Raw genomic sequence first — 115,343 nt, forward strand, 5'->3', positions numbered from 1 at the left:
GAGGCTGTTTGATTTACCGCCAATACGGTGTATAACTGATCGGGTGAAAAGTTGACATCAAGCGGACCAATAACGGTTGTATCACCGTTTGGTGTGATGCCGTCAACTTGCAAAGTGTAGGTCCCTTCATCTAAGGTTAAACGTGAAGAAGCCTGTTTATAGGCAACGTCTGATAAAGTTTCTGAACCATTAACGGAAACATTAACATTAGGTGAGTCTTGTGAAGCATGAACGACCTGTACTTTGAAGCTCTGTGGCATCATCTCTTCAATGGGGTCATTGTCATCATCATCGTTACAAGCTATTAAGGGAAGCACTAAAAAAGGTATTAAAAAGTGTTTTAATTTCATGGCAATCTCTCCTGTTAGCATCATGAAGCAAATAATTTAATTTTTAGCTTGTGAAAAATACGTGGAGAAATTTAGGTTTTTCACGAGCTCTTCACACGGAGTTAACAATAATTCAACAATGAACAAAATTAAGATAGCCATAAGCTCGTGTTTGCTTGGAAACAAGGTTCGTTTCGATGGTGGGCATAAGCAGTCAAAATATTGCCTGAACATTCTCAGCGACTGGTTTGAGTACACTCCGGTTTGCCCAGAAATGGGCATTGGATTGCCCACCCCAAGGCCACCGATCCATTTAGTGCGAGTGGCAGAAGATATTCGAGTCAAAAAAGTCGATGATCATAGTCTGGATGTAACCGATGAGTTGCGAGGCTATGCGCACAAAACTTTACCAAAGATTCATGATGCCTGTGGTTATATTGTGATTCGAAACTCACCCAGCTGCGGCATGGAGCGGGTTAAGGTCTATCATGAGAACGGCAACCCTGCCGGTGAGTCCTTCCGTGGCGTCTATATTGATGAAATTATGAAACTGCATCCTAACTTGCCGGTGGAAGAAGAAGGGCGTTTGCAAGATCCAAAGTTGCGCGAAAACTTTATCACTCGTGTGTTTGCTTATCATGACTGGAAGCAGTCTGTTATGAGCGAACCCAGCATGAAGAAGTTGATAGATTTTCACAGCCGCTATAAGTATATGGTGATGGCACATAGCTATCAGGCTTATAAAGAGCTTGGACGTCTAGTGGCTAATACCGAACAGAGAGAAGTAACCGAGCTATTAAAAGAGTATGAAGACACGTTGATGCAAACGCTAAAGAAGGTTGCATCCAGCAAGTCACATACCAATGTGCTCTATCATATTTTAGGCTATTTAAAACGGGATCTGACTTCAGCAGCTAAGCAAGAGCTAGTGAAAGTCATTGAGCAATATCGAAAAGGATTGGTCACCTTGGTTGTGCCAGTAACCTTGATCAACCATTACCTGACTCAGTTTGGCTCTGACTATATTAGACAACAGGCGTATCTTAATCCTCATCCTTTGGAGCTAGGATTGCGAAACTATCTATGAGTGGCACCTCTATGAGCAAGAAAATTAACTTGGTCTGGTTTAGAAATGATTTAAGAGTGGGCGATAACCCCGCTCTTTTTTATGCAGCCGAGAAGGGCACTGTAATTGGCATTTACCTTGAGCCCGTTGAGCAAAGAGAGGCGCATGATGATGCTCCCTGCAAAGTTGGATTTATCAATGACACGGTCAAAGAGTTAAGGAAGCAGCTGAATAAACTGAACATTCCTTTGCAAAGTTTCAAGGTGATAGATTATCAGCAGTCGGTTGAGAAAATAGAAAAATTAGTCGCAGAGTATGAAGCCGATGGAGTTTATTTTAATAACGAATATCCATTGAATGAAAAAGAGCGCGACGACCAATTGGAGAAGCGTCTTCAGGAAAAAGGACTGGAAGTGAATCGCTTTGATGGAGATGTGATTATTCCACCCAGCAGTGTCAGCACAGGCAAGGGAGCACCTTACAAAGTGTTTACGCCCTATAAAAAAGCCTGGATTGAGTTTCATAAGACACAAGGCTTATCGCCTCTTCCTGAGCCTGATAAACAGGACTTCAAGATTGAGCAGCAGCACGAGTATTATTTTGCACAAGAGTATCGCGAAGAGTTATGGCCAGCAGGGGAAAAAGCTGCGCGAGATAAACTCAATGAGTTTTTACCAAAAGCTGGCTACTACAAGGAGCGCAGGGATATTCCGTCAGTCAAAGGAACCAGCATGCTGTCGCCCTATTTGGCTGTGGGCGCTATTTCAGCCAAGCAGTGTATAGAAGCATTGCTAGAGTGGCATGAAGGTGATCAGGAAGCCTTCTATCAAGATACTTGGTTATCAGAAATGATCTGGCGGGAGTTTTACCGTCAGATCATTATTGATAATCCGCAAATTAGTCGCCACCAACCTTTTAAGCGCGACGCCAAAGAAGTTTGGAATGGTCAACATGAGTTGTTTGTTAAATGGTGTAAAGGTGAAACCGGCTTCCCGTTAATCGATGCAGCCATGCGACAGCTCATAAACACAGGTTGGATGCATAATCGTTTGCGCATGAACGTGGCCATGTTTTTAAACAAGCTATGCTTGATTGATTGGCGAGAAGGGGAAGCTTTTTTCATGAGACAATTGATTGATGGTGATTTTGCCTCAAACAATGGCGGCTGGCAGTGGTGTTCATCTACTGGAGCTGATGGTGCGCCCTATTTCAGAATCATGAGCCCGATTACGCAATCGCAACGCTTTGATCCGGAAGGCAACTTTATCCGAAAGTTAGTGCCGGAGTTGGCAAGCTTAAGCGATAAAGATATTCACTTCCCTAATAGCGAGCAACGTAAAGAGCTGGGTTATCCAGAGCCGATCATTGATTACAAAGCAGCAAGAAAGACTGCGCTGGAGCTATTGAGTTAGAAGCTTGATCTTAGTTTAGTTCAGGGACTTGAGTTTGTCCTGCAGCTCGCCAAAATCATCATCCATAGACTCTGATCCAAACCATATATTGAGATAAGGTAGGGCACATTCTGGCTGATTGAGTTCAGCTAATTGGGACTGGTTAAGCCGTAGGTTGATACCTTGGCCTGGAGTCACAAACAGGTCATAGTAATCACCGTCTGCAACATCTTTATAAATGGTATTAAAGTCTTTAAAGGTTTCCAGGCAGTTTTCTTTCTCTGCATCGGTCAGGTTGTCTTCTAAGAACTCATCAGCCCCTTCCGTGAACTGAGTACCCTCTACCTCCCGCAGGTAGGAAAATCGCAAAAGCTTCGACTGAGAATCAAATACGTTGTCAGCCTGCTCACAATTGAGATAGTAAACACCGACATCGACTACATCAAAGAACAGTGCCTTGGTTACTCGTTGCTTTGCGCACAGTTGATAGTCGGTCTGCTGGTAACTGACCTGGGGTTCAAGTTTCGCCTGAACGGGGCCAGAAATAATGAGCAATGAAAGGCCCAGTAGCAGCCAACTCAGATTGACTACCTTTGGGGAAACTAATGAGTGTTTAGAGGCGGTTTTGAACATAATTAACAAAGAATCCCACTATCGGTAAGCGTGAATAAAAACCTTCAGCGCCGTCCCAGTAGTCTTGATGAAGTACAATTTTTCCCTCTTCGTTAAAACGAAGCTGGGTCATGCCAATCGATTTAGAATCTATCTTTTTTCCCGCTGCCGAGAACTTCATGTGCATTACCCAGCGCAGATAATAGTCTGTATCTGACTTGGCTACGTCAATGATCTCTACAGTAGTCAGCTCTGTAGCATCGGCCGTTTCTGGCATGTATTTGAGTAATTCATCGATATGACCGAAAGTCTTAAAAGTATCATTAAAGTAGAATTGCTCGGCATAAAGTTGACGGATAATGTTTTCTTTGGTGCCAGCTTTGAAGTCACCAAAAAGTGTTAGAAAAGCCTTATCCGGTGACTCAACTGTTTCGGTTGGTGGCATTTTGCTGGCAACCTGTAAAAAATCTTCTACGCGCTGATTATTCATCTCGCTCCTCGAATGACTACATCCAGAAAAAGTTAAGGCGATAGCAAAGTACAATAAATAACGGGAAACTTTCATATAGCACTGATAAAGTGAAACCAGGATGCCAGTTTACTGCTCAGCTCGTAAAGATTTTGTGAAGAAAAAAGACAATTGGCTAAGAGTGATTCACACGGATTTCACAGCAACAAACCTAGGATAAGGCAAATTGCCAGGCAACTTGAATATGAAAATGAAACAGTGGTTTGATAACAGTCAAATCAATACCCAGACAGGTCAACCAGAACAATTAGAAGGCGTCGATTGGCCAAGAGTTATTCCCTATATTGGTTTGCATCTCGTATGCTTGTTTGCGTTTGTTACGGGAGTATCCTGGGCCGCTGTGGTCGTCTGTATTGCGGCTTACATGATACGCATGTTTGCCATTACTGCTTTTTATCACCGTTACTTCTCCCACAAAAGCTTTAAGACACACCGTTGGGTGCAAGCTGTGTTCGGATTTTTAGGCGCCTCAGCTACCCAGCGAGGTCCTTTATGGTGGGCTGCGCATCACCGTCATCATCATATTCATGCAGACACCGTTGAGGATACGCACTCACCAAGGCATGGCTTCCTAAAAAGTCACATGCTGTGGTTCTTGAACAAAAAGAACTTTCCAACTCAGGAACAAAGAGTTAAAGACCTGGCAAAGTACCCAGAACTTCGTTGGCTGGATCGTTTTGATATCTTTCCACCGATTATATTCGCAGGGCTTATCTTTGGTTTGGGTATCTATCTGGAAAAGTTTCATCCTGGATTAGGTGCTGACCGTTGGCAAATACTGATTTGGGGATTCTTCATTTCAACCATCCTATTGTCGCACGTGACTTATTGCATTAACTCTTTAGCACACCGCTGGGGTAGCAAGCGCTTTGAAACCAATGATGATAGTCGCAATAATTTTTTATTGGCGTTGTTCACATTAGGTGAGGGCTGGCATAACAACCATCACTTTAGTCCCGGCTCCGTTAAACAAGGCTTTTATTGGTGGGAAATTGACTTGAGTTACTATGCACTCAAGGGAATGGAAAAACTGGGTCTGGTCTGGGATCTTAAATATCCCGACAAACAATTAATTAAAGCAAAGGCAAAATCATGAGAGTTGCAGTGATCGGTGGGGGAATTTCTGGTCTGGTAGCTGCCGAAAGGTTGGCTGCAGATATGGAGGTAACTTTATTTGAGGCTGCAACAAGACTCGGCGGCCATGCTGACACTCACCAGATTGACGTGGACGATGGAAAAGGCGGGCAAAAAACAATTGCTGTGGATACCGGATTTATAGTGTTCAACCCGGAAAACTATCCGACTTTTTACGGGCTGTTACAAAAATACCAGGTGCCGTACAAAGACAGCGACATGAGCTTTGCAGTATCGAATAAGCTAACCGGACTTGAGTATAACGCCGGTACTTTAAATGGACTCTTCAGTCAGCGTAAGAACATTATTAGTCTGAAGTTCTATCGCATGTTACGGGATATCTTCCGGTTTTATCGTGAGGCAGGAGAGCTTTTGGATGATCAGAGTAACGAAACGCTGGGCAATTATTTAAAGCGCAAGGGTTATAGTCAACAGTTTACGGATGAGCATATTCTACCCATGGCTTGCGCCTTATGGTCTGGTGATAGCGAACTGATTTTAGAATTCCCAGCGCGTTATTTGGTTGCTTTTATGAATAATCATCAGATGATGCAGGCCTTTAATCGTCCGGTCTGGAAAACCATCGAAGGCGGTTCCAAGAGCTATATTGATGCAGTAGCAAAGAATGCTGGCTTTCAGGTAAAACTGGGCTGCCCTATCAATAAAGTAATCAGGAATCATCAAACTGTATGGTTACACACTGCCGAAGGAAAACAGGAGTTTGACTATGTGATTTTTGCTTGTCACAGCGACCAGGCACTGCGCATGCTCGAAGAACCCAGTAATGAAGAAAAGGACATTCTTGGGTCAATCCAATATCAGGAAAACCATATTACCCTTCACTGTGACACTAACCTGTTGCCGAGCAAGCGCCGCGCCTGGGCCAGCTGGAATGTGATGATAGATGAAAAAACTCGCAAACAGTGTACAGTGAGTTATTGCATGAACTTATTACAGTCTTTAAAAACCGATACGCCCGTTATTGTCAGCCTGAATATGGCAGAGCGCGTTAACCCTGAGTTAGTCTGGAAGCAATTAACTTACCATCATCCAGTTTATACGCAGGCGACCATTAAAGCGCAGCAAAACAAAGGCTTAATCCAGGGGCATAACCGGACTTACTTCAGTGGCGCCTATTGGGGCTGGGGTTTCCATGAAGATGGTGCACGAAGTGGATTGGAGGCTGCAGAACAACTTCTGAAGGATTCAGGCTATGCTTAAACAAGGATTTTTTGTCGGCTCGATACGACATCGTCGTTATCGACCCAAACCACATGAGTTTACTTATGACATGTATTGGAGCCTGTTAGATCTAGACAGGCTTCCCGAAACCTTCAGCCAAAGCAAACTGTGGTCCTTTGAGAAGTGGAACTTGATTTCATTTCGTCATAAAGATTTTCACCTAAATCCCCGCTCATCTAAAACTGACAAAAGCACCTCAAATAAAGATTCTATTATTGAAACCATTCGTGAGAAAACTGGCAGAACTTTCTCGGGGCAGGTGTTCCTGTTATCTCACCTAAGGTATCTTGGCTTTAACTTTAACTCCGTGTGCTTTTACTTTTGTATAGCGCATGGTGAATTACAGTATATTGTCTCGGAAATCACTAATACCCCATGGGGAGAACGCCATACTTACATTCATGTGTGCGATGAAGGCAAGCAGGCAGACCACCTTTATAAGTTCGAGTTTGATAAAGCTTTCCACATATCGCCCTTTCTTGCCATGGACATGCATTATCAGTGGCTGTTTAAGGTTGAGGATGATGAGCTAAGAATCCACATGGTGGTCAACCAAAAAAAGACTCATCACAAGTTCTTTGACGCTACCTTCACAGCTGACTTTATACCATTGACTCAAAGTAGTATGCGTAGCCTTGTTTTAAAGAGACCGCTTCAGCCATTAAAGATGATGGCAGGGATTTACTGGCAAGCATTTAAATTATGGTTAAAAAAGATTCCTTTTGTGCCACACCCTCAACATGACAAAGAGTCACACAAGGGCGAGCCAAAGTCGGATAATAGGTAAGAGGACCACAGGTCGTGAATGATTTTACTGAAAAGCAGACAATAACTACCAGGCAAAAGCAGAGCGAGTCTGTTGAGTTAGCCTTGTCTGAAAATACAAAGGCATCAGGCTTTGAGCGATTGATAAGAAGCCAGGTGCTTAAAACACTGAATCAAATAAAGGGCGGTCAGATCATTATCAATGACCCGTTGGGTCAGTATTTTTGTGGAACTGCCAGCTCACAGTCCGATCTGTGTGTCACGCTGAATATTAAGCAACTGGATTTTTATCGACAAGTAGCGATGCATGGCAGCATCGGTGCAGCAGAGTCCTATATGAAAGAGCAATGGACTACCGATGACCTTACCGGACTGGTTCGTTTATTAGTGATCAATCGCCATATTCTGGATGAGATGGAAGGCGGTCTTGCCTGGTTAAAGAACAGCATTCTTAAACTGTGGCATTTCTTTAACCGCAACAGTCTTGACGGTAGTCGGAAAAACATCTCGGCTCACTATGACCTCGGCAATGACTTTTTTAAGTTATTTCTAGACAAACATTTAATGTATTCCTCGGCAATTTTTACCGATAAGGCAAACACCTTAGAGAAAGCTTCAGATCTTAAGCTAAAAACTATCTGCGAAAAGTTAGACTTAAATGCTAATGATCAGCTGGTGGAAATTGGCACAGGCTGGGGTGGCTTGGCGATTTATGCGGCAAAGAATTATGGTTGTCATGTCACGACCACTACTATTTCAGAGCAGCAGTATCAATACGCTAAGAAAAGAGTCAAAGAAGAAGGTCTGGAAAGCAAAATTACTCTGCTCAAAGAAGATTATCGTAACTTACAAGGCCAGTTCGACAAGTTGGTGTCTATTGAGATGATTGAAGCGGTAGGCCATCAGTATCTGGGTACTTACTTGAAGCAGTGTAGTCATTTATTAAAGCCGAGCGGCATGGCTTTAATTCAAGCAATCACCATTGAAGACTCTCGTTACAAACAGGCATTGAAGTCAGTAGATTTTATTAAACGTTATATTTTCCCGGGAAGTTTTATTCCTTGTGTATCGGTTATCGTTGATACCGCAAAACAAGCATCCGACCTACGATTAATAAACCTTGAAGATTTTGGCGACAGTTATGCCAAAACATTGAACGAATGGCGAAAACGTTTCTTTAGTCAGCTAGAAGAAGTGAAAGCGCAGGGTTTTAATCAATCATTCATTCAAATGTGGGATTTCTATTTATGCTACTGCGAAGGTGGCTTTATCGAAAAGGCCATTAGTGATGTGCATTTACTCTTCGCCAAACCTGCTAACAAGAGGCCACAATGGTTAGCCTTACAAAATTAAACAAAGTATTAAACTTTGTGCTACTGCAAACGGTCTGGTTTGCATTGGTGATCGGTGTGGTTTATCAGCATATATGGCTAGGGTTTGCTATTTTCATTGCCTTTAGTGTTTGGCAGCTACAACCGTTAAACCGAAAGCCCAATGATATGACCATTATGCTCACACTTGCGGCACTTGGATTGGTTTTAGACAGCCTGTGGCTTCAGCTGGGGTTGATTAATTATGAAATGCAATGGCCATACTCATTTATGGCGCCAGTGTGGATTATTATGTTGTGGATGGCATTTGGCTTAACCATTAACCACTCTCTGGCCTGGATTTTTGACTATAAAGTGATTGGTATTTTGATGGGTGCAATAGGTGGTCCGGTGTCATATCTTGCTGCACAACAGTTTGGCGCGGTGACATTGAATCAACCAGTATGGGCCTTAGCGGCGCTGGCTGCGGGATGGACTTTAGTCATGGTCATGCTCATCACCGTTTTTGGTGAGTCGTCAAGCTACAAGGAAAATCTGGTCGGCAAGAGAGAAGCTTCATGGAATTAAATGCCGCCATACTGATTACAATTGCCTTGTGCATTATGGGGCAGACCATTGCCTGGTTGTGGCAAATGTATACTAAGAATACCGATATTGTGGATATCACCTGGGCACTGTTAATTGTCGTGTGTGGCCTGGTGTATGTCTGGATGGCAACAGGCAATTATTTCCATCGCTATATTGTGTTGCTGATTCCGGTTGCCTGGTATGCGCGTTTAGCGTGGCACTTAATTGATCGCTATAAGGTTGAACATGAAGATGGGCGATATCAACAGCTGCGAGCACATTGGTCTGACAATGCGCAGGTAAAACTATTTATCTTTTTCATGTTTCAGGCCCTGTTAGCGTTTGCCTTCAGTTACCCCGTTTATATTATTGCTTCTGCCAATCACAGCCTGGATATTTTTGATGGCTTAGGAATTGCCGTAGCGGTTATTTCATTGTTCGGTGTCACTCTGTCTGATTATCAGTTGCGACAGTTCAAACGTAACAAAAATTCTCAAGGCAAGGTCTGTAATATCGGCTTATGGCGTTACTCGCGCCATCCAAACTATTTCTTTGAATGGACTCATTGGTTTGCGTATCCATTAATTGGCTGGCACGCCGAACAAGGATGGTTGTTATTTATCTACCCAATTTTGATGTTGCTGTTTCTATTGAAATTGACGGGCATTCCTTTTAACGAAGAACAAAACATTCGAAGCAAGGGTTATGCATATCGAGAGTATCAGAAACAAACCAATAAATTTTTTCTAGGACCTACAAAGTCCAATGCTAGCTAATTGTGGAGAGCGTAAATGATTGCACAGGCTATTAACTTAATTGAAAAAGGATTGTTACCAGACCGTCTGGTACGGCTGGGTATTCGTAAGCTTTGTGAGCAACGATTGGCAGAAGAATCAGCGTTTGACTGTGAAGCTCAGGCAGAGCGTTATCATGAGTCTCTACAAGAGCTGAGAGCTTCTGAGGTAGCGATCAAAACAGACAAAGCAAATGAACAGCATTACGAAGTCCCCTCGCAGTTCTATCATTACGCTTTAGGTAAGCAACTTAAGTACAGCAGTGCTTATTGGCCAGAAGGTGTCAACAGTCTGGATGCGGCTGAGCAGGCGATGCTGGAGTTGTATGCTGAGCGAGGTGAGTTTGTTGATGGACAGGATATTTTAGAGTTAGGTTGCGGTTGGGGTTCCTTGACATTGTTTCTTGCAGCCAAGTATCCGAATAGCACGATTACAGGAGTGTCCAACTCTAACTCCCAGCGTGAGTATATTGAGCAACAGGCTAAAGAGCGTGGTTTGAGCAATATCACTATCATTACCCAGGACATCAATCAGTTTGATCCTGGTCGTCATTTTGACCGAATCATTTCAATCGAGATGTTTGAGCACGTCAGAAATTATCAGGTTCTTTTTGAGCGAGTCAGTCAATGGCTCAAAGAAGATGGTAAAGTGTTCTTACATGTTTTCTGTCATCGCTATTTGATGTATCCCTTCTTAGAAGACGGCGATGATAACTGGATGGGGCGCTACTTCTTCAGTGGCGGACAAATGCCCGCTGCTGATACTTTCCTGAATTTTCAGCAGTTTTTGCAACTGGATAGACGCTGGCTGGTTAATGGTCAGCATTATGAAAAAACCTCTAATGCCTGGCTGGATAATATGGACCAGCACTCAAAAGAAATCATGCCTTTATTTGCAACGGTTTATGGCAAAGACTTTGCTAAAGTGTGGTTCCAGCGTTGGCGTATTTTCTTTATGGCTTGTGCTGAGCTATTTGGTTATGCTGATGGAAACGAGTGGATGGTAGCGCATTATAGATTTGTTAAGAGATAGTAGGTTTGTTAAGAGATAGCAGCTTTGTAAAACACTAACTAGTATCACATCAAGATATTGATAATTAAGCTCCATGGGTAAATGGACACCAATATGAGTCAAAAGCGTCGCGGCATACATTATAAAATTATTAAGGCGATGGCTATTCAGTTATTGCTGATTAGTGCAGTAACCTTATTGGGTGTTTATGGTGCGGCGAAAGTGGTTGAAAATGTTCTGATAAAACAGGCATTGGAAGGCGAAGCAGATTTTTTCTGGCAAAACTATAAGCAAAACCGAGCCTTCAATTTACCTAACACCTTAAACCTGACCGGTTATATGTCATCAAGCAGCCGATCAGACGATGTCCCTGATTATTTAGAAGTATTAAAAGTGGGTTATCAAAGAGTGGATGTGGACGACCGACAGCCACTCGTTCATATTTCTGAAAAGCATGGTAAACGCCTGTATCTGGTGTTTGAAGAAGGACAGGTAGCGCGTCTTTCTTTTTACTTTGGTATTGCACCACTCGCTTTCGTCCTATTGATCATCTATCTTCCTGCTTGGATTACCTACATGCTTTCCCGGCGTGCCATTTCTCCTGTAGTGAAATTATCACGCTTAATGGATAAGGTTGAGGTTTCCGAACGAGCTGATTTAAAGCTCGACTTTTCCGACATTGAAAAAAATGCTGATGCAGAAGTAATGACGCTACTGCAGGCATTTGATCAGTACGCTGAGCGAGTTAATGAATATGTGACTCGAGAGAAAAACTTTACTCGCTACGCCAGCCATGAACTTAGAACGCCATTGGCGGTGTTGAAAGGCTCTATTTCATTACTTGAAAAGCAGCAGCTTAACGAGTCACAGCAAAAAATTGTGGCCCGCATGAAGCCGATGGTTAAAGAAATGGAAGACTTGCTGGAAGCCTTATTTTTGCTATCCAGAAATCAGGAGCCAGATATTGACGAAGAGCCACTTAATATCAACGCTATCGTGAAGCATCAACTGAATGCGATTGAGCGACTCTACTCGGACAAACAGATCCAGACCAGCCTGCATAGTAATGTTCAACTTAAAATGCGTGTTTCCGAACGTTTGTTGGTGATTTGTTTAAACAACATTATTCTCAATGCATTTAATTATACGGAACAGGGTTCGATTCAGGTGTTTGTCGGCCGTAGCTTCGTTCGTGTTTCCGATACGGGCATTGGTATGGATGAGAAAAGTTTACAGCGAATTTTTGAGCCTTTTTACCGAGCCAATCGTGATCAGGAGCAGGTCAAAGGCTTTGGGCTGGGAATGTCCATTGTAAAACGTATCTGTGATCAGATGGGTTGGCAAATTTCGATTGATAGTGAGTTAGGAAAAGGCACACAAATTCAGCTGACGCTAAAAGAACATACTACAGTAAAGTAGTTGTTGTTTATTCTTCAGGACTGATAATTTTAATACCCAGACCGGGCACAGTTTGTAGTAAATGTTCGGTAAAAGGTTTATCGATCACTTTGCGCAAGTTATATAAATGACTTCTAAGAACATCGCTGTTTGGCACCAGATCACCCCATAACTCACGCTCAAGTTCTTCTCGAGTAACCACTTCCGGCGATTTGCGCATCAATAACTTCAGAATATGCAAACCTGTTGGAGACAGCTTGAGCTTGTTGCCCTGACGCTTGACTTGTAGAGTCTTGGGGTCAAGTTCCAGATCATGTATAACCAGTGGCTTTGAATCAAGCTCGCCTTTATGGCGTCGAATAATGGCATTCAGTCGCGCATCCAGCTCTTCGAAATCAAAAGGCTTGATCAAGTAGTCGTCAGCACCTGCATCAAAACCTTCAAGCTTATCGTTTAATTGATCGCGCGCAGTTAGCATTAAAATTGGAATGTCAGACTGAGCTTCCTGACGAATGCGCTGGCAAATAGTAAAGCCATCCATGCCAGGAAGCATCACATCAAGAATGAGCGCATCATATTGGTTGTTCTTGGCCAGATTAAGGCCGGAAATACCGTCCATTGCATAGTCAACAATATAGCCACAGGCTTCAAGATATTCGCCGGTTGTGGCGGCTAACTCTTTATGATCTTCGACCAGTAGAATGCTGTAAGCCATAAGTCTTCCTTAAAATGAAAAGCAGCTCATAAGGTAGCTGAATTTGATTATTTAGGCAAAATGATTTTTGGCGTAGCAGATTTACGGTAGATCGACAGGTTGTGGCCAATGACCTGAATTTTTGCTGCCTTGGTTTGCTGGCAGATATGGTCAATCATGGCTTGCTTATCTTCACGCTCTTCGGCCCTGACTTTTATTTTAATCAGCTCATGATAATCCAGCGCATTATTGATCTCTTCGAGTACGTTTTCGGTCACGCCATTGGCACCGACCATAACGATTGGTTTCAGGCTGTGAGCCTTGCCACGTAAGAATTTTACTTGATTGTTGCTTAATTGGGTCATTGTATCTTTCTGATGATGATTATTAGCGGTCATTTTACCTGAAAAAAGGTACAATAGAGACTTATTTGAGGAAAAAACAAGCAAATTTTCTTTATGTCACGAAGTAAAAGCAGTCACCGTTGGATGAAAGAACATTTTGACGATCCTTATGTCAAAAAGTCGCAAAAAGACGGTTACCGTTCACGGGCGGTATACAAGCTTGAAGAGCTTGACCAAAAGTACAAGCTATTAGGCAAAGGTGTGACGGTTGTTGACCTTGGGGCTGCCCCTGGTGGCTGGTCACAATATGTAGCCTATAAAATGGGCAGCCAGGGTAAAATTTTTGCTTTGGATATTTTGGAAATGGATCCTTTGCCTGATGTTGACTTTATTCAGGGTGATTTCCGTGAAGAAGTAGTGCTAAATCAGTTATTGGATAAGATTGGCGAGCGTAAGGCAGACCTTGTTTTATCGGATATGGCCCCCAATATGAGTGGAGTGGATGCTGTTGATCAGCCACGCGGCATGTATTTGTGCGAGTTAGCGCTGGAACTGGCGCAGACAGTGCTGGCAAAAGGCGGTAACTATGTCGTCAAAGTCTTCCAGGGCGAAGGGTTTGATGAGTATATTCGCCAATGCCGCGAAATGTTTAATAGGGTTTTGATTCGTAAGCCCGATGCCTCAAGAGGGCGTTCACGTGAAGTTTACGTGGTCGGTTTAGGATATAAAGGCTAGTTGCTAACTAGTTTGGATAAATAAAGGGCTAACCGGATGGTTGTGTTTGTTACGTTTTGTTAAGCTTCAGGGCTTTCGTTACTGACAAAGCATGGCATAATGTGTGGTCATTGTTAAAGGCAAAGAGTTGCCAAGATTGAGGTTCAGGTTTTGAACGATTTAGTAAAAAACATTCTATTTTGGGCCGTAGCTGCGGTCATCTTGTTCATCGTGATTGATGCCATCCAGGAGCGTCAACAGGACAATAGCCAAGTGACATTCTCTGAGTTTGTTAAGCGCATTGAGGCTAAAGAGGTTGATGAGGTAGTAATCAATCCTAATAACGGCCTTGTTACTGGTAAAGATATTAGCAGTAATCAGCCTATTAATGCTGATATCCCAATGGGTGGTCATGAAAAACTGAATGAAATCTTATTGGCTAATGATGTCAGTTATACTGGTAAGAAGCGTGAAGGTGGCGGTATAGGAACCTTCCTGTTGAGCTTTGGCCCAATCCTGCTGCTCATCGCGGTATGGATTTATTTCATGCGCCAGATGCAGGGCGGCGGTAAAGGTGGCGGCGCCATGTCTTTTGGTAAGAGTAAGGCTCGTATGCTCAGCGAAGATCAGGTGAAAACCACTTTTGCTGATGTTGCGGGTGTTGAAGAAGCCAAAGAAGAAGTGGGTGAATTAGTCGACTTTTTGCGCGATCCTCGTAAATTCCAACGCTTAGGTGGCAAAATTCCTCGCGGGGTCTTGATGGTGGGCCCTCCAGGTACCGGTAAAACCTTATTAGCGCGTGCCATTGCTGGCGAAGCGAAAGTACCTTTCTTTACTATTTCGGGTTCCGACTTCGTTGAAATGTTCGTCGGTGTTGGTGCTTCTCGTGTCCGTGACATGTTCGAGCAGGCCAAGAAGCATGCTCCATGTATTATTTTTATTGATGAGATCGATGCGGTCGGTCGTCATCGTGGTGCTGGTTTAGGTGGTGGTCATGATGAGCGTGAGCAGACCTTGAACCAGTTATTGGTTGAGATGGATGGTTTCGAAGGTGGTGAAGGCGTGATTGTCATCGCTGCGACTAACCGTCCGGATGTTCTCGATCCAGCTTTATTACGTCCAGGCCGTTTTGACCGTCAGGTTGTGGTTGGCTTGCCAGACATTAAAGGTCGTGAACAAATTCTTAAAGTGCATATGCGTAAGGTTCCGGTTGGTGATGATGTCGAACCGGGAGTGATTGCGCGTGGTACGCCAGGCTTTTCGGGTGCCGACTTAGCTAACCTGGTTAACGAGGCGGCTTTATTCGCTGCGCGTGATGGTCAGCGTGTGGTAGGGATGGAGCAGTTCGAGAAAGCAAAAGATAAAATCCTGATGGGTTCTGAGCGTCGCTCAATGGTCATGACCGAAGAGGAAAAGCTGAATACCGCTTACCATGAAGCTGGCCATGCGATTGTTGGTTTAAAAGTGCCAAGTCATGATCCAGTTTATAAAGTGAGTATTATTCCGCGCGGACGTGCACTTGGTGTGACCATGTACTTGCCGGAGCAGGATAAGTACTCGCTATCGAAAGAAGCTTTAGAGAGTCAGCTGTCTTCACTATTTGGTGGGCGCATTGCTGAGGAAATCATCAATGGCGCTGACAAGGTGACTACCGGCGCTTCTAATGATATTGAGCGCGCTACTGGCCTTGCCCGTAACATGGTGACTAAGTGGGGCTTGTCAGACAAGCTGGGCCCATTGTCTTATGCAGAAGATGAAGGCGAAGTGTTCTTAGGTCGCTCGGTGACTCAGCATAAAAATATTTCTGATGAAACTGCACGTGCCATCGATGCAGAAATTCGCGATATCATTGACCGTAACTACAATCGAGCAAAAACTATTTTGCAGGATAATATGGATAAACTTCATGCGATGGCAGATGCTCTGATGAAGTTCGAAACTATTGATGCTAAACAAATTAAACAAATTATGGATGGTGATGATCCGAGTCCGCCGGCTAATTGGTCGGACACAAAAGGACCCGGGGGTAACGGTGGTTCAGGACCTCAACCTGATACACCAAAAGACTCACCAGTAACAGAACCTTCTGTTGATTAAGAAAAGGGCCTTTTGGCCCTTTTTTCCATTTTGCCAAAAGTAGTGACCATGAAAGAATTACTCCAATCCAACAGACCGCTGGTCATGGGTATCTTAAATACCACTCCCGACTCTTTTTCCGATGGGGGAAACTATGTGCGCAAAGATATTGCATTGCGCCGTATTGAATCTATGATTCAGGAAGAGGTTGATATCATTGATGTAGGTGGCGAGTCTACTCGACCCGGCGCACAAGCAGTGTCAGTCAATGAAGAGCTGGATCGGGTTATTCCTATGGTGGAAGCAGTGATCGCCTGTGGTAAGCCGGTGTCGGTTGATACCAGTAAAGCTACTGTAATGATGGAAGCGATTAATGCTGGCGCCTGTATGATTAATGATGTGCGCGCGTTGCAGGATAAAGGTGCGATTGATGCTGTGGCTTCTGATCCGAATGTGTTGCTGTGCTTGATGCATATGAAAGGGCAACCCAGAACGATGCAGCAGAATCCTCAATACAGCGATGTAGTGGCAGAGGTTAAATCATTTTTAAAACAGCGAGTGGAGCAGTGCCTAGAAGCGGGCATAGCGACTGATCGAATCTGTTTAGATCCAGGCTTTGGTTTTGGTAAAAAGTTGCAGCATAACTGTGAACTGATGAAACATTTAGACAGTTTTAAAGAACTTAATATGCCACTGTTAGTCGGTGTTTCAAGAAAGACCATGATCGGCTCCATTTTGGATGCTGATGTGAAAGACAGAACTAATGGCAGTGTTGCTGCTGCCATGTACGCTTTAACAAAAGGTGTTAAGATTCTCAGGGTGCATGATGTTAAATCGACGGTTGAAGCAGTAAAATTATTTTGCGCATTTGAGCAAGCCAAATAAACAAAAATCAGGAACTAATAAAATGAGCGAGAGAAAATATTTTGGAACTGATGGCATTCGAGGTACCGTTGGTCAGTTTCCTATCACACCAGAATTTGTTTTAAAGCTGGGCTGGGCTGCCGGTAAAGTACTCGGTAAAAAAGGCAAAATAGTCATTGGTAAAGACACCCGCATTTCGGGCTATATGTTTGAGTCAGTGTTAGAAGCAGGCTTAACTGCCGCTGGTGTTAGTAGCTTTCTTGTAGGACCTATGCCAACTCCTGCGATAGCCTATTTAACACGCACTTTTAGGGCTGATGCTGGGATTGTCATCAGTGCTTCTCATAACCCATTTCAGGATAATGGCATCAAATTCTTCTCCGCTGCGGGTACCAAGTTACCTGATTCTGTGGAGCTAGAAATTGAAGCATTATTAGAGCAAGAAATGACTTCATTACCTTCTGATCAACTGGGCAAGGCTTATCGAATTGAAGATGCTGCCGCGCGCTATATCGAATTCTGTAAAGCAAGCGTACCCAATGACTTTAATCTAGATGGGATGAAGATTGTTTTAGATTGCGCTAACGGCGCGACCTACCATATTGCCCCTTACGTATTCAAAGAACTAGGCGCTAAAGTTATAAAAACTGGGGTAGAGCCAGATGGCTTAAACATCAACCATGAGTGTGGCGCAACCCATCTTGAACCACTGTGTAAGGCAGTTGTAGAGCACCAGGCCGACATAGGTATTGCTTTCGATGGTGACGGTGACCGCCTGATGATGGTGGATGCAAACGGTACTGTCATCAATGGTGATCAGCTGATGTTTTTGATGGCTTATCATTTGCAACAAAAAGGGCAGCTAAAAGGCGGAGTAGTTGGCACCTTGATGACCAATATGGCTATCGAAAATGCACTAACAAAAATGGACATTCCATTTGAGCGTAGCAAGGTTGGCGATCGCTATGTTATGGAAAGCCTACAAAAGAATGGCTGGCTGATTGGTGGTGAGTCTTCAGGTCATCTAATCCACTTGGATTATAATTCTACAGGTGATGGCATAGTTGCGGCGCTACAAGTATTGAGAGTCATTAAAGAGCAAGAAAAAGGAATTGGTGAGTTAGTAGCACAGTTTCCTTTATTTCCACAAACTATGATCAACGTAAGAGTCACCGATGCTAAAGCAGTGATGGCCAATGAAGATTTACAGCGGCTAGTACAACAAGTTGATGCTGAACTTGCCGACAAGGGGCGTGTATTATTACGTGCTTCGGGCACAGAGCCCTTGATACGAGTGATGGTAGAAGCCGATGATGCAAATGTGGCAACAAAAATGGCCGAAAAGTTGGCACAAAAAGTGCGAAACATAGCCTGAAAAATGTAAAATTCTGTCAAAACGGGCTAATGCTTTGTATCTAACTCATTGTTTCCGTTATAATGCGATACACCATGGAACACAAATGAATAACTTAACGAGGGTATTACAATGAAGAAGAAATTGTTAACCGCAGCTTGCTTGTTAGCCTTAGGCTCAACAGCATTTGCTGCAGAAGAAGTGCAGGACCGTCATGGTTTTTATGGTCATATCGGATGGTATGACTTAGAGCTGGATTCTTACTGGAACTCTGGTAGCAATCAATCAGGTGGTTTAGGCCTAGGTTGGTTCTTCAATAAGAATGTTGCATTGGAAGTTGAATACAACTATTTCAACCAAGTGCCTAATTTTACCAGCGGTGCTCGCACTGATATCGAAAATACTGGTTTGAACCTTTTACTAAATGATACTAGCTGGATGGGTAGCGCAACAACTCACCCTTTCCTAAAGTTAGGTTATGGAGAGTTAGGTGACAAGTACGGTGTTTACCACGCTGATTTGGAAGAAAGTTATTATAAAGTCGGTGTTGGTCTTGAACACTTTGCAACTGATAATGTCTTCATGCGAGTCGGCTATGACTGGCTAGATTCAGGTGATCGTGGCGACCATCAAGTATGGTACGTAAGCTATGGTTATTTCTTTGGTGATACAGTAAAGTCTGGTGCCGCTCCAGCTCCAAAGCCTGTGCAAAAAGCTAAAGACTCTGATGGTGATGGTGTCCTAGATGCTAACGACCGATGCCCAGGCACTCCTGCTGGCGCTGCTGTAGATGCTAATGGTTGTCCTTTAGATAGCGATAATGATGGTGTACATGATTATAGAGACGCATGTCCTGGTACAGCTCCTGGTGTTCAGGTAGACGAGAAAGGTTGTGAAGTTAAAGTAGCGGAAGAAGTTGTTGTTGATATGCGCTTGAACTTTGATACCAACAAGTTCGAAGTTAAGCCTGAAATGGTTTCTGAAATCGCTAAGGTTGCAGAGTTCTTACGTCAATATCCAAATGTGAACGCTGAGATTCAAGGTCACACAGATAGCGTAGGTTCTAGTGCTTACAACCAAGGCCTATCAGAGCGTCGTGCTAATTCAGTTAAAGATTACTTAGTTAGCAACTTCGGTATTGATGCTTCTCGCTTGACCGCAAAAGGTTATGGTGAAGAAGAGCCTATTGCTGACAACTCAACTAGCGAAGGTCGTGCTCTTAACCGTCGTGCGGAAGCACACGCAGAGACAATGACTACTAAATAATATTTTTAGATAGTTTGACCTCTATCAAAGCCCAGCATCTTGCTGGGCTTTGTTTTTTCTGACAAATAAGCTACTATCAAATCGAAGGGCAAGCTAAATTGCTGTTCAACTCTTACAATAAAATCAAGGAGTAGCTTTATGATAAAGTCCGTTCATGTCAGAGATTATATGACCTCGGCAATGATCACATTAAAACCACAAACAGATATAGTTGAAGCTGCTCAGACAATGTTGGAATACCGTTTAACGGGAGCTCCAGTGTTGGATGACCATAATCGATTAGTTGGTTTCATTTCCGAAAAGGATTGTCTGCACACGGTTCTCAGTGCCATTTATCACGGCGACCTGGGGCATAGAGTTATGGACTTAATGACCAAAGAGGTCAAGACGGTGCATCCGGACGATAGTATTGCTGATGTTTCAGAGCGATTCTTAAAGGATAACTGTCGAATGTATCCAGTTATGGAGAAAAGTCAGTTAGTAGGAATGATTTCGAGACAAAGTATCTTAAAAGCTATTCAGTTTGTGGGTCGTAAAGACTAACTGCTCAGCAATCAGTCTTCCAGAATTTCTACATTAAGGCGTCGCTCGTTTCTAAGACGGGCACGCTTTTTTGCACAGGGCTTATCACAATCACAAGCCTTATCAATTCCTAAGGCATCGAGACCACCGCAGCTACCGCTGATGCGCTTCTGTTGAAACAAGTATCCAACAGCCATAATCACCATTACTACAATAAATAGTATGAATGCAAGAATGAAAGTACTATTCACGATATAAAGCTCATTAACTGATATTGGGCACTATTTTATCATACTGATACTGAAATATAACTATCAGTATAAAATATGAACTAGAAAATTTACTGGGTAAAAAAGGGTAAAGATCTAAATGAGCTGATTTTAACCCTGCAATTTTAGGGTGCTATTTCCAGGTTACTGATAAATTCATTACTGACCAATTGGGGTCTTTAGATTATGAGTAATTGGAGTTTAGCTATGAAATACCTAGTTTTATTATTGAGCTTTGTTGTCAGCGGTGTGGTTTTAGCAGAAGAGTATAATCATGGGAACCACAATGATCCTTACATTGAATTCTTTAATGGTACGGAAACTTTTAACTGTGGCAGCCTGAGTTTCTACGCCTGCACCAGCCAATCAAGTATCCAGTCAATGGTTGAGTCACGCTGCGAAAGCAAGGTGGTGACTACTGACAATGGCGGCTATCCACCTTATGGACAGCCTTACTATCATGGCGTTCAAGGCTTTAACATTGTTGTGCAAAGCGTAACTGGGCCAGCACCTTACAGTATGCAGATAAGCTTTAAGTGTGGTGGCTTTAGGCATCCTGGCCAAAAATACGAGCTTTCCCTATAAGCTCACCCTGAGCCGAGTGTTAAAGCTCGGCTCTGATTATTGTTTAATTTGAACCCCTTCAAAAAGATTATTCTGAAGAGTGATTAATTCGTCGTCTTGCCGCTGAATAACCAGCACCGGCAATTGGTATTGGGCTGCAAATTCAAGAGAAGCTTCACTACCCATAACACTCATTGCAGTAGCATAGGCATCTGCGTACATATTGCTGGGATGGATAACTGAAACTGATGTAAGGTTGTGGTCTACGGGGTAGCCAGTGGTAGGATTAATGGTATGCGAAAAGCGCTTACCATCCACTTCAAAGTAATTACGATAATCCCCTGAGGTTGCTATAGAGGTGTTTTCAAGAGCGATGACTAATAGTTCCTGGTGAGAGGCACTGCTGGATGGCTTTTCCACCGCTATACGCCAAGGGTAACCATGAACGTTAACTCCATGTCCCTTTGTTTCTCCACCTATTTCAACCAGGTAATTTTGAATTTGAAACTCTGCCATGATATTGGCAAGCTGATCGACAGCAAAGCCTTTGGCGATGGCTGAAAGATTAATGGTCAGTTTAGGATTGGCTTTGCTAATGCACTGCTCGGCAAAGTTGAACTCAAGTAGATCCGTTCCAACAGATTCATGCAATGCCTTCACTTCATCATTGGTGGGTACCTTCTCATCATACTCGGTAGCATCAAAGCCCCAGCGCTGAATTAGTGGGCCGACGGTTATATCAAATGCACCATTGGTTTGATGATAAACATCTTTAGCGGCAACCAGAACGATCCAGGTGGACTCAGAAAAAGTAAAACATGTGTCTGTGGTAAGAGCGTTAAATTGGTTAATTTCGCTGTCCGGGATGTAAGTCGACATAAGCTGGCTAATGGTATCCAGCTCATGGGTAAGTGCGGACTGCAGCTTATCAATAGAAACGCCATTCGACTCAAATGTAATATTGTATGTTGTGCCCATGGTGCTGCCAGAGAGTTTGTTGTATTGCGGTTCTTGCTGGCAGGCAGAGAGGGTTAACACTAAAGAAATAAGACCAATGAAACGTATCATAGAGACATAAAAAAGGCAGTCATAAGAGACTGCCTATTTTATAGAACCTTCGGTTATAACCCAAGCGGATTAACCACCGAAGTCATCCAATAAGATGTTTTCGCGCTCAACACCCAAATCTTCAAGCATCTGGATACAAGCTGCGTTCATCATTGGTGGTCCACACATATAGTATTCACAATCTTCCGGAGCTGGGTGGTCTTTCAAATAGTTCTCAAGAAGAACATTATGAATAAAGCCAGTGTAGCCTTCCCAGTTGTCCTCAGGCTGTGGATCAGAAAGCGCCACATGCCATTCGAAGTTAGGGTTCTCATTAGCCAGCATATCGAAATCTTCTACATAGAACATTTCGCGCGAGCTACGAGCGCCGTACCAGAAGCTTATTTTACGGTCGGTCTTGATGCGACGCAATTGGTCGAAGATGTGCGAACGCATTGGAGCCATACCAGCACCACCACCAATAAAGACCATTTCAGCATCAGTCTCTTTAGCGAAGAACTCTCCATAAGGACCAGAAATAGTAACCTTATCTCCGGCTTTTAGGCCCCAGATGTAAGATGACATTTTACCCGGTGGTAATGACATATCGCGTGGCGGAGGCGTTGCGATACGCACGTTCAACATGATGATGCCTTCTTCTTCAGGATAGTTGGCCATTGAGTAAGCGCGAATGGTTTCTTCTTTAACTTCTGACTCAAGGTCAAACAACTTAAAGCGCTCCCAGTCACCACGGTACTCTTCAGGCACATCAAACTCGCTGAACTTAACCTTATGCGGTGGTGCTTCAATCTGAATATAACCACCAGCACGGAAAGGTACGCTTTCGCCATTAGGGATTTTCAGAACCAGCTCTTTAATGAAGGTTGCTTTGTTATCGTTAGAGATAACTTCACAATCCCACTTCTTAGTACCGAACACTTCTTCAGGCACTTCGATTTTAAGGTCTTGCTTAACCGCAACCTGACATGACAAGCGGTAACCTTCTTTAGCCTCACGGCGAGTAATATGGCTTTCTTCGGTAGGCAGGATAGAACCGCCGCCTTCAAGTACTTTGCAGACACACTGGCCGCAAGTACCACCACCACCACAAGCTGACGACAGGAAAATACCGCTATCGGACAATGCGTTGAGCAATTTGCTACCCGCAGGCACGGTAATGGCCTTTTCTGCATCCTTGTTAATGTCGATACGAACATCGCCTGTGCTTACGAGTTGTTTACGAGCGAATAAGATCACTAGTACTAGTGCAAAAATCACTACCGTAAACAGGGCAACGCCTAATATTATTTCATTCATTAGTTAACCTCTTTGCTCGTTTACAGTTTGATGCCGGAGAAGGACATAAAGCCAAGGGCCATCAAGCCAACGGTGATAAAGGTAATACCTAATCCACGTAAACCATCCGGTACATCTGAATATTTCATCTTCTCACGGATGCCGGCAAGAGCAACAATTGCTAGAGCCCAACCGAAACCAGAACCAATGCCATAAACGACTGACTCCGAGAAGCTATAGTCTCGCTCGACCATGAATAAGGTACCGCCGAGAATCGCACAGTTAACAGTAATTAATGGTAGGAAAATACCAAGTGACTGATAAAGTGCGGGGAAGAATTTGTCCAAAGTCATTTCCAGAATCTGAACAAGTGCAGCAATTACACCGATGTAGACGATTAGGCCCAGGAAGCTCAGATCTGCTTTTGGGAAACCTGCCCACGTTAGTGCTCCATCTTTCAACAAGCCATTTAATAATAGGTTGTTGACTGGAACGGTAATCGCTTGCACGATAATCACTGCGATACCAAGGCCTATAGCAGTTTGAACTTTCTTAGAAACTGCCAGGAAAGTACACATGCCCAGCAAGAATGCCAAGGCAATGTTCTCAACGAAAACCGCTTTTGCAAATAGGGAAATATAATGTTCCATTATTCAGCATCCTCCACTTGATCGGTTTTCCAGGTACGTAATGCCCAGATTAGTAAACCGATAATAAAGAAAGAACTCGCTGGGAACATTAATAAGCCATTAGTGTGATACCAGCCACCATCTGCGACGGTAGGTAAAATGGTAAAATCTAATAGCTTACCGGAGCCCAATAGCTCACGAATAATACCAACGATAATCAGTAATACCGAGTAACCAAGGCCGTTGCCTAAACCATCAAGGAAACTCATGGCGGGGCCATTTTTCATGGCGTAAGCTTCGGCACGTCCCATTACGATACAGTTGGTAATAATCAAGCCGACGAAAACCGAGAGCTGCTTAGAAATTTCGTAAGCATAAGCCTTCAATACCTGATCAACCACGATTACTAAAGACGCAATAATCGTCATCTGTACGATAATACGAATGCTTGATGGAATCTGTTTACGAATCAAACTGATCAACAGATTAGAGAAGGCAACTACAGTAGTCAGTGCCAAACTCATCACCAATGCGGTTTCCAGCTTACTGGTTACTGCCAGCGCAGAACAAATACCCAATACCTGTAGGGCAATTGGGTTGTTGTTGAAAATCGGCGAGAATAAGACCGATTTGGCTTCTTGTTTATCAAATGCCATTTTACAATTCCCCCGCTCTTACTTTAGCCAGGTAAGGGCCGAATGCATCATTGCTTAACCAGTAGCGCAAAGAGTTCTCTACACCATTACTGGTTAAGGTTGCGCCAGACAGGCCATCTACCTGATGTTCGTTTTTAGCCTCACCTCTAACGATTTGAATCACAGGCTCGCCTTGCTCATTGAGCACTTCTTTACCAGGCCATAACGAACGCCATTTTGGGTTTTCAATTTCACCACCAAGACCGGCAGTTTCCGCTTGGTCATAATACTTCAGACCAACGACGGTTGTAGTATCGGTATCAAGAGCTAAAAAGCCATACATGGTGGACCAAAGACCGTAACCATGAAAAGGTAGGATGATGGTATCTAGCTGACCGTCTTTTTTAACCAGATAGACATTGGCTAGTTTAGAGCGTGTTCTAATGCCAGCGATATCATCTTCAATGTTGACGTTCATGCTAGGGTCTTTAGCAGCTTTACGCTGCTCGAAACCTTTAGGCGCTTCAACGTACTCACCTGTCGACAAATCCACAACACGGGTTTCAATCAGTCCGAATTGTTCTTCAATTTGAGCTTTGGTCGCTTGCGCTTGACCATCGATCAAACCAGCAGCAATAAGGATATTCAACTTACGGTCGAGTTCCTTATTGGTTTTCTGTAAAGGCTTTAATTTAATGGCAGCGACTGAAACAACTACTGAACACACCAAGCTCAGAATCACTGCGACCATAATGGTTCTTAATGGACTTTCTTTCTTAGACATGACGACGAGCCCTCCGCTTGATGTTGCTTTGAACCACGAAGTGGTCAATCAATGGTGCGAACAGGTTAGCGAATAGAATCGCAAGCATCATACCCTCTGGGAATGCAGGGTTGACGACACGAATCAATACCACCATGACACCGATTAATGCACCGAAATACCACTTACCTTTGTTGGTTAATGACGCTGATACAGGGTCGGTAGCCATAAAGAACATACCGAAGGCAAAACCACCCGTAACCAAGTGCCAGTACCATGGCATAGCAAACATCGGATTACTTTCACTGCCCATTGAGTTAAGGAGAAGTGACATGCCGATCATGCCGAATAGAACACCCAGGACGATGCGCCATGAAGCAATACGAGCGTAGATGATGAACAGACCACCAATCATAATCATCAGTGTTGAAACTTCACCGATTGAGCCAGGAATGCGACCCATGAAGGCATCCCACCAGCTTTGCGTAATACCGTAGTCAGTAATGGTACCTGCGGCGGCGGCGGCTAGCGGAGTAGCACTGGTGAATCCGTCTACGGCAGCCCACACTTCAGCACCTGAGATTTCGCTTGGATAAGCAAAGAACAGGAAAGCACGACCCGCTAATGCAGGATTCATGAAGTTCTTACCGGTACCACCGAAAATCTCTTTAGCAACTACAACACCGAAGGAGATACCGAGAGCTACTTGCCATAGTGGAATTTCGGCAGGCAGGATCAATGCGAAAAGAATCGAAGTGACGAAGAATCCTTCGTTGATCTCATGACCGCGAACACTGGCAAACAAGACTTCCCAGAACCCACCAACGATAAAGGTAACGGCGTAGATTGGAATAAAGAAACAGGCACCGTAGAACATCAGGCCTAGCACCCCAGTTTCAGGGGTGATAACACCACCGAAGAACTGGAAGAAATCAACTTGCCAGGTTTCAGGTAACGTTAAACCTGAAGCCAGACCAAGCTGTGCTTGAAAACCAACGTTCCACATGCCCCAGAACATGGCTGGGAAAGTAGCAAGCCAAACCATGATCATGATGCGTTTCAGGTCGATATTGTCACGAACGTGCGTGCCACCTTTAGTGACATGACCTGGTGTGTAGAAAATGGTCGCTGCCGCTTCGTACAAGGCATACCATTTTTCCCACTTACCGCCTTTCTCAAAATGCGGCTCGATTTTTTCAATAAAGTTTTTTAAACCCATGGTAGCCTCTCTTATCCTTCTTTCTCAATCTTGGTCAGATTTTCGCGAAGAATGGAGCCATACTCATATTTGCCTGGGCAAACATAGGTACACAAGGCTAAATCTTCCTCGTCCAGCTCCAGACAACCCAACTCCTGTGCTAGCACTGTGTCATTAGTGACAATAGCGCGTAAAAGCTGAGTCGGCAGAATATCTAAAGGCATGACACGCTCATAGTTACCGATAGGCATGATAGAGCGATCAGAACCACCAGTAGTGGTTGTCATGTTAAAACGCTTTTTCGGGAACAAGTGGCCAAAGAATGCGCGAGTCACTGAGAATTTATCAGTACCAGGCATGGCCCAACCAAAGAACTCTTTTTCACGACCTTCGCGGATCACGGTAACCTGGTTGTGATAGCGTCCTAAATAGGCGCGAGCATCAATTGCATTGAAGCCACTAAGTACTGAACCAGAAATATGGCGGTTATCCGCATCATTCTCTTCTTCAGCCAAAAGCTCATCAATGCAGGCACCAACGCGAGTACGAACCAGGCGTGGTTGCTTAATCATGGTACCGCCTATAGCGATAACGCGATCCGTATGAAGCTCACCATCAATGAATAGCTTGGCTAAAGCAATCACGTCCTGATAACCGATGTACCATACCGGATGGTCCATAGAAGCAGGATATAAGAAATGAATGTGAGTACCCACTAAGCCAGCAGGATGTGGGCCAGAAAACTCTTCGTAGGTCACTTTGGCATTATTACTTTTAGCCAGTGATGAATTGGGGCCTGTCGCCACAAAAACCTTGTCACCGGAAAGCTGAGCAAGAATATCAAGTCCGTAGTTAAAGGCTTCATTCTGCTCACTGATAATAACTTCAGGATCGGCAGCTAACGGATTAGTATCCATTGCTGAAACGAAAATGGCCTGAGTTTCGCTATCAATCGCTGGAACTTTTGAGTAAGGACGTTTGCGCAGCGCAGTCCACATGCCAGAGTCAACCATTTGCTCTACAATCGCTTCGCGACTCAAGCCAGACAGTTGCTCAGGACTAAACTTGTTAAAGTTAACCGCTTCTTCTTGCTCGGCAACTTCAACCACTACCGACAACAGCTTACGTTTATTGCCACGGTTAATGGCTTTAATCGTTCCAGCTGCTGGAGCAGTGTATTTTACTCCGGGGGTTTTCTTATCTTCGAAGATTAGCTGGCCTTTCTTAACAGTGTCCCCTTCCTGCACATGCATGGTCGGTTTCATACCAACATAATCTTCGCCTAATATGGCGACGGTTTTTACCGTAGCACCAGCTGAGATCGTTTGCTCTGGTTGCCCTTCAAGAGGCAGGTCCAGGCCTTTCTTAATCTTAATCATAGGTCGCTACTTTTAATACCTGATGGTTGTCACTTCACTATGGTGCGCTATCAAATCCAATAAATAACAAAAAAACCTGGTGTGTAGCATGCTACAACCAGTCATATCTTGTTGTTATTACGAATTTTAAGGCGCCACAGTTCCAAATTAAGGTCAAATATTAGCCAATCGACCTTAAACGGCGCGTATTATACTTGGATCAATAGCTCAAAATCCATGCTTTTTCTGGGGAAATCGGCCCATAAAAGGCAAAAACTACTGATCAGAGTCAACAGAGCTTGTTTTAAAGTCTGCCCTCGGTTAATATTTGCGCCCTTTTGTTAAAAGGGGCGATTGTCGCTGGGCGTTTGAAGGCTAAATGGCTGGTGAAATAAGACAATTCGCGCAAGTTAAGAGTGATATAAAAGAGGAGTGACCCAAGTGCGTACTAAGCTCATCGCAGGCAACTGGAAAATGCACGGTAGTAAGCCATTCATTGAGTCATTAATGAAGGGTATGACTGAGCAGTTGGATGCGAATCTGAAAAGTGGCGTGCTGGTGTGTCCCCCTACTATTTATATACCTCTGGTTGAGAGCCTGATCGGCAGTCATAAGATTGCATTGGGTGGTCAGAACCTCAGCGAGCAGGCACAAGGCGCCTATACTGGTGAAATCAGTGGCGACATGCTTAAAGATAGTGGTTGCCAGTATGTGATCGTTGGCCACTCCGAACGTCGTAGCCTCTATGGTGAAACGGACGTTTTGGTCGCTCATAAAGTTGGCAAGGCTATTGAATCAGAATTAACGCCTATTCTTTGTGTGGGTGAAACCCTTGAACAAAGAGAAAAAGGCACCACTATGCAAGTAGTGCAGCAGCAACTGGATGCAGTCATTGATACACTAGGTATTGACGCATTAAAACAAGTTGTTGTGGCCTATGAGCCTGTCTGGGCAATAGGTACCGGTGTAACCGCATCTCCTGAGCAAGCTCAGGAAGTGCACTCAGCAATTCGAGCTCATTTACGTGATAAAAATGCTCAAATTGCTGAAGAAATTAAAATACTATATGGCGGCAGTATGAAAGCGGCCAATGCTGAAGAATTGTTGGCTCAGCCTGATATCGATGGTGGATTGATTGGCGGGGCTTCTTTAAAAGCAGATGAATTTATCGCGATTTGCAAAATAGCAGGATAATACGATGGAATTATTTTTAATGATCAGTTTGTTAGTGGTTGCCTTATTACTGGTTGGTATCATTTTGATCCAGCAGGGTAAAGGGGCAGAAATTGGCGCTTCATTTGGTGCCGGTGCTTCTAACACTTTATTTGGTGCGCCAGGTGCGGGTAACTTCTTAACAAAGAGTACCACTATCCTAGCCATTATCTTCTTTGCTTTGGCATTAACCATTCATGCTATAGGCCAAGAGGAAGTTGCAGGATCTGGACTTTTAGATGACCCAGAAAGTCAGGTTGAAGAAATTAGCGTCCAATCTTCTGAAATCCCAACAGAAGTACAAGATGAGATTCCTTCAGAGATCCCGACAGATACTCAGGAAGACATCAGCACTGAAATCCCAACTGCGGACGAGCAGGCTATTTCTGAGTCTATCCCAGAAGCAACTGAAGAAGAAACTAAGAAAGACGATCAAGATCAGTAATTGATTGTCCCTCTATTGCTCAGGTGGTGGAATTGGTAGACACGCTATCTTGAGGGGGTAGTGGCCGTAGGCCGTGCGGGTTCAAGTCCCGCTCTGAGCACCAAAATCAAAAAGACATCTTCGGATGTCTTTTTTTATGTCTTAAATAAATGTACTCTGACCCCATTATTTCGATACATTATTCCCACATTGGTCTCATAACGGCCATGAGTTCCAAATAGAAAGTTTGTATGACAAAGATGGAATGTTATTACAGGCAAGGTTAATTAAAGTGAAGGAACGTCATTGATGAAAATTAAGAAAATTATAATAATAGTTCTCGTGCTATTTACATTTCTCATCGCTAGTAATTGGAGCTTAATTTTTAATCCAGAGCTGAAAATGCATGAGCTAATTATGAAGTCAGATAAACAGTCTATTCATAATGAGTGGCAAATTGATTATCTTGTCTTTAGGAAGGTTGATTTAGACTATAAGCCATTCAATGATATATCTTTATTACAAATGGCTGTATCAAAATGCAATTTAGAGCTTTTAAACAAAATAAAGCCGATTGTAACTACAGAGCAAGAAAATAGAGCTATAAGTTATGCGGAAAATATTTATGATAATTATCAATGCCCTAATTACACAGAAAGGTTAAGGGAATTGTTTCGTAAACATAGTTAGCTTAACGCAATAATTAATGGGGTTAGAGTACATTAATTTATGGCTTGCAGAGATTAACATCACACTCTGACAAACACTCGCTCTATACATTCCTCGAAAAAATAATCAAAACATACGTAGGGTTTCCTGTGGGGAGCCCCTACTGAGTATTACAAGATAATTTTATCGTGATTACCACTGAATCAATTCTATTTGATTTTCGCCTTCCGCTAACACTTGGTTGACGATTCGGTTGTTTTTATCAACCATAATAAAGCGCGGAATGCCTGCGCTAGCGAATTGTTTATAAATACTTCGATCGACATCGGCCACTAAGTCAATGGTGATATTTCTTTCCTGTCTGAACTTCTCAATCTCCTCAACCGTATTTTCGCGAGCAATAGCGACGATTTGTAAGTCTTCCTGATTGAGTATGTCGGATTCGTGAAGTGCTTTCATGGCGCGTTGAGAATCGGAGCACCAGGTTGCAAACAGAATGACCAATTTGCGTTTTTCGGGGTTGGTCAAATCAATGCTTTTGCCATCAATGGTCGTCACTGTTTGCAGCGGCATCACTTGACCCACTTGAATGTAGGTTTCGTATTTAGGTTTTGCAACTACAGGGTTAGCATTAGCTGACGATGGTGACTGGGATGTTGCACATCCAGCAACGATTAAGATGAAAATAGTGGATAAAAATAGTTGTTTCAAAACTCACTCCTTGTATGCGGAAAGCGTCAATATATTAATAGTATAGAGTACTATACTGATCATATATAAAAAGCTTGGAAAAAGTCACTTAATAATTAGTGGGATCAAATACAAGCCCAATACTTATGGTTCTGTATATTAATGGAGACAGTATTCATGGGGGCAGAGTCTGACGGATCCCCACAAAAAATAATAAATAATTCAGAGTGTTAAAGGAACATTCATAGCGTTTGGCCGATAAGAACTAACGACAAACACATCTAATTGAGTTAACGCTATGAATGTTGGGCTCTTAGCCCCAAGCTTAAAACACAAATATTTCTTTTTGCGTTATTTTATGACAAAAAATACTAAAGCATTCTAACCGCTCCGGTGTCTGCGCTGGTGGCGTGTTGTGCATAGATTTTTAATGCGGTTGAAACCTGGCGTTGGCGATTTTTCGGATGCCAGCCAAGATTATTCTGCTGCGCTCGTCGCTGTTCCAGCTGGTCTCTATTAACCTTGAGTTCCATGAGGCGGTTTGGAATATCGATTTCGATCAGATCACCATCTTCTACCAAGCCAATCATGCCTGCACTGGCGGCTTCGGGTGCGACATGTCCTATCGATAACCCTGAGGTTCCGCCGGAAAAGCGTCCATCAGTTATCAGGGCGCAGTCCTTATCGAGACCTTTCGATTTCAGGTAGCTGGTGGGGTAAAGCATTTCCTGCATTCCGGGGCCACCGGCTGGGCCTTCGTAACGGATCACTAGCACATCACCTTTCTGGATCTGGTCGTTAAGAATGGCGGCAACGGCGCTGTCCTGACTTTCAAAGACGCGGGCGCGGCCAGTAAATGTGAGCAGATTTGGGGAGACGGCGGCGGTTTTAATGATGGCACCATTTTCTGCAAGATTGCCGTACAAAACTGCGAGGCCACCATCTTTGCTGTATGCATGTTCCATATCGCGAATACAGCCATTGCTACGGTCATTATCCAAAGCATCATATTGACACGACTGGCTAAAGGCTTGCTGGGTTGGAATGCCTGCCGGGCCAGCCTGATAAAATACTTTGACCTTATCATCGGTTGCAGTTTGGATATCCCACTGCTCAATAACTTGGCCGATGGTTTTCTGCAATATGGTGGGCTGATTCAGGTTTAATAAATTACCGCGCTTTAGCTCACCGAGAATCGCCATGACGCCGCCTGCGCGATGGACATCTTCCATGTGATAGTTTTTAGTGGCGGGAGCGACCTTGCATAAATTCGGAACCTGTCGAGACAGGCGATCAATATCTTTAAGGTTGAAATCGATATTGCCTTCATGAGCTGCCGCTAACAGGTGTAAGACGGTGTTGGTTGAACCGCCCATCGCAATATCCAGGCTCATGGCATTGAGAAAGGCTTTTCGGTTAGCAATGTTGCGTGGCAAGACGGTTTCATCATCTTGTTGGTAATAACTTTTGCACAGCTCAACAATTTGTCGACCGGCAGTCAGGAATAATTCTCTGCGGGTTGCGTGAGTTGCAAGCATAGAACCGTTGCCGGGCAACGCTAAACCCAGGGCTTCGGTGAGGCAGTTCATTGAGTTAGCGGTAAACATGCCGGAACAGGAACCACAAGTGGGACAGGCGCTACGTTCAACCTGTTCACTTTCCTCATCAGTGATATTGTCATCAGCTGCGGCGACCATGGCATCTACCAGATCAAGCTTGATCAGTTGATCCGACAGTTTAGTTTTGCCCGCTTCCATCGGCCCGCCAGAAACAAATATTGCCGGGATATTAAGACGCATGGCTGCCAGCAGCATACCGGGGGTAATCTTGTCGCAGTTTGATATGCAGACCAGGGCATCGGCACAGTGGGCATTAGCCATATACTCAACAGAGTCTGCAATAATTTCGCGAGACGGTAAGGAGTACAACATACCGTCATGCCCCATGGCGATGCCGTCATCAACGGCGATAGTGTTAAATTCTTTAGCGATGCCTCCGGCCTGCTCAATTTCACGAGCGACCAGTTGACCGATATCTTTCAGGTGGACATGACCTGGCACAAACTGAGTAAAGGAATTGCACACGGCAATAATCGGTTTGCCAAAGTCATTATCTTTAACACCGGTGGCTCGCCACAAAGCGCGGGCGCCAGCCATATTGCGGCCATGAGTTGAGGTCTTGGAACGATAATCAGGCATAAGAGATATCCTCAACTTGGGTAACGGCTTGCAACCAACCATGCTCATCAGGTGTGGTACCTTTGAATAAGCCAAAAAAAGCAGCTTGTAATTGTTCGGTGATAGGACCTCGTGAACCCGAGCCTACTAACAAATCATCAACACTTTTAATCGGTACAATTTCGGCAGCAGTGCCAGTCATAAAGGCTTCATCAGCTAGATACAAAGCTTCACGAGTCATATTCTGTTCGACCACTTGATAACCCATTTGTCGCGCTAAGGTGATCACTGTGTCGCGGGTGATTCCAGGCAAGATCGAGGCAGTAAAAGGTGGGGTATACAAGGTATTATTTTTTACCACAAAAATATTTTCCCCGGAGCCTTCAGAAATATAGCCATTAACGTCGAGCGCTATGCCTTCGACGTAACCCTTGCGGGTCGCTTCTTCGACGATGAGTTGTGAGGATAAATAATTACCACCAGCTTTGGCAGCGGCGGGGATGGTGTTGGGAGCAACACGGTTCCATGATGAGATACAAACATCAACGCCTTTCTCAATTGAGTCGTTACCCAAATAAGAATCCCACGGAAAGGCGGCGACAGAAACTTCAACTGGGTTTTTACTAGGATTAACACCTATCGAACCATAACCACAAAATGCAATGGGTCGAAGATAGGCATTGCGTAAGTTATTGTGGCTCACCACTTCATGACAAGCCTTTAATAAGTCATCCACCGAATAGGGGATGCTCATGCGATAAATTTTGGCAGAAAGGAACAGACGCTCAATATGTTCATGGAGCCGGAAAAATGCGGGGCCTTTGCTGGTTTCATAACAGCGGATGCCTTCGAACACTGAAGAGCCATAATGAAGGGCATGCGTGAGAACATGCACGGTTGCATCCTGCCAAGGAATGGTTTTTCCATTAAACCAGATGTATTGGGGCGGATTAAGTGTTGCCATGGGGAATCACCTCTTTACTGGAAGTTGTTTGTGATAAATCTGCAAATTTAATTAAAAAGAGTTGGTAGCTATCTACCAGTGCCTGAGTGCTAGCTTTAATGATGTTGTCGGAGCAACCAATAGTGGCCCAGCGCTGTTGCTGGTAACCCGATTCAATCCAGACGCGGGTGGTGGCAGCAGAAGCTTTTTCCGGGTTAATAATCGATACTTTATAATCGGTCAGTTTCATTTTTGCGACGCTAGGGAAAAACTCGGACAGTGCTTTTTTCAAAGCAAGGTTTAATGCGTCAACCGGCCCCGTTGCCTCAGCGACTACATGACTAATTTTCTGCTTAACTTTTAATTTGACGATTGCAGTGCAAAGTTCCGATTTGTTTTGATTCGGCTGATTGAAATCAACCGTACTAATCTGGATATTTAAAATAGAGAAATGCGGCACAAAGCTTATGTCATGTTTACGCACCAACATTTCAAACGAACCGGATGCATTTTCAAGACTAAACCCGGAGTGTTCCAGTTCTTTAATGCTATCGAGAACCTGCTGAAAATTGAGAGAAACATCCAGCCCTAATTTTTTAGCCTGGAGTTTGATGTTAGAGCGTCCTGACAACTCAGATACTGCAATATCACGCTGATTGCCCACCGCACTGGGCGCAATATGTTCATAAGTGCGACTTGCTTTGGCAATCGCTGCTACATGAATACCACCTTTGTGCGAGAAGGCATTGTTGCCGACATAGGCAGCTTCGGCTTTTAAAGGAATGTTAGCGATATTGGCAATATCATTAGATAGTTTAGTTAGCTTTGAGGCTTTGACTGTAGCGTTAAAAGCAAAGCGTGTATTCGCATCCTTTAACATCAAGTTCGCAATTAAGGAAACCAGATTGGCATTCCCGCATCGTTCACCATAGCCATTAATGGTGCCTTGAATGAGTGATACACCAGAGTTAACCGCCTGTAAGCTATTTGCTACCGCCAGCTCACAATCGTTATGGCAATGTATGCCTAACTTTAATCGAGGAAATTGTTGAGCAACTGTTTGAGTGATGGTTGCAATTTCTTGCGGCAATGTTCCTCCGTTGGTATCACATAGGGTGACGTTATCAACGCCAGCATCAATGGCAACCTGCAAACATTCAATGCAATAGTCAGGATTGTCTTTGAAACCATCGAAAAAATGCTCTGCATCCAGAATCAATTCTTTATGCTGTTGTTTAAAAAAGGCAACCGAATCGAAAATCATATTCAGATTTTCTTGCAAGCTGGTGTGTAACACTTTCTCGATATGAAACTGCCAGAACTTTGCCACTAGAGCCACTGCTGGCGTGTCGGCTGATAATAACGACTGGATTTGTGGATCCTGTTGCACTTTTATATCAGGTTTTCGCGTTGCCCCAAAAGCAACCAGCGTTGCATGCTTTAAGTTTAAGTTTTTGGCTTGTTCAAAATAGGCCGCATCTTTCGGGTTAGAACCCGGCCAGCCCGCTTCAATATAGTCCATACCAAAGTCATCCAGCAGCTGAGTGATTGATAACTTATCCTGTAAAGAAAAACTGATGCCTTTAAACTGAGCGCCATCTCTCAAGGTGGTGTCGTATAAATATAATGACTTATTCATTGCCCAGACAGCTCCGCATTTTTAATGGATGAGGCTGATAAACTTCAACCACGTCGATCAGTTTATTCAGTTGATGGAATAGATTTTCAGTCGGTCTGGAGCCGCTAAGATTTAAGGTGATACTCATACCATCTTCGAGTTGTTCCTCTTTAGCCAGGCAATAATTAACATCAAATCCACGCTGTCGGACTAAACGCAGGATACGTTCTAAACTGCCTGTGGACTGACGAACAAAAAGCTTAACGGTACAGTGGTTAATGGCTGGTGCATTCATGCTGGCGTGTCCTCTATAAATTGTGAATTATTTTTCCCCGGTGGAACGAGTGGCCATACGTTATCGTTAGGGTCGATTGCTACATGCAGAAGATAGCTTTCTTCGGAATTTAGAAATTCGCTTAGCGCATCATCAACTTGGGATGAGTGTGAAATGCTTTGGCTTCGTAAACCAAATGCATGAGCAACCTGAGTGAAGTCTGGATTGTCTGACAGATCAGTTTCACTGAAACGTTGCTCAAAAAAGAGCGTCTGCCACTGGCGAACCATGCCCAGTCGCTGATTATCCAGAAGCAAAATTTTGACCGGTGTCCGGTAACGCTTCAGGGTGGCCAGCTCTTGAATGTTCATCATGATAGAGCCATCACCGGAAACATTAATGACGGTATGATCAGGCATCGCGAACTTGGCTCCTAACGCTGCAGGAAGGCCATAACCCATAGCGCCGAGACCGCCACTGCTTAAGTGCTGGTAACAGTGCTTAAAGTCCATATGCTGGGCAACCCACATCTGATGCTGCCCCACATCGCAGGTCACAATGGCTTTTGTGTCATACAATTGTTTCGACAGTTTTTTGAGCAGTCGAGGTGCGTAAATGGTTTGCTGGGGAGCGTCATAGCGAAACGCCAACTGCTGCTTGTTATTAAGGCACCATTTAAGCCACTGAGCTTTGTCATCTGTCTGCTGAGAATTTGCCGTACGCAGTGATAGTTGTTGAAGAATCGGCTGCATTGATCCAACTAAGCTAACCGTTGCAGTCCGCAGTTTATTGATTTCAGCTTTATCACAATCGATATGAATGACTTGAGCATGGGGTGCAAATTGTGCGAGATTACCTGTCGCACGATCATCCATGCGCGCGCCCACCACCAGCAGCAAATCACATTCTTGTACAGCCATATTGGCGGCTTTAGTACCATGCATTCCTAACATACCCAGGTTGTAAAGATGGCGAGACTCCAATGTGCCAATGCCTTTCAAGGTGGTGACAGTGGGTAGTTTCAATTGATTAACCAGTGCCTTGAGTTGACTGCAGGCATGAGCAATGGCAACTCCGCCACCGGCATAAACCAGTGGCTTTTTGCTGGCGGCGATCAGTGCGCAGGCTGTTTCATAATTATGACTATCAGGCTGTTGCACCGATGCCAATTGAGTGGACACATTGGTATAAGGCTGGTTCAAATAGCTTGTCGGGAGCAAAGCCTGTTGAACATCTTTGGTGATATCAACGATGACCGGCCCCGGCCTGCCTTCTTGTGCTATGTGAATTGCTTCGTTGAGCATAGCCGGTAAGTCTTCAATGCGTTTGATTAAATAGCTATGCTTGACTACCGATAGCGATAAACCAAACGCATCAATTTCTTGAAACGCATCAGTACCGATTAGGTTCGATGCCACTTGTCCGGTTATGGCTAGCATAGGCACCGAGTCCATATGAGCGTTGGCAATTCCGGTAATTAAGTTAGTCACGCCGGGACCTGAGGTTGCTATGCAAACACCCAATCGGCCACTGGAGCGAGCATAACCATCGGCTGCAAATGCAGCACCTTGCTCATGGCGGCACAAAACATGCTTGATGCCGCTTTCATACAGTGCATCGTAAACCGGCATGATGGCACCTCCTGGATAACCAAAGACCAGATCGACACCATGCTCTTTTAAGGTTTGTATTAAATATTCCGCGCCGCGCATAATGATAACCTTCGTTAATTAAGAGTGTGATCGACCAATGGCTTCTTACGGATCCAGGGCATCATCTGGCGCAGTTGCAAACCCACCGTTTCAATCGGATGGTTCGCATGATTGGCTCGCAGCTGATGCAGGGTTTGGTAGTGGTTGCGGCAGTCCTCGATGTATTCTTTGGCAAACTGACCACTTTGGATTTCTTGTAGAATTTTTCGCATGGCGACTTTGGTGTCATCGGTTACCAGACGATTACCACGGGTCAGATCACCGTACTCGGCAGTGTTCGAAATGGAATAACGCATTGTGTTAATGCCGCCTTCATACATCAGATCGACGATCAGCTTTAATTCATGAAGGCACTCGAAATAAGCCATTTCAGGCGAGTAACCTGCTTCGACTAAAGTTTCAAAGCCGGCTTGCACCAGAGCGGCGGTACCACCACATAACACTGCTTGCTCGCCAAACAGATCAGTTTCGGTTTCTTCTTTAAAGCTGGTTTCAATCACACCAGCACGACCTCCGCCAATAGCGCTGGCATAAGCGTAGGCGAGTTCTCGAGTATTGCCGGTAACATCTTGATGAACTGCTACCAGGCAGGGCACGCCACTGCCATCGGTGTAAGTTGAACGCACCGTATGTCCTGGGCCCTTTGGCGCTACCATAAATACATTAAGATCATCGCGAGGAGTGATTTGGTTGAAGTGAATATTAAAGCCATGAGCAAAACCTAAACTTGCTCCTGGCTTTAAATGAGGCTTAACGAAATCCTCATACACCTCAGCCTGATGCTCATCAGGCAGTAGCATCATCACTAGATCGGCATCCTGCAAGGCTTCACTCAAAGTTGCTCCAGGGAGCTGGCTTTTCTCAAGTTTGCTAAAGGTTGAAGATCCTTCGCGCAAAGCAACTGTGACGTTAAAACCGCTGTCTTTGAGGTTATTGGCATGGGCATAGCCTTGCGACCCATAACCTAACACCACCAGTTTCTTGTCTTTGAGTGCCTCTGTGTTGATATCTTTGTCGTAGCTGACTTTCATAGTGTCTCCAGTTTTGTTGTTAAATGGTATTGCAAAAAAAAGCCCCCGGACTTTTCAGTGCGGGGGCTTGGGTAGTTGAAGTAACTTTCTAACTTCAATAGGGCCCCCGTTGCGGTAATAAAATCACCACAATGATCAAAACGAGGATAATAATTGATGTTATAAAGTTCATAATTACGTTAATAATTCCTAATTCGTTCGAGTGTTAACATTCTTTAAGGTAAAAAAAAGCCCTCGGACTTTTCAGTGCGAGGGCTTGGATATTGTGTGCTATTTTTTATTTCACACAAGCCCTCGTCGCGGTAATAGAATCACCACGAGTAAGTTAATCAGAATAATGTTCAGGGCTTGTTTTAGCATTGGTTTCAACTTTCCGTTTGTATAGTTTCGCTCAGTTGTTGAGCTGAGATTAACACAGTGTTTTTTTTATGCAAACTACTTTTTGGTTATAAGCCATTGGTCTGGCAAGAAGTATGAAGCGTGAAAAAAAAATACAAAAGAAGCCGTCTCAAGAGATTAAGCTTCTTCAGATTGTTTTAATACATAGATTTCGCCATCGAAGCTACCTTGAATTGTAAGGTTCTGGTTTGTTAGCGCTGATAGATACTCCAGTTGTTCTCGCCTTATAATTTGGCCAGGAACCAGTAATGGTATACCGGGTGGATAAGGCGTTACTAATCCTGCGCAAATACGGTTTTCGGTGTCAGAAATTTGAATACACTCACGCGCGCCAAAGAAGGCTTCATTGGGTAAGCAGGCCAGTTCGATGGGTGGCAGGTTGTTAGGGATTTTAGAACGACGACTGGCAGTGGTTAATTTTACGCGACCGCTATCCAGTTTTTTTAATGCGTTATAAAGACGAATAATTTTGGAACGAGTGCCGCCAAGAGTGAGTAAAACCAGAATGGTGCTGTGGGTGTATTTCTCAATTTCGAGTCCGACCTCGTCCAGCAGGTATTTATGAATATCTTTATGTGAGTAGGGTAAATCACTAATGTCTATTAGAATTTTAAGAGGATCATGACCCATGTTATCGGATGCAAAATGTGGGAAGAGTTTTTCAAAGTCATCTTTATCCAGCACTTTGATTCTACTCAGGCTGGCCATCTGTTCCTTGAATTCAGTCACATGATTAAGCAAGGCATTGAGGATTTTATAGCCTTCCATTTCTAATTGCTTATGGCACACGTCGAGCGAGGCGATTAGCTGATACTTCGGTGAAGTACTAGCGTAGATGCTGTAGATCTCACGGAAAAAATCTTCGTCAAAGTCGGGGTCGTTAATATGAATGTAAGAAGCTTGAGAAAAGGCTGACACTACCTTGTGGGCAGAATGGGTAACATAGTCAGCACCGGCGTTAATCGCTGAATAGTCACGGAATTCTGGGTGGAATAAGGAATAGGCAAACCAAGCCTCATCAATAAAGACCTTAATGTTGTGGCTGTGGGCCAGCTTAACCACCTGCTTCAAATCACTGAGCAAGCCATCGTAAGTACAGCCGGTCAGTACTAATAGTTTGGCGTCAGGATTCTGCTCTATAGCTTGTTTCATATCAGCCAGTGACGGTGGTGCAAAAATACCATATTTAGGATTGAGAATACTGGATAGGTAAATTGGCATGCTACCTGATTGTAAAATGCCGTAGTGCACTGACTTATGGCAGTTGCGATCAATGATGACCTTGTCACCTTTGCGCAATAGTGTTTGCAGAATAATTTTGTTCGAGGTTGAAGAGCCATTAGTAACGAAGTAAGTCCGCTTGACTTCAAAGGTCACCGCCGCCGCTTGCTGGGCACGGCCAATGTAATTTGTGCTGTCGGATAGTGAGCCTAAAGAGTCTACAGAGACGGACAGGTCACCAACAAAAACATTACGTCCGTAGAACTGATAAAAGTCGCTGATGTAGGGAGAGTTTCTAAAACTGGCGCCCCCACTATGGCCGGGTGTATGCCAGGAATCATTAGACTCGGCTACGTAACGCTTATATGCAGTCCAAAAGGGTGTTTCGCATCGGTCATCAAAGTCGTTAATGATATAGCCAAGAATGGACTCAGGATCGGATAAAACATCATCCTTGAAGAAGAAGGATTCAATATCCTCAGACTCATTCACAATGTCCAATCCTTTACTATCATCACCCAAAACATAAACCGGTAACTCAAGACGAATAGATTTTAACTCGGTAATAAACTGGGCATAACGATTAGCTATACTATTTTCGCGAATCTGCCAGCTCAGAATAACTGCCTGAATATCACCATCCTCTCGAATGTGCTGAATCCCGGTTTTCAGGTCAGAGCAATTAATTACCTCAAGAGCTACGTCGGTACGTTCAAAGTTGGCAATGGTCTTGGTCAGATTAGTTGATAATTCTGAAAGAATAGAACCGTCATCTTCGTTCAGGAGAATTTTAAGTAAAGGTAGCACGATGTTTGTCCGATTAACGTCTAAAGTATTGCCCAAGCATACAAGCAAAAGTGGATATAAAGCAAAGTCATTTAGTAGTACTCGACAACCTTGTAAAAGCCAATAACAGGAAGTAATTAAAAGAACTGGTAATTGGAGTTGTTATATGGTTGGTTTGAATCTGAAAGTTAGAAAAATTCAATCCATGACATTCAAGAAAAGTAGCACTATGATGGAGGCAAGGGAAAGCTAATAGATGAACACACTTAAAAGGGAGCCGGTTTGAAGGTTTGTATGGCAATAGAAAAAACAACTTACCAGACAATATTTATAATATTGGTATTAGCACTTTGTTGCGCTGCTAAAAGTGAAGATAGAGTCACCATTGAAAAAATCAATATCGAAATTAACCCTATCTTTAGCGATGAAGAGCGCACCGGCTGGCTGTATGAAACGGCTGATAAGCTGCATGTTGATACTCGCCCATATGTGATTTCTCGATTATTACCGTTCAAAGAAGGTGACAATGTTTTAGTGCGTAATTTTGATGAAGCTGAAAGGATATTACGCGGTAAGCCATTTCTGCGAGATGCGAAGGTGAGCTGGCAAAAGTCTGATAGCGGTGATGGTGTTATTGTTAAGGTTCAAACTTGGGAAAACTGGACGCTACTGCCAACTGTAGACGTGAGTAGAGAAGGCGGGGTAACCGAATATTCCTATGGAATTCAGGATGAAAACTTATTGGGGCATGGACTAAGAACGACAATTCAATATTTTAAGGAGCAAGAGAGAACTGGATATTCGCTGATACTTGCTTCACAAGTTTCTACCGAGCACCATCTGCAAGCTTCTTTAGTATTGTCCGATACCTCCGATGGAGAGCAATACTCACTAGGATTGGATAAACCGTTTTATACCCTGGAGGATACTTGGGGAGCGGGTCTCTACCTCAATAGCGAGCGTCGGGAAGACACCATCTATAGTAATGATGAAGAGGTCAATGCGTTTAATCATGAGATTGACCACCTTGAACTTTCTTACGGCTATTCCGAGGGGTTAGTCAATGACCGAACGCTTCGATATCTGGTGGGTTATACTCAACGCGAAGATAGTTTTTTGGCAACGACGATGACAGTCGGTTTGCCGGAAGAGCGGAACTTTACTTACCCCTGGTTTGGGATTGAATATCTTGATGATGATTTCATCAAAACCAAAAACCTGTATCTGATCGGCCGCACCGAGGATGTTCAGTTGGGTTGGCAAAACAATTTAAGACTGGGTGTTAATACCAGCAATAGCGAGTATCAAAAAGCCATTCATTGGTACTGGCATTCACGCTATACCAACCAAATCAATAATGAGCATATCTATACCTCATGGCTGACCAGTGATGGTGTTGAACCCGAAGGTGGAATTGAGCCGACTTATTATTATTCTGCTGGCTATGAATATTTTTACCATGCCTCGGCTACTCGAATCTGGTACACCAAGATGCATTTCTGGGGATCTAAAAATCCATTCATCGATAGACCCATTGCGATTGGCGGTGAAAGTGGTTTGCGTGGTTATCCATTGCAATATCAGCATGGCGAGCAGGCCTACTTAGTTAATCTGGAAAAGCGGTATTATCCGGGTATCAATTTATTCAAGTTAATCGATGTCGGGTTTGCGGCATTTGTCGATGTTGGGCAGGCTCGTGGCGAAACGCTGTATCCTAATCAAGAAGAGGGTACATTAGTTGGTGTTGGGCTTGGCGTCAGACTATTCTTCTCACGTTCTAGTGGACGTAATCTGGTTAATATCAATGTGGCATCACCGGTAAACTCTGATTATCTTAGTGGGGTAGATTTCAGCATTACCGCAACTACCAGCTTTTAAGCTTAAAAGATTATGTGAAAATGTGTCTACTTACATAAATTTTGCATAACTGACAGCTGGTTTCCGTAAAAAAGAACCGCTCATTCAAGAATGAAATAGTCGGTTACATTTACTCACAACAAAATTCCTCGAACTCGTGTCATATAAGTACCAACAAGAGATTGTTGATTCATTGTAAAAGGAGTACGGATATGAACACTAAGACAAACAAAACCAACGAGTTTGATGTGCAGGATTATGTACTGGATGCCTGCTGGGCTATTATTGCGGTATTGCTGGTAGGAATGATAATTTTCAGTATAATTTAATTTAGGTCGGTAACTTTTGAAGTCTTTTATACTATAAGGATTCGAAGTTCGATTTTAGAGTCCCCTATACTTTAGCCCGTCAAGAGACAAGGAACTGGCTATGCCTCACACTGAGCGATGCTTTAATCTTGTAGACTGGCAGGTTGATCCTGTCCTCAACAGGCTTACGATTGACAATAAAGCTTTCGATCTTGAACCTAGAGTAATGCAGGTTTTGATTTGCCTTTATAATCACTCGGAAGAGCCGGTTTCAAAGGATGATCTACTTGATGAGGTTTGGCATGGTATTTCCATCACTGATGATGCAATTTATTGCAGCATTTCAAAATTACGTAAAATATTTCGACAGGTTGACGAGTGTCGTAGTCCGCAACTGAAAACGATTTCCCGTCAGGGTTATATGCTAAGTATGAGTCCGGCTTATCAGGTATCGCCAATTGGCTTTGATTTAAATCAGAATGAGAATGAGAATGGCAACGGGCTTGATCAGTACGGACAGAAGTTTGGTCGTCGTCACGACGATCATGTGTCGGCTTCAGAGGCTAAATCTAATGGCAAAATTGGCATAGAACATAAAAGTACTAAGTCTCCGAAAAAAATTAAACGACTGGCATTGTCTTCTGAACTAAAACCAATAAAATTAAAGTTTTATATAAATACTCAGAAAGTGGGAGAGTATCCAAAGTCCAAAAAAAGCCGTAAAAAGCTCAAGGTTTTGCTGCTACTTTTACTATTGGTGCTTTTCATGCAGAGTCTTTATATCGTATTTATGTAACAGTCGTTTTATTTATGGGTCACCGATCTTAGGAAAACCTTGCGGATCTCTTAAATCATACAAGCGGCTTGATCTAAGTCATTGCTTTTGCAAGACATAAAAGCTTCAGTTTCTGAACAGGACATTCAGACTAAATTGTCGAATACTATAAGCTCACTGGATAACAGCGGAAGCAAGGAGAATCCATGAAACCAAGAGTCGTTAAGCCGAAACATGAGCATGAGTATGATGCAGAGGATGTCTTTTTAACTATCTGTCAGGGTGCTGTTGCAGCCTTATTGGTCACGATCCTGATCTATAATATTTTTGTCTAGACCGTTTTGCAAAGCTTGCTCTATTAATTGGGTAACCTGTTCAACAGAGATCTGTTGCATCAGGTTGTCCCCTTTAAGGCGATAACCCCAGGGTAGTTCTTCCACACTACAATTAAGCTGCTGAGTCGCATTTTTTGTGTAGGCATCAGCAACATAATCCAAATACAAGTATGGGCCTGTTCGTCTGGGATTACTATGAGCGTACAAACCAATGACGGGTGTGCCTTGAGTGACTGCCATATGAGCAGGCCCGGAATCAGGAGCAATAACACATTGAGCAGCTTTAAGCGCTGCCAAAAGTTGCTTTAAGTTGGTTTGCCCAATTAGATCGACAATAGGACTTTTACTGTGACTTAAAATACTGTCACCCAATTCACGTTCCATACTGCTTGGCCCGCCTGTCATAACCACCTTATACCCTTTGCTGTGACAATAGTCAGCCACCTTTGCGTAGCGAGCAGCAAGCCAATTCCTTTCAGCTTTACTGGCACCAGGTGAAATCACGATGAAAGGCTCCTGGGGCAATTGATTGTCGGCCCACAGTTCGACTTCATGTGGCAATGGGATATTCCATAAAGGTTTGCTGTCGGGCACGCCAATGGCGCGAGCAAAATCTCTGAAGCCTTCTAATACATGCATGCCCTTGCTATCAGTGATGTGTTCGTTGACGAACAGTGAGTGTAATTCTTTGCTCCGTTTTTTTTCAAAGCCCAGCTTAATGGTGGCGGGGATAAAATAAGCAGCGAGGTTGGCGCGGAATGCCAGTTGCATATGCAATAGAATATCGTATTGTCGACCTTTCATTGCCTTGCGCAATTCAGCGTAAGCTTTAACTCCCTTACTTTTATCGAAGATAATGAACTCGACGTCCGGTAGGTGTTTTAATAATTGCGCTTCCACTTTGCCAATAACCCAGGTAATTAATGCTTCGGGATATTGCCGCTGAATAGCTTGGACGGTCGATACTGCGTGACACACGTCACCAATAGCAGAAAGGCGCAAAATGCAGATCGCTTGTGGCGACTGGGGGAAATTCTCTAACACAGTATGACCTTGAAAATTAGGGACTTGCGTCGATTTTAATGTATAGTAAGGAATAAACCAACCATCTGTCCCGTTTACGTTTCTGTGAAAATTCAACAAGTTGACAGAAATCGGTTCCTGGTGACAACAAAGCGCTACCGCGACAAAGTTACTAGTGACTGGTTTGATGCAAAACTATTAGCAGAGCAGGGAGCTATCATTGGACATTCAACCGGACGAAATACCACCTGGTTTTTTCAACAGCAGGACCAACAGTTCGTGCTTAGAAAATACTTCCGGGGCGGTATCTTATCGAAGTGGGTTGAGGATTCTTATTTCTTCATTGGCCTGAAGCGGACGCGTGCTTATCGTGAGCTTGCTTTGTTGCGCAAGATGCGAAAAAAGGGGTTGCCGGTTCCTGATCCGGTGGCTTTGATGGTAGAAAAAAATGGTTTTACTTACCGAGCTTCGATCATCATCGGGCTTATCAAAAACACTCAGGATCTTTTTCATATTTTGCGACAGCGTTCACTTTCCGCTGATGAGTGGAAAGCAGTGGGAATGCTAATTAAGCAATTTCACGACAAAGGTGTCTATCATTCAGACTTAAACATTCACAATATTATGCTAGATGATCAGGGGCAGTTCTGGTTGATCGATTTTGATAAAGGACGGCTCATTGCTAACAATAGAGCCAAGTTGGAAACTAATCTGGCGCGACTACAACGCTCGCTTAGAAAGGAGCTTTCAAAATTTCCAGATTTCAACTGGCAGGAAAGTGACTGGCATCATCTGGTCAAAGGCTATTATGGTGACTGATTGACTTGCTATCGGTTAAGTCGACATCAATCCTACTAGCAATGCTACGATGAGCATAAAGCTAAAAATCATAATGTAGAGCAAACCAAACAGCAGAAAGCGCCAAATAGTTGCCCAGTACCCTGTTTGATAAAAGTTCTTTTGTGCATAAAACAGATAGAGTATTAAGCCAAAGAAAACAAACCAACCGAGATGCAGCACTTCCAGTATTGGCACCAGATTCACTAATTGATGCCACCCTAAATACAAAAGGATGATGGCGAACATGAAGCTGTGGCTGTGAATCAGCAATACTAGGTGCTCTACATACAAGCGTTTTTTAAATAGATAAAAAAGGCTCAGCAATAAAGCAAATAGGGGTAGTGCAAACAAGACGGTTTGTGGAATCACCTCTATCATATTTTGGACGATGGAAAGTCCCAGCGCGCTGCGCGCGGCTTTCTGCTTATCTTCAGGTAGATAGGAAATGTTGTGGTAGGTTTCACACAATTTATCTATCCGTTCTTCCAGCGCCTGGTCAAGCCAGTTAGGCCACAGATGAAATACGTCCTTGGCTTCGGATTGACAATTGAGCGCTAGAGCAACCGGGTCAGTTTCCTCTGTGGCAGCCTGAGCTTGCGCATTGTCTATTGCTTGCAGTACCTGAGGGTTTAAAGCAGGGTTATCACCAAACTGCTCTTTTGCGTCGGTTAATGCTTCCTGGACTTCGGCTCTTTCCTGTTCGGTCAGGTTATTGCCACCAATCTGAACATTGGTGACATTGAAGCCGCCAGCTTTGGTCATTAAGAGGAAGATGATAGACAGAATTAGATAAAGCTTGATTGGCGTGACGTAGTGATTCTTATGATGAGAATTGCTGAAATAGTCGCGAGACAGGGCGCCAGGCTTAGCCAGCATCCTTGCCGTTTTGAAAACCTTGGAGTCGTAGTTTAGCCAGTCTTCGACAAACTCAACCAACAGTTCTTTGATGGTTCTTTGTGGGCGAAAGGTCTTTTGCCCACATTGATTGCAAAATTTACCAGGATTTTGGGATTTGGATTGATTCATTGCTACTTCCTTGCACGGACGTTTCTACTGGTAGGACGCTATCTCTTAACTCTATAACACCAAAGTAATGTAGCAAAATTACGATGATAAACAACAAGATAGATAAACCGATACGCCAGCTGAGCGCCTTGACCAGTTTTCTGCTCGATTCTTCGTCGCCCTTACCCAAAAAGAACAGCCCTCTAAAAAGGCTGAATAATATGGCGAGCATCAATATAATGAGTAAAATTTTAATCCACATAATCTGATTCTTTGCTTTTAACCAGTCCGCCAGCGGCAGATCGTATTTTATAGGTACTAGAGCCGCATTATACGCAGATTGGCCATAAAAACAGAAGCAGTAGAATGTTAAGGGCTTGTTTTGTCTAAACCTTTGTTTCAAATTTCGCTAGCTGGGCGCCTCTTTGCCCCGACCCTGATCCCTACCATTGCCTTTTTATTGCTGTTGCCAGTTTTATTGCGGTTGGGAGTCTGGCAATTGGATCGTGCTGAAGAAAAACGCCAGTTGATAGCTAATCTCGAAGCAAAATCCAGCGAGCAAAGTATCAGTCTTGAGCAAGCGCTGCAATTAGACAACCCGGATCAGACCAAAGTCACGGTAGCCGGTCAGCCGGTTAGCGATGTGTATTTGGTTGTGGACAATCAAAAGCATGAGGGACGATTGGGTTATGAGGTTTATGCCCTGTGGCAAACTGAGTCTGGCTCTTCGGGCAAGCTGCCGAAGTATATATTGGTGAGCCGGGGTTGGCTTCCGCGTCGGGACTTTTATGAAAAAGTGCCAGATATCCATAAATTTACGGATAATCAGCTGTCAGGCCAGCTCTATTTCTCGAAAGGTTCTAATCAAGTTGTGGCGCAAAACGCTCAGTGGCAAAAGTTTGATGATGCCTGGCTAATTGGCCAGTTTGATCTGGAAACTCTTGCAGAAAAAGCAGGCGAAATAGGGTATTATACCGCTCCTTTTGTGGTCAGGCAGCAGGCAGATCCCGGCTCGCCCTTTGTCAGGCAGTGGGAGTTGGTGGCCAGTCCTCCTGAGAAGCATATTGCCTATGCGGTTCAGTGGTTTGGTATGGCGCTGGTTCTGATCATTTTATTCATTGTGTTAAATCTAAAGCGAGAGAGACAAGATGAGTCAGCAAACGGTTGACCCGAAAGTACGCAGTCAAAACCGAAAAGTCGTTTCAGCTCTGGTTCTGGTATTTGCCGCTCCAGTCATTCTGGCCTATGTGGCCATGCATATGGGCTGGTTCCATATGGCGACCAAGAATAACGGCACCCTTTTGCAAACACCTTATCCGCACTTCGATCAGTTTGAGTGGTTCGGTGTGGATGATGAGCCGTTGCATTTCAGAGATTTCGAAACTCAGTGGTGGTGGGTTTATTTCCCTGAGCAAAATACTTGCGATGAAGCTTGCGAATTGAATATTCACTGGCTGACGCAAACTCACGCGACTTTGGGTAAAGAGTCTGACAAGCTGACTCGTTTAATCGTTTTCCCTGACGATATCATTTATGAAGATCAAGTGCAGGATAGTGAACAGCTTCGCCTGGCGCGTGGCAATGGCCAGCCGACTATCGGTGACGGTGCCCAGCTGGAAGCGGGTAATGTGTATTTGATGGATGTGCATGGCAATATCTTTATGCGCTACGAACCCGTCGCCAATGAACAGGAAGCAATCATGCGCAGCAAAGGTCTGCGTGATGATGTACGCCGCGCCATTAAGACCACAGGTTTGTAAGTAGGTACTATCAATGCAAAAGAAAACATTACGTAAGTTTGCGATTTTTGCCAGCGTACTGGCTTTGTGTGTGATTTTATTGGGTGCCTGGACTCGTTTGAGTGATGCTGGCCTGGGTTGTCCTGACTGGCCGGGTTGTTACGGTCATTTCACAGTGCCGCAAGACGCTGAATATATTAAACAGGCCGAGGTTAAATACAATCAGGTTTTTGAGGCTGATAAAGCCTGGCCTGAAATGATTCACCGTCACTTTGCTAAAGCGATTGGCCTGGTGATTATCATTCTCTTTGTTGGTGCCTGGAGAGGGCGTCGCAAGGATCCAACCATTCCAGTCTTATTACCCTCTATTTTACTGCCATTGGTCATCTTTCAGGGCTTGCTAGGTATGTGGACAGTAACTTTAAAAGTGCATCCGTTTGTGGTTATGTTGCATTTGTTGGGTGGCTTCTCAATCATATCGCTGCTGTTTTTATACATCCTACAATTAAGACCGAAGATTGTTTCTTTGTCGGAGGTGGTCGCCAAGAAGTTTAAAAAGTTGGCGATGGTCAGTTTTGTGCTGGTGATTCTGCAAATCGCGCTGGGCGGCTGGACTGCAGCCAACTATGCAGCAACTGCTTGTACCAAGTTACCATTCTGTAATGATGGCTGGACGCAAAATGTGGACTTTAAAGGCGGTTATGATTTGTGGCAGAAGGGCTTTGAGTTTGATGAGTTTAAAGCGCTTGAGCAAGAAAAATTCGAAGCGGATTTAGCCAAAGCTCAGGGCGAGTCTTTTATCAATTACGAGGGTGGCGTTCTAAGTCACGAGCAAAAAGTCGCGATTCACGTCAGCCATCGTATTGGTGCTTATATTGTCTTTTTAGTTGTTGGTTTATTGGCTTTCTTGATGATTCGCGAAAGAGACAGCGTGCTGATCCGTCACTTTGGACGCGCCTTGGCACTGGTTCTGATCGGGCAAATGCTGCTCGGCTTCAGCAATATTATTTTCGCATTACCCTTATATGTGGCCGTTGCCCATAATGGCGGTGGTGTCATCTTATTATTAACGTTAATTGCAGTTAACTTTTTGGTCAGTTGGCAATTTAAACAACCAAAACAAGTGGGAGGCAAGCATGGCTAATTCGAATCAGCATACCCAAACTACAGAGGGTGCGCCGAAAAGCCAAGGTCGTCCTATCACCTGGCGCGATTATTACGAGCTGACAAAACCGAAAGTGGTTTATCTGTTGGTTTTTACCGCGGTAGTGGGTATGTTTCTGGCCAATGATGTGACGCAAAGCTGGTTTCCGCCATTAAACGCTTTAATCTTTGGCACTCTTGGTATTGCCTTTGCATCAGGTGCTGCAGCGGTGGTCAATCATGTGGTTGATGCACGCATTGATACCATGATGGCGCGCACCATGCAGCGTCCGGTAGCGCAAGGTCGGGTCAAGCCTCGCAATGCGGTGATATTCTCGAGCGTGTTGGCGATTGTTGCAATGGCCATGTTGTGGTTCCTGGTTAACCCATTAACGGCTGTGCTAACGCTCGGCGGTCTGGTCGGTTACGCCTTTGTCTACACCATGTTCCTGAAGCGTGCCACACCACAGAATATTGTGATTGGTGGTCTGTCGGGCGCGATTCCGCCGCTACTCGGTTGGACGTCGGTGACCGGTTCGGCCGACCCGCATGCTTGGCTACTGGTGCTGATTATTTTCACCTGGACGCCGCCGCACTTTTGGGCGTTGTCGATTCACCGCATCGAAGATTATGCCAAAGCGGAAATTCCGATGTTGCCAGTCACTCATGGAGAAGATTTCACCAAGACCTCGATTGTTCTGTATACCGTCCTCTTAATCTTGTCGACATTACTACCTTACCTAACGGGTATGAGTGGCATTATTTATCTGGTTGCTGCAGTGGGTTTAGGGCTTTGGTTTTTGTATTACACGGTGGTACTTAAGTATCGTGAGCGTGAAGGCATTGCCATGAAAACCTTTGGTGTTTCCATTGGCTATTTGACCTTCTTATTCGCATTCTTATTGATCGACCATTATGTCGATCCCTTTATTAACTTTTAATCTAGACTAGAGGCTAACATGCAGAAAAATTCAGCATTTGCCAGAATGATTTTTATTATATCGGCAGTCCTTGCGCTAGTGGCTGGTGTTATGTCCTATCAGCTATTGTTTGCACCAAAAGAAATGCAAATGATGCGCACCTTTGGTGAACCGCGTGCGATAGCACCGTTTGAGGGCAAGACCCATAACGGCGAAACCTTTAATCAGGAAAGCTTTGTTGGTAAATGGAGCATTGTCTTTTTTGGCTTTACCACCTGCCCAGATGTTTGCCCAACAGCGATGAGCAATATCAACCAGGTGATGCAAAAACTTCCAGAAGATATTGCAAGTTCTACTCAGGTGGTGATGGTCTCAGTCGACCCAGAGCGCGATACTCTGGAGCGATTAAATAAATACGTTCCTGCTTTTAACAAAGACTTTATTGGTATCAATGCTGGTTTAGAAGAAACCCGCAAGCTAACTGAATCCATCGGCGTGACCTTTTATAAGATACCTGGTCATGATGATCCGGATAACTATCTGGTTGAACACACCGCACGCTGGTTTATAATCGATCCACTAGGTCGTCGCTATGCACTGCTTACTCCAGATGAGGTGTTACCGGGCGAAGATTTGGTGAGTACTGTGGCAAGGGATTTTGAGATCTTAAGGGAACAGTCAGAGTTTTAATCTCTGTCTTTTGATTGTTGGCTGAATTTGAGCAGTAATTAACAGTGATTTTTCGCTACTCAGCGAGCTACTTTTCTTGCGTGACCAAGAAAAGTAGCCAAAAGAAGGGCACCCCGTTATTTAGGTCATTCGAAGAATGACTTCCTTCGCAAAACTAAAGCCACTTAACGCACCGCGACATACATCACGTCCCTGTGCTGAATGTAGCTATTCAAATCGTCCAGATTTGAATAGCTATGTCTTTATTTTTTCTCAGCTAAATATAAAGGGGATTAAAGAGCGCAATCCTCGGCTTGAGGACAGATTGCCCGGCGAGTGGCGAAACCTCCATCCAAAGATTATTCATCAGTCCAACACTAATCATCAAATACAACATGAAACTCTGGACCTATAAAACCTTAAAACAAGACCTAACCCGTCGTAATCAGCACTCGGCGATTTGGCGTATTGCGTTGCCGATGTTGTTGTCGAATATGACGGTGCCTTTGGTGGGGTTGGTGGATTCGGCGGTTATGGGCCATTTGCCGGAGCCATTTTATCTGGCTGCGGTTGGTTTGGGTGCGGCTTTGTTTACGTTTATTGTCTGGACCATGGGTTTTCTGCGGATGATTACTACGGGCCTGGTGGCGCAGGCTTATGGTGCGGGCGATCATGTGGCGATCCGGCAGTGGTTGTTTTTATCTTCTTTGCTGGGATTGTCGGTGGCATTGCTGACCCTATTGTTAAATCCTTGGCTGATTGAGTTAATTTTATGGTGGATTGAGGGTTCGCCTGAGGTGGAGTCGAGTGTTCTGACTTATTGGAATACTCGAATCTGGGGATTGCCGTTTAGTTTGCTCAATGCGGTGATGATTGGCTGGTTCCTGGGTATGCAGACTGCGCGTATTCCGTTCTGGATGCTGCTGATTATTAACCTGTTAAATGTAGTGCTCGATCTCTACTTTGTGCTGGGGCTGGGTATGACCGTTGAGGGCGTAGCTTTAGCCAGCGTGATTGCCGAGGCCATCGGCTTTGCGTTTGGTGCCTATCATGTGGTGCGCCTGTTGGCCAAATATCCCGTCGCTGAGAAATTTAAACTGGCCTGGCATAAACTTAAACGCTTACTCAGCTTGAATGGCGATTTACTGATTCGAACCTTAGCGCTGGAGCTGGTGTTCTTTACCATTCATGCGCGTGGTGCTGAGCTGGGCGATGAGGTGATGGCGATCAATGCCATATTGCTGAATTTCCTGCTGTTAATTGCTAATGGCCTGGATGGATTTGCCAATGCGGTGGAGGCTTTAGTAGGTAAGGCGATTGGCCGCAATAATTGGCGAGATTTTCGTTCCAGCGTCAATGTCGGTGGCCTCTGGTCGTTGCTGGTCAGTGTGCTTTTTGCTTTGGTGTTCTGGTTATTTATTGAAGAGTTTATTGGCTTAATTACCACTATTGATAGCGTGGTGGAAGCCTCTGAACCATACCATTTGTATATTATCTTTATGGCGTTGGTATCAGTCTGGAGCTTCTGGCTGGATGGTGTCTTTATTGGTGCCTCGCAAATCAGTGCGATGCGTAACTCGATGCTGATCGCAGTCATTGTCGGCTTTGTGCCTTTGTATTTCCTGACCAAGAGCTTTGGCAACCATGGCTTGTGGTGGGCTTTTTATGCCTTTATGCTACTGCGAGCACTCAGTTCGGTGCTATTCTTAAAAATCGGTATTCGAGCAGGTGCTTACATTACGCTGGATAGCGAGCCACTACAGGATAGGAGCTAAGGATTATTAATGCAGGTTGCTTTAGTAAGATTATCCGCAATTGGTGATTGCACTCTGGTTTTGCCGGTAGTGCGTGCTTTATTAAGACAGCAACCTGAATTGCAGCTGCATTGGATTATTGGGAAGGCAGCTTATTCATTATTAAAAAACTCCACCCATCCTCGCCTGCATTTTATTCCCATTGATAAGCCTAACAGCATTGCTGATTACCGGACATTAAAAAAAAAATTAGCATCGATACCTTTCGATGCAGTTTTAGCAATGCAGGCAAGTGCTCGCGCCAACTTGATTTATCCTCTGCTTAACTGCCCGCGTAAAATTGGTTTTGATAAGACTCGTGCTCGTGATTGGCAATGGTTATTTACTAACGAAAGAATAACCTTTGCTGAAGAGCATCTGCATGACAGCTTTAAGCGTTTTGCAGAACAGTTAACTCACTCCAGACTTGAAGTGACTACCGATGATTGGTTAATCCAACTGTCTGATCAAAGTCGACAGTCGACTCTTGAATTTAAGTTGCCCGAACACTTTGTTGTTATTAACCCTGCGGCAAGCAAACTGGAACGGTGCTGGTCGGTGAATAGTTATGTGCAATTGGTTAAAGAGATTAAACAGCAATATGACTTACCGGTAGTTTTAACTGGTGGCCCGGATAAGTTAGACCATGACCTTGCACAAGAGATAAAAAGTCAGATAGAGGTCATTAATTGCGTGGGTAAAACCAATTTACAGGAGTTGGCTGCTATTTTGCAGAACGCAAAAGTCTGTATTGCTCCCGATACTGGCCCAGCGCATATCGCCAATGCTGTAGGAATTCCAGTTGTCGGTTTATATGCGGTAGCGCCAAGTAAGTTATCGGGGCCTTACCTTAATCAGGCTTACACTTTGGATAAATTTGAACAGGCAGTAAAGCAGTTTCTAGGTAAAGAGGTGAGTCAGATTGCCTGGCGAACGCGGGTGCACAGCCGCCAGGCAATGGATCTGATTAGTGTCGACGAAGTGATGGTGATGCTCGATACTATCTTAAGATGAAAATTGTTATACCTTCATCTGATATTGTTCGATAAACAACTCGCGACAACGTTGACTATCCTTCAATAAAGCAATCGCTTCCATCATCTGCTGACGATCTTTCTCGCGCAACGATTCTTTAAGTTCACGATCAAAAAATTCGCAATTTGTTGGGTTTAGCAGAATAAAGGAGCCGTTTGGCAAAATCTGAATATTGGTTTGTCGAATATCCTTCAAATAAACCCCTTCACTATGCAGATGCCTTAGCCAGCTTCCGAGCAGTATAGCGGTTGGTTCATGACGATCCGCTGGGATATGGCTCAGACTGACGCCGGGAACTTCAAGGTAGCGCAACATATAAGCATTACGCTCTTCGCACAAAGTAAATTCTTGCGGGGTGATGGTGTAAAAACCACGGAAGGTAAACAGTGAGCATTTATCCAGCATCCGCTTCAGTTCTTGACGAGTAATATCAATTGCCAGACTGGTGCGACGCGGGAAGATATTAAGTAACTGCCCATCAAAGGTACGTACCAGCTTCGGTAACCCATCTTGTCTGGTTAATACTTTACCGGCACTTATGCCGCCATCGTGTTGTTCAGCGCTAATCGTTTTTAGTTTAGGTGGCTTTTGTTTATAGATAGTGCGCTGACCTTCCGGCAAGGTTTTGAAGCGGCGGTGAACCCAATAATATTGCTCGGGTGCTTGCATGATGCAGGCTTCAAGAATTTTATTGGCCATGGTGCAATCAATCTCATCCTGGCCAGTGAACTCAACTTCCGGCAAGACCTCGACGATCATTTTGCCTTTGCGGTCTTTGTGATAACTGACTGGCAGTACAATGGCATTGCCAAGTTTTGTGATGCGCATTGGCGAATTTAGGGTCGCCATTGGATTGCCAAAGAAGGGTGCAAAGACAGTAGCTTTGCGGCCCATATCTTGATCAGGCATAAACCATAAATTTTTACCGGATTTCAGCCACTTGCCAATTGAGCGAATATCGTTGCGGCCCATGGTTTGGGTGCGGTTATTTCGCCCTTTTTGAATATGATAATCGAGCGCGGGGTTTTTGTTGGGGCGATAGAAAGCGGCAAATTCCAGGTAACGTGACATAATGGCGCCCGATAGTTCCAGGCTGGTGTTGTGATAGCCTAGAAAGAAAATTCCACGGCCAGTCGCCTGCGCCTTTTCATAATGTTCAAGGCCACGAATCTCGTGATATTTTTCCAGCTTGTTAAAAGGTTTATACCAAGCCAGGGCTAATTCAGCAAACCCCTCTCCTAGCGCCAAAAAATGCTGTTTACACAGCTTTTGACGTTCCGAGTAGCTTACATTGGAAAAGCAGTAGCGGAGGTTGGCTTCGACAATGATGCGACGGCTCTTAACACGGTATAGCAGACGGCCTAACTGACGCCCGCAAGCAATAACAAACGGATAGGGCAGCTTTGCGAACAGTTTCAGTAAGCCAAAGGCTAGGCCAATGAAGAAAGACGATACTTTGCTGGGTTTTTTAGCCAAGAGATTCAAATCATTAGAAAATTTGCATCATTTTACCCGTAAAGCGGACCATTATAAAACCGCAGATTTTGTAAACCGCTTTTCTCATGTAATACTAAGGCCCTTTTTAAACTTCTCTAATAATAGATGAAAAAGCATTTTATCTTACATGGCACTATGTTTATGGCGCTTGGGGTAGCGTTAGGGGCAGTGGGTTCGCACGCACTAAGCTTGAACAGCGATATGCAAAGGCTGTTCGAACTGGGTGTCCAGTATCAGATTTACCACGCTTTAGGCCTGTTGGCGGTAGGTTTCGTCTCTGGCTTCATAGCACATGGCAAAGGCGAGTTGGCTGGATGGTTAATGTTTGCGGGTATATTGGGCTTCAGCGGAGGCTTATATTTTTACGCATTGACGGGCAATGACCTGATCCGTAAAGTAATCCCTCTCGGCGGAAGCCTTCTCATAATAAGCTGGCTGGTCTTTTTCTGGGCCGTCTTAGTCAGTAAGGTCGATAACAAGAATTAAGTTTAAGTACCTGTATCAACGAATGGGGTAAGTTGATGGTCAAGGAACAGCTATTACAACATCACCGGGATAACTTCTGGGACTGGTCGTGCGTGTTTTATGAGGTAACTCAGGCGAAACCGTTGCTGCTTAAGTTACAAGACAGCTATCAACTGAATGTAAACTATGTTCTTTTGGCCTTATGGGCGGAAAAGCGGGGCATTGCTATGGATGCAGTGATCTGGAAGAAGGTGATACGTGATGGCCAGCAAGCGACTCAAGCCGTTTCAGGGCTTCGCAACAGACGCAGGCAGGCAAAACATCTAGGGCAGAAGGATGAATATAAAAAACTGTTGGCTGTTGAGCTGAAAGGTGAAAAACTGGTTCAACAACAAGCAATTAAGAGTCTGCTGCCGTTCTGGCCGATCGTGCCTCATTCAGTTGAACCAATGAGTAATTTACGGCTCTATATTCAAACTCAGGCTCAGTCGCGACTTGAAGCGGATGAAGCATTACTGGAAGCTTCTGAACTAGGAGGCATAGTTCAAAAGTTACAGGTTTAGACCTCGCATTTTGTAGATAACTCCTGCACAATGCCTGTTTTTCAACCACTATTTGGGGAAAATAAAGTGAGAAAACTAACGATGAAGAAAACAACATTAGTGCTAGCTTTGAGTGCTGCATTAGTAGCATGTGAGCAGTCCAACGATACAGACTCAAAAAAATCAGAAGATACTCAGCAAGTTACTGAGTTTAAAGGCGAGTACGATAAAACAGCCTATGCGATTGGGGTCAACTTCTCGACTCAAATGGGACAGAATTTTGAGTCACTAAAAGAATATGGCGTTGAAATTGATCCTCAGATTGTTGCCAAAGGTATCAAAGATGGCTTTGCCGGTAATGCACAGTTAACGGATGATGAAGTGGCTGAGGAAATGGATGCCTTCCAAACTAACTTGAATACTAAAATGGAAGAGCATCAGGCGAAGCTAGAAGCCGAAGCGCAGCAAGAAGCAGAGGCTAACTTGGCTACTGGCGATGCTTTTCGTGAAGAATATGCACAGAAAGAAGGCGTTGAAACTACTGAATCTGGGTTGATGTATCGTGTGATCGAGGCTAGCGGTAGCGAGGAAAGCCCAGTTGCAGAAGATACTGTACGGGTGCATTACCGAGGCACTTTCATTGACGGTAAAGAATTCGATAGTTCATATGAGCGTAAGCAGCCTATCGACTTTCCATTACGTGGCGTGATTCCAGGTTGGACTGAAGGCGTTCAGTTGATGAATGTTGGTGATAAATACGAGTTTGTGATTAAGCCTGATTTAGCTTATGGCGAGATGGATCGCGGCTCTATTCCGGGTAATTCGACACTGGTATTCGAAGTTGAATTGCTTGAAATTAATCCTACTGAGCCAGTTCAACCTGCAGAAGAGCCAGCTATTGATGAGCAGCTTGAAGAGCAAGTAGAAGATGCTGCCCAGGAGTTAGAGCAGGCTGCCGAAGCGACTCAGGAAACTGTTGAAGAAGTTTCCGAAGAAGTTAAAGAAGAAGTAAAAGAAGCAACTGGTGATGACCAGTAATTCGATGTAATAAAAGCGATGGCGGAAAAAAATATCAAAAGCTTTAAAGAGTTTTGGCCTTTTTATCTCGGCGAGCACCGCTTGCCGAGTAACCGCCTGTTTCATTATGTCGGCACTACCGCTTCATTACTGTTACTCATCTTTTTGATCGCGACTCAGCAATGGTTGTGGCTGCCATTAGTTTTAATTGTGGGTTATGGGCCAGCCTGGATTGGACATTTCGTGATTGAAAGGAATCGACCAGCAACCTTTACCTATCCTTTATGGTCATTAATGGCAGATTATAAAATGTTATTTATGGCAATGACGGGGCAGTTAAAAAAAGAGTGGCCGAAGTATTTTTGAAATAGTAATAGTTAATTGATTCACATAAAAAAGCCAGCTCAGAGAGCTGGCTTTTTTTTGCTATCTGCTAAGCCACTAGCTTTTAAGATGGCTGCTTTCTAATACAGTAACTTTTTCATCTGACTCAAGTAGTGGTCTTATGGCGTCAAGCAAATCAAGTCGATGCTCTGATTCAGCCCACACTTCCCAGGTATCAAATGAGTCCCAGCATGACATGACGATGACATGATTGGGGTTGTCTTTAACGTGAAAAATCTCGCCGGTTAAGAAGCCTGCGGAGTTGCTGGCTTTATTTTTTGCTTGGCGGATCAGTGCATGATAATCGTCAAGTTTACCTTCTTGAATCACTCGCTCGATAATAACTCGGATCATAAGAGCCTCAATTGTGCTTTTAGATTAAAGTGGTTTCGGTTGCTGGAAAGCTTTAAACAGTCTAAAGCCGAATACCAGCGCCGCTATGATGAAAATGATAAGCATCCAGCCGGGCATGGAGATTCCCCAGAAGCGCCAGCTGATTTTGGCGCATTCACCTGCACCGGTTAAAACGGTTTGAATGACTTCCATGAAAGGCAATATATCCATCATGTAATCAAGCGGAGCACCACAAGCAGGCGCCTCACCTTCGGGCAGGTTTTGCAAGTAGACGTGACGTCCAGCAATGCCAATACCGGCAAAGGCAGTCAGCAGGCCTAACATCTGGTAAATACGATTACTGATGGAGTTGATCGCAGGGTTATGAATGGCGTTAAGTAGTAACACTAGACCCATTGCAGCCACAGCCACACGTTGGAACATGCATAATGGACAAGGCTCAAGGCCATCGACGTACTGAAAATAAAGGGCCGTTACCAATAACTGATAACAGATGAAAGCACCTAAAAAGTTCCAGCCACGGTTATTTAAATTCATGTTTTATGCTCTATGTGTCGTTAGTTCACAGCACGCGAATAGCGCACACTACCTGCACTTTGGGCAAAGTGCAAGCAGATGTGCATTGCAATACTACTTAGGGCAATGCACGATTAAAAGTGTCAATTTGTAACCATTCGCTCGCGCGCTCTGTTGAGCCTGCTATTTCTTCAAAGCAGCTGCCAATGCATCAGCAAAAGCACCCTGTGGCTTATTTTGACCACGCTTGTTGGATTGGTTTCCTTTCATAGGGCCTTTTTTATGCGTTTTGCCATCGCGCTTCTGGGCTGGCTTTGAGGCTGCCTGAGCTTCTGGGCCTATCATTGAAAGGCTAATACGTTTACGTTGCATATCAACGTCCAGCACCCAAACCTTAACGATATCGCCAGCTTTAACCACTTCGGCAGGGTCTTTGATGAATTCGTTGGCCATCATCGACAAGTGAACCAGGCCATCCTGATGTACGCCAACGTCAATAAAGGCACCAAATGCGGTCACATTGGTGACGACACCTTCAAGTTCCATACCAATTTTCAGGTCGTTCAGAGTATCGACACCGTCTTTAAACTGAACCATTTTGAATTCAGGGCGAGGATCACGTCCCGGCTTATCCAGCTCTTTCAGGATGTCATTAACGGTATGCAAACCAAAGGTCTCATCAGTGAAGTCCTGGGCTTTGATTTGACGCAACTTATCCGAGTTGCCCATTAACTGATGAGCATCCTGCATTTCAAGCGTCTGCATCATTTTTTCAACCACTGGATAGGCTTCAGGGTGAACCGAAGAGCCATCAAGTGGGTTATCACCTTCACGAATACGCAAGAAGCCAGCTGCCTGCTCATAGGTTTTCGGGCCCATACGCTCAACTTCTAACAACTGCTTGCGGTTGTTAAAGCGGCCATTAGTATCGCGCCAGTTGACGATATTCTGGGCAATGGTTTTGCTCAAACCAGACACACGGGTTAATAACGGCATGGAAGCCATATTTAAATCGACGCCGACCGCGTTTACACAGTCTTCCACCACGCCATCCAGGCTCTTGGCCAGTTGGCTTTGGCTAACGTCATGCTGGTACTGGCCTACGCCAATTGACTTAGGCTCGATTTTAACCAGTTCCGCCAACGGATCTTGCAAGCGACGGGCGATTGACACTGCACCACGATAGGTCACATCGAGATCAGGAAATTCCTGTGCGGCCAGTGCGGATGCTGAATAGACTGAGGCGCCAGCTTCGCTGACCATGATCTTTTGTAATTTAAGTTGTGGTGCCAATTTCATCAATTCGGCTACCAACTTATCGGTTTCACGTGACGCAGTACCATTGCCGATACTGACCAGTTGGACCTTGTGCATTTCGCACAAGGTTTGCAGTTTGCGTAGCGACTGATCCCATTGGTTTTGCGGGGCGTGTGGGAAGATAGTGGTTTGAGTTAGTAATTTGCCGGTTTCATCAACAATCACCGCTTTGGTACCGGTGCGCAAGCCAGGATCAAGTCCCATTGTTACCTTGGCGCCAGCTGGAGCAGCCATTAATAAATCATGCAGATTACGGGCAAAAATGCGAATGGCTTCGGTTTCACCAAGCTCACGCACTTTGGCTAGTAATTCAGTTTCGAGATAAAGATGCAGTTTGATTTTCCAGGTCCAGAGTACTACCTGTTGTAGCCAGTGATCTGCAGCGCGCTTCTGATCTTTGATATTAAAATGCTCGGCAACCATTGATAAGCAAGGGTCAGTGGCTTCAGGATCTTTGATAAGCTCCTGATTAGAGACCATTTGCAGGCTTAAGATATTTTCATTGCGACCACGCAGTAAGGCCAGAATACGGTGCGAAGGAATGGTTTTGAATGCTTCGTTATGATCGAAGTAATCGGAAAACTTGATGCCTTCTTTTTCTTTGCCTGCGATCACTGTGGAGTGAATAAAGGCATTGTTCCATAAATAGTCGCGCAAGGTTTTTAGAAGGTCAGCATTCTCGGCAAACAACTCCATCAAGATCTGACGAGCACCATCCAGAGCGTCTTTAGTGGTTTCAATCTTGTGTTCCTGATTAAGGTACTTTTCTGATTCAATTTCAGGATCAAGCGTTGGGTTCTGCCATAAATCCATCGCCAGTGGTTCCAGACCAGCCTCGCGCGCGATTTGTGCTTTGGTGCGACGCTTGGGCTTATACGGCAGGTATAAATCTTCCAGTTCACTTTTGGTGGTAGCCGCAGTGATCGATGATTTTAATTCAGGTGTGAGTTTTTCCTGTTCATCGATACTCTTGAGTATGGCGGCTCGGCGATCTTCAAGTTCGCGCAAATAACCTAACCTTTGCTCAAGATCACGAAGCTGTGTGTCATCCAGTGCACCGGTGACTTCTTTACGGTAGCGTGAGATAAAAGGCACTGTAGAGCCTTCATCAAGTAGGCGAACCGCTGCTTCAACCTGTTGCGGGCGAACATTTAACTCTTGAGCTATCTGTTGGTTTATTTGTAACATCTTGTTAAGTGCTTATTGGGGAAAATATGGCGGCATAGTATAGTGCTTCGACACCTATGAAAAAAGAACAAAATGCCCAAGTCGGTTTTGACCCAGCGCTCAACTTTGAGTAAATAAGGGATAAAGCACTGAGGAGCATAGCTAATTGTTTGTTTTAATGGCCAATTATTGATTTTTAATACACGATAGAATGACAAGACAAAGAATGGCCTTTCTGATAAAAGTTATTTATGTAACTTGATAGAAAGTACAAAAAGTAGAAGGAATGTTGGGTTATGACTGAAGAAACTCCTAAAATATTAGTTGTTGATGATGATGTTCGCTTACGAAGTCTGCTGGAGCGTTATCTCAAAGAGCAGGACTTTATGGTCCGTACCGTTGAAAATGCTGAACAGATGGATCGCTTCCTCGAGCGTGAAAACTATCACCTGATGGTGTTAGATTTAATGCTCCCCGGTGAAGATGGTTTATCTATTTGTCGCCGCTTACGCTCTCAGAACAATCCAATCCCGATTATTATGCTGACCGCTAAAGGTGATGAAGTGGATAGAATCGTTGGTTTAGAAGTGGGCGCGGATGACTATTTGGCGAAACCCTTCAATCCGCGTGAGTTACTGGCTCGTATTCGTGCAGTGCTTCGTCGTCAGGCCAAACATATTCCCGGCGCACCAAGTAATTCCGAAACAGTAGTCAGCTTTGGTCGCTTTACTTTAAACCTGGCAACCCGCGAAATGACTGATGACGGCAATCCTATTTCATTAACCAGCGGCGAGTTTGCGGTGCTGAAATCCCTGGTTGAACATGCACGCCAGCCTTTGTCACGCGATAAGCTGATGAATCTGGCCCGCGGTCGTGATTATTCTGCCTTAGAGCGAAGCATTGATGTGCAAGTTTCGCGTTTACGTCGCTTGATTGAAGCCGACCCTGCTCATCCGCGCTATATTCAAACAGTATGGGGCGTGGGTTATGTGTTCGTTCCTGATGGTGGTGAGGCCTGATTATCAGGTCTTACTCTGTTCCCTTTAAAACCTCATTAAATAGCTTTCATGCGTATTCTACCTAAATCAGCATTTGGTCGTATTGCCGTATTGGTCGGTTGTTTGTTGCTGATTAATCAGTGGGTGTCCTATCTGTCCATCTCCTGGTATGTGGCACAGCCTTCGATGAAACAGCTGGTGCAGCTGCTTTCGGCGGATGTGAAAACTTCGCTTGAATTACAGGCTCTGGAATTCGAAGGGAAAATTGATGGCTCGGTGCGCCAGCAGATTATGGATAACCAGCGTATTCAGTTTATTTCCACGCGCATGGGCGAGCCAAAACAGCTCAGAGAAGCGCGCCCTTATAGCGTACTGACCGAGCAGTTGGCCGAGAGCCTTGGTGTCAGTGAGTCGCAAACCGAAATGCGGGTCGAAGAATCAGACAATATTTATTATTGGATCAAGTCGCCGCAACATACCAATGTCTGGTTAAGAATCGCGATGGACCCTTTCGAAGGCTTTTATATTCACCCGCCAGTGGTTTATATTTCCGTGATTTTGTTATTGAGTCTGCTGGGTGGCTGGATTTTCACCAAGCAGATCAGTCGTCCATTGCGCCGATTGGAATTTGCCGCGCGTGAAATTGGCCGCGGCGATAATCCCGGTCAGCTTAAAGAAGAAGGCCTTGAGGAAATGGTGACCGTAACCCGTGCCTTTAACCAGATGGCGCGTAATGTTCAACAGTTGGAGCAGGATCGTAATTTATTGTTAGCGGGTGTCTCTCATGATCTGCGCACACCATTAACGCGTATTCGCTTAGCCACCGAATTTATGGGTGAGGCTGACGATGAGTTGCGCGAAGGGATTGTACGCGATACTGAGGATATGGATCAGATTATCGATCAGTTCATTTCTTTCGTGCGCGATGGTCGTGATGAGCGCGAACAGCTCGGTGATTTAAATGCCTTGGTTGAAGAGTGTATCAAGTCGGTTCGCTTGCAGACTCAGGATATTAGTTTTGAGCTGGGGAAACTGCCTAAGTTGTATTTTAAGCCGCTGGCAATGAAGCGATTAATCACTAACCTAATCATGAATGGCCTGAAATATGCAGGACCGCCGTTAAAAGTAATCACCAAACTGGACAATAATACGATTCAGTTATCGGTTATGGATGAAGGGCCCGGCATCAAAGATGCTGATATGGAACATTTATTTCAGCCATTCTCACGCGGCGACTCAGCGCGCAGTGGCGGCGGTTCAGGTTTGGGCTTAGCCATTGTGCGGCGTATTGCTGAAATGCATGGTGGCACGGTCACTTTACATAACCGTGCCGAGAAAGGACTTGAAGCGCGTCTACAAATCCCGGTTCACTAAGTTATTGTTCTTTAAGCAGTTTGTTAACTAATCTATTGATTAGTTAACGGCTTCAGTTCCCTGATTGGTGGTGATCAATTGAGCAAGTTCCTGTTCAGTAAAGACTTCTTTCTTACTGCAAAAATCACACACCAGCTCGATTTTACCGTTATGCTCTTCGGCTAATTGCATCAATTCCTGTGGTTCGATGGTCAAAAGTGCACGTTCATTTCGCTCCCTTGAACAGCTACATTCGAACTTAATGGGTTTTGCATCATACAGGGTCACCTTATCCTGATGGTACAAGCGATACAGCAGATCGTGGTGAGAGAGGGTCAAGGCTTCCTCATCAGTAATGGTATTGGCCAGAGCCGTGACATGCTCAAAAGCTATTTTATTGTCTTTCTCCTGATTGTCTGCATTGGGCATAGCTTGCAGAAAAAGGCCAGTTATTCGGTCATGACCAACAAATAACTTAATATAAGTCGGTAGTTGTTCGGAGCTGGTGAAATAATCTTCTAGGCATTCGCCCAAGTTGTTTTTTTCCAGCGATACAATACCTTGATAACGCTGACCTTGTTCGGGCTCAATGGTTATCGCCAGTGTGCCGCCTTGCGTCCAATCTCTAAAGTTATAATCTTTAATGTCAGGATCTAACGGATGCATGACGCCTCGAATATGACCATGGTTATTGCATTCGGTTACCAGTAGTTTGACCTGAGAGGGGCTTTGTAGCTGTAGCGCTACTTTGCCTTCGATCTTGATAATGTCTGCCATTAAAGCTGTTGCAGCTAGCGCTTCACCGAGTAGGTGACGCAGGGTACTTGAGTATTGGTGTTGGTCGGAAATGGTCTGGAAGCTGTGCTCCAGGCTGATGATTTCTCCGCGCACGGGTAAATCAGCAAAAGTAAATCGTTGGATATGGTCTGACATTGGTTCTCTCTAATTACTCTCTTGAATCTAGGATGGCATTGTATAAATAGTAGTGTAAGTCGTAGTCTAAATCGTATTAGTCCTGATTCTGCTGTCGCAAAAAACGGTGGATCTGGCGGCGTTGTTTTTTATCGGGTTTATGCTCTGAGTGCGGCATCGACTTTCGTTGCACCGCCAACTCTTCACGTTTTTGTATGCTGTCTTCGGTCTCGCTGTAAAGCGCTTGCGCTTCTTTGGCGGGGCCTCGCTGTTCAGACAAGCCTTCTACAATAACGGTTTTTTCTGCAAAACCTTGCCTGATTTTTATAGTCATGCCGAGTTGAACCTGGCGACTGGGTTTACCTCGAACACCGTCACAGTGTACTTTTCCACCTTCGATAGCAGTTTTTGCGAGGGCGCGAGTCTTAAAAAAGCGCGCTGCCCAGAGCCATTTGTCTAATCTCACATAAATGTCAACTACCATCTTGAACCTTACTATTCTTTACAGTATCTTGCTTGCTTTCTCAGCCCCTGCATGGGAATATCTCGATTATAGGCGATCTTCAGGAAGGATGCCGAACAATTACGAGGGAACAATACGACTTTTCGTGACAACTGTAACTCATGAATCCTATAACTCATAAAATAAACCAGTTTGTGCAACAACGGGGTAGGTTGATTGCGCAGGTACTAGCCGTCTTATTGACTGTGCTAACCTTATATATAGTCGCAAAGCTGATATGGTTGTGGATTGGTTTTTTTCAACCACCACAGCAAACAGAGACTGTAGCTATAAACCAACCCCAACAAACGAAACGTGCGGCCGTTGATGTCAACAGGCTGGTGTCTCTGCATGTCTTTGGCGAGGCAGGGCGAGTCGAAGAAGAAACGATTCAGGCGGAAGAAACTCGCTTGAACTTGAAGCTTCTTGGCACCTATGTTTCGAATGATGCAGAATTATCCAGCGCTATCATCCAGTCCAATGGCCGTGATGAAAAAGCATACTTCATGAATGATAAGCTGGAAGTTAACGGTAATGTTGTTTTGCATAAAGTTGAAACCTTACAAGTCGTATTAAAAAATAATGGCCGGCTGGAAACTTTGACTCTTGAAGAACAGTTGAATCAGAGCGCATTGTCAGAGTCAGAAAGCAAAATGAAACCGGTAGATAGCGGTCAAGAGCGGACGATTGATAAGCGACGAGATAGTCGGTTATCTAGCGAGCTTGCGGATATGAAGGACAAGGTATTTACCGATCCACAGTCATTGGCGGACTTAGCCAAATTTGAGCAGGTAGTGGACGAAAGCGGGGTTGTTACTGGCTACAAGGTGGCACCTGGTTCAGATCCAAGAATGTTTGCCCGTATAGGTTTAAGACGCAATGACGTTATAAAATCAGTTAATGGTACGCAGCTCAATGAACAGGGGTTGCTGGGAATTGCCAATGAATTAACCAATACCGATTCCCTGGAAATAACAATTGAGAGAGATGGACAGCCCGTAACACTATTGTTGGGTTTGTCTGAGCTGTCACAGCAGCAAAAGCCAGATCCAAATGAGAGAAGAATCCAATGATACAGACACTCAAAAAATCCCGAATGAAACAGCTTGGTAATAACCTGACCATGACACTCTGTGCAGCAGGTTTGTTATTGTCTTCATTTAGTGCCAATGCCGAAAGGTTGAATGTCCGAGATGCCGATATTCGTGAAGTGGTTGAAACAGTTGCCAAGATCACGGGCAAGACGATGATCGTCGACCCGCGGGTCAAAGGTCTTAAAGTGACTATTATCACTGCCGGTAACGTCGATTACACCAAAGATCAAATTTATAATATTTTCGTATCTGCGTTACAGGTACACAAATTCCAGGCCATTGAAGCTAATGGAGTGGTAAAAATTATTCCGGATCAGCAGGCTCGCTCTGAATATTCGCCAGTCAATGTCGGTAATTTGGATGATTATGGTGACCGCTATATTACGCAAGTAATCCCAGTACAAAATGTTGATGCACAGCAGATTATGAATGTTTTGCGTCCCCTGGTATCTCCTACTTCTGGCCACCTGTTTGCAGTACAAGGAACCAATACCCTAATTCTTCATGATTCAGCATCGAATGTACGCCGTATAACTGAAATCATTGATCGTACTGATAAAGCCAACGATGAAGAAATTGAAGTGATTCCGCTTGAGCATGCCTCTGCCAGCGAAATTGTACGAATTCTTGAAAGCTTAAATCGTAGCGGTCGTCAGCAGCAAGGTAACGAAGTACAAGAGCCTCGTTATGTTGCTGATGAAAGAACTAATAGCATTTTGTTGAGTGCAAACGATCGACAACGCGTTCGTCTAAGAGCCTTGATTGGCAGCTTGGATCGTCCATTGAACTCAATGGGTAATACTAAGACCGTTTTTTTGAAATATTCAAAATCTGAGCAGGTAGCTGAGGTTTTATCGGGCATCGGTGAAATCAAGCAGAAAGAAGAAGCCGCTGCTTCAGGCCGTGCTGGAGCAGGAGGTGGGGGTGCCGTAGCAACACAGCGTTCTTTATATAGTATTCAATCCCACGAAGAAACCAATGCTTTGGTTTTGACCGCTCCGCCGGATATTATGCGTGAGTTTGACTCTGTTATCCGAGCTTTGGATATCCGTCGTAAACAAGTACATGTTGAGGCGATTATCGTTGAGATCTCGGACAATAAGGCCAAAGAGTTGGGGATTCAGTGGCTGTTCGCACCTGATGGCGGCAGTGCCCCTGGCGGTGTTGTGAATTTCACTAATACAGGAGCTGGTATTGGTAATGTAGCAGCCGGAGCTATTTCAGCGCGTGGTTCAGAAGAAGAAGTTTTTACTCGAGATCCTGAAACCGGCGAAATCACCGGAACTGAAACTAGACGTGTCGGCGGTGATAACGGTGCTGCACTCGCTGAAGTTTTAGGTGGCATGCAAGGCCTGGGATTAGGCGTTGCCCGCATCAGACCTGATGGCTTTAGTTGGGGTGCCTTTATTCGTGCACTAGAAGGCGTTACAGACTCCAATACCTTGTCACGTCCGAGTGTTACTACACTTGATAACGTGGAAGCCATTTTTAAGTCTGGTCAGGAAATTCCTATCATTACCGGCTCGACTCTAGGCGATAATAATTCCAATCCTTTCCAGAATGTTGAGCGTAAAGATGTGGGTGTGATGTTGAAGCTCACGCCACAAATCAACGAAGGCAATTATGTCCGTTTGGATATTGAGCAGGAAGTGTCATCAATTGCTGGTTCAACCAATGTCGATGTTGTAACCAATAAGCGTGAAGTAAAAACATCAGTGTTGGTACCGGATGGTGGCATGGTTGTTCTGGGTGGTCTGATTGATGATGATATTCAACAAAGTTCGCAGAAAGTTCCGATTCTGGGTGATATTCCAGTACTAGGGCATGCGTTTAAATCGCAGCGTACACAGAAAATCAAACGTAATCTGATGATCTTTATTCATCCAACTGTGCTAAAAGACGATGCGGAGTTGCGTGAGTTAAGTAGTGCCAAATACAGCTATATTCGTGCCCAGCAAATTGAGCAGGCCAATCGTGGTATCAGCTTAATGCCTGAAGAGGACTCTGAAGTTCTGCCAACTTACGATGAAGCTTTAGTATTACCTCCTACGTATGAAGCATATATGGAGGATGCCAGTGAAGATGAAGCGGAAAGCGAAGAGGCTGAAGAAAACTAATGGCTGAGCAAACGGCAACAGAGCATTCAAACGAAGAGCTAACAACGCAAGACAGCGCAAAAGGCGTTGGCTTTCGTCCTTTGCCCTTTAGCTTTGCCCGTCGTCATGGGGTCTTTTTGATTAAAACCGATGATGTCATGCAGTGCTTTATGCGTGAGGGTACCCCACCGCAGGCTTTGCTCGAAGTTCGTCGCCATTACCCGCATCGTTTTAAAATTGAAAAACTGGATGAGGCTGAATTTGAAAGCCGTTTGAGTGCTTATTATCAGTCGGGAACGGCAGATGCGCGTCAGACTATGGAAGATTTGGGCGATGAAATGGATCTGTTCCGTCTGGCCGAAGAGTTGCCAGAGACTGAAGACCTGCTTGAAGCCGAAGATGATGCACCGATCATTAAACTGATCAATGCATTATTAACCGAGGCGATCAAAGAGAATGCTTCGGATATCCATATCGAAACTTTCGAAAAAACTTTATCAGTTCGCTTCCGTGTGGATGGGGTTTTACGCGAAGTGTTACAGCCGAATCGAAAATTAGCACCATTACTAGTATCTCGTATTAAAGTAATGGGCAAACTGGACATTGCCGAAAAGCGTATTCCTCAAGATGGTCGTATCGCTTTAAGAATTGCAAACCGTGCGGTGGATGTTCGTGTATCGACCATGCCTTCAAGTTTTGGCGAGCGTGTGGTTCTGCGTTTATTAGATAAAGAAGCCGGTCGTCTGGAGTTCTCGCACTTGGGTATGGAGCCTAAGACCATGGAGTTCATGGGTGATTTGCTTCACAAGCCGCATGGCATTATTCTGGTTACCGGCCCAACCGGCTCTGGTAAAACAACCACTCTCTATGCAGGCTTATCCCTTCTTAATAATTCGACGCGTAATATTTTAACGGTTGAAGACCCTATCGAGTACCTGATCGATGGTATTGGGCAAACTCAGGTGAATCCGAAAGTTGATATGACCTTTGCCCGTGGACTGCGCGCTATTTTGCGTCAGGATCCGGATGTGGTGATGGTTGGTGAGATTCGTGATCTGGAAACGGCACAAATTGCCGTCCAGGCCAGTTTGACCGGTCACCTAGTGCTATCAACACTGCACACTAATACCGCAGTTGGCGCTGTAACTCGTATGCAGGATATGGGTGTTGAGCCGTTCTTGCTATCGACCAGTTTGTTGGGTGTTTTAGCACAGCGTCTAGTCAGGGTGTTGTGTCCTGAGTGTAAAAAGCCGGCACCTGCCAACCAGAAAGAATGTGAGTTGATGGGCTTTGATGCGACCAATCCTCCGACTATTTATCATCCGGATGGTTGTGAAAGCTGTAACTATCATGGTTATCGTGGTCGACAAGGTATTTATGAGCTGGTCATTATTGACGAGCAAATGCGTACAATGATTCACAATAATAACAGTGAGCAGGAAATGGAACGCCATGCACGTAAACTGACGCCAAGCATTCGTGCTGATGGTCGTAAGCGTGTTCTCGAAGGAATGACCACCGTTGAAGAAGTGCTACGTGTGACGCGGGAGGATTAATGGCCGCGTTTGAATATATAGCTCTGGATGCTCGTGGTAAGCAAAAAAAAGGGGTTCTCGAAGCTGACACTCCTCGCCAGATACGCCAGCAATTAAGAGAAAAAGATATGACGCCACTGGAAGTGGTGCATATCGGTGATGCGCAAAAAGCGCGTGAAAAAAGTTCCGGCGGATTCTTTAAGCCTTCCATTAAAGTTGCCGATCTTGCATTGGTAACGCGCCAGTTAGCAACGCTTGTTAAAGCTGCCTTGCCCATTGAAGAGGCGCTTAAAGCAGTTGCTGATCAAACCGATAAAGGCAAAGTAAAAAGTATTATTTTAGGCGTTAGGGCGAAAGTTCTTGAAGGCCATACCCTGGCAGATGGTATGACCGAGTTCCCTAATGTCTTTAATGAGCTGTATCGTTCCATGGTAGCTGCTGGTGAGCGAGCCGGTCACTTAGACAAGGTTCTCAATCGATTAGCTGATTACACCGAACGTCGCCAGAAAATTAACAGTAAAGTATCAGCGGCGATGGTTTATCCAGCGGTTTTGATCTTTGTTGCGATTGGCGTTGTTTCTGGGCTGATGGTGTTTGCGGTGCCCAAGGTGGTTGAGCAGTTCACCCACATGAGTCAGGAATTACCTGTTCTGACTAAGATTTTGATTGGTATCAGTGACTTTGTCATTAATTTCGGTCTTTATACACTGATATTACTGATATTGATGTTTATAGGGATGCGTTACTGGCTTCGTAATGAAGACAATAAACGCAAGTGGCACGCTAAGATTTTGAAAATGCCAGTATTTGGTCGCTTGTCCAGTAACCTGAACACGGCCCAGTTTTCCAGTACTTTAAGTATTCTGCATTCCAGCGGTGTACCCTTGTTAGAAGCAATGAATATTGGCGGCAAAGTATTGTCTAACCTAAAGATGCGACAGGCGGTAGCAGAAGCATCGATCAAAGTTCGCGAAGGTACCAGCCTGAAAGTGGCGCTACAGCAGTCCCGATTGTTCCCACCTATGATGATTCATATGATAGGCAGTGGCGAGGCCAGTGGTGAACTGGAGCAGATGCTGCAACAGGTCTCTGACAATCAGGAAAGTTTATTTGAAAATAGTGTCGATGTGGCACTCAATATTATGGGGCCGCTGATTATTTTAGCCTTAGGCGGCATGGTTATGTTTATTGTATTGGCTATGATGCTACCGATCTTTGAATTGACCAATTCTATTACAAGTTAATTATATTTTCGGAGTTGAAATGAAACGTATATTGCGCAAACAGAAAGGTTTTACCTTGACTGAAATTTTGATTGCTTTAGCAATCGTTGCCATTATGGGCACAGTAGTGACACTAAGCTTGTTGGGTAATACCGACAAAGCAAGTCTTCAAAAGTTGAAGTCTGATCTAGGTACTATCGAAATGGCTTTGCAAAACTATAAACTGGACAATGGTTATTACCCAACTACTGAGCAAGGTTTACGAGCATTAATTGAGAAACCTTCAACCAATCCAGTGCCACAGAATTATCCACGCAATGGATATCTAGGCAGTCGTGCTATCCCTACCGATCCTTGGAAGCGTGAATATGTTTACATGCAACCAGGCCGTAATCATGACTATGACCTTTACACTTTAGGTGCTGATGGTCGTCCAGGTGGTGACGGTGAAAATATGGACATTAGTCCTTGGAATGTACATGAAGCCAACTTCAACCGCGACAATCAGTAAACCGTCTGTTCGACATTCCACTATTCAAGCAGGGTTTACCCTGCTTGAAATTCTTATAGCGCTGGCAATTGCAGGCATCATGTTGTCAGTGGCGGTAATTGCCTTTTCGGATAATGATGCAGCCAAACTAAAGAATAAAGCACATCAACTGTTTGGTCTGATACAGATTGCGCAAGAAGAATCGATTATTCGTGGTATTGAGGTTGGTATTCGAGTTGAACAGGATGGTTACAGTTTCTTGCTGTATGACGGAGAGCGCTGGAGCCCATTGCAAGATCATGCATTGCTAAGGAAGGTTGAATTAGATGAGCCTATTGAAATGTATGTCAATGTTGAAGGCCAGGAGGCGCTGCTCGGAAGCTCGGCAGAGGATGAGGTGATGAAAGGCGATGCTGAAGATGAGCAAGCCGAAGATGATGCAACCAAAAATGTTGAACCACCACAAATTTTTATTCTCTCCAGCGGTGAAATGAATGAGTTTACGGTGACCATCGGTTTAGATCGCGATGACGCAAGGTTTTACCGAGTGACCGGTAATTATTTAGGTGATGTCCAGTTAACACCAGCCATTGAAGGTCATTATAGACATGACTGGGACCTGGAACTGGATGAACCGTTTTAATAAGCAAACTAAAGTGAATCCATGAAATCAAGAATGGGCAAACAACAAAAAGGCTTAAGTCTGCTGGAGCTATTAATCGCTTTAGCAGTATTTGCTATTTTTATTACGCCCATGTTGACTGGATTGTATGCTGCCAGCGTGACCGCGATTGGCAATGCTAAAGAGAAAACCCTGGCAAGCTACATCGCACAAAATCATCTGGCTGAGTTGCAACTTAAGGATGACTGGCCTTCAATAGGACGTAAACAAGGAGAAGTTGAGTTCGCGGGCCAGGAGTGGCGATGGGAGCATGAAGTTGTTAATACCGCAGATGAGAATATGCGAAGAGTGACCGTAGTCATTTTAACCGGTGAACAAGGTAGCTTTTCAATGATTGGTTTTGTCGGTAAAAAAGAGAAGCGCTGATGAAACGTATACATTCAAAACAATCAGCATTTACTCTTACCGAAATCATGGTCGCTTTGTTTGTATTTAGTATTGTGGTGGCAGGAGCGTTGCAGGTATTTACGTTTGTGCAAAGAGCATCAGATTCTAATGACAAACAAATTCAGCGATTGCGGGAAATACAAATGGCGGTTCGTCAGCTGGAAGAAGATATTCGCTATCTGGTACCGCGAACTCGCCGAGATGAATACGGAGACACCTCACCACTTATTGTTGGTGAAACCAATAGTGTGAATAGCTACCTGGAATTTACCCGCGCAGGTTGGCGGAATCCAGCAAAACTTACTCGCAGCGAGTTGCAGCATTTGAAATATGAATTTGTGGATGATGCGCTGTTGAGGCACCACTGGCTGTATATCGATCCTGCACAGGAAGGCCAGGAGTTAACGCGGGTGATGTTAAAAGGCGTCAATGAGTTCAAGCTTGAGTTTTTAGACGAAGAGAACTGGAAAGAAGACTGGATCATTGACCGCGGCAGTAAGGGCGCTATGCCTCAAGCGATAAAAGTCACTATTTCATTACAAGATTATGGTGAAATTTATAGGCTATTTCCGTTGACTGATTTTAGCTCCAGTGAGCGTGACGATGACAGGGATGATGGTAGGAGTGGCGGCGGTGACTCGGAACGTGATGGTGACAATAATGATGACCGTGGAAGGCGTTAGAGATGAATAAACGATCTTCTATAGTTTTATCAACACGAATCGGCAAAGCGAATCGTCAGAAGGGCATCGCTTTAATTACGGTGTTAGTGATATTTAGTGTGTTGAGTATTATGTCTATCCATATTTTGTCGAATCAAAATATGAATAACCGTCGTACCGCTAATATTATTAACAGCTCTAAAGCTTATCAGTATATGTATGGCGCTGAGGAGTTTGCTAAAAGCTTGTTGCAAAATTACTTTGAAGAAAGTGAGCAAGAAAGAGTCCACCGGAATCAACCTTGGGCACAGAGTCCAATGATGTTTCCCATTGAACAAAACATGGGGCAGCTGCAAGGGTCTATCAGAGACATGCATAGCTGCTTCAACCTCAACAGTATTATTATGGAGCCAATGGCTGCAGCTGGTGACGAAAGAGAAGGTGGAGGAGAAATTGGCGGCGGCGGTAGTGGATTACAGGTGGTAGAAGAGTCCGCTGGTGATAGGAACGAAGCTCTGCCGGGGCAAAAGCTTTTTGCCAAGTTAATAGAGCCACTGATTGAGAGCGGAGAGTCATCACCACAAGCTTTAGCTACGGCGATGCGAGATTGGATTGATGATGACCTGGAGCCGAGCGGAATTGACGGCGCAGAAGATTATACCTATACCGGCTATAGAAAACCTTATCGGACAGGCAATACTTTCATGGCCCACACCAGTGAGTTGATGGTGGTAAAGGGGTTTGATGCCAATGTCTATGACAGCATAAAAGACTATATTTGTGTGTTGCCCACTGAGCAGGGAACGATTAATGTTAATACGGTGAAGCCTGAACACGCGGAATTGGTATGGATATTATTAGAGGATGTTGATCTGGCCACGGTCAGGCAGGCTTTAGAGCAGTTGCCAGAAGATGGATACGATGAAGCCACCTTTTTTGAGACTTTGGGGAGTGGTAAGGTGTCTCAGGATGGGCGCGGTAGATTAGTTTTTGATAGCCAGTATATGCAATTAACTGCAACAGCAATAGTGCAAACTGGCAATGCTAAAGTGCAATCATTACTGATGAAATCTGACAGTAAATTTCAAGTGGTTGCACGCCACATTGGAGATTAGCAATGAAAGGTCGATTATTTATTCGATTAAAAAGCGATGAAGAGTCTTTGGAGTGGGGGCTCTTAACCTATGAGGAATCGGTTCCTAAACTGAAGGAGCAGGGTGAGTTATTACTGGATGACATGATTGCGCTTGCCGAGCAAGCCAATCAACAGGAAGTAATACTACTATTACCAGCTAGCCGAGTACGCTGTTTTAATGTTAAAGCACCGACACGTAGCCGTAAGCAGCTGGAAAAAGCCGTTCCTTACATATTGGAGGAGCAGGTGCTCGAAAATGTAGAGCATCAAATGTTTGCATTAGGTGGCGTTAACAGTGATGGAATGTTAGCAGTTAATGTTGTCGATAAAGCGTATCTTTCAGGTGTGCTTGAGCGGCTTAAAGAAGCGTCCATCGAGCCAGACTATGCGGTTTCAGATGCCGCCTGCTTACCATTGTTTGAAGATGCGTGGACATTACTAGAGCATGACGACTCTGTTTTAGTCAGACAGTCTGCTAATGAATATTGGTCTACTGAAGTAGACATGTTAGCGGATTTAGTTAACTGGAATTTACAGAGTCAATTTGAAGAAAATCAAACGGTTTCTCAAGCGGTTAGAATTTATAGCCCTCATGAGCAAAGCGAATTGCTTTCAGGTGTCGCAGGATTAGCCATTCAGAAAATGGCTGTTGGTAATAGCTTGGAGTGGCTATGCAGTCAGTTTAATTATTCTTCGATCAACCTTTTACAACAAGAGTTTTCATCACAGAAGAAAAGTCAGATGAACCTGGGCCAATGGAAGCTTCCCGCAATTGCTGCTAGCGTTCTTGTTGGAGTTGGTATCATTTATATGATTAGTCAAATGATTGTCCTGGGTCAGCAGCGAGCGAATTTAGAGCAACAGATGCTGGCAAGTGTTCAGGAGGTTTTTCCTAATATCAATGATGTGAATACTGGATTGATACAGGTATCGAATCGTTTTTCAACGTTAGGTGGCGATGCTGCTTCAACGAACAGCTTTATGCTATTGTTTGATAAGTCATTGGCAGCGATCAATCCAAAAGAGATTAAGGTTTCTCAGTTGGAATATTTATCAAGCCAGGCGCAGTTAAGTTTTGATGTGGAAGCAGCTAGCTATACAACATTGACCGGCGCACAAACCAAGCTGGAGTCATCCGGTATGCAGGTCGAGATGCGGAACGCTTCAGAAAATGGCGGGGTCTGGTCGGCTAGAATCTCTGTAGGAGTGAAACAATGAGTGCTTTAAAAACCTGGTATTCAGGATTGCAGAAACGCGAGCAGAACATGGTGTTGGCACTCGGTATTGCTATGGCTATTTTGCTGGTGTTTTTGGTGGTAGTGTTGCCATTGAAAAATTATTTCAGCAACTTAAACGATGATTTAAGTTACTATGAAAATCAGATGGTTACCGTTCAGAAACAGGTGGCAGCAATTAAAAGTGCCGGTCCGGCAAAGGCCAATAATGCTAATGTTTCTTTAAATCAGCTGGTGAATCAGAGCGCTAAAAGTTTTGGTCTAAGTTTCTCGCGAATTGAAGAGCGTGAACGTAATAAAGAGATCCAATTACGACTGGATGATGTGGAATTTGATCAGCTTTTACGTTGGATTTCATTGTTAGAGCAGGAACGTGGTTTAGTCGTAGACACATTAAGAGTCTCAAAAAAGGATACTGTGGGCAAAGTGGATGCTTCGATCAAACTGATTAAAGCTTCATGAAGAAATGGGTTTTGGGCTCCATAATTGGAGTTGCGGTTTTACTGGTATTATTGATTGCCATGGCTCCTGCAAGAATCGTATTGCCGTGGGCAACCAATGATTTGAAACAAGTGACACTCAATCAGCCTTCGGGAACTCTATGGGATGCTTCATTAGAGTCCATCATATTTCAAGGCCGCTCAATTGAAGAGATTTCAATAAAGACCAGCTTTTTCAATTTACTGGTTGGGAATTTAAGTTCTCATATTCGGGTAAATGATAATAACTTGTCTGTGGATGGTAATATCACCCTTAATAGCCAAAACTTGGCTGTGCATAATGCTCGTTACCAGATCGATGCTTCGAGTATTCTTGATTGGATACAACTACCGATCACAGAGCTTTCAGGTCATTTCATTGGTGAAATCGAAATTGTTAAATTAGCACCTAATGAGCTAAAAGCATTAGAAGCAAATGGTTACTGGCAAAATGCGGTGGTTGGCTATCCTAATTCTGTTCTTGAGATAGGTGATATTCACTTCACCATAGAGCGCACTGACAATGGTAGAGCTTTGCTAACCATCACCGAAAATCCCGGAATGCTGGATTTGAAAGGCACACTTGAAGTTGGTTTCGATAAGCAGTATCAACTTGATGTTAGTACACAGACTGATGTTCCTTCAAATATTAAGCAATGGTTAACCCAGTTGGGGCGAACTGAAAACAACAGGATCCTAATTAAATGGAATGGTCGCCTGCCTTAACACAAAGCCAGTGGGATGAACTTGAAGCCATTTTGTTAGATATGGATGGTACTCTGCTGGATCTGGCTTTTGATAATGATTTTTGGTTAAGGCAAGTGCCCAAGCTCTACGCGGATAAGCTGGCTGTTGACCTCGAAACTGCACAAAAACAACTCTTTGATTTGTACCATGACTACAAGGGTACGCTTGAATGGTATTGCACTGACTTCTGGAGTGAGCAATTAGGTATTGATATTATCAAGCACAAGTATGACTTGGCACATAATGTTGCTATCCGCCCGGGAACCATTGAGTTCTTAAATAAGGCGAAAGCTCATAATAAAAGATTAGTGCTGGTCACCAATGCTCACCCGGATACTTTAGCGGTTAAAATGGATCGAGTGTTAATCGCTAAGTACTTTGATGATATTTACTCCTCTCATCAATTCTCTAGACCAAAAGAGTCGCCTGATTTCTGGACTCGTTTGCAGCAAGAGATAAAACTACCGCTGGACAAATGTTTATTTGTTGATGACTCTGAGGACATTTTAACGGTAGCGCAACAATCGGGAGTTAAACTGGTCCTGTCGGTCAGCCAGCCTGACCTGTCGCTACCGATCAAAGATGGTTTGAAATTCCCAAGCATTAATCAACTGAATGAAATTATTGGATAATAATCTATGCGTGAACCACCCAAAATAAAACAGACCAAGCTTATAGCCCAGACGCGTATTTTCGGGGTGGAAGAAATGGAGCTTGAGTTTTCTAATGGCGTTTACCGTATTTATGAAAGACTGAAAGCTGGCAAACATGGCGCGGTGATGATATTACCGTTGTTAGATAAAGACACCATGCTTTTAATAAAAGAATACGCCGCCGGAGTCGAGCGCTATGAGCTGGCTTTCCCCAAAGGATTGGTTGATGCTGGTGAAAGTAGTGAGCAAGCGGCGAATCGTGAGTTACAGGAAGAAGTAGGGTATGCAGCAAATCACCTTAAAGTGTTGCGTAAAGTTAGTCTGGCTCCAGGTTATTTAAGTCATCAAATGGATATTGTGGTAGCTGAGGGTTTATACCCGAGCAAGCTGGAAGGCGATGAGCCTGAGCCGATTGAAGTGGTGGAATGGAAAATAAGTGACATGGACAAACTTTTGGACGTTGAAGAGTTTAGTGAAGCTCGTAGTATTGCAGCACTCTATTTATTGAAAGACTATTTAGCCAAATCGTAACAAGTCATAAAAAACAAACAAAAAACAGCGAGCAAATGCTCGCTGTTTTTTATGTGTAATAAAGTGATGCAAGAAGACGTTTAAACAAAATCACTTTTCTTCGGCAGGCATTGAGATCACTGTTTCACCATCTTCCTGTTGCTCTAGTGTGCCATTAATCTCTAAATATTCACCGACTGGCTTGTCACCTGCAACAATTTGAATCGCTATCGGTTTTTCATAAGCTACTGACAGTTCTTTTGCGAAAATAGTGACCAGGTGAATGCCTTCGGATTGTGGAATAACCGTAATCACTTGTTCTGCAGGTTGTTGCTTCAAGGGGCTAGCTTTGAAGGTGAGCTCCTTGTTGTTGGTCATTAGTAACTTGTCGCTGGTTTGCAGTCGTGCGATAACATCTTGCTTGTTATTTTCGGCTGATAAATGGATCTGAACAGCTTCACCAACAGCAACGCGTTCTTTGCTTACGCGATAATTGATAGAAACATTAGCACCAGGTTTTCCTGGGCTTTGGTAAGCCTGACTGGTCTTGCTGGTTTCAGTTTGGTTGGCACAGGCTGACAGAGACAAAATACCCAGTGCCAAGCTACCAATAACCGTTAATATTGTAGTAAGAGATTTCATAGTATGTGCCTTAATATTGTGTTAGTTACTAATAAGTTGCGCGTCATAACAAGCTCCGACAATATTTGAGCCGCTGGAGTCATAGGCAAGGGTATCTGCAACGGAAATTCCAGCTGGCAGCGTTGCTTCTAAATTGACCACTCCTGTGCCAAATTCTTGGGTAAGGGCAACCAATGAGCCTTCAAAATAAATAAAGGCATCCAGGTCATTTGAGTTTACCGGCGTCAATCGCAGAGTATAGCTTCCTGCTATTGCTATATTGAGGCGAAAAAACACATGGTTACCCAATTTGTTACTGTCATCACCATTGGTTGTGTTGGTACATACGCGCTCAGTAGCAGAGTTAGGGGCGAGAACTGTGTAAACCGGTAAGTTGTTGCTATTACCACCATTGTTGGTTTCGTTACTACCCCAAATATCCATGTTGGTGACCATGTTTTGGCCGTTGACTAAGCTATTAATTTGAGTGGTTTGTCCCGGATTATTGGCCTTGAGGTAAGTAATAAAGCTGAAAATACTGGTAAAGGCTTCGGTATTCTTTTGCTCATTGATAAAAACTTCATAGATCGGAGCTAAACCAAGATTTGCTGTGTCGTCGTTAAGGCCATCATAAATGTCATACAGTATCGCCTGAACGGAGCTTTCGTTAAACCACCCTTTGTTTGAGACATTGTTGTTTTCGACATTGATAGAAAAGCCTTGAGACTGATTTGAGCCAAGGGAATCTCGATAGAAAGGGTCATCGGTAATAATACCCGCCCAGGCATTACCAAAGCCTTCACCAAAGGCAACGCGCATATCAAGTCGGTCACCGCCGGAATGAGGACCCCCAATACTATCTGAGCGAGTTAGCAAGTCTTCGAAGTAGTGCCCCCATTCGTGAATAATGACATGGCCATCGTATTCATCGGTATCAGTATCTTCTGCACCTAGTAAATAGATTTGACCACTGCTGTAAAATGAAGTGCCAATCTGACCCTGAGTGCGATCTCCTGACTGAGGAATATTGTTGACACTCCAGTTAATGTTTAATGCTGGAAAATTAATGGTACTGTCCACAGTTACAAGCTTATTAATAGTCTCATAAACACGATCCAGAATATGAAATGGAGCTGCCGCACGAGTAGAAGTGTAGCTGCTACCTCCCCAGCCAGATGCTGCATTAAGATTGCGAGTCTGGTTGGTACTACCGGTTGAGAAGGTTGATGAGTCAAGAACATAAAGAGCACCGTTATTGGTGTTATCTACGACTCTTGTGTGCCAACTTGGAGAGCCAGTTTGTAGCAGCTCTGCTCTGACACGAATCTTTATATTAATATTGGAATCAAGCTCAAAGCTGTATTGGCCGTTGTCATTGGTTTGAGTAATAGCAATGATTGAGCTACCTTGAAGTGCCTGAATAGTAGCGCCACGAACTGGAAACTCAAAAGTATTGTTATAATCCAAGCCATTAGTACTGGTGTTGTGCGGAACATTGTCGTAGGTGATAGTTCCTGATACGGTTACTTTATCAGGAGCTGGGCCGGTGGACGGCGGATTAGAATCACCATCACTGCCACCACTGCAAGCTGCTAGCAAGGCTAATGTAGCGATAATAAAGGTGCTACGAATAAGCTTCATTGATATTCTCCAAAGGTATGGTTAAACAAGGATAAACGATGTCACCTATATAGAATATGAACAAATACAGGTTGTTTGTAAATGGCGATGACTTATTTTAGCTTAACAGGGCTATTGTGAAGATTAGCTGAAGAACGGCTGAAAACAGGGAAATACTTTCAATTCAATAAGATAGAGGAAGCCAGAGTTCTTGTGCGATCAAAGAGATTTAGAGTTTAGCCGTTGAATCAGATGATCTAATGCCGCCATCACCTGATTGTCACTTTTGTAATCATTCAATACATCGCCTGCACGAGTGGCAACTGGCCCATTCTGTGAGTCTTCTGACGGCTCAAACTCAACCGAAATATCAGGGCTAATACCTGAGTCCTGGATCGATTTCCCATCAGGCGTGTAATACAGAGCGGTAGTAAGTTTTACGGCATTACCGCCATGCACGGGTAAAATGGTTTGCACCATAGCTTTACCGTAAGAATCAGTGCCGACAATAGTCGCTCGATGATGATCCTGTAAAGCGCCCGCAACAATTTCAGAGGCAGAGGCAGAGCTACCATTGATTAACACAGCCATTGGTTTACCGCGAAGAATATCACCAGAAGTTGCAGTGTAAGATTCATTACCTTCGGGTAATCTACCCTTAGTGGAAACGATCACTCCGGCATTTAAAAATAAGTCACTGACTTCAATTGCTCCATCCAACAAGCCACCAGGATTGTAGCGCAAGTCCAGTATAAAGCCGGCTAATGGTGCTTTGTTTTGTTTTTCCATCGCGCTAATAGCCTTACTCAGGTCATTAGCCGAGCGGATTTGAAATTCATTAATGTGTGCATACCCAATATGTTGTTCAAGTAACTGATAACGAACACTGGTGGTATGAATAATTTGGCGAGTAAGGGTAATGGTTTGGATCTTATTGTTATTAGCCTTGATGACGTTTAGGGTAACCTTGCTGCCCGGTGGGCCACGCATGAGTTCGGAGCCTTCGACGTCGGTCATGCCTTTTGTCGAGCTGCCATTAATCTCAGTGATAATATCGTTGAGCTCAAGTCCAGCCTCTTTGGCTGGTGAGCTCTGAACAATCGCCATAACCTTAATACCTTCGGGCAAGTGGATGGCTTCTATGCCGATACCGGCGTAATCGCCTGTGGCGCTTTCTTCCAGCTGGGCAAACTGCTCAGCATTCAGGTAGCTTGAATAAGGATCGAGGTTATGCAGCATGCCACGAATGGCACCATCGAGAATTTCTTTGTCGGTTAACTCATGAACGTAAGATTTTTTTATTTCAGCGTAGACATCAGCCAAAGCTGCCAATTCATCTAGGGGCAGGGTTTCGATAGAGTTTTCTGGGGGGGGTTGTTGCACTGGAGCTTGCTCATCAGGGTGTTCTGCCGCTCCAATAATTGGGCAGGTAGCTAACCAGAAGATTAAACAGTACACCATGCGATTCATAAGTTTCCCTCAGTACTCTTTGTAGAATTATTTGATCCAGCTTAATGGATTTTGTGGTTTGCCTTTATATCGAATCTCGAAATATAAACCAGGTTCCGAACTGCCACCACTTCTCCCCACCGTTGCGACAGGCTCGCCTGCTTCAACCCAGTCCCCAGTAGACTTAAGCAAACTCTCATTCTGTCCATAGAGTGATAAGTAACCTTGACCATGATCGATAATAACCATTAGTCCAAACCCGCGCAACCAATCTGCAAAAACGACTTGACCATTATGAATCGACTGCACAGTTTGGCCTGATGATGCATTAATGACAATGCCGTTCCATTTCACTTTGTTTTCAAATTTATTACTGCCAAAGCGATGTTCAACGGTTCCTTTAACGGGCCAGTTCAATTTGTTTTTGTGCTTAGCCAGTCCTTTGAGAGATTGCTTTGGAGCAAAGTCTTCGAGGGTTTGTTGTAGTGAGGAAATAATTGACTGCAATTCCTGTTCGTCTTTACGAAGTTGTGCCAGACGAGTATTTTGATTTTGGTATTCTTGCTTAAGCTTTTTGAGTGCATCCGTTTGTTGCGATTTTAAAGAAAGCTGCTGCTCAACTTGTTGCTTTTGTTTTGCTTCAAGTTCGGTTAACTCAAGTGTTTTGGAATTAATCTGTTGTTCAACCTGCTGTAGTTCTTGTAAGGTTTTCTGCAAAGCTTCAATGTCGCGAATTCGTGCTTCGTTGAGGTAGCGATAATACTGCAACATACGAGAAATTTTTGCTGGGTCTTCCTGATTCAAAAGGAGTTTAATGTATTCTTCCTGGCCGGCAATGTAGGCACTGCGTAACTGGGAAGATAGCTGCTTTCTTTGCTGTTCTTTAAGGATGTTCTTCTCGGTTTTCTGATTTTGCAGCTGGTTAAGTTGATTTTTATTCTGGGTGATTTTGTTTTGGGTATCGCGTAATTCTTTGCTGACAGAAGACAGTTTAACATCGATTGCCTGAATCGCTTTTTCGGTGTCGCTTTGCTGGCTACGGTTTTCCGCTAATCGTTTTTGTAGCTGACTAATGACCTGCTTTAACTGTTGCAGTTCCTGCTCTGCTCGTTCCTGATTTTGTGCTGACAATGCAGAAGATGAGAAAAACAAAGCCAACACCAGCAGTAGACACCGAGGCGTTGACTTAACAGAAAATAAAACGAAAAAATCAGTTAACTTCAAAGATTGGACGCCCCGTCATTTCTTCAGGAATGGATAAGCCCATCAAGGTTAACATGGTTGGAGCTAAATCAGAGAGAACTCCATCACTGACTTTAACCGTCGCTGTTCGCCCAACATAAAGAAGAGGGACTGGCTCGCTGGTATGTGCAGTATGGGCTTGGCCGGTTGAGGCATCCGCCATCTTTTCAGCATTACCATGGTCGGCTGTAATTAAAGCTTCGCCGCCAACTTTTTCCAGCGCTTCGACGATGCGACCAATGCAAACGTCCAATGCTTCAATTGCTTTGACGGTGGCATCGAAATTTCCGGTGTGGCCAACCATGTCCGGGTTGGCAAAGTTACAGATAATCACGTCATAGCTTTGATTTTCGATGACTTTAACCAGGTGGTCTGTGACCATGGCCGCATTCATTTCTGGTTGCAGGTCATATGTGGCAACTTGGGGCGATGGTATAAGCTTGCGGTCTTCGCCAGCAAATGGTTCTTCGCTACCGCCATTAAAAAAGAAGGTTACGTGAGCATACTTTTCGGTTTCAGCGATACGTAACTGCTTCTTGCCAAGCTTCATTAAGTGTTCGCCAAGCACATTGGTCATAGCAATCGGCGGGTAGGCGGTGCTTGTTGGAATGTCTGACGCATATTCGGTCAGCGTCACAAAGTCAGCAAGTTGCGGGCGAACCTTGCGGGTAAAGCCAACAAAATCATCATTAACGAAGGTTTTGCTTAACTGGCGCGCGCGGTCAGCGCGGTAATTCATAAAGATAACGCTATCGCCATTTTCAATGGCTACTGGTTCACCGATGGTGGTGGCTTTTACAAACTCATCGTTTTCATCACGCGCATAAGCGGCTTGTAAACCATCGACCGCATCATCGGCATGATAAGTGGCTTTGCCTTCAGTCAGCATTTGATAGGCTTCTTCGACACGCTCCCAGCGATTGTCACGATCCATCGCGTAGTAGCGACCGATGATACTGGCAATGCGACCGACGCCCTGCTGTTGACAGACTTGCTGCATTAGTTTCAGGCTGGCTTCGGCGCTGCGTGGTGGCATATCGCGGCCATCCAGAAAAGCGTGGATATAAACCTTTTTAGCGCCACGCTGATGACACAGTTTCAGCACTGCGTGGAAGTGTTCTTCGTGGCTGTGCACGCCGCCAGGAGAAAGCAACCCCATGAGGTGCACTGCTTTGTTCTGCGCAACCGCTTTATCAATTGCCGCCACCAAGGTTTTGTTTTCAAAAAAGTCACCGTCGACAATGGCTTTGCTGATGCGGGTGTAATCCTGATAGACCACACGACCAGCTCCCAGGTTTAAATGACCCACTTCGGAGTTGCCCATTTGGCCATCGGGCAGACCAACGTCTGTTCCTGAGCCTGAAATCAGGGTGTGGCTGTATTGTTGCCAATACTTGTCCCAGTTGGGTGTGTTGGCAGCCATGATGGCGTTATCGGTCGGATCTTCACTGTAACCCCAACCATCAAGGATGATTAAGGCCATCGGTTTTGGCGTATTACTCATGGATTCTTGATTTAGCATGAAAAGTTGGCGCTATTGTACCTTTTGGCTGAATGCTAAGCCAGTCGACACCAGCAAGTTTCAATCTCCTTATCAAAAGTTGGTTACATAAAAACAATTGATCTCATTAGGAAACATTCCCTATAGTTATGGGCCAAAACAATTTCAATAACAATTTAAGGAGATATTCATGGAACTGGGTTTAATTATTGGGTTTGCGGTATTTATCGTTTTTTTATTATTTTCTGGCGTTAAAACAGTGGTTCAGGGATTTGAATATACGGTTGAGCGCTTTGGAAAGTATCGCAAGACCTTGTCACCAGGTCTGCATTTGATTGTGCCCATTGTTGATAAAGTCGGTGCCACAGTTAATATGAAAGAGCAGGTACTTGATATCCCTGCACAACAGGTCATTTCACAGGATAACGCGACTGTCACCATTGATGCCGTGTGTTTCTTCCAGGTGATCGATCCGATTAAAGCCACCTATGAAGTGAATGAATTGCCTCGTGCCATGCAAAATCTGGTACAAACTAACATTCGTACTGTGTTGGGTAGTATGGATCTGGATTGGATGTTGTCTAAGCGTGATGAAATCAATGCGCGGATACTGACTATTGTGGATGAAGCGACCAATCCTTGGGGCGTGAAAGTTACTCGTATAGAGATCAAAGACATTTTACCACCACGTGATTTGGTTGATGCAATGGCACAACAGATGAAAGCGGAGCGTTTAAAGCGTGCCCAGATTCTCGATGCCGAGGGTACCAAGCAGTCTGAAATTTTGGAAGCTGAAGGTATGAAGCAGTCCTCTATTTTGAGAGCTGAAGGTGAAAAAGAAGCGGCATTCCGTGAAGCGGAAGCGCGTGAGCGTCAGGCGGAAGCGGAAGCGAACGCAACTCAAATGGTGTCGAAAGCGATTGCTGAAGGTAATGTACAGGCGATTAACTATTTCGTAGCACAAAAATACGTTGATGCACTGGCTAAAATTGCCACTTCGGATAATCAGAAATTGTTAATGCTGCCTTTGGAAGCTTCTTCAATCATTGGCTCGGTAGCCGGTATTGCTGAAATTGCCAAAGAGTCATTCGGTAAAAAGTAAGGGGTAACCATGGAGTATTTCCTACAAATTGAATATTGGCACTGGCTGGTTTTCGGGCTAGTGCTTTTAATCCTGGAGATATTTGCTCCAGGCGCCATTTTGCTCTGGTTTGGGGTGGGTGCTTTGGTTGTTGGTGTGTTGCAGCTACTGATGCCTGGAGTAATGCCTCCTGAGGTACAATGGCTTGTTTTTTCGTTAATATCGGTTGCTAGCCTGGTTCTTTGGAAGCGATATGCTAAAAAACACAAGCTGGATCAGGACGATGATTCGGGTTCGCTCAATCAGCGAAGTAAGTCTTTGATCGGGCGAGAGTTCAATCTTAGCAACGCCATTGTGAATGGTGTGGGTAAGGTTAGAGTTGGTGATTCTTACTGGCGTGTGGAAGGGCCTGATTTACCTGAAGGCAACAAGGTTAAGGTGGTTGGCTTTGAAGGAGCGACTTTAAAGGTTGAAGCAGTTAACCCTGAAGCTTAGCAAACTTTTATATTTGCGATAGGAGTGGAGGCTCAGGCCTCCATTTTGTCATATCAGTGGCTATATTTTTAATCAGGCATCCTTATAGACTCTAGGTCTTGGTGCTGTTTTGTGTATAATGCGCTGTCTCTATTTTGTGAAATCCAAAGGCTTATCAGCAGATGCAACAACTACTTGAGTTTTACGGTAATCACCCAGTTTTGGGTACTGCCTGGCTGGCATTTACCGTACTAATTATTATTAGCTTGATTAAAACCGCAACCAGCGGCTCTAAGTCATTGACTCCATTAATGATGACACAAATGGTCAACAAGCAAAATGCAGTGGTAGTTGACCTGCGTGCGATTGCGGATTTCAATAAGGGTCATATCCCAGGTTCGATGAATATTCCTTTTGGTAAGCTTAAGGACCGCATTAAGGACCTTGAAAAGCATAAAGAAACCCCCATCATTATGGTCTGTAACGCCGGTGTGCAAGCAGGTAATGCTGCGATGCAACTCAGAAAACAAGGTTTCACCGAAGTACATAAACTAAAAGGTGGTATCCAGTCCTGGACTACAGAAAACTTGCCTTTAGCGAAAGGCTAAGCTAAAACATCCAACGATATTTGAGAACTACAATGTCACAAGTAACCATTTACACCACTCGTTACTGTCCATTCTGCGTCAGAGCGAAATCGTTATTAAATGAATTACAGGTTGAATATAAAGAGATTCCTGTCGATGGAGATGCTGAGCTTCGAGCTCATATGGAATCTTTAACCGGTGGTTATACGGTTCCTCAAATTATAATTAATGAGCGTGCAATTGGTGGTTGTGATGACCTGTATGCATTACACCGAAAGGGTGAGTTATTACCACTTTTGCAAGACAACAATGAATGATTAGTTAAGAAATTAAGAGAGAATATTATGGCAGAGCAAGATCAAAACATCGGAAATAATGGCGAGCAACAAGTTGAAACTCCGGAAGGAGCGCAGCTTGTAATCCAAACAGTTTATGCAAAAGACGTTTCTTTTGAAGCTCCTAACTCACCAGAAATCTTTTTGGAGCAATACAAGCCAAGCATTGATGTTAATCTTAACAACAAAGTTAAGGATTTAGAAAACAACAGCTACGAAGTTGAATTGCAGGTAACTGTAACCGCTAAAAATGGCGAGAAAACTGCTTATATCACTGAAGTGAAGTACGGTGGTGTGTTCGGTGTTAAAGGCCTAGAAGATGAAGTTAGAAATCGTATGCTAAGAACTTTCTGCTGCGAGCAGTTGCTTCCCTATGTTCGTGAAGCCGTTTCAGAAACTATTTCTCGCGGTGGCTTCCCACGTTTTACTTTGCAGCCGATTAATTTTAATGCTTTGTATGAGCAGGCTATGCAGCAAGCTCAACAGCAACAGGCAGGACAAGGCGAAGCGAACGCTTAATGTCTACACAACTTTCCTTTGCGGTTCTTGGGGCAGGTTCTTACGGAACCGCATTGGCAGTTTTGCTTGCCCGTAACGGACATCGTGTTCAGTTATGGGCTCGCAATTCTCAGCATGTTGTTGATATGCAGCAGGCAAAACAGAATACCAAATACCTTCCTGACGTCACTTTCCCTGACAATCTATCAGTAACCGATCAAATTGATGACGCTTTAGAACAGCATCCTATTATTCTGGTGGCGGTTCCAAGTCATGCATTTCGCGATACGTTGCACCTGATTAAGCCTCTTGTAAATCAAGACAGCAAGCTAGTATGGGCGAGCAAAGGTCTCGACCCCGAGAGTGGTGATTTACTGGGTAATGTCTTGAAAAATATTTTAGGCGATAGCATGCCGCATGCCATTTTATCAGGGCCAACTTTTGCTAAAGAAATGGCTATTGGCATGCCCACTGCCATCACTCTGGCAGCGAACAATGATGATTTTGCAGAGCAACTAGCCTTGGCCTTACATAATGACCGCTTCAGAGTCTACACCAGTGACGATATCGTTGGTGTACAAGTTGGTGGTGCTGTTAAAAATGTGGTTGCCATCGGAGCGGGTATTGCTGACGGCTTAGGTTATGGCGCGAATGCCAGAACAGCCTTAATTACTCGCGGCTTAGCTGAAATGACTCGCTTAGGTGTCGCCGCAGGTGGAAAGCAAGAAACCTTCAATGGAATGGCAGGCATGGGCGATTTGGTTTTAACCTGTACTGACAATCAGTCGCGTAATCGCCGCTTTGGTTTAGCCTTGGGTAAAGGCGCTAATCGAGATGAGGCAGAGCTGGCTATTGGTCAGGTGGTTGAAGGTGTGCGTAATGCTAAGGAAGTCAAAATGCTGGCGGAGCGATTAGGAGTCGAAATGCCAATCAGCGATGCGATCTATCGCATAATTTATGAAGGTGTTGACGCCCGTCAGGCCGCACATGAGTTATTAACTCGTGACCTTAAATCAGAAAGCTTAGAATAGGCTTATTCAAGCGAAAGAATTGCAATAACCCCCTTAAAATTAAATACAGATACTAAGTTAATGCCGCCACAGATAATGATAAAAACGATGGGGTTGCACCTGATTCTTATCAAAATACTGTAAACAATCGCCAATGCCATCTTAAAGCTTAAAAATACCCATATCGGCCACCAATTAAATCCCCCAAATGGGAAGTCGCTTAAGTGATGAGCATGGCGTATGAGATAAATATTCATCAATATATAAATCAAAAAAGCGGCTGTAACTAAGATATTGGCCAATGTCTTGGTTTTACTGAAGATATAAACAAGAAGAGCTATCAGCCAAGGTAGAGTTAGCACAGTCCATGCAATTATAGAATAACTCGTAGAGCCTATCTCTAGTCCCACCATCTTCCCCTTACAAAAAGCCCTCAAATTCTCTCTGTCGCAGCACTTCGTAAGTCACAATGGCCACGGTATTAGAAAGATTCAAACTACGGCTGTCGGGCCGCATAGGGACTCTCAGCAACCTGTCACCCATGTCTTCCAAAATGTGATTGGGCAAGCCGCGCGTTTCTGGGCCAAACATGAAATAATCACCGCTCTGATATTCAACCTGATGAAAAAAATGTTTTGCTTTGGTGCTAAGCCCGAATAATCGTTTGGGTTGCTCAGCATCGAGAAACTGTTGATAGTTTTCATGGATTTTGACTTGTGCCCACTCATGATAGTCCAGCCCTGCGCGACGCATGCGTTTATCATCAATCTCAAAGCCAAGAGGCTTGATTAAATGAAGCTGAAAACCTGTGTTGGCGCACAACCGAATGATATTGCCAGTATTCGGCGGAATTTCTGGTTCAAATAAAACGATATGGTACATTCAGTCGTTATCCTGCTGTTGCCATTGTTGAAGTTTACGGGTCAAAGTATTACGTCCCCAGCCCAAAAGCTTGGCTGCCTTTTGTTTGTGCCCTTGAGTCAGGCGTAGCGCATTGTCGGCGATAAAGCGCTCAAAATCATCTTGAATTTGTTGCAATATTTTAGTTTGCCCTTGGTGGTAATGCTGCTCAATGGTCTTGTGGATCTGTTGTTGCCATGCCGGTAAATGGGTATTAGGTTGCTGATTATCCAGGGCTTTGCGACAAATGTTGATAACCTGATTAATATTGAATGGTTTCGGCAAGTAATCAAACGCCCCCAGTTCATGGGTTTGGCTACCAATATCGGTATCGGCATAAGCAGTGATCATAATAACCGGTAGACTCGGATGCGATTGATTGAGCTTTTCCAGTAGTTCCAGTCCGCTCATGCCTGACATTTGAATATCAGTAATCACAATATTGGGCTGGTGTGTGTTTACCAGCTCAAGCGCCTCGACTCCGTTATCACAAGAAATAACTTTATACTCAGCATTGTGTAGTGCTCGCGCTAGCACCCAGCGAATGGAGCTATCGTCGTCTACTACCAGTATGGTTGCTTGCTCACTCATCGTTGTTCAATCCTGCTTCTGCTTCTGCTTCAGTGTTAATCACGGGCAGGTATATGGAAAAGGTCGTACCGGAAGGGTCACTGGTAAACTCAATGATGCCCTCTTGCTGCTGTATCAGACTCTGTGCGATACCCAGTCCTAGTCCGCTGCTGTGCTTTCCGCTGATAAGGGGCACGAACACATTAGGCTGAAGTAGAGGATCGATTCCTGGTCCATCGTCTATCACACTGATACGGATAGTGAGTGGGTATTGTTTAGTACCAATGCTATGGCGCGGGATAGCGCGAGTTTTAATCGTGACTGTTGCTTGCTGCTGCTCAGCGCATGCATCAATTGCATTTTGTACAACATTGAGTAGAGCTTGATAAACCGACTCGGGAGCAATATTCAATTCGGGCAGGCTGGGATCATAATCTCTTATCAGCTGAATATGGTTGGTTAAGTTTATAGTGCAGAAGTCATAAACCTGTTCGGTGATTTCATGAATGTTGAGGGATACTTTGCTCGCTTTTTTACCACCAAGTAACATGCGATCTACCAGCTTAGAAAGCCGCTCAATTTCATGTTGAATAATAGCTGTAAATTCCTGCTGCTCAAGAGGGAGCTCCTGAGCAAGAAGTTGCGCTGCTCCGGCAATACCGCTTAACGGGTTTTTGACCTCGTGGGCCAGTTGCGCAAGCAGTTTATTATTGATCTGATTTTGTTGCAGAATACCAAGTTCGTTTTGATAGCGCTTGATGCTTTGTCTGTCTTGCCACTCAACCATCAGGTACGGCTTGTCCAGATGAATCCAATGTCCTGTGAAGTTGGCGATAATGTTACGACCATTAAGTAACTCTAACCTTAGATCGTCCTGAGCAAAGCTGCCATTGTCTTTAAGCGTTTTCAGTAGTTCACGCAACGGTAGGCTATCGCTGGCGATGAAATAACCGTAGCGCTGTCCTAACAGAACTTTGGATGTGGTCATCAGGGCGCTTTCTGCAGTTTGATTCAGGTAGGCAAAGCGACCATGAGTATCAAATAGCATGACGGCTGTGGAGAGCTGATCAAGCAGAGCTTTGGTATTCATTGCAGGAGTGGTTGGTAGAGAAGACGATTAGTATAACAGGGGAAAACCAATGGCGCACCATTTTGGTGCGCATAGGCATCATTATTACGATAGAGTTAAATTAATTACCAGAATAATAGAAGGTGATGGGCTTAGATGTCTGTATAACGCCCTCTGTTTCATCATCGACAACGATGGCTGTAAGTTCCTGAGAACCTCTAGCGATATTCGTTAAATTAAAATAAGGAATTTTTTGATCTTGTCCTACCCGAGTGCCGTTAATGTGTAGTCGAATACTGTGATTGGGGCGTATTTGAGGCGTGATACCAACTACAATATTGATTGAGCCATCCTGTGACTGGATACTTTCACCATTACTGGGACTATCGATAGAAAAAACATCGTACTTAATTGTGGCAGGATTTTTGGGATCATCCTTGGCGGCGGATTCATTGCTGACATTTGTACGAGGCCCTGCAATCACATTTCGATTAGACTGTACAGTTATAGCTTCTGCATCATCACTAGGCTTATCGGTAAAAATAACTTTGCCATCTTTATCGATTTTTTTGTAGAGTACGGTGGCATCAGCTGATGAAAACCATAAGCAACTTGCCATCAGAATAAAAAATTTCAATAAGTATGAAGCTTTAAATGACATTAAAATTTCCCTGTAAATAATAATTTATCAATTAGACAAAGTATTAGGCAGTTAGTGCTCAGTGTCAAAATAAAAAAGCCCAGCATGTGCTGGGCTTCGTATGTTGCATGGCTTTTGATTACAAGCTGTAGTACATATCAAACTCAATAGGATGAGTAGTCATGTTTAGAAGCTGTATATCAGCACGTTTCAGTTCAATATAAGCATCTAGCATGTCATCAGAGAAAACACCGCCACGAGTTAAAAACTCACGGTCTGCATCAAGTGCGTCAAGAGCCTGCTCTAATGACTTAGCAACTGTTGGAATTGCTTTTGCTTCTTCAGCTGGTAAATCATACAAATCTTTATCCATAGCGTCGCCAGGATGGATTTTGTTTTGAATACCATCTAAGCCAGCCATCATTAATGCAGTAAATGCCAGGTATGGGTTAGCCATAGGATCTGGGAAGCGAACTTCGATACGACGTGCCTTCGCGCTGGTTACGTGCGGAATACGGATTGATGCCGAGCGGTTTTTAGCTGAGTAAGCCAACATGACCGGTGCTTCGAAACCAGGAACCAGACGTTTGAATGAGTTGGTTGAAGGATTGGTAATAGCGTTTAGTGCACGAGCATGCTTGATAATACCACCAACGTAATATAAAGCTTCTTCAGAAAGCCCCGCGTATTTATCACCGGCAAAAAGATTCTTTCCATCTTTAGCTAATGACATATGAACGTGCATACCAGTACCGTTATCGCCAACAATTGGCTTTGGCATGAAAGTAGCAGTTTTGCCATAAGCGTGAGCAACGTTATGAATCACATATTTTAAGATCTGAACTTCGTCGGCTTTTTTCATTAGCGTGTTAAATTCAGTTGCGATTTCATTCTGACCGCCTGTGGCAACTTCATGGTGGTGTGCTTCAATGCGCAAACCCATTTGCTCCATTACTAAACACATTTGCGAACGAATATCTTGTGATGAATCAACCGGGGGTACCGGGAAGTAACCGCCTTTAACACGTGGGCGGTGAGCATAATTGCCGCCTTCGTAGGTCTTGTCAGAGTTCCATGCTGCTTCAGGGTCGTCGATTTTGACGAATGAGCCACTCATATCCGTTTTAAAACGCACATCTTCAAACATGAAAAACTCTGGCTCTGGACCAAAGTATGCAGTATCAGCGATGCCGGTTGACTTTAAATACTCTTCAGCGCGGCGTGCAACAGAACGTGGGTCACGGTCATAACCTGTCATAGTGGACGGTTCTAAAATATCACAACGTAAATTAAGCGTGGCGTCTTCAAAGAAAGGATCCATAACTGCAGATTCAGCGTCAGGCATTAATACCATGTCCGACTCATTAATACCTTTCCAGCCAGCAATTGAAGAACCATCAAACATCTTGCCTTCGGTTAGCATTTCTTCATCAACTAAACGCGCGGGGATAGTCACGTGCTGTTCCTTGCCTTTAGTATCGGTAAAGCGAAGGTCAACAAACTTAACATCCATTTCTTCAATCATTTTAAGAACGTTTTCAACTGACATTACTCTTGCTCCAGTGTGTCAAAAGGAATTTGATGGTGGCTATTATAAGCAGGTGACAAAATGAAAACTAATACAATGTACGGGCAGGACCAAAAGTGGTGCACCAAACTGGTGCAAGTCGGTTGTCAGATGAGCTATATTGGCTGACAGGACAAAAACAAACAAGAAGTGAAAATACGTTGGTTAAAAAAGAGCCAATCATAAATATTTTTTGAGACCTGATATTAAGCCGCAGGCCAGCCCCTATAAGGGATAATCAAGCCTAACTCTATAGTCACTTAAATGTAAAACTTGTTGACCAACTATAGAAAATTATGATAACTATAACATTCTCCAAGGCTGTGTTTGGCCGTGGTACTTTATTGTGGCACTATAAAATGCAGTTTTGGGTACAAAAGAAAGAAAATTTACCAACTTATCTATAGGTAGGATTTTATGACTAACAAGACAATGATAGCTAAAGCAGTTAAGTACGCTTTATATAGCGGCTTTGCAGCTTCAATGGCTGTTGCAGCTCCAGCATCTTTCGCTGCGGAAGAAGAAGCTGAAGACACTGAAACAGTTGTTGTAACAGGTTCTCGTTTAAAGAGAACTGACGTTGAAGGTGCAAACCCAGTTACAGTAATTACACGTGAGCAAATCGAACTTTCTGGTGAGATTTCAGCGGCTGAATTACTACGTAACACAACGTTTAATACTACAGGTTCATTCCGTCCACAATCTGGTTCGTCAGCGCAAGGTGTTGCGATGATTGACTTGCGTGGTATTGGTTCTTCTCGTAGCTTAGTGTTGGTTGACGGTCGTCGTTTGACTATGTCTCCATCAACAGGTTCAAGCCAAGATTTGAACTCAATCCCAATGGGCGCAATTGAGCGTATCGAGATTTTGACTGATGGTGCATCAGCAATCTATGGTTCTGACGCAATCGGTGGTGTTGTAAACGTAATCACTCGTAAAGATTACAACGGCGCTGAAATCAGCTTACAAAAAGGCGAGCCAAGCATTCCTTCTGAAGGCGGCGAGCGTGAAGCTGGTAGCGTAATCTTCGGTTCTTCAAATGACACGACTAGCCTTTTAGGTGGTGTTTCTTGGAACAAGCGTGAAATCGTTTTCCAACGTGCATTCCCATGGGTTGAGCCAGGCGCTTCTATTTATGGTAACAACTGGATCCTAACTGACTTCTCTAATGGTTTCACAGCAATCCCAGGTGGTTGTGAAGGTGAAAACTATTACAGAAATGGTAATGCTTGTGCGTATAACTTCAACGCAACTAATGCGAATGAAGCTTCATCTACCAATGAGTCTTTGTATTTAAAAGCTACTCACATGATCAATGATGATTGGCAGTTGTATGCAAATGCTAACGTATCTAAAAACGACTCATTTGGTCGTTATGCTCCGGGTCCAGACAGTAACTTCTTCTATGGTTTTGCAATCGCAGAAGACAGCTACAACAACCCAACCAACCCTAACGCGTGGATGTATGATGCGAACAACCCTAACTCTGTAGCATATGATGCGGGCATTGGCGCTAACGTACCTGTACACTTGTTCCACCGTTTTGCAGCTACCGGTAACCGTGACAATGAAGTATTCAACGAAAACGTTGACTTCTTAGTAGGCGCTACAGGTTTTGTTGGTGACGTTGAGCTAGACTTCAGCATGCGTCGTGTACGTAACAACACAACTGAAATTGGTAACGGCTACATTGCTGGTTTAACAGCATGGGGCTTTATTAACGATTTCAACCCTGGTTATGACTCAACTGGTACTACATACGATCCAGCTACTTACCGTTATGGTTATGACATCCAAAACCCATTCGATAACCCTGATGAAGTACTTTCAGGTTCTGTAGTAACAACTTCTCGTGTAAGTGATTTCAACTTCGACGAAATTTTTGCTTCTGCGGCATTTGATTTGGGTGAGTTAGATGGCGGCACAATCCAAATGTTCGTTGGTGCTGATCGTCGTGAAGAGTACTACAGTGATCAATATGACTCGCAATCAGAAGCTGGTCTAGTTGGTGGTTCTGCTGGTAACTCAGCTGGCGGTGGCCGTGACGTAACTGCTGCTTATTTCGAAACATTGTTGCCTTTCACTGAAGAGTTTGAAATGTCTATTGCAGGTCGTTTCGATGACTACTCTGACTACGGTAATGATTTCTCTCCAAAAGTATCTATGCGTTACCAGCCAATGGATGAGTTAACACTTCGTGCATCTTATGGTGAAGGTTTCCGTGCTCCAACATTGGATATTCTGACACAGAAAACAGCATTCTCTGCTGACCCTGTACAAGATCCAACTACGTGTGTTGTTTTCGGTCAAGCGCCTGATTGTGAAGTTCAAATCAACGCTTACCGTATTGCAAACCCAGACCTAGAGTCTGAGCAATCAAAACAGTATGCATTTGGTGTTGCTTATCAGCCTGCTGATTGGTTTAACTTCACAGTAGATTACTATAACATCGCAGTAGATAACCGAATTGCTTTCTTTAGTTCACAAGGTTTGATTAATCGTGAACTAGCTGGCGATCCAATCCCTGCAGGTCTTGGTGTAAGTCGTCGTGCCAATGGTTCGATTGATGAAATCTTGACTGGTTATGGTAACGAGGGTGACCTTGAAACTGACGGTGTTGATGTAAACGCTCGTTTCAACTTTGACTTCGAAGATGCAGGTCGTTTGGCAACAAACTTCCAAGTTTCTTGGATCAATGACTTAAGCATTGACGGTGGTCGTAACCTAGCGCGTGACCCAGGTGTTCCACAATGGCGTGCAGTGCTACAAAACGTTTATAACATCAGCGACTTCACTATCGCTTGGAACGTAAATAGTATCGGTGGCCAGTACACTGATGTTGTAGCGACTGCTAGTCCTGATGATGATGGTGTTGGCCGTTCTGGTGACATGGGCGTCTGGACTACTCATGACCTACAAGTAAGCTATAACACTTCTTGGGATGGTCAAATCTCAGTTGGTGCTCAAAACGTTTTCGAAAAATATCCAACTATCGAAGACTTTGATGGACGTGAATATAACTACTACTTGTACAATGGTTATGGTCGCGTAGCTTATGTTCGTTATACTCAAACTTTCTAAGTTTTAGTATAAATAAGCGAAATAAAAAAGGCGGGGTTTTCCCCGCCTTTTTTTATGCCTGCTAATAATCGCTATAGAATACTAATAGACCATGCAAAAGGCCGGTTATCGATAGTGAAGGGAGATATCTGGCTACTACGGCCTAAACCATTTATCTGCTGTTCTAAGGCGTTAATCTTCGTATCTGTAATGGTTGCCTTAAGTTGCTCTTCTAGACGCGTGCGGTGCTCCTCTAGAACCTTAAATTGCTGTGCAAGATGGGCACGAAGCTTCTGTGGATCTTCTGTTGCAAGATTCTGTAGTACAGGAATGACTCTATTGAAAATATCTTGTAGCCAAGCTTCATGCTTATCCTCGTTAAACTGAAATTTAAGAGTATCTAATATCCATTTTATGGTCCTACTGATAGATTGATTGTATGGGTTTTGTTTCCAAGACTGATATTGCCCGGATGCTTTAACCTGTGTCGCAATGTCGAGTAGTAAATCAACTTGTAAAAATAAGGGGCTAGTATGAAGAATATTTTTGAGGAGATGTTCGCCAATTTCAGTATCTTGGGATATTGGAGATGCAGGGTGATGAGCCATGATGTTGATAGTGCCATTTTCAGTCAGTGAGTTGACACACTGTATTGTTGCTTGCTCAAAATCAGCATACTCAAATCCAAACTGACTGATAAACATATCGATAGATTTAGATTCGAACGGAAGCTTTTCAGCGGGAGTAGCGGGGTGAAAAGTGATCTGTTTCAAAAGCTTCAGAACTTCTTTCTCGGACTTCAAGCTCTGTAGCGGGTTGATATCAGCTGCGTCAATGCCATGGATATCAAAATGCAGATTGTGCATTTCACTGTACTCAGCGGCAAGACAAGCTAAGGCACCGTTGCCACAACCGATGTCTACAATACGGCTTTCGGGTTTCAGTGTAGAAAAAACATTAAACCAATAGTCTTTGATGGCGCCGGTGTAACCTTTAGAGGCTTCAGACTCAGCAAAGCTATTAAGTGTATTTGATGTTGTCCAATAATTTGACCAGTGCTTCATAATTAGAGATAGTAATTGTCCAAAATGAAACTCAGTATAAGAAAGAAAACTAGCAATGAACACACCAAAAAATGAAATCATACCAATGTTTTCCGTTCCATTGGGGGTAGCCCAGTATTCAAAACATATTGAACTCAATGAAAAACTATCCGGATTGTTTAGACATAAGGCCCAAGACACTAAGCAAGATCAGCACGGCTTTGTGAAAAAAAACAAACAGGTTTTTGAAAGTGAATTTAATTTGTTTGATTGGAAAGATGACTGTGTCCAAGAATTGCAAAATTTTTGTTGGGCCCAGTTGTACCAATTAATTGGCACGTTAAACCAGTATGATGTTGATACCCTAAGGAAGCTGCACATTGCGTGTGAGAGCTGGTACCACATTACCAAAAAAGGTGGCTATTTCGGTATACATAACCATCCAATGGCTGCCTGGTCAGGCGTATATTGTGTCTCAGCAGGAGATAAGGTTGAGGATGATCCTGATAGTGGGGGGTTAAACTTTATCTCACCACATATTAGTACAACCAGCTTTATTGATAAATCGTGCTCAAATTTGCGTGGACAGTTTAGTCGAGGTAACAAACTGGTTCACCTGCAGGAGGGGCAGCTGGTTTTATTTCCTTCGTGGCTATTACATGAGGTCAAGCCTTATTTTGGAGAGTCAGATAGGATTACGGTAGCATTTAATAGTTGGTTTAAATATTCTGGCTAATAAAAAAACCGCTAATCAGCGGTTTTTTTTATGGTGAAGATGATGGTGCGCTCTTGTTCTTTAGTCTCAGTGACTTCCTGCTGGTTGATGCGACACCAGGTTGGTATATCACTTAAAGTACCAGGGTCGGTACAGGTAACCTCCAGAATATCGCCGATCGCAAGTTCTTTTAGGGCGTTTTGGGTCCTTATGACTGGCATTGGGCATAGCAAGTTTGAGCAGTCGAGTTCATGTATTTTACTCATACGTGCCATTCCTCTTTGACTTCATGGGCTGCCATTGGTGGGACATCCATGACATATGAAGTGCCATTATAGTTTTCGACCTGGACGGTTACTGACTCTGCACTTTTACCACCAGAATAGCGCGCGGCGATTTGTGCGGCTAATTTGATATCATCTTTGTCAAAAGAGCCGTCAAGAAGGGTTAGAGGACCGCCATGACTTACAGTATGAATGCTAGTGAATTGTTTTTTATAACCGGTTAAGAAGTTATTTTCTCCCTCTTCGCGGCTAACGATAAGCTTGAAGTTAGGTTTTGGACGAATATGACGTCCAACCTTGAGTAGCATAATATCGTCAAGTTCGTAGCGTCTTTCGCCGCGAGCATCCCACAGATCAGCAAGTTTTGCGGAGTAATTGGCATCCGTTAAGAAGCAACATCCGCCAGCAGGTTGTGCAAAGTCTTCAAAACCAAACTGCTTTGCCAGCTCAAACTGTGGTTTGCGGCTTCGGCCTGAAAAGCCGTAAAGTTGTTCGCGATCGACCCAGCCTTCACGCTCAGGAAGCGTAGGCATCAGGTTTTTGGCGCACAAAGGGCGCAACAGGCGATCATCAGCACCTGATTCACGAGCGATAATCGGCATTGTTTCTTTACGCTGCGATTTAGGGCGCTGTCCAATCACTTCACCAGTGATAATGAAGTCAAAGCCATTCTCTTCGGCCCAGGCCCACGCTTGAGCTTGATTGACCATAAAGATCTTGCAATCTAGGCATGGATTAAGATTAGCCCCATAGCCATGTTTCGGATTGAGAACGATATCTTTGTATTCTTCCGATATATCAATAATGTGCAGTTTAATGCCAAGTTGTTCTGCGACCCACAATGAGTTATTCCGCTTCTGCTTATCCTTATCTTTTTTTCGAATGGCGTGGGTGTGGCCTTCGACACAAAAGCCAGTATAGAAATTAATGCCTTCAACATGAATGCCTTGCTCTTGAATCACTTTCGCGGCGAGTAAGGAATCTAGGCCACCAGAAATTAAGGCAACAGCTTTACGCTGTTTTTGTGGGGCTGTTGTCGATTTTTTTACAGAATTAGCTTGAGTCATAGTCAGAAAATCAATAAGTTAGGTACTAAAGGGTGCTCAAAAAATGGACAGCGATTATATATTAGCAAGCCACTAGAGGCAAAGGCTCAGCGGTTAAAAGTACTTAAAATATAAAATAACTAGATTAAGAGTAATGTTATGGACTAGTGAAAACACAAAAAAAGTTTGGTAAATCAGTAGATTAAGTTACCATGGGGTTGCTAGCAACAGGAGGCAATTCTGGACACTAGAAAGACCAAACAAGAAATTTATACCGAACTTGGCTATGCATCAGCGTATGGCCTAATCGCTTTATTGCTCAACAGTTACGCTATTGTTCATCTCTACGGCAACCTCAGTCTGCATTTCGGACAAGTGTTTGTTATATTCTGCCTACTCTCTAGAGGTTTGTATCCAGCAGCAATAGCGGCATTGATAGGTTCTGTTGGGCTGTATATTGAGACACATAATCCTGCCTTCTTTATTAATTCATTAGTTGAAATTATATTTTTGTATTTGCTCAGTCGAAAAGGCTGGGTGCTATTGGTTGCCGATGTTGCTTATTGGCTGGTCATCGGTATACCTATCACTTATTTCTTCGTTATCTATTTTTATGGAATAACATCCAGCGATTTTATTCAGGTGATCATGTTGAAGCAGTTGCTCAACGGAGTGCTGGTTGTTTCAATAGCTTCACTATTGAAGCCCTTCATACCAAGAAAGTGGAGCAAGTTTGATATAAAAACAAGGTTACCTAAGCTTTCCTATCGAATATTTGAATTATCGATGATTAGCATTGTTTTGCCTTCATTAGTGATTACCCTAATCCTTTCTAATAACTCGGCAAAAATTGCAGAACAGCAGGCTAATGATTTATTGGGAGTGCAGGCGGAGCATTATGGTGAAATTACCCATAATCACTTAATCTATCATCAGCGGATGGTTGATAATCTGGCGAATACGCTAAGCTGGAGAGCCTATAATGAAGAGCAGAAGTTAGAGTTATTGCTGGATTCACACAGCCAGTACCCAGATGTTTTTTCAATGTTAATTACTGACCCAACAGGGTTTGTGACTCACGGGGCGCCTAAAGAGTTTGAGGAGACGTTGCAAGGACTGTCACGTGAGCAGAAAATGGTTGATGACCGGCTGTATTATCAAGTACCACGCTCTAGAAATACGCACTTCATATCAGATGTGTTTCAAGCAAGAGGTTATGGAAATGACCCTATTGTGGCAATCAGCTCGCCCTATTTTGAAAGTGAACTTTTCGCTGGGATAGTTCAAGGTACATTAAACTTGGCAAACTTTAAGAAGTTTGGAAGCGGGGTGACAGAAAATCACAATGTAATGGTGATAGTAACTGACTCTAAGGGCAAATTGGTTTATGCATCTAATCCATTAAACCTTCAGCCTTTGTCAGAATTTATAGCGAAGGAGTCAGAGCAAGTTTACACTGATGAACTACCACTATTAGAAATCGATAACAGTTATTATCTATACAAGAAAAGTATTACTGACAGTGGCTGGAAAATCTTTGCATTGAGCCCCCCTGATGCATTAATAGATGCCTACAAAAATGATTTCTATAAATTGATAATAAGTTTATTAATCATTGCTTCCATCGTGTTATTGGTCACACAGAAATTCTCCAAGCAGATAACTAGACCTTTAGAAAATATCGTTAAACATTTCTCAGCAAACGAGCCAATCCCGGAAAAAGCACGGTCAATATATAGCAGCCAGGAAATCGAATCGGTAAGAGACCAGCTTCAGCAGGCTCAATTCTTCATGTTGGAATATCAAAAAACGTTACAACAGCAAGTTGAAGCTAAAACAAAAGAGCTTACCGAAGCCAATGAGAAGTTGGCCCTCGTCAGTGTGCAAGATGAGTTAACACAAATCTACAATCGCAGAGGTTTTAATCAAAATGCGAAAAAGGGGTTTGCGTTTGCCTTACGTCATGCCACTCCAGTTACGATGGCAATATTGGATATCGATCATTTTAAACAGGTCAATGACACCTGGGGTCACTCAGCTGGAGATGAATGTATTATTATGGTTGCTGAGGAAATGAAAAAGAGATTTAAACGTGACTCTGATTTTGTGGCCCGCTACGGCGGAGAAGAGTTTGTCGTATTCGTTGCTGGCGGTGATTGGGAAGTGCACCAGCGAATGCTTGAAGAATTGAGAGTTAATATCGCCAATCGTGAAGTGTATTATGAAGATAAGATTATTTCTATTACAGTAAGTATTGGTTCATACAGTGTCTTTAATGATTTAGATATCACCTATGATGAGCTAGTCTCTAATGCCGACAAACTGTTATATCAAAGTAAATCATCGGGTCGAAATAAACTGACTACTGATAAACAGTAGATTATTGACCAAGGAACGTTCATTGGAAAAAAGCGGACAAACAAAAATTACTAGTATGGGGCTGTTGCTGGGTGGCTTGTATGGGTTGCTGGGCCTGATAACCAATACCTGGTTTATCATCCCGCTATATGGAAATCTCAGTCTCCACCTTGGTGAAGTGTTTGTAATAACCTGTCTGATTACACGTGGCATATCCCCAGCGATCTTAGCATCATTACTGGCTACTTCAGGACTTGTTTTCCATACGGGAAATTATGTCTTTTATATTTCTGCGCTGCTTGAATTATTTGTTTTAAGCTTTTTCCTAAGGAAGGGAGTATTGCTGTTATTAGCAGATGGAATCTTCTGGCTAATTATAGGCATTCCAATTACCTATGTAACAATAATCTATATTTACGACGTTACCTCTACAGATTTTATCCAGGTTATTCTCCTCAAACAGGCTGTAAATGGCGTATTGGTAGTATCCATTGTAGCTTTATTAAAACCTTTTATACCCTCTAAATGGTTTTCCCCATGGGTATATTCTGATGTGCCAAAGCTATCCGATAGAGTATTTGAGCTCGCATTAAATAGTATTTCCTTACCGGCATTAATCATATCATTATTCTTATCAGACTCATCTGCTGATAATACTGAAAAACAAATGGAGAGCGTGCTAAAAATTCGCACAGAACATTATTCTAGCTACTTGAATAATTATGTCGATTATCATTTGAATTCGCTTAGAAGTCTGGAGTCAGTTGTTTTAAAAAATGAGTTGTCAGAAAATAAGCGCGATGCACTGCTTAATGAATGGAACAAGATATACAGTGGATTTATAACAATGATCGTCGCCAATCAAAATGGGTTGATAATTAGTGGTTCGCCTGAAGAGTTCTATAAAAAGTTAAAGGTTGAGCCTGAAGAAAAAAGAACAATAGTTGATAGGGATTACTTTAAGATTCCTAAAGCAGAATTAGTAGAGTATGTTTCTAAGGTTTTTCGTGGGAGAGGTTTTGGTGATGAACCTATCGTTGCCATAAGCGTACCAATTATAGATGATAAGCGAAATTTTTTAGGTATTGTCGAAGGTTCCCTGAATATTCCAAAGCTTGAGTATGTCGAAAAAAGCATGCCGGTATCGGATGGACATATTATTATCAAGGACCAAAACAAAAACATTATTTATTCTTCGCCAGAACTTGACTTGGAGACATTGGAGCACTTTGAAGTTGTTGATATTTCTCCTACTTTTACCAATAGAATGAAAGTCTTCGCGTTGAAGGGAAATCAATACCTATACCACTCTGAATTAACTGATTATGGTTGGCGGGTGATTGCTCTTGCAGAACCTTCTTTATTAATTGGTTCCTATGGAGATAATTTTTTACGACTAAGCGTTATACTACTCTTTATTGCCGTACTATCTCTAGCCGTTACAAGACGTTTTTCAAAACAAATTACTAAGCCGCTTGAAAGCCTGGTGAAAAACTTTGCTGCTCATAGACCTATACAGAACCCACCAAATAACATCCAAACGAGTATAGAAATTGAATCAGTCAGAGAGCAGTTAAAAGAGGTCCAGTATCTCACTCTTGAGTACCAGGAAAGTTTAAAAAAAGAAGTTGAAATAAAAACAGCTGAGTTAATGAAAATGAATGAACAGCTGCAAAAGATGAGCGTAGAAGATGAGCTTACTAAAGTTTTCAACCGCCGAGGTTTTGAAAAGGCTGTTTATGAGATTTTTAAATTGGCTTGCCGCAACAAAACACCAATAACCTTTGCCATTATCGATGTTGATCACTTTAAAGTGGTTAATGATACCTGGGGGCATTCGGTCGGTGATGACTGCCTGGTAATGATAGCCAAGGAATTAAAAGAACACTTTCAAAGAGAGACTGACTTCGTTGCTCGCTATGGTGGGGAAGAGTTCGTTGTATTTCTATCGGGCGGTAATATTGACAAGCACTGTAGAATGCTTGAGGAATTTAGAAAGAAAATTGCTGGTCGGAAAGTACCTGTTAAGGGCGAGTCTGTAAGTCTTACCATAAGCATTGGTGTTTATAGTTTGGAAAACAATTTTAATATTGGTTATCACAATTTGGTCTCAAAGGCTGACGAACTGTTATATCGAAGTAAGAATAATGGTAGAAATCAGATTACCTGTGGTGGTCAGTAGAATTGCTGCCATCTTTGCAAACCACCATTGTAAACAGAGTCATCCTATCTAACTGAAATCTATAGACAAACTTTCTTACTACCTACAGATCTAAAATTAAATTGACTATTTTCTGTGCGAATGGCGCTATCTAGTATAGAATGTGCGCCATTTTTCCCCTTTGAGAGATTTATGATCGATAAGTTACGCAATATTGCGATTATTGCCCACGTTGACCACGGCAAAACTACTTTAGTTGATAAGCTGTTGGAGCAATCCGGCACTTTGGGCGAACGCGCTGGCCCTCAAGAGCGTGTGATGGATTCTAACGATCTTGAAAAAGAGCGTGGCATTACCATTTTGGCTAAAAACACCGCCATTAAGTGGAATGACTACCGTATTAATATCGTCGACACTCCAGGACACGCTGACTTTGGTGGTGAAGTTGAGCGTGTTATGTCGATGGTGGACTCAGTTTTATTGCTGGTTGATGCCGCTGAAGGACCGATGCCGCAAACGCGCTTTGTGACGCAAAAAGCATTTGCTCAAGGACTGAAGCCAATTTTGGTTATCAACAAGATTGATAAGCCAAGTGCGCGTCCTGACTGGGTTATGGATCAGGTGTTTGACCTGTTTGATAACCTTGGAGCAACTGACGATCAACTAGACTTTGAAGTGATTTATGCCTCAGCACTAAATGGCTGGGCAAGTCGCGATGCGGAAACAACTGGTACTGATATGCAACCACTGTTTCAAGCTATTGTGGATAACGTTGCACCGCCGCCAGCTAATGCTGAAGGTGGATTCCAGATGCAAATTTCTCAGCTGGACTATAACTCTTACGTTGGCGTGATTGGTATTGGCCGAGTAACCCGTGGCAGCGTAAAGCAAAATCAGCAAGTTACTATTGTCAGCGCTGACGGGACTAAGCGAAATGGTAAAGTTGGCCAGGTACTTGGCTATCTAGGTCTTGACCGTCATGAAGTGGATTCAGCCGATGCAGGCGATATTATTGCCATTACCGGTTTAGGTGAGTTGAAGATTTCGGACACAATCTGTGACCAAAACGCGGTAGAAGCGTTGCCACCTTTGTCGGTTGATGAGCCAACCGTAACTATGACATTCCAGGTAAATACATCACCGTTTGCTGGTAAAGAAGGTAAGTACGTCACTTCGCGTAATATTCTTGAGCGTTTGCAGCAAGAGTTAGTACACAACGTTGCCTTGCGTGTCGAAGAAACTGATGATCCGGATAAGTTCCGCGTTTCGGGTCGAGGTGAATTGCACTTAGGTATCTTGATTGAAAATATGCGTCGTGAAGGTTTTGAGCTTGCAGTTTCGCGTCCAGAAGTAATTCTGAAGACTATTGATGGCAAGCTTCAAGAGCCATTTGAAACGGTCACTATTGACGTCGAAGAACAGCATCAAGGCAGTGTGATGGAGCGTATGGGTACGCGTAAAGCGGAATTAACCAATATGTCTCCAGATGGTAAAGGCCGTGTTCGTTTAGACTTCATGATGCCAAGCCGTGGCTTGATTGGCTTCCAGACTGAGTTTATGACGCTTACCTCTGGTTCTGGTTTGATGTACCACTCTTTTGACCATTACGGTCTACACAAAGGTGGCGATATTGGGCAAAGAGCGAGTGGTGTTCTGATTGCCAACATGACCGGTAAAGCCTTGACCAATGCATTGTTTAATTTACAAGAGCGTGGTCGTTTGTTTGCCAAGCACGGCGATGAAGTGTACGAAGGTCAAATCGTCGGTATTCACAGCCGTTCAAATGACTTGACGGTTAACTGCCTGAAAGGCAAGCAGCTAACCAACGTGCGTGCTTCGGGTACTGATGAAGCGCAGGTTTTGACTCCACCAGTTAAGCTGACTTTAGAGCAAGCATTAGAGTTTATTAATGATGATGAGCTGGTTGAAGTGACACCAAGTAGCATCAGACTGCGTAAAAAACATTTGTCGGAAACTGACCGCAAACGAGCGAGTCGTCCGCCGAAAGCGTCTTAAGTTTTAAAAGACTTTTAAAAGCCGTTAGCTGCCTGGCAGTTAGCGGTTTTTTTATGCCTGTGATTTAGCAAATTAGGTGAATGAGTTAGCAATAAGCCAATAAAATCGTTACACTTTTTTGCAGAAGGCTAAAATAATTGCAACCATTTGCAGTCAAGCCAATCAGATACACCATAAAATACAAAAAGGTCATCTATGAAGCAGATTAAGTTGTTGGCGCTGTGCGCCTCATTGGTTGGAGTAACCGCTTGTACTACAACGCAAGGCACCGATGCAGTAAAGGCGCTGAGTTACTTGTTTGGAGGTCAACCGCCCCGGGCGCAGATGCTTGATGCCACTGTTAAAGAAGCTTTGCAGTATGAGTTTGATCGTTGTATGAGCGATCAGGAGCTTACTGCAGAAGCTCAGTCAGAATGTATCCAGACCGCATACGCTACCGTCAAAGACGATATGAACCTTGAAGAAAGACGTGGAGAAGATGGTCGTGTGATTATAGAGCGCGTGGATGACGACATGATTTATGAAGAGAATGACGAGCAAGAGAACGATAATCGATAAGAATAGAGTAATTAACAGATGATAGCTTTATTGCAGCGTGTGTTGGAGTCAAAAGTGGTTGTTGGTGGCAAAACCATTGGTTCGATCGATCAGGGATTAATGGTTTTATTGGGTGTTGAAAAAAATGATGACCAAGCGATTGCTGATAAATTGCTCCAGCGTATCTTGAAATACCGAGTGTTTAGCGACGCAGAGGAGAGGATGAACCTATCTTTACAGGATGTGAGTGGTGGATTGCTATTGGTGCCACAATTTACATTAGCAGCTGATACCCAAAGTGGTTTGCGGCCAAGTTTTTCATCAGCTGCACCGCCGCAACAAGGCAAAGAGTTATTTGATTATTTTGTAGAACAAGCTCGTACTCATTATGACAAGGTTGAGTGTGGCAAGTTTGGCGCTGATATGAAGGTCCATCTGATCAATGATGGACCTGTGACTTTCCATTTAAAAATTTAGTTCCTTTTAATAATCAATTTCACCATTTAGTTTGTCTGGGTTGGTACTTTCAATGAGCTTCTTCAGGCTTTCAAGATTCGACTGACTGACATCTTCGATACTGCCTTGGATTAAGAATAAAATAGCATTTTGTATAATTCCATTACCTGAGTATTGTTGCACCATCGTCATCGACGTAGTGTTGTCATCTACCGCTTCAAAAGTAATAACCGTCTGGCCGTTTAACCATTCGTTGGCATAATCATAGCCAATTGTCTGATTAGCAACGTAAGTCGTCAAAGTGTGTTGCATCTTAATTAAGCTACCCTCGGCAGATTTGTAATTCATCGTCCATTCACTGCCCACTTCATTCAAAGAACCGCTAACATTCTCCAGTGAATGGAATTCTGCCAGCCAATGATTGAGTAAGAGAGGGTTGTTATAGACTGAAAAAACCTGTTGCACCGGGGCTTCAATTGTCACGCTAGCTTTACTATCAAAATCGCGCTTAAAAATACCAATAGCAATCAACACCAAAAACAGAGTGCCAATAAGGATAAATCCATACTTTAAAAATTTCATACTGTATAAATCCTATTAAGGTTTGTTATTACGAAGCTCACTTACCACTTCCTGTAGATACTCTTTGGAAACTTTTTCAGGTTCAATAGGTTCGCCAACTACTAATGTTACCTTGGTTCTGAGTCGTTTTAAACGATCAATAAACTTATTCACTGTTTTACGACTGAACAGGCTCTGCCAAAGCCCCTGTAAGGCGATAGGAATTACAGGCACCGGTGATTGCTCAATGATTCGTTCAATGCCTGACTTAAAAACATTCATCTCACCATCTGAGGTTAACTTCCCTTCAGGGAAGATACAAACTACTTCGCCGTTATCAAGCGCCTCAGCAATTTGATACATGGCGTTGTTCAAAAGCTCTTTATCCTCATTAGCACCAGCGATAGGAATTGCTTTGGCTGTTTTGAATATGAAGCTCAATATCGGGATTTTAAAGATTTTATGGTACATCACAAAGCGCACAGGGCGGCGAATACATCCTGCAATGATCAACGCATCTACATAGCTGACGTGATTACAGACCAGAATTTGTGCACCATCATCAGGAATTGTCTCCAGCCCTTTCTTTCGGACGCGGTAAACGGTATGGATTAGAATCCAGACCAAAAAACGCATTAAGAACTCCGGCACCAGGGTGAAAATATAGATCGCTACCAGAGCGTTCATAATAGCGACTAGCAGGAAGAATTGAGGAATGGTCATGCCATTACCCAGCAATACCGCACCTAATACGGCAGCGATCACCATAAACAGCGCATTGAGAATATTATTACCCGCAATCACCCGCGATAAATGCGAGCGTTCGCAACGTTCCTGAATCAGCGCATACAAGGGCACAATATAAAAGCCACCAAAGATGCCAACAAAGGCACAGTTCAGCAGAGTTCTAATAGAGCCGTCCTGACCGAGGTATTCTGTTGGTGATAGCAAGCCTTCATAGCTGCTATGCGGATTAGCGAGAAAAATGTCAATCGCGAACCAGGTCATACCGATTGCACCAAAAGGAACCAAACCGAGTTCTACTTTGCGGCCGGAAAGTTTTTCACATAGCACTGAGCCAACTCCAATGCCAACAGAAAAACAGGCTGAAATTAAAGTCGCTACCAGCTCATTACCATTCAGGCTTACTCTGGTGAAGTTGGGAATTTGCGTCAGGAAAACACTTCCATAGAACCAGAACCAGGAAACCCCCAGGATGGATAGGAAAACTACTTTCTGTTTGCGAGCAAATTTAAATGTTTTCCAGGTTTCTGTTACAGGGTTCCAATTAATTTTAAGGTTTGGCTGAGCTAAGGGAGTTGTAGGGATTCTTCTGCTAAAAAGATAGCCGATAATAGCAATGGTTAACAATAGGACGCTGAGGACTTGCATGCCACTGGCGCCTCGCTCCATTAGAACCCCGCCAATTATGGTACCGATAATGATTGACAGGAAGGTGCCCATTTCGACCAGGCCATTACCACCCAATAACTCATTGTCTTTAAGATGTTGTGGCAAGATACTATACTTGATAGGGCCAAACAAACTGGACTGAAAGCCCATTAAAAATAGCACAAACAATAAAAACCAAATGTTATTAAGGTAAAAACCAACCGCTGCAAACATCATTACTATAATTTCAAACAGTTTTATTTTTCTGATCAAGGCAGACTTTTCAAATTTTTCAGCAATTTGTCCTGCGGTCGCGGAAAAAAGGAAAAAGGGCAATATGAATAAGCCAGCGGCCATATTCGTCATAATGTTTTCACTGAAATTGATTTCAGAAGCTACTTTGAATGATATTAATATAATGATTGCTTGCCGGAAGATATTGTCATTCATAGCCCCCAGTGCTTGCGTGACAAAGTAGGATGAAAAGAATCTTTTCTTGAATAATGAAAACTGATTAGCCACAACGTTTCCCTTCTGTTAAATATGAATCAAGACGTGAGTCCAAAAAAATGTTTTGCATTGCGATAACTGATATTCGCAATATGCTGCAGGCTCTGCTGACGACAGTCAGCGACTTTCTGCGCGATATGAGGTAGAAATCTTGGCTCATTACGGCCATCTTTTGGTTTTGGCTTTAAATCTCTAGGTGTCAGCCACGGAGCATCGGTTTCAATCATTAGCCTGTCGTCCGGTATCAAGTGCACCATGCCTGCAAGCTCCCTTCCGCGCCTCTCGTCGCATATCCAGCCAGTGACGCCAATGTATAGGCCCAACTCTAAATATCGCTCCAGCGCCTGCTCAGAGCCAGTGAAGCAATGGATAACGGCTGGAGGTAGCTCAGTTTGGTAATCCTGCAATATCTCCAGCATGGTATCGCTGGCATCGCGTTCATGCAGAAACAGGGGCTTTTGCAGCTTACATGCCATTTCCAATTGCAGTTTTAATACCCGAATCTGGCTTTCTGGCGTTGAAAAATTACGATTAAAGTCCAGTCCGCATTCGCCCACTGCCACCACTTTGTCCTCTTTATGCAATGTTTTAATGACTTCCAGGTCAGCATCGGTCATGCGCTCTGCGTCATGCGGATGGCAACCGGCGGTGGCATAGCAGTGCTCATATTGCTGAGCTAATGTGAGCGCTTGCTGGCTCTCGCGAGCATTGGTGCCGGTTATGATAATGGCTTTCACACCAGCCGTAAGCGAACGTTCAAGAACCTGCGCTCGATCCTTATCGAAGCGATTGCTGGTTAGATTGACCCCAATATCAATAAATTGCTGTTGTGCAGATGGCGCCATAAAAGTTTGATTGGCATTAGAAAAAACCTTGTAAGATGTTATAAAATAAATCAGCCTTAAATCAAAGAGATAACAAAAGGGAATACCATGTCAACTGAAACGCCGAAAGTGACCAATGCATTGGTTGCGATTGCTGCGACTTTTCTTATTATTGCGGGACTAAAATCAGCCAGTGGTTTTGTTGTGCCTGTCATATTGTCATTATTTGTGGCGATTATTTTGGGCCCACTTTATTTTTTCTTTGCAAAAGTAAAGCTGCCCATCATTAAAAAAGATATGCCTGATTGGCTGGCTATTATTTTGGTTGTGCTCATCATGAGTTTGTTCTTTTTTGTGATTGGAACGCTGGTGGGTAATTCTGTAGAACAGTTTTCCAACAATTTGCCTCGTTATGAAATGATGCTACGGGCAAAATTTGAAGGTGTGGTTATTTGGTTGGCAGGGCATGGCATTGATGTGCCGCAAACGCCATTGGCAGAGAGGTTTTCTCCGGGCGTTATGATGAATTTGTCGGCGACTATCTTAAATGGCCTCGGTAGCGTGCTCAGTAATACCTTCTTGATTATCCTGACCTCAATTTTCCTGTTGATGGAAGCCAGTATCTTTGGTGACAAAATGAGACGTGCTTTCCCTGATGTGGAGAGTAAAGCGCATCTTGGTTTGGGGGAAGTGATTTCAAAAATTAAACGTTATGCCTCTATTAAATCAGTAGTTAGTTTATTTACCGGTGCCATTATCAGTCTATGGTTATGGCTTATCGGGGTCGAGTATCCCTTCTTGTGGGGTTTGATCGCATTCATGTTCAACTTCATTCCGAACATCGGTTCGATCATTGCCGCGATTCCAGCGGTCTTGTTAGCCTGGTTAACCTCAGACAGCTTATCAACGCCGTTACTGGCCGCCGCTGGCTATTTAGCTGTTAACTTCCTCATTGGTAATATTGTTGAGCCTAAGTTTATGGGTAAGGGCCTCGGACTATCCACATTGGTGGTTTTCTTATCGTTATTATTCTGGGGCTGGGTGTTGGGCCCGGTTGGGATGTTGCTCTCGGTTCCCTTGACCATCATCGTTAAAATCTTTCTGGATGCAAATAAGGAAACGCAGTGGATCGGTATTATGCTGGGGGATAAATAATTCAATAAAAAAGCCCGAGTGAAACGGGCTTTTTTATAACCTATGGGTGCCAGATTTACTGCGTCTCTAGTAATGCAGTATCCCCACCACCTAATGCTTTATACAGGGTGATGATATTGGCTAAACGGGCGCGTTCGCTTTCCAGTTTAGCCTGTTCTGCAGCAAATAGATCCTGTTGTGCGCTTAGCACTTCAAGGTAGCTGGCTAGTCCTGCTTTGTACTTAGCTTCCGCTAAATACAAACGACGCTTTTGAGCCTTGACCAGATCAAGGTTTGCGTTCAGCTCTTGATCAAAACTCTTGCGGTTAATCATCAGTTGATAAACCTCGGCAAAAGCCTGTTGTATGGTTTGCTCATAACTGGAAATCATTTGTTCTTTCTGCGCTTTGGCAACATCAAGTTGTGCATTTAGGGCATTCCCAAAAATGGGCACTGATATTGATGGCATAAAGGTCCAGGTTTCCGAGTCGCCGTCAAACAGGTTATCTAGCTCATTGCTGGCAAAGCCAAAATCACCGGTTAGCCGCAAGCTTGGAAAATAAGCAGCCCGAGCAGCGCCGATATTGCCATTGGCTGCATACAGTTGATGCTCTGCGGCCAACACATCAGGCCGGCTCAGTAGCACGTTTGAACTGATATTGTCGGGTAATTCAAGACTCATTAAATGTGGCATTTGTTGATTGTCAGTCAATGAGACTAGAGAGAGAGGTGTGCCAATCAAAAGCTCCAGGCTGGTCTTTGATACCGCATACAGGCGCTCCAGCTGGGATTTGCGTGCTGATACTTGTGCCAAAGCTGCCTGGGCCTGCGTTAAGTCTAGATCGCTGGCTATGCCATTGTCTTTGCGCTTTTGAATAAGGTCCAGACTTTCTTGGCGACTATTAAGCGTTTGCTGAGCGAGACTCAGGTTTTCTTTTGCTGACAGCCAGGAATAATAGGCGTTGGCGGTTTCTGCGATGACAGAAATTTTAACGAAGCGTTTCGCCTGTTCAGTGGCGTAAAATTGATTTAAAGCTGCGTCGCTCAATGAGCGGATACGACCAAATAAGTCGAGCTCGTAAGAAACGAGTCCGACCGATGCATCGTAGCGATTGAACATTACGCTACCACCGGTAAAGGTTGATAAATCTCTGCCCCGAGTCTGGCTAACCTCACCACGGAATCCGGGGACATATTCTTCCCACTGTATCTGGTAACGACCCTTAACCTCTGCTACACGTGCTGTCGCTATCCGTAAATCACGGTTATGCTCCAGCGCCTGAGCAATCAGTGCCTTAGCATTGTCGTCGGTAAAGAAATTTTGCCATTCCCTTAAGACTACCCGTTCGGCAACTTCTGTTTCATGTTCAGAAATAGCAAGGTTTTTTGCGACCGGTAACTCTGGCCTCTCATTATCAGGCGCCATCGACAGACAGCCCGATAAAATGAATAGTGCCGCTAAAGGCGTTAAACTTTTTTTAATCATCATTAATCTCCATTCCTCTGGCTGCCATCTCATAGTGCTTGAGTTTGCGAGGGAAAATCTTCCGTACCAGTAGATAGAATACTGGCACAAATATAATGGCGAGTATTGCAGCTGAAATCATACCACCAACCACACTGGTGCCTATTGCTTGGCGACTGGCTGAGCCAGCTCCGGTGGCCAGCACCAGAGGTAACACTCCCATGATGAAGGCCAATGAGGTCATCAGGATGGGCCGCAAACGAAGTCTACAGGCTTCAGTTACTGCTTCCAGTGGGCTCTTACCTTCTCCTTCGGCCTCACGGGCAAATTCAACAATCAAAATGGCATTCTTTGCGGATAGGCCGATGATAGTAATCAGTCCAACTTTGAAATAGATATCATTGGGTAAACCGCCAATAAATGCGGCAATGATCGAGCCCAGGATCCCTAGCGGTGCGACAAGAATCACTGATAGTGGCACTGACCAGCTTTCATATAACGCAGCCAGAACCAGAAAGATCACCAGGAATGACAGGGAAAACAGCAAGGTGGTTTGATTACCCGCCACTTTTTCCTCTAGCGATTGCCCTGACCATTCGTAACCCAAGCCTTTGGGGAGCGCCTGTGCGAATTCTTCCATCAGCGCCAGTACTTCACCTGAGCTGACCCCAGGTGAGCCGCTACCGGTTATAGGTAGCGAGGGTGAGCCATTATAACGAGTGAGCTTGGCCGGTGCTTCTGTCCAGTGGGCTTTAGCCACTTCTGAAAGGTTAACCAGATCACCTTGATCGTTACGCACTTGCATGCTCAGGATTTCATCGGGGGTTGAGCGTGTTTCAGCGTCTGACTGTAACCAGACCTGACGGACTTTCTGGCCTTCTACATAGTCGTTGATATAGGCTGAGCCGAGAGCAATTTGTAACGTGCTATTGAGTTCGCCAATATCGATTCCCAACGAACGCGCCTTAATGCGATCTACTTCAATGGTCAGTAATGGAGCCGGTGGTAATGTGTCGGGGCGTATTTCAGCAAATTTTCCTGACTGCGATGCCATACCTACCAGCTGAAATGCGGCGCCCATAAGCTGGTCGGTACCAACTCCAGATTTATCCAGAAGCTGGAAGTCAAAGCCGCTGCTGTTACCAAGACCCGGAATGGGTGGCATGTTGAAAGCAAAAGTCGAACCTTCTGAATATTTCATAAACTCAGCAGTAGCGGCAGCCGCAAATTCGTCTGCGTTACGCATGCCTTCGCGCTCAGCCCAGGACTTAAGGTTAACAAAGGTAATCGAGGTGTTCTGGCCGGTACCGAAAAAGCTGAAACCGGCAACCGTAATAATTCGCTCGACTTCGGGTTGTTGTAAAAACCAGGCATCAGTCTTCTGGGTTAATTCCAGAGTACGGCTACGGGTTGACCCTGAAGGCATCAAGGAAGAGGATACTATGAAGCCTTGGTCTTCCGAAGGTACGAAACCAGTGGGCATACTGGCAAAACGCCAACCGACAAGCCCGCAGATGACTACAAAAATAGCCATCGTTATGAGCTGCCCGCGTTTGTTGAACAGTTTCTTTTCCTGGCTCATATAGGTTTCAGTGAACCAGTTAAACCCTTGGTTAAACCAGCGGAAAAAAGCCCATTCCTTTTTTTCTTTTTTGTCTGTTTTTAAAAAGCCTTGCGCAATTGCGGGGCTGAGGGACAGTGATAAAAACGCTGAAATGGAAACGCTTAATACGATGGTTAAGGAGAACTGCTGATAAATGCGACCAACTGAACCAGAGAAAAATGCCATCGGTATAAAGACAGCAATTAGTACTGCGGTGGTACCGATAATGGCGCCAGAAATCTGTTTCATGGCTTTTTTGGTTGCCTGATAAGGGCCAAGTTTTTCTTGATCGATAATCCTCTTGATATTTTCAACCACGATAATGGCATCATCGACCACGATACCAATCGCAAGGACCATCGCGAACATGGTTAGCATGTTGATGGAGTACCCTAATAAGTAGAGTCCCATGCCGGTACCAATTAAGGATACTGGAACAACAATGAGTGGAATGATGGTGGTGCGCCAGCTCTGTAAGAACAGAAACATCACCAAAGTGACGAGAAAGACTGCTTCAATCAAGGTTTGAAAAACCTGGCCAATGGACTCATCTATGAATATTGAAGTGTCGTACGGTACAACCCAGGACATATCTTCAGGAAAGTACTGCTCGAGTTCCGCCATCTTGGCTTTGACCGCTTCAGCAGCCTCTAAAGCGTTACCTGTATTACTTAGCTTTAAGGCAAATGCTGCTGACTCCTG

General features: G+C 43.9%; 113 protein-coding genes and 1 tRNA gene (2 of these 114 running past the window's edge). 65 read left to right on the forward strand and 49 right to left on the reverse strand.

Going from position 1 to position 115,343, the window contains the following annotated elements; translation table 11 throughout:
- Positions 1-350: the beginning of a DUF4397 domain-containing protein gene (locus ACN0VI_RS03010; protein ID WP_417445734.1), read on the reverse strand. 1,003 nt of this gene lie to the left of the window's left edge; the window shows 350 of its 1,353 coding nt (coding positions 1-350); the start codon lies at positions 348-350; its stop codon lies off the left edge, out of view.
- A gap of 118 nt (positions 351-468) precedes the next feature.
- Between ACN0VI_RS03010 and ACN0VI_RS03015 the strand changes: the two genes are divergently transcribed.
- A complete protein-coding gene (locus tag ACN0VI_RS03015; RefSeq protein ID WP_417445735.1) occupies positions 469-1,416 on the forward strand; it encodes a YbgA family protein in 948 nt (315 codons plus the stop codon).
- Positions 1,417-1,427: 11 nt separating this feature from the next.
- Complete coding sequence (locus tag ACN0VI_RS03020) at positions 1,428-2,807, forward strand: cryptochrome/photolyase family protein (protein WP_417445736.1); 1,380 nt, start codon at positions 1,428-1,430, stop codon at positions 2,805-2,807.
- Positions 2,808-2,822: 15 nt separating this feature from the next.
- On the opposite strand, the gene ACN0VI_RS03025 is transcribed toward ACN0VI_RS03020, so the two are convergent.
- On the reverse strand, positions 2,823-3,341 hold the full coding sequence (locus ACN0VI_RS03025) for a chalcone isomerase family protein (RefSeq protein WP_417445737.1): 519 nt from the start codon (positions 3,339-3,341) through the stop codon (positions 2,823-2,825).
- 58 nt (positions 3,342-3,399) lie between these two features.
- Positions 3,400-3,888, reverse strand: coding sequence for a nuclear transport factor 2 family protein (locus ACN0VI_RS03030; RefSeq protein WP_417445738.1), 489 nt, complete (start codon positions 3,886-3,888; stop codon positions 3,400-3,402).
- A 223-nt stretch (positions 3,889-4,111) separates the two neighbouring features.
- Between ACN0VI_RS03030 and ACN0VI_RS03035 the strand changes: the two genes are divergently transcribed.
- The 8 genes from ACN0VI_RS03035 to ACN0VI_RS03070 all read left to right on the forward strand — a co-directional run bounded on the left by ACN0VI_RS03035 (position 4,112) and on the right by ACN0VI_RS03070 (position 12,190).
- Positions 4,112-5,023: an acyl-CoA desaturase gene (locus tag ACN0VI_RS03035; protein ID WP_417445739.1), complete on the forward strand. Its 912-nt coding sequence runs from the start codon at positions 4,112-4,114 to the stop codon at positions 5,021-5,023.
- Positions 5,020-6,282 (forward strand): NAD(P)/FAD-dependent oxidoreductase, encoded by a 1,263-nt coding sequence (locus tag ACN0VI_RS03040; protein WP_417445740.1) that lies wholly within the window; start codon positions 5,020-5,022, stop codon positions 6,280-6,282. The genes ACN0VI_RS03035 and ACN0VI_RS03040 overlap by 4 nt, the downstream gene beginning before the upstream one ends.
- On the forward strand, positions 6,275-7,090 hold the full coding sequence (locus tag ACN0VI_RS03045) for a DUF1365 domain-containing protein (RefSeq protein ID WP_417445741.1): 816 nt from the start codon (positions 6,275-6,277) through the stop codon (positions 7,088-7,090). Before ACN0VI_RS03040 ends, ACN0VI_RS03045 begins: the two co-directional genes overlap by 8 nt.
- 14 nt (positions 7,091-7,104) lie before the next feature.
- A complete protein-coding gene (locus ACN0VI_RS03050) occupies positions 7,105-8,421 on the forward strand; it encodes a class I SAM-dependent methyltransferase (RefSeq protein ID WP_417445742.1) in 1,317 nt (438 codons plus the stop codon).
- On the forward strand, positions 8,400-8,966 hold the full coding sequence (locus ACN0VI_RS03055; RefSeq protein ID WP_417445743.1) for a DUF2878 domain-containing protein: 567 nt from the start codon (positions 8,400-8,402) through the stop codon (positions 8,964-8,966). The genes ACN0VI_RS03050 and ACN0VI_RS03055 overlap by 22 nt, the downstream gene beginning before the upstream one ends.
- Positions 8,957-9,742 (forward strand): DUF1295 domain-containing protein, encoded by a 786-nt coding sequence (locus tag ACN0VI_RS03060; RefSeq protein ID WP_417445744.1) that lies wholly within the window; start codon positions 8,957-8,959, stop codon positions 9,740-9,742. Before ACN0VI_RS03055 ends, ACN0VI_RS03060 begins: the two co-directional genes overlap by 10 nt.
- Before the next feature lie 15 nt (positions 9,743-9,757).
- Positions 9,758-10,792, forward strand: a complete 1,035-nt coding sequence (locus tag ACN0VI_RS03065) for an SAM-dependent methyltransferase (RefSeq protein ID WP_417445745.1) — start codon at positions 9,758-9,760, stop codon at positions 10,790-10,792.
- A 93-nt stretch (positions 10,793-10,885) separates the two neighbouring features.
- The gene (locus ACN0VI_RS03070) at positions 10,886-12,190 is read left to right on the forward strand and encodes a sensor histidine kinase (protein WP_417445746.1); all 1,305 of its coding nucleotides are present in this window, start codon (positions 10,886-10,888) and stop codon (positions 12,188-12,190) included.
- Between the two features lie 7 nt (positions 12,191-12,197).
- Here ACN0VI_RS03070 and ACN0VI_RS03075 read toward each other — a convergent pair whose 3' ends face one another.
- Positions 12,198-12,884 carry a response regulator transcription factor gene (locus ACN0VI_RS03075; protein ID WP_331891212.1) on the reverse strand — a complete coding sequence of 229 codons (687 nt, stop codon included), beginning with the start codon at positions 12,882-12,884 and terminating at the stop codon, positions 12,198-12,200.
- Between the two features lie 47 nt (positions 12,885-12,931).
- Positions 12,932-13,228 carry a ribosome assembly RNA-binding protein YhbY gene (gene yhbY, locus ACN0VI_RS03080; RefSeq protein WP_417445747.1) on the reverse strand — a complete coding sequence of 99 codons (297 nt, stop codon included), beginning with the start codon at positions 13,226-13,228 and terminating at the stop codon, positions 12,932-12,934.
- 93 nt (positions 13,229-13,321) lie between these two features.
- Between yhbY and rlmE the strand changes: the two genes are divergently transcribed.
- The 6 genes from rlmE to ACN0VI_RS03110 all read left to right on the forward strand — a co-directional run bounded on the left by rlmE (position 13,322) and on the right by ACN0VI_RS03110 (position 20,024).
- The gene (gene rlmE / locus ACN0VI_RS03085) at positions 13,322-13,942 is read left to right on the forward strand and encodes a 23S rRNA (uridine(2552)-2'-O)-methyltransferase RlmE (protein WP_331891216.1); all 621 of its coding nucleotides are present in this window, start codon (positions 13,322-13,324) and stop codon (positions 13,940-13,942) included.
- Between the two features lie 150 nt (positions 13,943-14,092).
- A complete protein-coding gene (ftsH, locus tag ACN0VI_RS03090; RefSeq protein ID WP_331891218.1) occupies positions 14,093-16,018 on the forward strand; it encodes an ATP-dependent zinc metalloprotease FtsH in 1,926 nt (641 codons plus the stop codon).
- A 48-nt stretch (positions 16,019-16,066) separates the two neighbouring features.
- On the forward strand, positions 16,067-16,882 hold the full coding sequence (gene folP / locus ACN0VI_RS03095) for a dihydropteroate synthase (RefSeq protein WP_417445748.1): 816 nt from the start codon (positions 16,067-16,069) through the stop codon (positions 16,880-16,882).
- 22 nt (positions 16,883-16,904) lie between these two features.
- Complete coding sequence (gene glmM, locus ACN0VI_RS03100; RefSeq protein WP_417445749.1) at positions 16,905-18,236, forward strand: phosphoglucosamine mutase; 1,332 nt, start codon at positions 16,905-16,907, stop codon at positions 18,234-18,236.
- 111 nt (positions 18,237-18,347) lie between these two features.
- A complete protein-coding gene (locus tag ACN0VI_RS03105; protein WP_417445750.1) occupies positions 18,348-19,481 on the forward strand; it encodes an OmpA family protein in 1,134 nt (377 codons plus the stop codon).
- A 138-nt stretch (positions 19,482-19,619) separates the two neighbouring features.
- A complete protein-coding gene (locus ACN0VI_RS03110; RefSeq protein ID WP_331891226.1) occupies positions 19,620-20,024 on the forward strand; it encodes a CBS domain-containing protein in 405 nt (134 codons plus the stop codon).
- 11 nt (positions 20,025-20,035) lie between these two features.
- Here ACN0VI_RS03110 and nqrM read toward each other — a convergent pair whose 3' ends face one another.
- The gene (gene nqrM / locus ACN0VI_RS03115) at positions 20,036-20,209 is read right to left on the reverse strand and encodes a (Na+)-NQR maturation NqrM (RefSeq protein ID WP_417446564.1); all 174 of its coding nucleotides are present in this window, start codon (positions 20,207-20,209) and stop codon (positions 20,036-20,038) included.
- Between the two features lie 270 nt (positions 20,210-20,479).
- On the opposite strand from nqrM, the gene ACN0VI_RS03120 reads away from it, so the two are divergent.
- On the forward strand, positions 20,480-20,857 hold the full coding sequence (locus tag ACN0VI_RS03120) for a hypothetical protein (RefSeq protein WP_331891229.1): 378 nt from the start codon (positions 20,480-20,482) through the stop codon (positions 20,855-20,857).
- A 36-nt stretch (positions 20,858-20,893) separates the two neighbouring features.
- Here ACN0VI_RS03120 and ACN0VI_RS03125 read toward each other — a convergent pair whose 3' ends face one another.
- The 7 genes from ACN0VI_RS03125 to ACN0VI_RS03155 form a co-directional block, all read right to left on the reverse strand.
- Entirely contained in the window at positions 20,894-21,904 is a 1,011-nt protein-coding gene (locus ACN0VI_RS03125) for an FAD:protein FMN transferase (RefSeq protein ID WP_417445751.1), read from the reverse strand.
- Positions 21,905-21,973: 69 nt separating this feature from the next.
- Positions 21,974-23,200 carry an NADH:ubiquinone reductase (Na(+)-transporting) subunit F gene (gene nqrF, locus ACN0VI_RS03130; protein ID WP_331891233.1) on the reverse strand — a complete coding sequence of 409 codons (1,227 nt, stop codon included), beginning with the start codon at positions 23,198-23,200 and terminating at the stop codon, positions 21,974-21,976.
- Between the two features lie 20 nt (positions 23,201-23,220).
- On the reverse strand, positions 23,221-23,829 hold the full coding sequence (gene nqrE / locus ACN0VI_RS03135) for an NADH:ubiquinone reductase (Na(+)-transporting) subunit E (RefSeq protein ID WP_331891234.1): 609 nt from the start codon (positions 23,827-23,829) through the stop codon (positions 23,221-23,223).
- On the reverse strand, positions 23,829-24,464 hold the full coding sequence (locus ACN0VI_RS03140) for an NADH:ubiquinone reductase (Na(+)-transporting) subunit D (RefSeq protein ID WP_331891236.1): 636 nt from the start codon (positions 24,462-24,464) through the stop codon (positions 23,829-23,831). Before ACN0VI_RS03140 ends, nqrE begins: the two co-directional genes overlap by 1 nt.
- A gap of 1 nt (position 24,465) precedes the next feature.
- Positions 24,466-25,227 carry a Na(+)-translocating NADH-quinone reductase subunit C gene (locus tag ACN0VI_RS03145; RefSeq protein WP_331891237.1) on the reverse strand — a complete coding sequence of 254 codons (762 nt, stop codon included), beginning with the start codon at positions 25,225-25,227 and terminating at the stop codon, positions 24,466-24,468.
- Positions 25,220-26,425, reverse strand: a complete 1,206-nt coding sequence (locus ACN0VI_RS03150) for an NADH:ubiquinone reductase (Na(+)-transporting) subunit B (protein WP_331891239.1) — start codon at positions 26,423-26,425, stop codon at positions 25,220-25,222. Before ACN0VI_RS03150 ends, ACN0VI_RS03145 begins: the two co-directional genes overlap by 8 nt.
- 11 nt (positions 26,426-26,436) lie before the next feature.
- Complete coding sequence (locus ACN0VI_RS03155) at positions 26,437-27,783, reverse strand: Na(+)-translocating NADH-quinone reductase subunit A (RefSeq protein ID WP_417445752.1); 1,347 nt, start codon at positions 27,781-27,783, stop codon at positions 26,437-26,439.
- 420 nt (positions 27,784-28,203) lie between these two features.
- Here ACN0VI_RS03155 and tpiA point away from each other — a divergent pair, with 420 nt between their 5' ends.
- From tpiA to ACN0VI_RS03175, 4 genes are all read left to right on the forward strand, one after another.
- Complete coding sequence (gene tpiA / locus ACN0VI_RS03160; RefSeq protein WP_417445753.1) at positions 28,204-28,956, forward strand: triose-phosphate isomerase; 753 nt, start codon at positions 28,204-28,206, stop codon at positions 28,954-28,956.
- 4 nt (positions 28,957-28,960) lie between these two features.
- On the forward strand, positions 28,961-29,419 hold the full coding sequence (gene secG, locus ACN0VI_RS03165; protein ID WP_417445754.1) for a preprotein translocase subunit SecG: 459 nt from the start codon (positions 28,961-28,963) through the stop codon (positions 29,417-29,419).
- 17 nt (positions 29,420-29,436) lie between these two features.
- A tRNA-Leu gene (locus tag ACN0VI_RS03170) sits at positions 29,437-29,522 on the forward strand.
- A gap of 185 nt (positions 29,523-29,707) precedes the next feature.
- Positions 29,708-30,088 carry a hypothetical protein gene (locus ACN0VI_RS03175; protein WP_417445755.1) on the forward strand — a complete coding sequence of 127 codons (381 nt, stop codon included), beginning with the start codon at positions 29,708-29,710 and terminating at the stop codon, positions 30,086-30,088.
- Positions 30,089-30,259: 171 nt separating this feature from the next.
- Here the strand turns inward: ACN0VI_RS03175 and ACN0VI_RS03180 are convergent, their stop codons facing one another.
- From ACN0VI_RS03180 to ACN0VI_RS03215, 8 genes are all read right to left on the reverse strand, one after another.
- Entirely contained in the window at positions 30,260-30,778 is a 519-nt protein-coding gene (locus tag ACN0VI_RS03180) for a TlpA family protein disulfide reductase (RefSeq protein ID WP_417445756.1), read from the reverse strand.
- Between the two features lie 350 nt (positions 30,779-31,128).
- Complete coding sequence (gene ilvD / locus ACN0VI_RS03185) at positions 31,129-32,955, reverse strand: dihydroxy-acid dehydratase (RefSeq protein ID WP_417445757.1); 1,827 nt, start codon at positions 32,953-32,955, stop codon at positions 31,129-31,131.
- On the reverse strand, positions 32,948-33,898 hold the full coding sequence (locus ACN0VI_RS03190; RefSeq protein WP_417445758.1) for a branched-chain amino acid transaminase: 951 nt from the start codon (positions 33,896-33,898) through the stop codon (positions 32,948-32,950). The genes ilvD and ACN0VI_RS03190 overlap by 8 nt, the downstream gene beginning before the upstream one ends.
- The gene (gene cimA / locus ACN0VI_RS03195) at positions 33,885-35,516 is read right to left on the reverse strand and encodes a citramalate synthase (protein ID WP_417445759.1); all 1,632 of its coding nucleotides are present in this window, start codon (positions 35,514-35,516) and stop codon (positions 33,885-33,887) included. The genes ACN0VI_RS03190 and cimA overlap by 14 nt, the downstream gene beginning before the upstream one ends.
- The gene (locus ACN0VI_RS03200) at positions 35,509-35,790 is read right to left on the reverse strand and encodes an ACT domain-containing protein (protein ID WP_417445760.1); all 282 of its coding nucleotides are present in this window, start codon (positions 35,788-35,790) and stop codon (positions 35,509-35,511) included. The genes cimA and ACN0VI_RS03200 overlap by 8 nt, the downstream gene beginning before the upstream one ends.
- Entirely contained in the window at positions 35,787-37,481 is a 1,695-nt protein-coding gene (ilvG, locus tag ACN0VI_RS03205; protein WP_417445761.1) for an acetolactate synthase 2 catalytic subunit, read from the reverse strand. Before ilvG ends, ACN0VI_RS03200 begins: the two co-directional genes overlap by 4 nt.
- 14 nt (positions 37,482-37,495) lie before the next feature.
- Positions 37,496-38,512 (reverse strand): ketol-acid reductoisomerase, encoded by a 1,017-nt coding sequence (gene ilvC / locus ACN0VI_RS03210; RefSeq protein WP_417445762.1) that lies wholly within the window; start codon positions 38,510-38,512, stop codon positions 37,496-37,498.
- 516 nt (positions 38,513-39,028) lie between these two features.
- Complete coding sequence (locus tag ACN0VI_RS03215) at positions 39,029-40,939, reverse strand: aminotransferase class I/II-fold pyridoxal phosphate-dependent enzyme (RefSeq protein WP_417445763.1); 1,911 nt, start codon at positions 40,937-40,939, stop codon at positions 39,029-39,031.
- A 273-nt stretch (positions 40,940-41,212) separates the two neighbouring features.
- On the opposite strand from ACN0VI_RS03215, the gene ACN0VI_RS03220 reads away from it, so the two are divergent.
- The gene (locus ACN0VI_RS03220; RefSeq protein ID WP_417445764.1) at positions 41,213-42,796 is read left to right on the forward strand and encodes a hypothetical protein; all 1,584 of its coding nucleotides are present in this window, start codon (positions 41,213-41,215) and stop codon (positions 42,794-42,796) included.
- A gap of 408 nt (positions 42,797-43,204) precedes the next feature.
- Positions 43,205-43,879, forward strand: coding sequence for a winged helix-turn-helix domain-containing protein (locus ACN0VI_RS03225; protein WP_417445765.1), 675 nt, complete (start codon positions 43,205-43,207; stop codon positions 43,877-43,879).
- A 275-nt stretch (positions 43,880-44,154) separates the two neighbouring features.
- Here the strand turns inward: ACN0VI_RS03225 and ACN0VI_RS03230 are convergent, their stop codons facing one another.
- Positions 44,155-45,237, reverse strand: a complete 1,083-nt coding sequence (locus ACN0VI_RS03230) for a glycosyltransferase family 9 protein (protein ID WP_417445766.1) — start codon at positions 45,235-45,237, stop codon at positions 44,155-44,157.
- A gap of 84 nt (positions 45,238-45,321) precedes the next feature.
- Between ACN0VI_RS03230 and ACN0VI_RS03235 the strand changes: the two genes are divergently transcribed.
- A complete protein-coding gene (locus ACN0VI_RS03235) occupies positions 45,322-46,035 on the forward strand; it encodes a 3-deoxy-D-manno-octulosonic acid kinase (protein WP_417445767.1) in 714 nt (237 codons plus the stop codon).
- A 15-nt stretch (positions 46,036-46,050) separates the two neighbouring features.
- Here ACN0VI_RS03235 and ACN0VI_RS03240 read toward each other — a convergent pair whose 3' ends face one another.
- Together ACN0VI_RS03240 and ACN0VI_RS03245 are read right to left on the reverse strand one after the other, a co-directional pair.
- A complete protein-coding gene (locus tag ACN0VI_RS03240; protein WP_417445768.1) occupies positions 46,051-47,082 on the reverse strand; it encodes a DUF3667 domain-containing protein in 1,032 nt (343 codons plus the stop codon).
- On the reverse strand, positions 47,051-47,323 hold the full coding sequence (locus tag ACN0VI_RS03245; RefSeq protein WP_417445769.1) for a twin transmembrane helix small protein: 273 nt from the start codon (positions 47,321-47,323) through the stop codon (positions 47,051-47,053). The genes ACN0VI_RS03240 and ACN0VI_RS03245 overlap by 32 nt, the downstream gene beginning before the upstream one ends.
- Positions 47,324-47,443: 120 nt before the next feature.
- On the opposite strand from ACN0VI_RS03245, the gene ACN0VI_RS03250 reads away from it, so the two are divergent.
- The 7 genes from ACN0VI_RS03250 (at position 47,444) to ACN0VI_RS03280 (ending at position 54,339) form a co-directional block, all read left to right on the forward strand.
- Positions 47,444-48,229: an SURF1 family protein gene (locus tag ACN0VI_RS03250; RefSeq protein ID WP_417445770.1), complete on the forward strand. Its 786-nt coding sequence runs from the start codon at positions 47,444-47,446 to the stop codon at positions 48,227-48,229.
- Positions 48,210-48,821 carry a hypothetical protein gene (locus ACN0VI_RS03255; RefSeq protein ID WP_417445771.1) on the forward strand — a complete coding sequence of 204 codons (612 nt, stop codon included), beginning with the start codon at positions 48,210-48,212 and terminating at the stop codon, positions 48,819-48,821. Before ACN0VI_RS03250 ends, ACN0VI_RS03255 begins: the two co-directional genes overlap by 20 nt.
- A 13-nt stretch (positions 48,822-48,834) precedes the next feature.
- Positions 48,835-49,944 carry a COX15/CtaA family protein gene (locus tag ACN0VI_RS03260; RefSeq protein WP_417445772.1) on the forward strand — a complete coding sequence of 370 codons (1,110 nt, stop codon included), beginning with the start codon at positions 48,835-48,837 and terminating at the stop codon, positions 49,942-49,944.
- Positions 49,937-50,884 (forward strand): heme o synthase, encoded by a 948-nt coding sequence (cyoE, locus tag ACN0VI_RS03265; protein ID WP_331892512.1) that lies wholly within the window; start codon positions 49,937-49,939, stop codon positions 50,882-50,884. The genes ACN0VI_RS03260 and cyoE overlap by 8 nt, the downstream gene beginning before the upstream one ends.
- An 18-nt stretch (positions 50,885-50,902) precedes the next feature.
- Positions 50,903-51,553 carry an SCO family protein gene (locus ACN0VI_RS03270; RefSeq protein WP_417445773.1) on the forward strand — a complete coding sequence of 217 codons (651 nt, stop codon included), beginning with the start codon at positions 50,903-50,905 and terminating at the stop codon, positions 51,551-51,553.
- 374 nt (positions 51,554-51,927) lie between these two features.
- The gene (locus tag ACN0VI_RS03275) at positions 51,928-53,307 is read left to right on the forward strand and encodes an MATE family efflux transporter (protein ID WP_417445774.1); all 1,380 of its coding nucleotides are present in this window, start codon (positions 51,928-51,930) and stop codon (positions 53,305-53,307) included.
- Positions 53,308-53,316: 9 nt separating this feature from the next.
- The gene (locus ACN0VI_RS03280; RefSeq protein ID WP_417445775.1) at positions 53,317-54,339 is read left to right on the forward strand and encodes a glycosyltransferase family 9 protein; all 1,023 of its coding nucleotides are present in this window, start codon (positions 53,317-53,319) and stop codon (positions 54,337-54,339) included.
- Positions 54,340-54,345: 6 nt separating this feature from the next.
- On the opposite strand, the gene ACN0VI_RS03285 is transcribed toward ACN0VI_RS03280, so the two are convergent.
- Positions 54,346-55,836 (reverse strand): lysophospholipid acyltransferase family protein, encoded by a 1,491-nt coding sequence (locus ACN0VI_RS03285; protein WP_331892518.1) that lies wholly within the window; start codon positions 55,834-55,836, stop codon positions 54,346-54,348.
- A gap of 126 nt (positions 55,837-55,962) precedes the next feature.
- On the opposite strand from ACN0VI_RS03285, the gene ACN0VI_RS03290 reads away from it, so the two are divergent.
- From ACN0VI_RS03290 to ACN0VI_RS03305, 4 genes are all read left to right on the forward strand, one after another.
- The gene (locus tag ACN0VI_RS03290) at positions 55,963-56,343 is read left to right on the forward strand and encodes a DUF423 domain-containing protein (RefSeq protein WP_331892520.1); all 381 of its coding nucleotides are present in this window, start codon (positions 55,963-55,965) and stop codon (positions 56,341-56,343) included.
- Between the two features lie 35 nt (positions 56,344-56,378).
- Positions 56,379-56,885, forward strand: coding sequence for a TIGR02444 family protein (locus ACN0VI_RS03295; protein WP_331892521.1), 507 nt, complete (start codon positions 56,379-56,381; stop codon positions 56,883-56,885).
- Positions 56,886-56,966: 81 nt separating this feature from the next.
- Positions 56,967-57,902: an FKBP-type peptidyl-prolyl cis-trans isomerase gene (fkpA, locus tag ACN0VI_RS03300; protein ID WP_417445776.1), complete on the forward strand. Its 936-nt coding sequence runs from the start codon at positions 56,967-56,969 to the stop codon at positions 57,900-57,902.
- Positions 57,903-57,920: 18 nt separating this feature from the next.
- Positions 57,921-58,247 carry a DUF962 domain-containing protein gene (locus ACN0VI_RS03305; RefSeq protein ID WP_331892523.1) on the forward strand — a complete coding sequence of 109 codons (327 nt, stop codon included), beginning with the start codon at positions 57,921-57,923 and terminating at the stop codon, positions 58,245-58,247.
- Between the two features lie 75 nt (positions 58,248-58,322).
- Here ACN0VI_RS03305 and ACN0VI_RS03310 read toward each other — a convergent pair whose 3' ends face one another.
- The 3 genes from ACN0VI_RS03310 to ACN0VI_RS03320 all read right to left on the reverse strand — a co-directional run bounded on the left by ACN0VI_RS03310 (position 58,323) and on the right by ACN0VI_RS03320 (position 61,640).
- The gene (locus ACN0VI_RS03310; RefSeq protein ID WP_015781338.1) at positions 58,323-58,619 is read right to left on the reverse strand and encodes an antibiotic biosynthesis monooxygenase family protein; all 297 of its coding nucleotides are present in this window, start codon (positions 58,617-58,619) and stop codon (positions 58,323-58,325) included.
- 24 nt (positions 58,620-58,643) lie between these two features.
- Entirely contained in the window at positions 58,644-59,156 is a 513-nt protein-coding gene (locus tag ACN0VI_RS03315) for a disulfide bond formation protein B (protein WP_417445777.1), read from the reverse strand.
- 162 nt (positions 59,157-59,318) lie between these two features.
- Positions 59,319-61,640 carry a Tex family protein gene (locus ACN0VI_RS03320; RefSeq protein ID WP_417445778.1) on the reverse strand — a complete coding sequence of 774 codons (2,322 nt, stop codon included), beginning with the start codon at positions 61,638-61,640 and terminating at the stop codon, positions 59,319-59,321.
- A gap of 275 nt (positions 61,641-61,915) precedes the next feature.
- Here ACN0VI_RS03320 and ompR point away from each other — a divergent pair, with 275 nt between their 5' ends.
- Both ompR and envZ read left to right on the forward strand, forming a co-directional pair.
- Complete coding sequence (gene ompR / locus ACN0VI_RS03325) at positions 61,916-62,638, forward strand: two-component system response regulator OmpR (RefSeq protein WP_015781335.1); 723 nt, start codon at positions 61,916-61,918, stop codon at positions 62,636-62,638.
- A gap of 48 nt (positions 62,639-62,686) precedes the next feature.
- Entirely contained in the window at positions 62,687-63,991 is a 1,305-nt protein-coding gene (gene envZ, locus ACN0VI_RS03330) for a two-component system sensor histidine kinase EnvZ (protein WP_417445779.1), read from the forward strand.
- Positions 63,992-64,030: 39 nt separating this feature from the next.
- Here envZ and hslO read toward each other — a convergent pair whose 3' ends face one another.
- Together hslO and hslR are read right to left on the reverse strand one after the other, a co-directional pair.
- The gene (gene hslO / locus ACN0VI_RS03335) at positions 64,031-64,903 is read right to left on the reverse strand and encodes an Hsp33 family molecular chaperone HslO (protein WP_417445780.1); all 873 of its coding nucleotides are present in this window, start codon (positions 64,901-64,903) and stop codon (positions 64,031-64,033) included.
- 76 nt (positions 64,904-64,979) lie between these two features.
- Entirely contained in the window at positions 64,980-65,366 is a 387-nt protein-coding gene (gene hslR / locus ACN0VI_RS03340) for a ribosome-associated heat shock protein Hsp15 (RefSeq protein WP_417445781.1), read from the reverse strand.
- A 140-nt stretch (positions 65,367-65,506) separates the two neighbouring features.
- Between hslR and gspC the strand changes: the two genes are divergently transcribed.
- Genes gspC through nudE form a run of 14 tightly spaced genes read left to right on the forward strand, consistent with a single transcriptional unit; the run spans position 65,507 to position 78,333 of the window.
- The gene (gene gspC / locus ACN0VI_RS03345) at positions 65,507-66,457 is read left to right on the forward strand and encodes a type II secretion system protein GspC (protein WP_417445782.1); all 951 of its coding nucleotides are present in this window, start codon (positions 65,507-65,509) and stop codon (positions 66,455-66,457) included.
- On the forward strand, positions 66,454-68,595 hold the full coding sequence (gene gspD / locus ACN0VI_RS03350) for a type II secretion system secretin GspD (protein WP_417445783.1): 2,142 nt from the start codon (positions 66,454-66,456) through the stop codon (positions 68,593-68,595). The genes gspC and gspD overlap by 4 nt, the downstream gene beginning before the upstream one ends.
- Positions 68,595-70,130 (forward strand): type II secretion system ATPase GspE, encoded by a 1,536-nt coding sequence (gene gspE, locus ACN0VI_RS03355; protein ID WP_331892932.1) that lies wholly within the window; start codon positions 68,595-68,597, stop codon positions 70,128-70,130. Before gspD ends, gspE begins: the two co-directional genes overlap by 1 nt.
- Complete coding sequence (gene gspF, locus ACN0VI_RS03360; protein WP_331892933.1) at positions 70,130-71,353, forward strand: type II secretion system inner membrane protein GspF; 1,224 nt, start codon at positions 70,130-70,132, stop codon at positions 71,351-71,353. The genes gspE and gspF overlap by 1 nt, the downstream gene beginning before the upstream one ends.
- Before the next feature lie 19 nt (positions 71,354-71,372).
- Positions 71,373-71,843 carry a type II secretion system major pseudopilin GspG gene (gspG, locus tag ACN0VI_RS03365; RefSeq protein ID WP_331892935.1) on the forward strand — a complete coding sequence of 157 codons (471 nt, stop codon included), beginning with the start codon at positions 71,373-71,375 and terminating at the stop codon, positions 71,841-71,843.
- Positions 71,812-72,465: a type II secretion system minor pseudopilin GspH gene (gspH, locus tag ACN0VI_RS03370; protein WP_331892936.1), complete on the forward strand. Its 654-nt coding sequence runs from the start codon at positions 71,812-71,814 to the stop codon at positions 72,463-72,465. The genes gspG and gspH overlap by 32 nt, the downstream gene beginning before the upstream one ends.
- Before the next feature lie 21 nt (positions 72,466-72,486).
- Entirely contained in the window at positions 72,487-72,870 is a 384-nt protein-coding gene (gene gspI / locus ACN0VI_RS03375; RefSeq protein ID WP_417445784.1) for a type II secretion system minor pseudopilin GspI, read from the forward strand.
- On the forward strand, positions 72,870-73,574 hold the full coding sequence (gspJ, locus tag ACN0VI_RS03380) for a type II secretion system minor pseudopilin GspJ (RefSeq protein WP_417445785.1): 705 nt from the start codon (positions 72,870-72,872) through the stop codon (positions 73,572-73,574). Before gspI ends, gspJ begins: the two co-directional genes overlap by 1 nt.
- A 2-nt stretch (positions 73,575-73,576) precedes the next feature.
- Entirely contained in the window at positions 73,577-74,668 is a 1,092-nt protein-coding gene (gene gspK / locus ACN0VI_RS03385; protein ID WP_417445786.1) for a type II secretion system minor pseudopilin GspK, read from the forward strand.
- 2 nt (positions 74,669-74,670) lie between these two features.
- Positions 74,671-75,906 (forward strand): type II secretion system protein GspL, encoded by a 1,236-nt coding sequence (gene gspL, locus ACN0VI_RS03390; RefSeq protein ID WP_417445787.1) that lies wholly within the window; start codon positions 74,671-74,673, stop codon positions 75,904-75,906.
- The gene (gene gspM / locus ACN0VI_RS03395) at positions 75,903-76,385 is read left to right on the forward strand and encodes a type II secretion system protein GspM (RefSeq protein WP_417445788.1); all 483 of its coding nucleotides are present in this window, start codon (positions 75,903-75,905) and stop codon (positions 76,383-76,385) included. The genes gspL and gspM overlap by 4 nt, the downstream gene beginning before the upstream one ends.
- A complete protein-coding gene (gene gspN, locus ACN0VI_RS03400; protein WP_417445789.1) occupies positions 76,382-77,128 on the forward strand; it encodes a type II secretion system protein N in 747 nt (248 codons plus the stop codon). The genes gspM and gspN overlap by 4 nt, the downstream gene beginning before the upstream one ends.
- Positions 77,107-77,781: a GMP/IMP nucleotidase gene (yrfG, locus tag ACN0VI_RS03405; protein ID WP_331892948.1), complete on the forward strand. Its 675-nt coding sequence runs from the start codon at positions 77,107-77,109 to the stop codon at positions 77,779-77,781. Before gspN ends, yrfG begins: the two co-directional genes overlap by 22 nt.
- A gap of 6 nt (positions 77,782-77,787) precedes the next feature.
- Positions 77,788-78,333 carry an ADP compounds hydrolase NudE gene (gene nudE / locus ACN0VI_RS03410; RefSeq protein ID WP_417445790.1) on the forward strand — a complete coding sequence of 182 codons (546 nt, stop codon included), beginning with the start codon at positions 77,788-77,790 and terminating at the stop codon, positions 78,331-78,333.
- 90 nt (positions 78,334-78,423) lie between these two features.
- Here the strand turns inward: nudE and ACN0VI_RS03415 are convergent, their stop codons facing one another.
- The 5 genes from ACN0VI_RS03415 to gpmI all read right to left on the reverse strand — a co-directional run bounded on the left by ACN0VI_RS03415 (position 78,424) and on the right by gpmI (position 84,748).
- A complete protein-coding gene (locus ACN0VI_RS03415) occupies positions 78,424-78,954 on the reverse strand; it encodes a hypothetical protein (RefSeq protein WP_331892951.1) in 531 nt (176 codons plus the stop codon).
- A 21-nt stretch (positions 78,955-78,975) separates the two neighbouring features.
- Positions 78,976-80,574 carry a hypothetical protein gene (locus tag ACN0VI_RS03420; protein ID WP_417445791.1) on the reverse strand — a complete coding sequence of 533 codons (1,599 nt, stop codon included), beginning with the start codon at positions 80,572-80,574 and terminating at the stop codon, positions 78,976-78,978.
- Between the two features lie 198 nt (positions 80,575-80,772).
- Positions 80,773-82,023 (reverse strand): S41 family peptidase, encoded by a 1,251-nt coding sequence (locus tag ACN0VI_RS03425; protein WP_417445792.1) that lies wholly within the window; start codon positions 82,021-82,023, stop codon positions 80,773-80,775.
- A gap of 27 nt (positions 82,024-82,050) precedes the next feature.
- Complete coding sequence (locus ACN0VI_RS03430; RefSeq protein ID WP_417446565.1) at positions 82,051-83,163, reverse strand: murein hydrolase activator EnvC family protein; 1,113 nt, start codon at positions 83,161-83,163, stop codon at positions 82,051-82,053.
- 49 nt (positions 83,164-83,212) lie between these two features.
- Positions 83,213-84,748, reverse strand: coding sequence for a 2,3-bisphosphoglycerate-independent phosphoglycerate mutase (gene gpmI, locus ACN0VI_RS03435; RefSeq protein WP_331893070.1), 1,536 nt, complete (start codon positions 84,746-84,748; stop codon positions 83,213-83,215).
- A 187-nt stretch (positions 84,749-84,935) separates the two neighbouring features.
- On the opposite strand from gpmI, the gene ACN0VI_RS03440 reads away from it, so the two are divergent.
- The 6 genes from ACN0VI_RS03440 (at position 84,936) to gpsA (ending at position 88,751) form a co-directional block, all read left to right on the forward strand.
- Positions 84,936-85,847 (forward strand): SPFH domain-containing protein, encoded by a 912-nt coding sequence (locus ACN0VI_RS03440; RefSeq protein WP_331892955.1) that lies wholly within the window; start codon positions 84,936-84,938, stop codon positions 85,845-85,847.
- 9 nt (positions 85,848-85,856) lie between these two features.
- Positions 85,857-86,321, forward strand: a complete 465-nt coding sequence (locus ACN0VI_RS03445; protein ID WP_331892957.1) for an NfeD family protein — start codon at positions 85,857-85,859, stop codon at positions 86,319-86,321.
- Positions 86,322-86,482: 161 nt separating this feature from the next.
- Positions 86,483-86,908, forward strand: a complete 426-nt coding sequence (locus tag ACN0VI_RS03450; RefSeq protein ID WP_331892958.1) for a rhodanese-like domain-containing protein — start codon at positions 86,483-86,485, stop codon at positions 86,906-86,908.
- A 32-nt stretch (positions 86,909-86,940) separates the two neighbouring features.
- A complete protein-coding gene (gene grxC / locus ACN0VI_RS03455) occupies positions 86,941-87,204 on the forward strand; it encodes a glutaredoxin 3 (protein ID WP_331892959.1) in 264 nt (87 codons plus the stop codon).
- 27 nt (positions 87,205-87,231) lie between these two features.
- On the forward strand, positions 87,232-87,741 hold the full coding sequence (gene secB / locus ACN0VI_RS03460; protein WP_331892960.1) for a protein-export chaperone SecB: 510 nt from the start codon (positions 87,232-87,234) through the stop codon (positions 87,739-87,741).
- The gene (gpsA, locus tag ACN0VI_RS03465; protein WP_417445793.1) at positions 87,741-88,751 is read left to right on the forward strand and encodes an NAD(P)H-dependent glycerol-3-phosphate dehydrogenase; all 1,011 of its coding nucleotides are present in this window, start codon (positions 87,741-87,743) and stop codon (positions 88,749-88,751) included. Before secB ends, gpsA begins: the two co-directional genes overlap by 1 nt.
- Positions 88,752-88,753: 2 nt before the next feature.
- Here gpsA and ACN0VI_RS03470 read toward each other — a convergent pair whose 3' ends face one another.
- The 6 genes from ACN0VI_RS03470 to glnA form a co-directional block, all read right to left on the reverse strand.
- A complete protein-coding gene (locus ACN0VI_RS03470) occupies positions 88,754-89,140 on the reverse strand; it encodes a hypothetical protein (RefSeq protein ID WP_417445794.1) in 387 nt (128 codons plus the stop codon).
- Between the two features lie 10 nt (positions 89,141-89,150).
- Positions 89,151-89,612 carry a tRNA (uridine(34)/cytosine(34)/5-carboxymethylaminomethyluridine(34)-2'-O)-methyltransferase TrmL gene (trmL, locus tag ACN0VI_RS03475; protein ID WP_331892963.1) on the reverse strand — a complete coding sequence of 154 codons (462 nt, stop codon included), beginning with the start codon at positions 89,610-89,612 and terminating at the stop codon, positions 89,151-89,153.
- Positions 89,613-90,221: a response regulator gene (locus tag ACN0VI_RS03480; protein ID WP_331892964.1), complete on the reverse strand. Its 609-nt coding sequence runs from the start codon at positions 90,219-90,221 to the stop codon at positions 89,613-89,615.
- Positions 90,214-91,290, reverse strand: a complete 1,077-nt coding sequence (glnL, locus tag ACN0VI_RS03485) for a nitrogen regulation protein NR(II) (protein ID WP_417445795.1) — start codon at positions 91,288-91,290, stop codon at positions 90,214-90,216. The genes ACN0VI_RS03480 and glnL overlap by 8 nt, the downstream gene beginning before the upstream one ends.
- A 100-nt stretch (positions 91,291-91,390) precedes the next feature.
- A complete protein-coding gene (locus tag ACN0VI_RS03490; RefSeq protein WP_417445796.1) occupies positions 91,391-91,930 on the reverse strand; it encodes a DUF4124 domain-containing protein in 540 nt (179 codons plus the stop codon).
- A 118-nt stretch (positions 91,931-92,048) separates the two neighbouring features.
- Positions 92,049-93,458: a glutamate--ammonia ligase gene (gene glnA / locus ACN0VI_RS03495; protein WP_331892968.1), complete on the reverse strand. Its 1,410-nt coding sequence runs from the start codon at positions 93,456-93,458 to the stop codon at positions 92,049-92,051.
- Between the two features lie 435 nt (positions 93,459-93,893).
- Between glnA and ACN0VI_RS03500 the strand changes: the two genes are divergently transcribed.
- Complete coding sequence (locus ACN0VI_RS03500; protein WP_417445797.1) at positions 93,894-96,557, forward strand: TonB-dependent receptor plug domain-containing protein; 2,664 nt, start codon at positions 93,894-93,896, stop codon at positions 96,555-96,557.
- 71 nt (positions 96,558-96,628) lie between these two features.
- On the opposite strand, the gene ACN0VI_RS03505 is transcribed toward ACN0VI_RS03500, so the two are convergent.
- Positions 96,629-97,681 (reverse strand): class I SAM-dependent methyltransferase, encoded by a 1,053-nt coding sequence (locus tag ACN0VI_RS03505; RefSeq protein ID WP_417445798.1) that lies wholly within the window; start codon positions 97,679-97,681, stop codon positions 96,629-96,631.
- On the opposite strand from ACN0VI_RS03505, the gene ACN0VI_RS03510 reads away from it, so the two are divergent.
- A complete protein-coding gene (locus ACN0VI_RS03510) occupies positions 97,656-98,315 on the forward strand; it encodes a TIGR02466 family protein (RefSeq protein WP_417445799.1) in 660 nt (219 codons plus the stop codon). The two genes, ACN0VI_RS03505 and ACN0VI_RS03510, sit on opposite strands and share 26 nt — an antisense overlap.
- An 11-nt stretch (positions 98,316-98,326) precedes the next feature.
- On the opposite strand, the gene ACN0VI_RS03515 is transcribed toward ACN0VI_RS03510, so the two are convergent.
- Together ACN0VI_RS03515 and ACN0VI_RS03520 are read right to left on the reverse strand one after the other, a co-directional pair.
- A complete protein-coding gene (locus tag ACN0VI_RS03515; RefSeq protein WP_417445800.1) occupies positions 98,327-98,560 on the reverse strand; it encodes a sulfurtransferase TusA family protein in 234 nt (77 codons plus the stop codon).
- Positions 98,557-99,645, reverse strand: coding sequence for a tRNA (5-methylaminomethyl-2-thiouridylate)-methyltransferase (locus ACN0VI_RS03520; protein WP_417445801.1), 1,089 nt, complete (start codon positions 99,643-99,645; stop codon positions 98,557-98,559). Before ACN0VI_RS03520 ends, ACN0VI_RS03515 begins: the two co-directional genes overlap by 4 nt.
- A 411-nt stretch (positions 99,646-100,056) precedes the next feature.
- Here ACN0VI_RS03520 and ACN0VI_RS03525 point away from each other — a divergent pair, with 411 nt between their 5' ends.
- From ACN0VI_RS03525 to dtd, 5 genes are all read left to right on the forward strand, one after another.
- Positions 100,057-102,003: a diguanylate cyclase gene (locus ACN0VI_RS03525; RefSeq protein WP_417445802.1), complete on the forward strand. Its 1,947-nt coding sequence runs from the start codon at positions 100,057-100,059 to the stop codon at positions 102,001-102,003.
- Positions 102,004-102,025: 22 nt separating this feature from the next.
- Positions 102,026-104,164: a diguanylate cyclase gene (locus ACN0VI_RS03530; RefSeq protein ID WP_417445803.1), complete on the forward strand. Its 2,139-nt coding sequence runs from the start codon at positions 102,026-102,028 to the stop codon at positions 104,162-104,164.
- 171 nt (positions 104,165-104,335) lie between these two features.
- The gene (gene typA / locus ACN0VI_RS03535) at positions 104,336-106,159 is read left to right on the forward strand and encodes a translational GTPase TypA (protein WP_331892976.1); all 1,824 of its coding nucleotides are present in this window, start codon (positions 104,336-104,338) and stop codon (positions 106,157-106,159) included.
- Between the two features lie 195 nt (positions 106,160-106,354).
- Positions 106,355-106,717 (forward strand): hypothetical protein, encoded by a 363-nt coding sequence (locus ACN0VI_RS03540; protein ID WP_417445804.1) that lies wholly within the window; start codon positions 106,355-106,357, stop codon positions 106,715-106,717.
- Positions 106,718-106,735: 18 nt separating this feature from the next.
- Positions 106,736-107,173 carry a D-aminoacyl-tRNA deacylase gene (gene dtd / locus ACN0VI_RS03545; protein WP_417445805.1) on the forward strand — a complete coding sequence of 146 codons (438 nt, stop codon included), beginning with the start codon at positions 106,736-106,738 and terminating at the stop codon, positions 107,171-107,173.
- A gap of 6 nt (positions 107,174-107,179) precedes the next feature.
- On the opposite strand, the gene ACN0VI_RS03550 is transcribed toward dtd, so the two are convergent.
- Genes ACN0VI_RS03550 through ACN0VI_RS03560 form a run of 3 tightly spaced genes read right to left on the reverse strand, consistent with a single transcriptional unit; the run spans position 107,180 to position 110,460 of the window.
- On the reverse strand, positions 107,180-107,734 hold the full coding sequence (locus ACN0VI_RS03550; protein WP_331892980.1) for an SRPBCC family protein: 555 nt from the start codon (positions 107,732-107,734) through the stop codon (positions 107,180-107,182).
- Positions 107,735-107,749: 15 nt separating this feature from the next.
- Positions 107,750-109,627 (reverse strand): MFS transporter, encoded by a 1,878-nt coding sequence (locus ACN0VI_RS03555; protein WP_417445806.1) that lies wholly within the window; start codon positions 109,625-109,627, stop codon positions 107,750-107,752.
- A gap of 26 nt (positions 109,628-109,653) precedes the next feature.
- Positions 109,654-110,460: a TatD family hydrolase gene (locus ACN0VI_RS03560; protein WP_417445807.1), complete on the reverse strand. Its 807-nt coding sequence runs from the start codon at positions 110,458-110,460 to the stop codon at positions 109,654-109,656.
- A gap of 87 nt (positions 110,461-110,547) precedes the next feature.
- Between ACN0VI_RS03560 and ACN0VI_RS03565 the strand changes: the two genes are divergently transcribed.
- Complete coding sequence (locus ACN0VI_RS03565; RefSeq protein ID WP_331892983.1) at positions 110,548-111,594, forward strand: AI-2E family transporter; 1,047 nt, start codon at positions 110,548-110,550, stop codon at positions 111,592-111,594.
- Between the two features lie 55 nt (positions 111,595-111,649).
- Here ACN0VI_RS03565 and ACN0VI_RS03570 read toward each other — a convergent pair whose 3' ends face one another.
- Positions 111,650-113,062: an efflux transporter outer membrane subunit gene (locus ACN0VI_RS03570; RefSeq protein WP_417445808.1), complete on the reverse strand. Its 1,413-nt coding sequence runs from the start codon at positions 113,060-113,062 to the stop codon at positions 111,650-111,652.
- Positions 113,052-115,343 carry the 3' portion of a multidrug efflux RND transporter permease subunit gene (locus tag ACN0VI_RS03575; protein ID WP_331892985.1) on the reverse strand. Its footprint extends 849 nt past the window's final position, so 2,292 of the gene's 3,141 nt are visible here — the last part of the coding sequence; its start codon lies beyond the right edge, outside the window — the gene reads right to left on this strand; it ends in the stop codon at positions 113,052-113,054. The genes ACN0VI_RS03570 and ACN0VI_RS03575 overlap by 11 nt, the downstream gene beginning before the upstream one ends.

It is taken from the genome of Kangiella sp., from assembly GCF_048265365.1.
GTDB lineage: Bacteria > Pseudomonadota > Gammaproteobacteria > Enterobacterales > Kangiellaceae > Kangiella.

What these genes read in the sequence shown, in the direction of transcription:
- ACN0VI_RS03015 (WP_417445735.1), top strand. Translation starts at nt 469, where the DNA reads ATGAACAAAATTAAGATAGCCATAAGCTCGTGTTTGCTTGGAAACAAG.
- ACN0VI_RS03020 (WP_417445736.1), top strand. Translation starts at nt 1,428, where the DNA reads ATGAGCAAGAAAATTAACTTGGTCTGGTTTAGAAATGATTTAAGAGTG.
- ACN0VI_RS03030 (WP_417445738.1), bottom strand. Translation starts at nt 3,888, where the DNA reads ATGAATAATCAGCGCGTAGAAGATTTTTTACAGGTTGCCAGCAAAATG.
- ACN0VI_RS03035 (WP_417445739.1), top strand. Translation starts at nt 4,112, where the DNA reads ATGAAAATGAAACAGTGGTTTGATAACAGTCAAATCAATACCCAGACA.
- ACN0VI_RS03040 (WP_417445740.1), top strand. Translation starts at nt 5,020, where the DNA reads ATGAGAGTTGCAGTGATCGGTGGGGGAATTTCTGGTCTGGTAGCTGCC.
- ACN0VI_RS03045 (WP_417445741.1), top strand. Translation starts at nt 6,275, where the DNA reads ATGCTTAAACAAGGATTTTTTGTCGGCTCGATACGACATCGTCGTTAT.
- ACN0VI_RS03055 (WP_417445743.1), top strand. Translation starts at nt 8,400, where the DNA reads ATGGTTAGCCTTACAAAATTAAACAAAGTATTAAACTTTGTGCTACTG.
- ACN0VI_RS03060 (WP_417445744.1), top strand. Translation starts at nt 8,957, where the DNA reads ATGGAATTAAATGCCGCCATACTGATTACAATTGCCTTGTGCATTATG.
- ACN0VI_RS03065 (WP_417445745.1), top strand. Translation starts at nt 9,758, where the DNA reads ATGATTGCACAGGCTATTAACTTAATTGAAAAAGGATTGTTACCAGAC.
- ACN0VI_RS03070 (WP_417445746.1), top strand. Translation starts at nt 10,886, where the DNA reads ATGAGTCAAAAGCGTCGCGGCATACATTATAAAATTATTAAGGCGATG.
- ACN0VI_RS03075 (WP_331891212.1), bottom strand. Translation starts at nt 12,884, where the DNA reads ATGGCTTACAGCATTCTACTGGTCGAAGATCATAAAGAGTTAGCCGCC.
- yhbY (WP_417445747.1), bottom strand. Translation starts at nt 13,228, where the DNA reads ATGACCCAATTAAGCAACAATCAAGTAAAATTCTTACGTGGCAAGGCT.
- rlmE (WP_331891216.1), top strand. Translation starts at nt 13,322, where the DNA reads ATGTCACGAAGTAAAAGCAGTCACCGTTGGATGAAAGAACATTTTGAC.
- folP (WP_417445748.1), top strand. Translation starts at nt 16,067, where the DNA reads ATGAAAGAATTACTCCAATCCAACAGACCGCTGGTCATGGGTATCTTA.
- glmM (WP_417445749.1), top strand. Translation starts at nt 16,905, where the DNA reads ATGAGCGAGAGAAAATATTTTGGAACTGATGGCATTCGAGGTACCGTT.
- ACN0VI_RS03105 (WP_417445750.1), top strand. Translation starts at nt 18,348, where the DNA reads ATGAAGAAGAAATTGTTAACCGCAGCTTGCTTGTTAGCCTTAGGCTCA.
- ACN0VI_RS03110 (WP_331891226.1), top strand. Translation starts at nt 19,620, where the DNA reads ATGATAAAGTCCGTTCATGTCAGAGATTATATGACCTCGGCAATGATC.
- nqrM (WP_417446564.1), bottom strand. Translation starts at nt 20,209, where the DNA reads ATGGTGATTATGGCTGTTGGATACTTGTTTCAACAGAAGCGCATCAGC.
- ACN0VI_RS03120 (WP_331891229.1), top strand. Translation starts at nt 20,480, where the DNA reads ATGAAATACCTAGTTTTATTATTGAGCTTTGTTGTCAGCGGTGTGGTT.
- ACN0VI_RS03125 (WP_417445751.1), bottom strand. Translation starts at nt 21,904, where the DNA reads ATGATACGTTTCATTGGTCTTATTTCTTTAGTGTTAACCCTCTCTGCC.
- nqrF (WP_331891233.1), bottom strand. Translation starts at nt 23,200, where the DNA reads ATGAATGAAATAATATTAGGCGTTGCCCTGTTTACGGTAGTGATTTTT.
- nqrE (WP_331891234.1), bottom strand. Translation starts at nt 23,829, where the DNA reads ATGGAACATTATATTTCCCTATTTGCAAAAGCGGTTTTCGTTGAGAAC.
- ACN0VI_RS03140 (WP_331891236.1), bottom strand. Translation starts at nt 24,464, where the DNA reads ATGGCATTTGATAAACAAGAAGCCAAATCGGTCTTATTCTCGCCGATT.
- ACN0VI_RS03145 (WP_331891237.1), bottom strand. Translation starts at nt 25,227, where the DNA reads ATGTCTAAGAAAGAAAGTCCATTAAGAACCATTATGGTCGCAGTGATT.
- ACN0VI_RS03150 (WP_331891239.1), bottom strand. Translation starts at nt 26,425, where the DNA reads ATGGGTTTAAAAAACTTTATTGAAAAAATCGAGCCGCATTTTGAGAAA.
- ACN0VI_RS03155 (WP_417445752.1), bottom strand. Translation starts at nt 27,783, where the DNA reads ATGATTAAGATTAAGAAAGGCCTGGACCTGCCTCTTGAAGGGCAACCA.
- secG (WP_417445754.1), top strand. Translation starts at nt 28,961, where the DNA reads ATGGAATTATTTTTAATGATCAGTTTGTTAGTGGTTGCCTTATTACTG.
- ACN0VI_RS03175 (WP_417445755.1), top strand. Translation starts at nt 29,708, where the DNA reads ATGAAAATTAAGAAAATTATAATAATAGTTCTCGTGCTATTTACATTT.
- ilvD (WP_417445757.1), bottom strand. Translation starts at nt 32,955, where the DNA reads ATGCCTGATTATCGTTCCAAGACCTCAACTCATGGCCGCAATATGGCT.
- ACN0VI_RS03190 (WP_417445758.1), bottom strand. Translation starts at nt 33,898, where the DNA reads ATGGCAACACTTAATCCGCCCCAATACATCTGGTTTAATGGAAAAACC.
- cimA (WP_417445759.1), bottom strand. Translation starts at nt 35,516, where the DNA reads ATGAATAAGTCATTATATTTATACGACACCACCTTGAGAGATGGCGCT.
- ACN0VI_RS03200 (WP_417445760.1), bottom strand. Translation starts at nt 35,790, where the DNA reads ATGAATGCACCAGCCATTAACCACTGTACCGTTAAGCTTTTTGTTCGT.
- ilvG (WP_417445761.1), bottom strand. Translation starts at nt 37,481, where the DNA reads ATGCGCGGCGCGGAATATTTAATACAAACCTTAAAAGAGCATGGTGTC.
- ilvC (WP_417445762.1), bottom strand. Translation starts at nt 38,512, where the DNA reads ATGAAAGTCAGCTACGACAAAGATATCAACACAGAGGCACTCAAAGAC.
- ACN0VI_RS03220 (WP_417445764.1), top strand. Translation starts at nt 41,213, where the DNA reads ATGGCAATAGAAAAAACAACTTACCAGACAATATTTATAATATTGGTA.
- ACN0VI_RS03225 (WP_417445765.1), top strand. Translation starts at nt 43,205, where the DNA reads ATGCCTCACACTGAGCGATGCTTTAATCTTGTAGACTGGCAGGTTGAT.
- ACN0VI_RS03240 (WP_417445768.1), bottom strand. Translation starts at nt 47,082, where the DNA reads ATGAATCAATCCAAATCCCAAAATCCTGGTAAATTTTGCAATCAATGT.
- ACN0VI_RS03245 (WP_417445769.1), bottom strand. Translation starts at nt 47,323, where the DNA reads ATGTGGATTAAAATTTTACTCATTATATTGATGCTCGCCATATTATTC.
- ACN0VI_RS03255 (WP_417445771.1), top strand. Translation starts at nt 48,210, where the DNA reads ATGAGTCAGCAAACGGTTGACCCGAAAGTACGCAGTCAAAACCGAAAA.
- ACN0VI_RS03260 (WP_417445772.1), top strand. Translation starts at nt 48,835, where the DNA reads ATGCAAAAGAAAACATTACGTAAGTTTGCGATTTTTGCCAGCGTACTG.
- cyoE (WP_331892512.1), top strand. Translation starts at nt 49,937, where the DNA reads ATGGCTAATTCGAATCAGCATACCCAAACTACAGAGGGTGCGCCGAAA.
- ACN0VI_RS03270 (WP_417445773.1), top strand. Translation starts at nt 50,903, where the DNA reads ATGCAGAAAAATTCAGCATTTGCCAGAATGATTTTTATTATATCGGCA.
- ACN0VI_RS03275 (WP_417445774.1), top strand. Translation starts at nt 51,928, where the DNA reads ATGAAACTCTGGACCTATAAAACCTTAAAACAAGACCTAACCCGTCGT.
- ACN0VI_RS03280 (WP_417445775.1), top strand. Translation starts at nt 53,317, where the DNA reads ATGCAGGTTGCTTTAGTAAGATTATCCGCAATTGGTGATTGCACTCTG.
- ACN0VI_RS03290 (WP_331892520.1), top strand. Translation starts at nt 55,963, where the DNA reads ATGAAAAAGCATTTTATCTTACATGGCACTATGTTTATGGCGCTTGGG.
- ACN0VI_RS03295 (WP_331892521.1), top strand. Translation starts at nt 56,379, where the DNA reads ATGGTCAAGGAACAGCTATTACAACATCACCGGGATAACTTCTGGGAC.
- fkpA (WP_417445776.1), top strand. Translation starts at nt 56,967, where the DNA reads ATGAAGAAAACAACATTAGTGCTAGCTTTGAGTGCTGCATTAGTAGCA.
- ACN0VI_RS03305 (WP_331892523.1), top strand. Translation starts at nt 57,921, where the DNA reads ATGGCGGAAAAAAATATCAAAAGCTTTAAAGAGTTTTGGCCTTTTTAT.
- ACN0VI_RS03310 (WP_015781338.1), bottom strand. Translation starts at nt 58,619, where the DNA reads ATGATCCGAGTTATTATCGAGCGAGTGATTCAAGAAGGTAAACTTGAC.
- ACN0VI_RS03315 (WP_417445777.1), bottom strand. Translation starts at nt 59,156, where the DNA reads ATGAATTTAAATAACCGTGGCTGGAACTTTTTAGGTGCTTTCATCTGT.
- ACN0VI_RS03320 (WP_417445778.1), bottom strand. Translation starts at nt 61,640, where the DNA reads ATGTTACAAATAAACCAACAGATAGCTCAAGAGTTAAATGTTCGCCCG.
- ompR (WP_015781335.1), top strand. Translation starts at nt 61,916, where the DNA reads ATGACTGAAGAAACTCCTAAAATATTAGTTGTTGATGATGATGTTCGC.
- envZ (WP_417445779.1), top strand. Translation starts at nt 62,687, where the DNA reads ATGCGTATTCTACCTAAATCAGCATTTGGTCGTATTGCCGTATTGGTC.
- hslO (WP_417445780.1), bottom strand. Translation starts at nt 64,903, where the DNA reads ATGTCAGACCATATCCAACGATTTACTTTTGCTGATTTACCCGTGCGC.
- hslR (WP_417445781.1), bottom strand. Translation starts at nt 65,366, where the DNA reads ATGGTAGTTGACATTTATGTGAGATTAGACAAATGGCTCTGGGCAGCG.
- gspC (WP_417445782.1), top strand. Translation starts at nt 65,507, where the DNA reads ATGAATCCTATAACTCATAAAATAAACCAGTTTGTGCAACAACGGGGT.
- gspD (WP_417445783.1), top strand. Translation starts at nt 66,454, where the DNA reads ATGATACAGACACTCAAAAAATCCCGAATGAAACAGCTTGGTAATAAC.
- gspE (WP_331892932.1), top strand. Translation starts at nt 68,595, where the DNA reads ATGGCTGAGCAAACGGCAACAGAGCATTCAAACGAAGAGCTAACAACG.
- gspF (WP_331892933.1), top strand. Translation starts at nt 70,130, where the DNA reads ATGGCCGCGTTTGAATATATAGCTCTGGATGCTCGTGGTAAGCAAAAA.
- gspG (WP_331892935.1), top strand. Translation starts at nt 71,373, where the DNA reads ATGAAACGTATATTGCGCAAACAGAAAGGTTTTACCTTGACTGAAATT.
- gspH (WP_331892936.1), top strand. Translation starts at nt 71,812, where the DNA reads ATGAAGCCAACTTCAACCGCGACAATCAGTAAACCGTCTGTTCGACAT.
- gspI (WP_417445784.1), top strand. Translation starts at nt 72,487, where the DNA reads ATGAAATCAAGAATGGGCAAACAACAAAAAGGCTTAAGTCTGCTGGAG.
- gspJ (WP_417445785.1), top strand. Translation starts at nt 72,870, where the DNA reads ATGAAACGTATACATTCAAAACAATCAGCATTTACTCTTACCGAAATC.
- gspK (WP_417445786.1), top strand. Translation starts at nt 73,577, where the DNA reads ATGAATAAACGATCTTCTATAGTTTTATCAACACGAATCGGCAAAGCG.
- gspL (WP_417445787.1), top strand. Translation starts at nt 74,671, where the DNA reads ATGAAAGGTCGATTATTTATTCGATTAAAAAGCGATGAAGAGTCTTTG.
- gspM (WP_417445788.1), top strand. Translation starts at nt 75,903, where the DNA reads ATGAGTGCTTTAAAAACCTGGTATTCAGGATTGCAGAAACGCGAGCAG.
- gspN (WP_417445789.1), top strand. Translation starts at nt 76,382, where the DNA reads ATGAAGAAATGGGTTTTGGGCTCCATAATTGGAGTTGCGGTTTTACTG.
- yrfG (WP_331892948.1), top strand. Translation starts at nt 77,107, where the DNA reads ATGGAATGGTCGCCTGCCTTAACACAAAGCCAGTGGGATGAACTTGAA.
- nudE (WP_417445790.1), top strand. Translation starts at nt 77,788, where the DNA reads ATGCGTGAACCACCCAAAATAAAACAGACCAAGCTTATAGCCCAGACG.
- ACN0VI_RS03415 (WP_331892951.1), bottom strand. Translation starts at nt 78,954, where the DNA reads ATGAAATCTCTTACTACAATATTAACGGTTATTGGTAGCTTGGCACTG.
- ACN0VI_RS03420 (WP_417445791.1), bottom strand. Translation starts at nt 80,574, where the DNA reads ATGAAGCTTATTCGTAGCACCTTTATTATCGCTACATTAGCCTTGCTA.
- ACN0VI_RS03425 (WP_417445792.1), bottom strand. Translation starts at nt 82,023, where the DNA reads ATGAATCGCATGGTGTACTGTTTAATCTTCTGGTTAGCTACCTGCCCA.
- gpmI (WP_331893070.1), bottom strand. Translation starts at nt 84,748, where the DNA reads ATGAGTAATACGCCAAAACCGATGGCCTTAATCATCCTTGATGGTTGG.
- ACN0VI_RS03440 (WP_331892955.1), top strand. Translation starts at nt 84,936, where the DNA reads ATGGAACTGGGTTTAATTATTGGGTTTGCGGTATTTATCGTTTTTTTA.
- ACN0VI_RS03445 (WP_331892957.1), top strand. Translation starts at nt 85,857, where the DNA reads ATGGAGTATTTCCTACAAATTGAATATTGGCACTGGCTGGTTTTCGGG.
- ACN0VI_RS03450 (WP_331892958.1), top strand. Translation starts at nt 86,483, where the DNA reads ATGCAACAACTACTTGAGTTTTACGGTAATCACCCAGTTTTGGGTACT.
- grxC (WP_331892959.1), top strand. Translation starts at nt 86,941, where the DNA reads ATGTCACAAGTAACCATTTACACCACTCGTTACTGTCCATTCTGCGTC.
- secB (WP_331892960.1), top strand. Translation starts at nt 87,232, where the DNA reads ATGGCAGAGCAAGATCAAAACATCGGAAATAATGGCGAGCAACAAGTT.
- gpsA (WP_417445793.1), top strand. Translation starts at nt 87,741, where the DNA reads ATGTCTACACAACTTTCCTTTGCGGTTCTTGGGGCAGGTTCTTACGGA.
- trmL (WP_331892963.1), bottom strand. Translation starts at nt 89,612, where the DNA reads ATGTACCATATCGTTTTATTTGAACCAGAAATTCCGCCGAATACTGGC.
- ACN0VI_RS03480 (WP_331892964.1), bottom strand. Translation starts at nt 90,221, where the DNA reads ATGAGTGAGCAAGCAACCATACTGGTAGTAGACGACGATAGCTCCATT.
- glnL (WP_417445795.1), bottom strand. Translation starts at nt 91,290, where the DNA reads ATGAATACCAAAGCTCTGCTTGATCAGCTCTCCACAGCCGTCATGCTA.
- ACN0VI_RS03490 (WP_417445796.1), bottom strand. Translation starts at nt 91,930, where the DNA reads ATGTCATTTAAAGCTTCATACTTATTGAAATTTTTTATTCTGATGGCA.
- glnA (WP_331892968.1), bottom strand. Translation starts at nt 93,458, where the DNA reads ATGTCAGTTGAAAACGTTCTTAAAATGATTGAAGAAATGGATGTTAAG.
- ACN0VI_RS03500 (WP_417445797.1), top strand. Translation starts at nt 93,894, where the DNA reads ATGACTAACAAGACAATGATAGCTAAAGCAGTTAAGTACGCTTTATAT.
- ACN0VI_RS03510 (WP_417445799.1), top strand. Translation starts at nt 97,656, where the DNA reads ATGAACACACCAAAAAATGAAATCATACCAATGTTTTCCGTTCCATTG.
- ACN0VI_RS03505 (WP_417445798.1), bottom strand. Translation starts at nt 97,681, where the DNA reads ATGATTTCATTTTTTGGTGTGTTCATTGCTAGTTTTCTTTCTTATACT.
- ACN0VI_RS03515 (WP_417445800.1), bottom strand. Translation starts at nt 98,560, where the DNA reads ATGAGTAAAATACATGAACTCGACTGCTCAAACTTGCTATGCCCAATG.
- ACN0VI_RS03520 (WP_417445801.1), bottom strand. Translation starts at nt 99,645, where the DNA reads ATGACTCAAGCTAATTCTGTAAAAAAATCGACAACAGCCCCACAAAAA.
- typA (WP_331892976.1), top strand. Translation starts at nt 104,336, where the DNA reads ATGATCGATAAGTTACGCAATATTGCGATTATTGCCCACGTTGACCAC.
- ACN0VI_RS03540 (WP_417445804.1), top strand. Translation starts at nt 106,355, where the DNA reads ATGAAGCAGATTAAGTTGTTGGCGCTGTGCGCCTCATTGGTTGGAGTA.
- dtd (WP_417445805.1), top strand. Translation starts at nt 106,736, where the DNA reads ATGATAGCTTTATTGCAGCGTGTGTTGGAGTCAAAAGTGGTTGTTGGT.
- ACN0VI_RS03550 (WP_331892980.1), bottom strand. Translation starts at nt 107,734, where the DNA reads ATGAAATTTTTAAAGTATGGATTTATCCTTATTGGCACTCTGTTTTTG.
- ACN0VI_RS03560 (WP_417445807.1), bottom strand. Translation starts at nt 110,460, where the DNA reads ATGGCGCCATCTGCACAACAGCAATTTATTGATATTGGGGTCAATCTA.
- ACN0VI_RS03565 (WP_331892983.1), top strand. Translation starts at nt 110,548, where the DNA reads ATGTCAACTGAAACGCCGAAAGTGACCAATGCATTGGTTGCGATTGCT.
- ACN0VI_RS03570 (WP_417445808.1), bottom strand. Translation starts at nt 113,062, where the DNA reads ATGATGATTAAAAAAAGTTTAACGCCTTTAGCGGCACTATTCATTTTA.